Genomic DNA, 115343 nt, shown 5'->3' on the forward strand with positions numbered 1-115343 from the left:
TCCCACGGTGTTTACCTCGATATCTGGGGTTGTTTCCCCAGTAGACCATTCAAAGGTATTATTGGTGCTTCCATCAAAAATGCCGGCATTCAGTGTAATGGACTCCGGTGAATCATTTAGGCAATAGTAAACCTCACCGTCGCTTTGCAGGTTAGGAAGTTCGTGCACCCGTAAGGTCACTTCGGCAATCCCATAGCATGCATTATTGTTTTCTGCGCGTGCATAAATAATCTGAAAATAGGGAATTGAATTGGTGTATGAGGCTTCCAAGGCATTTTCTTCTAGAAGGGCATCATCATATGAGCTGTAGAAAGAAATAGGGAAACTGATGTTGTTGTTATTCTGTATTTGTAATGCCACCTCGTTTAAATCAAACGTATTGATACCGTCTTCAGAGTTGGGCTCATCACAAACACCGGGGACTTCATAGTCTGAAATTTGGGTGGTGCTAACTTCAAGGCTTACCTGTGAAATGCTGTAACATCCTGTCGAGGGGTCAAATACCCTGGCAAAAATAATTTGAGGGTTAGTTGTATTCAAATAGTTGTAATCTAAAGGTTGCAGATTGTCTTGAGCTTCCTCAAAAGATTCAAAATAGGCAATGGAAACTTGGTCAGGTGTGTTTGAAACTAGGCTGTTAGCTTCATTCAAATTGAACAGGGTAATTCCGTCAGGGCTAAAGTCTTGGTCACACTGCAATAGAGTAGCATCAAAGGCTTCGGGTGTTGGATTTATTTGCACTGTAAAAAAGTCAATATCAAAGCAATCCTCATTGTTAACATTTTTCATTTTTACATAAATATCCTGTAAAAAAGGTGTGCTATTATAATAGTTTAATGGAAGGCTATTTTCATTATTAATGGCATCGTTTTCAGATTCATAGAATGTTATGGAAAACAAATCGGGATCTTGTCCATTATATATTAAATCAATAAGAGAGGATAAATCTATTTCAGCCTGGCCATTAGTTTGGTTTCCATCGTTCAATCCTTCATCACAGAAAACGATATTTTGTAGCTCGGGGATGATGGGGGTGTCAAAAACAGTGATAGAAAATGAGGACAGATCATAGCAATTAGGGCTTCCGGTTAAATCAACCCTAACAAATATTTCTTGCGGATTGGTTGAATTGATAAAAGGGGAGTCTATTTCATTTTCTTTATTTTGTGCGTCTTCTGAAGATGGATAAAAGTGAACGCTGTATACCTCTGGATCTTGTCCGTTAAGAGCTTGATCTCCCAAAGTGGAAAAGTCAAATTGTATAATACCATCATTGTTATCGTCGCACTCTAAAATATCTTCTACTTCATGGGAAATAGGATTAGGGAAGTATTCAATTAAGGCCTCTCCTTCCAAATAATCACAATCTCCATCAATAAATTCAATTATAACATTATAGAATCCTGCCTGATTAATAACAAGATTATAACTAGTTTCTGGAATGATGTCGCCGTTAAACCTCCATGTATAGATAGCATTATCTAGTTGTGGAGCCGTAAGCGTAAAAGAGGAGCCTTCACATAATGGAAGGTAGGTGGATGTTACTTCTTGATTTCCTATAATGTCGACCTTTTCAGTGAAAAAGGATGTTATAAAAGGTGGTAGACCTTGGGTTGCCAAATTGCTGCCGAGATTTATAGCATTGTTTTCGTAATCGCAATTTATGCCCGCAATATTGGGGTCATTTATAACACTTAAAAACGGAAGACCTAATTCATAAGTGGCACTCATGGTTCTATATATTTTTCCATTAGGACCTAGCTGTAAGGCACTTCTATATAAATTTTGTTGGTCAAGAAGTACTTGAGAATCGTTAATGTTTGTAGCTGTTAAATCAAATTGGACAAGTTTAGAGTGATGGTTGTTGGGATTCTGATCACCTTCGCCAAATAGATCATTTGAAGAAGAAGCATAAAGAAGTTCGCTGCTAGGAGAAAATTCAATCCCATAAGGCGTATTGTTGTTCCCGTTAATTAGTAGTTTAAGAGAATTTGATACCACCCCAGTTGCCTTATCAAAATCAAAAATATAGAGTCCATCTTGTCCATTGGCAGCAGCCATTTTAGTGCCATCGGGTGAGAACTTTAAATATCCTCTCAAATCATTAACGTTCAAATTTCCAAAACTTGAAGTAATAGCCGTCGAAGAAACCCCATTTTCATCTACACCAAATACATGAAATGTATTCATTGAGCTTGCTGAATTACCCGTTGGATTGGATAAGGTAACAACCCAAACCTTACCTGTTTCACAGCTTTGTAAAACTGCAGAAATTTTTTCTGAACATTGGTTAAGCAGATTGATATTCTTTTGAACGACATCACCGTTCCCGCCATCCAATGTCAAATCTACAATTGAATATTTCAACCCAGTCAAGGATTGATTACTACCTACAGTAAATATATAATAAATGTTAGGGTCATCAGGTTTGGGGACAATAATGGCCGACTGACTACTAGAAGAATCCCCTAAAAGACCAAAACCATTTGGCATGAGGGTATGTAGATTATTGTAAACAAGTGTTCCATCGGTATACAATAAAAGATTCCCATCATTATCTGAAATCGAAGCACAACCCTCCAAAGTGGTCAGTTGCCCATCATTTACAGATGTAACAGTTCCATCATCATTAAATGTTATTCCAGCATTTTGACCAAAATACCAATTAGAAGCTTCTTGTTGGGCATGGATTTTACTGAAAAAAAGGAGTATGAATATACAGAGGGTAATCGATCTCATTTTTGATAGCAATAGCTACCAAATATATTATAAATCTCGCTTTTTTAATAATCTAAAAGATAAAAATACAAATATACCCGTCCAAGCCATTACGGTCAATATTTCATGCCAATGGACTGCATAATCATAGGTAAGGTCTATCTTGTCAGGATACTTGGTCATGATGATTCTTTGAAAAGGTTGGTCTATCAATTTATACATAGAGCCTAAAGGCAATCTATTCCATACTTGCCAAGCTGCATTGGTGCTTTCGGTGATTTCATAAACTCCCCAATAGATCAACCATTCTAGAATATAAAGGATAAATAGGAACCCTAGTGCAAACGCAGATTTTCTTAAAAGCATGCCTAAAAGAAGACATAGGCTGAAGAACCCAGTCAGTTTCATAAAATAGGCCAATAAAAAGTCCATTTCTCTAAAGATGATTGAGGCTTCAGTATAACTTGAATAATAGAGGCCAATAAAGAATGTTGCTAGTCCAATTAACAAGGTCGCGACTAGAGAAAAGAATACAATGGTATAAAATTTTGATAGTATGAATTCTTTCTTGCTCAAACCGTCAATAAGGTTTTGTTTCAAGGTTTTATTGCTATATTCATTACTTATCATGCTTACCACAACGATGGCAAAGAACAGTTTAAAATAAGAAGCAAAGAAAGTTGTTATGTGCCAAATTATTGGGAAATTGAAAATTCCCAACTCTCCCAATTCCAACGTGAAAAAGCCAAAGAAATTAATTTTGATGGAGGATAGTATCAAAACAGTAAATGGTAAAATGAATGATATAAATATCAAAATTTTACTCGTTCTGTTAAGAAGCAATTTTTGTAATTCTAAATTAATTAGACGTAACATATGATCTGATGGTTTTAGTTGGGTTGGAATTAATTGTCGGTTAGTTGAAGGAATTGTTCTTCTAGGCTTTCTTTTCGTTTAACCAAATGGGAAAGTGTAATGCCATTTTCAAACATCAATTTATTAATGTCTTGGGCCTCCATTGGTTGGTCTAGGAAGGCCACTATCAGCCCTTCTTCAATTTTGATCTTTCCAAACATTTTTTTCTCTTCTAAGAACTGAATCAATTTATCTGTATCGTTTGATCGAAGTTCCAAATAGCCATGACTACTGATCATTTCGTCTACAGGGCCTGAATAAAGTTTTTCGCCTTTTCTTAAAACAACCACATGAGAACATACTTTTTCAACTTCATCTAATAGGTGGGATGCAAGCAAAATAGTCGTGCCGTCTGACGCAATCTTTTTAATTAGGGATCTAATCTTATGAATTCCTTGTGGATCTAAACCATTGGTGGGTTCGTCCAAAATCAAAATTTCAGGATCATTTAAAAGAGCAGAGGCGATAGCTAGCCTTTGTTTCATCCCCAGAGAATAAGTTCTGAATTTATGGTCCTTTCTATCCCATAAATCTACAAGCTCCAATTTTTCTTGAATTTTGCTGTAATCCACTTCTTTTATTTTACAAACCAGCTTTAAATTTTCGTAAGCTGTCATATAAGGATAAAAGTTAGGTCTTTCAATAATGGCGCCTACTTTTTTCAAAGCTTCATGTGTTGACAAATTGCCATTAAACCATTGAAATTCGCCAGTGGTTTTGTTAACAACATTTAAAACAATGCCTAAAGTAGTTGATTTACCACTTCCGTTAGGACCTAAAATACCATAAACATTTCCTTTATTTATAGTAAATGATAAATCCTTAACAGCAGTGAGGTAGCCAAATTTCTTGGTAAGATGATTGATGGTGAGTATTGGTTCCAAATTGTTTTTGATTGTTTAGTTAAAAATATGACGAACTTGTCTTCAGAATGTTACAATTTATTTGAAAAACCTAAATTTAGTTTAAATTTAAGCTATGGATGATTTAAAGATATCAAAAAAGAAACCGACTTACCCAGTAAGTAGTAAATTACATGATTATCTGCAGGAATATAACAGAAATATACGCCTGCCCATATTCTATGATGACCTGTTAAGGTTTCAAGGATCCATAGTGGTTTATGATAAAAATGATGAGGACACTATGTGGATTCGAGTTTATTATAATGAATTTGACAGGGAAGAGATAGATTTAAGCTTGAAAAGGGTCTATTCTATCTTAATTTCAGATGGAAACGAAACGATCTTTAAATATCTGAATGTAGACTCTATAGACTACTGCACTTTTGGTAATTCTAAACCTTTTAGGGTTAAAGTTAGAAACATTCTCAATGACAACTATACTTATTTCTATGTGAAAAAGGCCGATGCGTCTAGGGTATATGGTTTGGAGTTGGAGCATATGTTATCACCCTATAATTTGAATTTTTTGGTTTACAAAGATACTTTGATAGAGGAGCACATAGCTGGAATACCAGGGGATGAATTTATCAAGCATATGTTGCCTGAATGTAGTCACGCTGAGAAATCTCAAATAGCGAAGGAATTTGTAAAGTTCAATGAACGCTGTATGATAAGGTTGCTAGGTGATATGCGTTCTTATAATTATGTCATAGTTCCCATTCATGATTTTGACCATGTGGTCTATAAAATTAGAGCCATTGATTTTGATCAACAATGTTATGAGGGCAAGTTAAAAATATACCGACCGCAATTTTTCAAGGAAAACTTTAAAATGGTGGAGTTGGTCAAGGAGAAAATTCAAAAGGAGTCCATTGAACAGTATAAAATAGAAGAGCGCTCCATCGTTGCCAAAAGAATGATCAGTTATCATGAAAGAATAGAAGAACTTTTGGATTGCATGCAAAATGATACTTTGTCAACCCCTGAGCACATAGCTATCTTAAAAGAGGAAATATATAATTATACGATGGATGTCGAATTTAGGAGAAGTAAGGGAATGGGGCAGATAATGAAAAATGCCTTGGATTTCGTCAAGCGAAATTACCAAGGCATGAATATGCAAAACTTTTTTTAATTCCAGTTTTCGTCAAAATCTAGACTTTCATAATCATCAATGTCGTAATCGTCATCAAACTCATCATTGAACTCGTCTAAATCATCGGCTTCAAAACTCCTTTCTGGTGCTTCGTCTGGAATTTGTCCATGGACAAACATTAAATTCGGATAATCGGTCCCTTCAGCCTCCTCAACAATTTCAGCCAATTCAACTAAAAATGTCCACATACTGAAAAAATCGTAAATATAGATAAGCCTAGTTTGAGCCTCATGAACCACATCGTTAAGGGTCGTTTCATTCATTAACCGGGCATTGGCTTCGTCGCTAATGTCGAACAATGAAATTTCTTCACCTTGTTCCCACTCATCATTACTCACATAAAACGAGGCCATTTCACTACCATCAAACCCAAAAGATTGGGTAATAGTATTATGGAAATCTTCTAACGTATCATTTTCACGAATCTCGATATCTCTAAAAATATCGTCTTCTGTATCGTTATCCAAAATGACTCTAAATCTGTAAATCATAGCTTTCTTTATTAATGCAAAGTTAGTAGTTTCCTTTTATTTGCTGAAACGATGCAGTGTAAAAGTCATACCCGTTAACAAGAAAAATGCACCAACTTGGTGTGCTACACCAAGCCAAACAGGAACTTGAAGCAAAATGGTGAAAACGCCAAGTAAAAATTGCAGTCCTACCAGGATAATTAAATAGTTGATAGATTTTTTTTGTAAATCTGTTAAGGTCAATTTTTTAGATTGGTTCCATATGATCAAAATCATAAGAACTACGATATAAGCTAGTGTTCTGTGTACAAATTGAACGCCACTTTTTCCTTCAAAGAAATTAAGCCATACTGGAGATTGTTCCATCAAAACCGTTTCATGCATAAATTGACCCTCGCTCATCATGGGCCAATGGTTATGAATAAATCCAGCATCTAAACCAGCTACGAAGGCACCATATATAATTTGAATTAACAAAATGACCATGCTCCATCTTACTAAATTTCTAAAAGAAAGATTTACAGTTTTTCTGTTGGGATAAATTAAATCCAAAGCCACCCAGAAGGTATATGCAAAGGTCACAAAAGCGGTTGTTAAATGAGCTGCCAACCTAAAATGACTAACGTCTGGCCGATCAACCAATCCGCTTTTTACCATGTACCAACCTAAGAACCCTTGGAACGCTCCCATTCCCAAAAGGATGATTGATTTTTTAATGGTTTTTGAGGTTAACTGCTTAGTCATTAAAAAATAGATGAAAGGAATTAGGAAGACAACACCTATTAACCTTCCTATTAATCTATGAAACCACTCCCAAAAATAGATGTCTTTAAAATCTTCTAAAGAAAAATGGGTATTGAGCTTTTGGTATTCTGGATATTGTTTGTACAGGTCAAAAGCTTCATGCCATTCCTGCTCTGTGATAGGTGGGATAGCTCCTGAAATCAATTTGTAATTTGAAATGGATAATCCCGAGTGTGTCAATCTGGTAATGCCACCTACAATAACCATTATAAATATGAGAAAACAGCCCGTAAAGAGCCAGTAAATCACTTTTTTGTTGTCTTTCTTCATGATTTATTTAATTGTTTTTCAAAACAAATACTATTTTCAATTCCTTGATAGGGACCATAGTTTTCGATAATCTGATACCCATTTTTCTTGTAAAGTTGAATGGCTTCAGGTTGTTTTTTTCCGGTCTCCAATACGGCTTTTTTGAAACCTATTTCATTGGCCCAATTTTCTAGACCTAATAAAATGGTTGAGGCAAATCCTTTTCCTCTGTAATCAGGAACTACATACATTCTTTTAATTTCGACGGAAGTAGAATCCATTTTTTTAAAGGCACCACAGCCTATAGCCATACCTCCCTGATAAAAAATTAAACAATGGTGTAGGGTGTCAATACCGTTAAATTGCGCATAAAATGAATGCTCTTCGCCATCTCTTAAAGCCAAATCCAAATCCAAAGCTTTCACTAATTCAATGAAGTCTGGATGAGAGGAATCGGTTCTAAGAAGGTCAATCATTGCTTATTTCTTGATTTATGGTAAGTCCTAGTCTTTTTCCTTCTTCTAGCATCAATTGGAAAGCAGCGTCATGTTCATTAGGGATGTCACCTTCCAGAATGGCTTCCTTAATCGCTTCCTTAATGATGCCAATTTCTTTGGATGGCTTAATATTGAAGGTGTTCATAATATCTTCGCCGCTAATAGGTGGTTGAAAGTTCCTTACGTGATCCCGTTCTTCGACTTCAATAATTTTGTCTCGTACTACTTTGAAGTTGTTATGGTATTTTCTGAATTTCTTTGGGTTTTTTGTGGTAATATCGGCTTCACAAAGTGTCATTAAATCATCCACAAAGTCACCAGCATCAAAGACGAGTCTTCTTACGGCCGAGTCCGTTACTTCTTCATTGGCTAGTACGATAGGACGCGAACTCATCATGACCATTTTTTGAACGAATTTCATTTTTTCGTTTAATGGCATTTTAAGTCTTTTGAATAATCTGTAGACCATTTTTGATCCTTCAAATTCATGACCGTGGAAGGTCCATCCAATTTTCTTATGGAATTTTTTGGTAGGGGCTTTACCTATATCATGTAAAAGAGCAGCCCAACGTAACCAAACGTCATCTGTATTTTCTGATATATTGTCAACGACCTCCAAAGTATGATAAAAATTATCCTTGTGACGTTGGCCTTCAACTTCGTCGATACCTTTTAAAGCTGTTAGTTCGGGTAATATTTTATCTAAAAGACCAGTTTTCTCCAGTAATAAAAACCCTTTGGATGGTTTGGGGCTTTCCAAAATTTTATGAAGTTCGGTAACTATGCGTTCTTTGGTGATTATTTTGATGCGCTCGTTGTTCTTCTCAATCGCCTTTAAAGATTCTTCTTCAATCCAAAAATCCAATTGGGTAGCAAATCTAATAGCTCTCATCATTCGCAAAGGATCGTCACTGTAGGTGATATCTGGATCTAAAGGAGTTTTTATTGTTTTGTCTTCTAAATCCTGGATTCCATTAAACGGATCCAGCAATTCTCCAAAAGCATTTTTATCTAGGTTTAAAGCCAAGGCATTGATGGTGAAGTCTCTTCGATTTTGATCATCTTCCAAAGTACCGTCTTCAACTACCGGATTTCGGCTATCTTCATTATAACTTTCCTTTCGAGCACCTACAAATTCAATTTCCAAATCTTCATAACGCAGCATGGCTGTTCCGTAGGTTTTAAAGACCTGGACCTTTGGTTTGTTTGGTAAATTTTTTGAAACCTGTTTCGCTAAGGCAATGCCGCTTCCAACGGCTACAATATCAATGTCTTTTTTGGAGTCTCTACCTAATAGAAAATCCCTAACAAACCCTCCAATAACATAGCTATCTACTCCTAGTGTTTGAGCAGATTCAGAAATGATTTGAAAAATGGGGTGTTGTATGGCTTCTTTGTAATTCATGAGAATGAAACACTTTTACCTCGTCTTTGGTTGTAAAAGGTTGTTATTTTCTAATCACTTGAACTTTACCATCATTGCTTAATTTGATTATTGCTGATGGCTTGGTTCCAGATTTTACATTCGGCAAATTTACCACATAATCTACACCTTTTAAAATCTCCTCATTAATTTCTTTGAAGGATTTTGGAGTACTTTCACCACTGATATTTGCGGAAGTAGAAACAAGAGGTTTTCTTAACTTTTTTATGAGTTGGTGAGCAAAACCTTCGCGCACAACTCTAATGGCAAGTGTGTCATCGGCTGCTACCAAATTTTCAGCTACTCTTATGGGCCTATCATAAATAATAGTTGTTGGTTTTACGGCATATTTTAAAATGTCATAGGCAACTTCAGGAACATCCTCAACATACTGATTTAACATCTTAAAGTCGCTTACAAGACAAATCATAGATTTACTTTCAGAACGGCGCTTAAGTTCATAAATTTTATTGATGGCGTCAAAATTGGTAGCGTCGCAGCCAATTCCCCAAACAGTATCTGTTGGATAGAGAAGGGTACCACCTTGTTTAAGGGTTTCCAGAGAATTTACTAGTTCTTTTTGAAATGCAGTATTCAACTTATTTATATCTTTGAAATTCATGCAAAATTAAATGAATCTAATTTATTATACGTCCAATAAAGGAAATTTTGGAGACGATTTAAATAAATGGCTTTGGCCAAAGGTGTTTGGGGATCAATTTCTTGATGTAAATAGTGATACTGCCTTTTTAGGCATCGGGTCTATTTTAATGAGGGATTCAAACTATCTTCATAAGGCATCAGAATTTTCGAAGAAGGTTGTTTTTGGAACTGGTTTGAGATCAATTGATGAAGATTTGGTTTTTGACGAATCTTGGGATTTGATGTTCTTAAGAGGGCCTTTTAGTTCTTTAAGATTGCAAAGGCAAGCCGATAATTATATTACAGACGGAGCTTATTTTATTGCGCTCCTTGAACAATATGAAAAATATATAAATATGCCTAAGCGGCATGAAGTGAGTGTTGTTCCTTATTATCAATCTGTGGATAAGGTTGATTGGAATGCAATCTGTAAGGCTAATTCCTGGAATCTTATTTTACCAACAGGTGATGATGTAGAAGGGTTCATTGAGGAGATTGCTGCAAGTAAGTATGTTATTTCTGAAGCAATGCATGGTGCGATTATTGCCGATGCACTAAGAGTTCCTTGGAAACGATTTAAATTCTACTCTCATAAAATGGAAGGTGATAAGGTAGCCGAATGGAAATGGAATGATTGGATGTTTTCTGTAGGAATTTATGAGAGCCAATATATCGATGCTGAAATAAAGAGAGAGAAATTAAAATATAAGTTGGTCCCTTCCTGGTACCAGGCACGAAATCAAAAGAAAATTTTGGAGAAATTCCAAAACCATGAATTGGTACCTTTTACGTTATCATCTGATGATCGATTTAAGGAAATCGTAAGCCAATTGGAAAGTAAAAAACAGGAATTCATTAAAAAATACCTGTCATAGATGAATAAGGATCCCAAGAAAATTCTTTTTTTTTATCCTGAGAACCCACTTCAGCTTCATCAAGGTAACAATGCTCGGGCGCTTGCTTTATTGAAATACTTTAGGGAGCGGGAATTTGAAGTTGATTTTGTAGGTGAACAAAAGGAAGGAATTTCTTTATCAGAACTGGAAAGTCTGAAAAATCTTGGATTTGTAAACAATTGTTGGCTGTTACCTGATACTAAAAGCGGAGGCCTCAAATACCTTTTTCAAGTATCACTACCTAAAAAAATGTCTAAAATTCCTAAAGCCTTTGATAGAAGAAAATTAGGACATCAACAAGCATTTAATGATATTCTGAAAGGAAACAATTATGATTTTGTTATTATTTCCTATTCATGCTGGATTCCTTTAGTATTAAATAATCCTCATTTAAAAGATTCCCAAATCATAGTGGATACTCATGATTTGCTAACCTCACAATTTAAATCTTACAAATCTTTTGAATTAGGTAGTTTTTTTAGCGCTGAGATGCAATTATTGGATGCAATGGATCGGGTTTGGGCGATTTCAATTGAGGAAAAGTACTTATTTGAACAATTTCTGAGTAGTAAGGTAGATTTAGTACCTCATATTCAGCAAAAACATGAGTTTCACGTAGAAAAGAGTATTGATATCCTTTATGTGGCAAGTGATAATGAACATAATCGTATTGGAGCCCGTTGGTTTTTTGATCATGTTTATCCAATGTTGTCAAACGATTTGAAAATTACGGTAGTAGGTAAAGTTGGAGATTTCATTCCAGATGGTGACCAAATTAAGAAGATTAGGTATGTAGAGGATTTGACAGAGGTTTATGCGCAAGCAAGGGTTGTTATTTGTCCTATGTTTAGTGGAACCGGATTAAAGATTAAGGTCGTTGAAGCCTTGTCACATGGACTGCCAGTAGTGTGTAACGAGAGGGGAGTGGATGGTTTAATAAATAAAACAAGGAACGGTTGTTTAGTGACAAACTCTCCAACAAAGTTCTCTGGTTTCATAGATAAACTTCTGAATGATATAGATTTTTATAAGGAGCATAGTAGTTTAGCTCATTCTTTTTTTGATGAGCAATTCTCCAAAGAGCAGGTTTACTCTAAATTAGATAGTATTTTTGAAATTGAATAAGATTGGGATCAATGAAAAAGATTAAAAAGACATGGTATAAGCTTGTTGATAGGGACAAGTATTTGGAAATTAAACAAGAGATCAGACAGGATAAAGTAAGGGATAAATTTTCTCCAAGCTTAATGAATGAGTTAAGCAGAATTAATAATCAGATCGCAACAAAAACATCCTTGAATTTTGTGCATTCCGGTCATATGGGAGATTTACTATATGCCCTACCTGTCATCAAGGAACTTTCCAAAACAAAAGAGTGCCATTTGTATGTCAAGTTAGATGAACAGTATAATGAGACCTATTACAAACACCCTTCTGGTAATACTTTAATTTCTAAAAGGTCATATAATATGTTGGAGCCCCTATTGCAGGCTCAAACTTATTTAAAGTCGGTAAAACCTTACCAAGGGGAATCCATTGATGTTGATTTAGATTTGTTTAGGGCGTTACCTATCTCAAATCAATTTCATTCTTTTAGATGGTATTTTCATGTAACGGGTATTCATGCGGATATGGCAGAACCCTATTTGGAAGTAACGCCACATGAACAAGTAAAGGATAAGGTTGTTATCGTAAGAACTTTTAGGGCAAGGAATAGTTTTGTGGATTATGGATTTTTAAAGAATTATAATGATTTACTTTTTTTGGGGACTAAGGAGGAGTATGAGGAGCTTCATAAGAGTATCCCAAATTTGGAGTTTTATGATGTTAAGGATTTCTTGGAAATGGCTCAAATAATTAAAGCTTCAAGGTTTTACATCAGTAATCAAACTATGGCTTATGCCATTGCAGAAGGCTTAAAGGTGCCAAGATTATTGGAGGCCTTTCCAGATTTTCCCGTTATGTTTCCGACGACAACCAATGGTAGGGATTTCTATTTTCAAGATCAATTTGAAAATTATGTGAAAGACATGTTTGACCGATATTAAAGACTAAAGATATTTGTCACCCATGATTTTAAGGTGTATTCTTGATATATTTCTTCTGGTAAACTTTCATAATTAGTCGATATAAATGCTTTTGAGGGTACTTTTGAATCTTCCAAAACAAAAATGTTTTCTGGTTTATAAAAGTTATAGGCCTTAACAGATTGGTTGTTAGTAATGATTTTCTTTCTTAAACCCATAGCTTCAAAAAACCGAAAGCTTAAGCCTGTTTGATTTTTTCTGATCAAATCAATAATGCAATGGCATTGTTCATAAAATGCTAGCATCTCACTTTGTGAAAGTGGTTGAAATTGGAAATCAATAAGATCACCGTAAGATTCAATGAGTTTTGAAAGTTTTCTTTCTTTTCCAACCACAATGCATCTATGCTTAATATTGTATGGTTTTAATTGTTTCAATAGAGAAATTAATTCATCAAAGCGGTCGTCATAGGAACCGACAAAACCTATATCGTAAACCTCTTTAGTTTCAATAGTGTTGTCAATGTAATTATAGTTTGAAGTTGGAAGGAAACCGTATTTCGCTATATCCTCTAGGTCAAAGGAATAAATTTTATCAAAAACCCCGTTCAATAAATGGTCAACGGAATATCTGGACATACTATCATAGAGGTAGGCCATATAGTTTTTTGTGAATTCTTTGATCTTGAGATGGTATTTCAACTCAATAATCTCGGGGTTGATAACCAAAATCTGGTCTTGTTGACCAAGTTCCTTTAATCTTTGGATAATATACTCCTGTCTTCTTATTTTTTTTAGGTTTTTTTTGGCGAAAGTTTTACTTAATACATTCGTTATTTTGTCTTTAAGGCTTTGGTGCTGGTAGTCTCCAATTTTGATATGATGTGCTTCATGCCCAAGGTTATTTAGGCAATTGACGATGTGATAATCATAATTCCAATGATCAAAACTTATGATGCAAATTTTTTGAGGCATTTATCAGGAATTTGAGTTAAAAATAAAGGAAATTAATTTATTGATGACCTAGCCTAATGTTTTTTATATTTTTGTTTGAAACATTCAAGTTCTATGAAAAAGATCCAAGTGGGATTTCTATTGTCCTATGATTATGAGAAACTCAAAAAATCTATTCCAGCGGTGTATGATGAAGCAGATTCTATTTTCTTGGCTTTGGATCAAGAAATGCGAACATGGTCTGGAAAATCATTTACTATAGAGGATTCTTTTTTTAAGTGGCTTGAAGCATTTGATCAAAAGGGGAAAATTCAAGTTTACAAGGATAATTTTTATGTACCTGAACTATCTCCACTTCAAAACGATACAAGAGAAAGGCATATGCTATCCATGAAAATGGGCATTGGAAATTGGTTGGTGCAAATCGATGCAGATGAGGTCTTTACAGATTTTAAAACATTTGTTGCCAAATTAAGAACATTAAATCATTATTTAGATCGACCAGAAACCCATCCCATTCAACTAGGGGGATGGCATTTAAATCTTTATAAGAATCTGGAAACGGGGGTTCTATATGTGGAAAATCCTACTAAGATGGTAATAGCTACCAATTACCCCAATTATAAAGTAGCGAGAAAGACTAAGGAACGTATTATTTACACAGATGCGTTGTTAATACATGAATGTTTAGCAAGAACAGAAAAGGACCTTGCTTTTAAATTGGAAAATTGGGGTCACAGTCATCAAATCAATGAGGAATTCTTTGATAAATGGAAAAAGGCTAACGATACAAACTATGAGCAGTTTTCTGATTTGTTTTATTTAAGTAACAAAGACCTTTGGAAATCCTTAGGGTATTTCAAATCAAAGGACTTAATTGATGTTAAAAGGGAAGTTGAAAATGCACCTCATTTAAAGCCTTCTAAATTCTTTTTAGCTAAAAAGAATTTTGGTCAATGGTTTAAACATTTAAAGATTTTCAAATTGGGTAAAAAGCCTGAATTTGAATCCTATTTCTAATGACAAGCACATTAATCATAAGTTCCTATAATTGGCCTCAAGCTTTGGAGTTGGTTTTGAAAAGTATTCAAAATCAATCGAAGATGCCAAGTGAAATTATTGTTGCTGAAGATGGGGAGGATGAGGAAACTAAATCATTATTGACCACTTATTCGGAAAAGTTTGAGATTCCTTTAATTCATGTTCGACATGAGGATAAAGGGTTTAGAAAGGCGGTCATTCTAAACAAGGCAATTGCTAAAGCTAGTGGTGACTATATTATTCAAGCGGATGGAGATTGTATTCTACATAGGCATTTTGTGAATGACCATTTGAGTTTTGCTTCAAACAATATGTATTTATATGGTAGCAGGGTAAATATTCAAAAAAATTATTTAGAAACCTTGTTTGAAAATAAACAGATAAAGTTTTCTCCATTTTCTCGGGGAATAAAGAAAAGAACGAGAGCTCTGTACTTACCACTATTAAGCTCATTATATAAAGAGCACTCTGAATTTTCAAGCAAATATAGAGGATGTAATACATCTTACTTTAGAGAAGATGCCATAAGGGTAAATGGTTATAATGAGTCCATTCAAGGATGGGGTAGAGAAGATTCAGAATTTGCAATTCGCTTACTTAATTCTGGTGTCAATGGAAGGCGATTGAGGTATAGGGGCATTGTATTTCATATATTTCACCCAGAAAAATCAAGAGATCAATTAGATCGAAATGATAAAATTGAAAAGGAGACCATTAAAAACAATATCACTTGGTGTAAATTGGGAATAGACCAATATTTATAATCTTTAATTCAGGTGCCTGTACATTAACCATAGTTTAATGTATCTTTTAAAAACGGCAAAAGCATTAACATAACAGAGAATAAACCCTTCTTTACCATCCAAAAAACCTAATCTGAAAACATAATTTTGAACAAATTTGTACCACGGTTTAAATAGAAAGTGGTACAAATTGGGCCTGACATTCTTTTGATATAAATCTTTAGCTTGTAGGTCGCTGTATTGCGTTAACTTGTTGTTGTAATGGTCAAACCCTTGATAGCCATAATGCTCTAAAGGTTGTTTTAAAACGCCTGTGGAACCCTCACAAATTAAAGTTTCATGAACCAAGTTGGAATTGTAATGACAATAATTTTTGTTAAACAGACGGGCAACCTTATCGGTTTGAAAACCAGAATGTTTAATGCGTTTTCCCATAAAGTGAAAGTTCCTTTTCACCTCATACGCTTGGAATTTAGGTTCGTTTTTAACCGTAGAAATTATTTCATCAGCTAAACTTGAGTTGATTAATTCATCCAAATCAAAAAAGGTAACCCAGTCATGTTTGGCCAATGAAAGCGCAAAGTTTTTTTGATCTGAAAAATTTTCAAACGTTCTTTGAATCACTTTGGCTCCCAAGGATTCTGCTAGTGAAACCGTATTGTCTGTACTATGGGAATCTACAATAATTATTTCGTCGGCAAATGATAAGCTTTTAATGTATCGCTCAATATTCTGGCTTTCGTTGTAAGTGATGGCAACCGCGCTTATCATGTTGGTTTCTGGAATGGGCTTATTATCTTTGTGTCAAAAGTAAGAAATAAGCTTAAATTTATTTGAATTAAAACCTAAACCATGGCAAAATTACCTGTTTTGATGTATCATAATGTCGTAGATAGCACTAATGAAAGTGAGGGATTGACGGTTAGTGTTTCAAAACTAGAGGAGCAATTTGCTTATTTGAAAAGTCATGGGTACACTTCCTTGCATTTTAAAGATTTGTCCGCTTTTAAATCTGAGGCTGATTTTCCTGAAAAAGCTGTCATTATTACATTTGATGATGTCTATGAAAATCAATTAATTCATGCTTATCCCTTATTGGAGAAATATGGCCTAAAGGCCTGTTTTTATATTCCCTTTGCTTATGTTGGGGACTTGGATGATTGGAATACGGGCAAAGAAAAAATCATGACGATTGACCAACTAAAATCCTTAAATGAAGAAATAGTTGAGTTGGGGCTTCATAGTTTTAATCATGGGAAATATGACCAAATGAGCGTTGAAGCCATTCAAGAGGATTTTGATCTCTGTAAGGAATTTATTCAGAATAATAGCTTAGTTGTTCATAATACATTGGCCTATCCATATGGAAAATATCCTAAAAAAGGAGAAGAGCAAACAACTTTTTTTAAGCTCCTTCATGAAAACAAAATAGGATATGGATTAAGAATCGGAAATCGCGTCAATCAATATCCGTTTAAAAATTTGTATGAGATACAGCGTATTGACGTGAAGGGAGAGTATGATTTGAAAACTTTTATTAAACGGCTTAAAAAAGGAAAAAGTTGGTTTTAGTTAACTCATGTTTTTCTTCAGTAACATCAATTTGGCATATCTGGAAAAAACACCATAAGCATTGATGCTCGCAATGGCTAATCCTGGAATGCCATCCAAGAATCCACCCCTTAAAATATAACTACTGAAAAAGCGGTAAAACGGTTTAAAAGCCAAATGAAAATAAGTAACCTTTTTATTTTTCTTCAATAATTGTTCAGCCTGAAACCACGCATAGCTATCTTTTTTACCGATATAATGTCCTAAGCCTTTATAGGTGAAATGTAGTACTGGAGTTTTAAGTTTTCCGATACTGCCATCTACAATCAATTTTTCATGCACCAATCCCTCAAAATGACATTTTTCTCTTAAAACCAGACGTGTTACATCATTGTCGTGATGATATAAAAACCGATTCATAAAAAAATGGGGGAAATTAAGTTTGTAGGCAGTATGTGTACCTTTTTCCATCGCATCATAAATTTCCTTTTTTAAAGGAAAGGTGATCCTTTCATCAGCATCAACAAACAAAATCCAATCCCCAGTAGCATAGGATAAAGCATGGTTTTTTTGATTGGAAAAGTTGTCAAATTTTCTAGGTAAAACTCGGGCTCCAAAGGATTTGGCTATTTGCACTGTTTTATCGGTACTCATGGAGTCTACGACTAATATCTCATCAGCAAATTGGACCGAATGCAACGCATCAGCAATATAGTGTTCCTCATTAAAGGTAGGAATGATGACCGATAAGGTAGGCATAGGCTGTTTTAAGGCAAAGTTATTAAAATAACTTTATCTTTGTGGTATCAAATAAAAGGCCTTTTAACAGCAGTATTTTCATGAAAATTGACACATCAATAGTAATAAGCACATATAATTCTCCTGAATGGTTAGAAAAGGTTCTTATTGGATATAATAACCAGACTTATAGACAATTTGAAATAGTAATTGCCGATGATGGGTCGGGTAAAGAAACCTTTGATTTGATAGAGGAATTGTCAAATAAGGTATTTTATAAAATTCAGCATATTTGGCATGAAGACAACGGTTTTCAGAAATCACAAATTTTGAATAAAGCCATTGTTGCATGTACCACAGATTATATTTTGATGTCTGATGGCGATTGCATTCCAAGGCAAGATTTTGTTGAACAACACGTTAAATATAGAGAGGAAGGGTTCTTTATTTCTGGAGGTTATTTTATGTTGCCCATGAATATTTCAAAACTTATTACTGAAGAAGATATTAATGAAGGGAAGTGTTTTGATGTCGCTTGGTTAAAGCATCATGGATTAAAATCGTCTTTCAAGAATAATAAGTTAACTGCTTCAGGATTTAAAGCTGCTTTTTTAAATTATGTAACACCTACTAATGCCAGTTGGAATGGTCATAACGCCTCGGGCTGGAAAAAGGATATTATTGCTATTAATGGGTTTGATGAACGAATGCAATATGGAGGCCAAGATAGAGAGTTGGGAGAGCGATTATTTAATTACGGTGTTAAAAGCAAACAAATAAGATATAGTGCAGTTTGTGTGCATTTGGATCATAAACGAGGCTATAAAAATCAAGATTCCATAGATAAAAACCTGCAGATAAGAAAGGAAACTAAAGAAGAGAAAAAAGTCTGGACCGACTTTGGAATCATCAAAAAGTAGTTTGATGTATGAAATATGATGCATCAATAATAATCAGTACTTATAACCAACCAGATTGGTTGTACAAGGTTTTATTGGGGTATGCGCAACAGACACATCAAAACTTCGAGATTATTGTAGCCGATGATGGTTCAAAAATGGATACTTATCAAATCATTCAAAACTTCAAAAAGCAAACCTCCTATGCCATAAAGCATATTTGGCAAGAAGACGAAGGGTTTCAAAAGAACCGAATTTTAAATAAGGCTATAAGGGCGTCCAAGTCGCCTTATCTAATCTTTACTGATGGTGATTGCATCCCAAGGAAGGATTTTGTAGAAAAACATTTGACTTTAAGAAAGCCCAAAGCGTTCTTGTCTGGGGGCTATTTTAAATTACCTAAAATGATTTCCGAAAAGATTTCAAAAGAGGATATATGTAATCAATATTGTTTTGATAAGTTTTGGTTGATCAAGCAAGGATTAAAGAAAAATTTTAAATTGAACAAATTGACATCTAGGGGATTAAAGGAAAATCTACTTAATCAATGGACTCCTACCAAAGCCACATGGGATGGGATGAATGCATCAGGCTGGAAAAAGGACATTCTAGCGGTAAATGGATTTGATGAGCGCATGAAATATGGTGGGGAAGATAGAGAACTGGGTGAACGCTTAATGAATCTAGGTATTAAACCTATTCAGGCCAGATACAGTTTGATTTGTGTTCATTTGCATCATGAAAGAGGGTATAAAAATACTGTAGATTTCGATCGGAACAAACAAATAAGAAAGGAAACCAAATCAAAGAAAAAGACCTGGACAGATTATGGTATCAATCAGTCCTGAAGCCTTTTAGAAAACACGCCGATTTTCCAATATTTATCTGAAACTTCACTTTCTACAGTTTTAAAATCAACCGTGTGAAGGTCTTTTCGTTGAAAAAAGTCCCAACATTCAGGGCGCTCTCTAAACATGGAAACTATTATAATACCGTTGGGATTCAGATAAGATTTCATCAATTCTAGAACTGGTTTTTTCTTGGAATCCATGATGTAATAAAAAATTTCATTGAAAATGATGATGTCAAACTTTTGTTTTGGTTCAAACAATTGAACATCGTTGGTTTCAAATTGAGCTTTAAAATGTTGCTTTTTAATAGCTTTTTCAATCGAAATCGCTGAAAAATCTACGCCATAAAAAAGATTGTAATCTTCAGGAAGTAAATAATCCAATAAAATAGCCTCTCCACAACCTAGAGCCAAAATATCAGGGTTTGAAATACCATAGGTTCTAATGTGCTCTGAAATGGTGAGGTATCTCACACTTTCAGACTCATCCTTGAGTAAATCCCAACGGCCTGATTTATACTGCTTATCCCAGCGGAGTTTTCTTCTCCAAGAATGAAATCTATCTATTGTGTTCATAAATTCATCTCTAAAAATGATTTCAATTTGGGGATAATCATATCGGGGGTTAATTTTTTATAAAGCTCGTGGGGATCTTTTTCTATTTTTCGTCTTTCTTCAACAGTAAAAGAATCATACAGGTTGGGTTTCTCTTCTAAAAGATGAATCGATTGATGTATTTTGCCATCCTCAAAAGTGGCCCAATGATCTTTATTGACATAAGGAGAAAAAATGGTGAAAGTTGGTCTATTCAATGCCTTGGCAATATGAACCACACCTCCTTCGTTTCCTACTAGTAATTGGCATTGGTTTAACAGCTTAATTAATCCCCTTACGCTGTCTTCATAAATGTCTATAATAATCTTGTCTTTATTTTCACACTGGTTATAAATTATTAAGGCTTCATCCTTTTGGTGTGGGGCATAATTAAATATGATATTCAGGTTGTAGGTGTTAGTTATAAAGTTAATAATTTCTACAATAAAATCATAAGGCATGGTTTTTTGGGGGGTACTACCCAAAACTCCAAGCATAATGCAAGGTTTGTATAAATCTACTTTATTGTAATTTTTTTCCTTTTCTGTTAAAACAATTTTGGGTTCGTAGTCAATTTGGTCTTCCATAAGGTCAAAGACCGATTTAACCATATTCACACGATCTTCAATCGCTTTTCCACAACTTTTAGATTTCTTTTTTAGTAAGGGAATGTTATGAGTGTAAAAGTTTAAAGGTGGTTTTTTTTCTCGTTTTTTAAAACCAATTCTGGTAGGGGTTTTAGATAATAGGCAAATAACTCGGCTTTGCAATTTGGCATAAGGATCAAAAATAATATCATACTTATCCTTCCTTATTTTTAAGGCTAACTGTATAAGATTGTCGGCTTTTTTAAGTTCTTTTTCATTGATTTCAATGATGTTGTCAATGGCCGGATTATGTCTTATGACATCTGCTGTATAATCATATACCAGATAATCAACCTGAGATTTTGGAAAAACCTTTTTGATGTTTTGAGCGATAACAGATGCGATTAAAACATCTCCAATTCGCTTGTTTTGTATGACCAGTATTTTCTTCATTGATGTGTAAACATACATGCAAATTATTGCTTTTTCTCCTTTTATTAAAAAATCAATTCATATATCTTTGATCGCGTATGAGTGATTCTAAAAGACATGTGGTTGTTCATCCTGATTATAAGGAATTTGAATCTGAAATTTTGGATTGTATTGAATCATTCAAAAAGGAAGGGGATCTGGTTTTAGATGGAGGAAGAAATATTATTAAATCCTTTTCATTAGGTAGTGAGATTATTAACATCAAATCGTTTAAAAAACCACAATTTTTTCAAGCATTTGTTTATAAGTATCTTAGAGAATCGAAGGCCAAAAGGTCATTTGAATATGCGAGAAAACTTATAAATCTGGGAATTTCTACGCCGTTTCCAATTGCTTATGTAGAAGATTTTTCATCAATAGGTTTGGATTCCAGTTTCTATGTAAGCAAACATATAGACTATGATTTTGACTTTAGGGATTTGATTCATCAACCTCGGTTTCCTGATCGCCAAAATATCTTAGAGCAATTTACCGAGTTTACTTTTCAATTACATGAGAATGGTATTAATTTTTTAGATCATTCACCTGGAAATACGTTGATTTTGAATCAAGGCCAAGGAACATATCAATTCTTCTTAATCGATTTGAATCGTATGGTATTTGAACCGATGGGTTTTGAAAAACGGATGCACAATTTTAGGCGGTTGTGGCTTTCCAAGACCATGGTAGATATCATGTCAAAAAAATATGCCAAGCTATGTAATAGACCTGAGAGTGAAGTTTATGAAGCTATGTTAAAGCATAGTAGGACCTTCCAAAAGAAAATAGATAGTAAAAAGCTTAGAAGAAGCGGAAGGAAAATGAATTTTAAAAAATAAAACCCAAAAGCGTTACACCTTTGGGTTTTCAAATTCAGTTAAATTTATTTTAAACCGCAACGTCATATTCACGAAGCGCGTTGTTTAAAGAAGTCTTTTTATCAGTGCTTTCTTTTCTTTTCCCAATGATTAAAGCACATGGAACATTAAAGGTTCCCGCTGCAAACTCTTTAGAATAACTTCCTGGAATAACCACCGATCTAGCAGGAACAATACCTTTCATTTCCACAGGTTCATCACCTGTAACATCTATTATTTTTGTAGAAGCAGTCAAAACTACATTGGCACCCAATACAGCCTCTTTTTCTACCTTCACGCCTTCCACAACGATACATCTACTACCTATAAAAGCATTGTCCTCAATAATAACAGGAGCTGCTTGCAATGGCTCTAAAACGCCACCAATACCAACGCCTCCTGAAAGGTGTACATTTTTGCCGATTTGTGCACAACTACCAACGGTAGCCCAAGTATCAACCATAGTTCCTTCATCTACAAAGGCGCCAATGTTAACGTAACTTGGCATCATAATAACTCCTTTAGAAATGTAAGCACCATGACGTGCTACTGCATGAGGAACAACCCTAATTCCTTTTTCTGCATATCCGGTTTTTAATGGAATTTTATCATGGTATTCGAAAATTCCAACTTCAAAGGTTTCCATTTTTTGAATAGGGAAATATAAAACTACTGCTTTTTTAATCCATTCATTTACTTGCCAGCCATCCTCGGTAGGATTAGCAACTCTTAAAACACCTGCATCTAAAAGTGATATTACTTCTCTTATAGCATTAATAGTGGTTTCTTCTGTTAGCAAGGAACGATCATCCCAAGCTTTTTCTATAATGTTTTTTAAATCGGTCATCTCAAAAAATTTATTTGTGCAAAGATACAGTTTAGATCAAATATCAATAGTGCAAACAGTATAATTTGGAAAAATAGCTTCATAATGGATACTTATTATAAATTTGCAGAATGGGAAGATTATTGGCCATAGATTATGGAAAGGTACGCACGGGAATTGCAATAACTGATGAACTTCAAATCATTGCCTCTGGTTTGACTACCGTTGAAACCAAAGAGTTGTTGCCTTTTCTTAAAGATTATTGTGAGAAGGAGCAAGTGGAAAAGTTCATTGTTGGGGAACCTAAACAGATGAACAATCAAGAGTCTGAAAGTGAAGTCTTGATTAAACCTTTTTTGGAGAAACTTCAAAACCAATTTCCTAAAATACCCATAGAGAGAGTAGACGAGAGGTTTACTTCAAAAATGGCTTTTCAAACCATGATTGATAGTGGATTGTCCAAAAAAAAGCGGAGAGACAAATCGTTAATTGATGAAATTAGCGCGACCCTAATTCTTCAAAGTTACCTGTATAATCAATAGAGATGTTTAAAGCTTTCTTAAATCCCATAATTATTATGTGATTAAGCTTTAAGAATTGTATTTTTGTGCCCAATTATAAATGAATTAAAATGGTATTACCAATTGTTGCATACGGAGATCCGGTTTTAAAAAAGGTAGGGGAGGAAATAAGTAAAGATTATCCCAAGCTTAATGAACTGATTGATAATATGTATGAGACCATGGATCAAGCGTTCGGAGTTGGTTTGGCAGCACCTCAAATTGGTTTGGCCATCAGATTGTTTGTTGTGGATGCTTCTCCATTTGCAGAAGACGAATCTCTTTCAGATGATGAGCAAGCTTATTTAAAAACATTTAAAAAAACCTTCATCAATGCGAAAATTTTAATGGAAGAAGGTGATGAATGGGCGTTTAATGAGGGCTGTTTGAGCATTCCAGATGTGAGAGAAGATGTGTTTAGAAAACCGCGAATTACGATGGAATATCAAGATGAAAATTTTGAATCCCACACCGAAGTTTTTGATGGATTGGCGGCTAGAATTATCCAACATGAATACGACCATATTGACGGCATTCTTTTTACTGATAAACTTTCCAGTTTGAAGAAACGTTTAATAAAAGGGAAACTATCCAATATTTCCAAAGGAAATATCAAAGTGGACTACAGAATGAAGTTTCCTAATATGAAAAAAAGAAGATAACACCCTTATTGAAGATTAATTAATTAGACTTTACAAATTTATGAGTTTAGAAAAAGTATTATCTATTGCTGGTAAACCAGGATTATACAAATTATTAACACAAACCCGCACGGGTTTTATTGCTGAATCTTTAATTGACAAGAAAAAAATATCAGTGAGTATTCATCAAAATGTTAGCCTATTAAGTGAAATTGCAGTTTATACGCTAACAGAAGAGGTGCCACTTAGGGAGGTTTTCAAAAAGATTAAGGAAAAGGAAGATGGAGGGGCAACGTCTGTTTCTCATAAGGATTCTAAAGACCAATTGGAGGAATACTTTTTTGAAGTATTACCGGATTATGATGAAGATAGAGTGTATGTGAGTGATATCAAAAAAGTAATCCAATGGTATAACTTATTACAAAAACACGATATGATGGACTTTGAAGCTAGTGAAAAAGTTAAGGCTTCAGACGAGGAAGAATAGTCCTATCATATGTTTAAAAAATTTTTATAAAATCTGGTTCTTTCAACCAGATTTTTTTCATTTATAACCTATCTTGAAAATAAAAATATGAATACAAGAACAGACCAATTAAAGGCATTTAATAGATTGTTGGATATCATGGATGATTTGAGGGAAAAATGCCCTTGGGATAAAAAACAAACCATGGAATCTCTAAGGCACTTGACTATTGAGGAAACCTATGAGTTGGGAGATGCTATTTTAGACAATGATTTGCAAGAGGTTAAGAAGGAGCTAGGTGATGTGTTGTTACATATTGTTTTTTATGCCAAAATAGGAAGTGAAACCAATGATTTTGATATCGCCGATGTCTGTCACAGTATTTGTGATAAATTGGTAGACAGGCATCCCCATATTTATGGAGATGTACAGGTTAAAGATGAAGAGGATGTGAAGCGCAATTGGGAAAATCTTAAATTAAAGGAAGGTAAGAAGAGTGTTTTGGAGGGAGTTCCTAAAAGCCTTCCTGCTTTGGTTAAGGCAAATCGCATACAAGACAAGGTTTCTGGGGTTGGATTTGATTGGGAAGAACCACATCAAGTCTGGGAAAAATTAAAGGAAGAGATTGAAGAATTGCAGCATGAGATAGTTGAGGATAATAAAGATGCCATAGAAAGTGAGTTTGGTGACGTGTTGTTTTCTATGGTGAATTATGCAAGATTTTTAAAAGTCAACCCTGAAAATGCTCTTGAACGAACGAATAAAAAATTCTCTAAAAGATTTCAATATTTAGAAGGTAAGGCTAAGGAATTGAACAAAGAATTAAAGGACATGACCCTCGCAGAAATGGACGTTTTTTGGGAGGAAGCAAAAAAAATATAATTTTTTTTAATCTTCGAAATCCAAAACAGTTTTATCCCCGTATATAATACCAAATGACACGTTCATATTCATAAGTAGATTAATAGCAGAATCATTTCTTACCTTAATTGTGTCATTTAACGTAAGTAGGTTATTTTTTAGTTGGGAAAAAAATAACTGTTTAGTTAGTTTAGTTAGAAGCTAAAACCCTATTTGGAAACTCCAGATAGGGTTTAGTTGTTTTTAGAGGTGTGGTAAAATTAAGAGTTGATTAATACAACTCTTTAATTTTAACCAATTTTGTTTTCCAAATCTCAAGAGAATCTTTGTGTTTCTGAATATTATCAAGGACTTCTTTTACCATTGGATTTGTTTCGTCAACATTAGAGAAAAACTGAAGGTTGTTTTCCAATTGATTGATTTCACTCTTGACTTCCTGAATTTTCTTTCTAATAAAGGCTCGTTCGTTATCCAGTCTTCGGCTATCATCTTCATTGTTTAGGACTTCCAATTTATTATCGAACTTAATTAATTCGGCCTCACTTCGGTCCATTTTTAATTCCTTAAAGATATGGTCGAGGGCATTGTTAAGTTTTCCTTCAATGTATCTTTTGTTAGAAGGGACATTTCCAGCTTCCTGCCACTTACTGATATATTCTTTGATAACCTCAATGATTTCTTCTTTATTTCCTGTTAGTTCAAGCCCTTTAATTTCTTTTAATAGATCATTCTTTTTGTTGTAAGCCTCCATACCTTCTTTATTGGCTTCATCTTTGGCTTCATGGAGTCTGTCAAAATAGTGATTACAGGCTTTTTTAAATTGCTTCCAGATTTTGTCACTGCTTTTTCTTGGTACATGACCAATTTTTTTCCAATCATTTTGGATTTTCTTCATGATTGGAGTAGTGGCCTCAAAATCTTCATTTTCTTGGTTGTCTTCAGCAATTTGAATTAACTCAAGCTTTTTCTGTAGGTTATCATATTGTTCCTTTTTAAGATTCTTATAAAAGGCATTTTTATTTCTATTAAAGGTCCTTACGGCTTGTTTGAATTTGGCCCAAGTAGCTTCATTCACTTTAATAGGGACTTTTCCGGCACTAAAAAATTCTTCTCTTAGAGCTTCAATTTCCTTAATTTTCTTTTGCCACTCATTATGAGATTTGGCTCCTCCAGAAGTTACAGCCTCTATTTTTTCTATGATTTCCTGCTTTTTTTCTAGATTCTTCTCGTAATCTTTTTCCAATTCTGAGAAAAAGGCTTGCCTTTTTTGATGGATGGCTTTAGTTGCCGCTTTGAATCGATTCCAAACTTCTTCACGATGTTCTTTACCAACCGGCCCTAACTCTTCCTTCCACATTTTATGTAAAACCTGTAATTCTCTGAACGAATGATTGACATCATTTTCTTTAGCCAATTCCTCGGCGCGTTCAATGATTTTTAATTTCTGTTCGTAATTGTGTTTGAAATCAAGATCCCTTAGATCTCTATTTAAATGTAAAAAGTCATAAAAGCGTTCAACGTGATGGTGGTAATTGTTCCAGGTATTGTTGTATCTATCTCGAGGTATGGGACCAGCGTGCTTCCATCTTTCTTGTAATTCCTTGAAGTGTTTATAGGTTGAATTGATGTTTTCTTCAACATTTAATAAGCCTTTAATCTCTTCAATGATTTCTTCCCTTTCAACCAAATTATCCTTTAAGCTTCGTTCAATACTTTTATAATGGGTATTTAGTTTATTACGGTATTCCCTATAAGTATCCTTAAATCTTTTTTGAAGTGGACTTGAGTAATAAAAATCAATCTCATTGCCTCCATCATTTACAAACTCTTCTTTTTTCTCATCCAGAAAAGTATCAAACTTAGATTTGAACTCATTTTTTATGTCTTCTACATGAGATTTTATGGCTTGAACCTTTTCATTTTGTACCAGCTTGCTCAATTCATCGACGAGATCATCCATAGACATTTTGTCATAATCTTTTTTGACTATAACGTGTCTATCTTGGTTGCCCTCGTCCTCTGCGTCCTCTGCATTGGAATCATCTATTTCTGAAATACCATCATCTTCCTCTTCTGTGGCATGCTCATTATTTTCTGAAGCACTGACTTCATCCTTTTTGGTTTCTTCAACGATGGGTTGTTTGCTTTCTTCTATTCCATCTGCTTCTGGCAGGTTATCTTTCTCTGACATTTCTGAAAATGTTTAGGTTCATAAAAAATGTGTAGCGTTAAAGATAATAACAAGTTCAATATTTACAAAGACTTCAAGTCTATTTAGAGGTATTAAGATTTCCTATTCCAGATTTTCCAAGCCTTTTCGGCTTGTAACTTCAACATTTGAAGTCCGTTGATGGTTATTGCTTTTTTTTCTCTTCCGAATCTTAAAAATGTTGTTTCCTCTGGATTGTAGATAAGATCGTACAAAATATGATTAGAAGTTATACCTACGTATGGAATGTTGGGGTAGTCTTCGATTTTTGGGACGGTTCCTAGTGGGGTGCAATTGATAATTATTTGATGAGAGGAGATGATATCCGAAGTCAACCCTTTATATGTGAAGTCCACTTTTTTGCTCGCGGTTCTGGAAACAAATCGGTATTCTAAGTCCAACTTTTTTAATGCATAGGCAATGGCTTTACTAGCACCTCCAGTGCCTAAAATAAGGGCTCTTTTGTGTTTTGGTTTTAAAAGGGGGGTTAGAGAGTTTTTGAAACCATAATAATCCGTATTGTGCCCAATAAGCTTACCGTCTTCATTAATTTTGATCGTATTGACAGCTCCAATTTTTTTAGCTTTTTTATCCAAACCATCCAAAAAGGGAATGATGGATTCTTTATAAGGAATGGTGACGTTTAGCCCCTTTAGATCCCGATTATTTTTTATTATTTCTGGGAATTTTTCAATTTCGGATATATCGAAATTTTCATAAACGGCATCTATGTTTTGTCGTTCAAACTTGGTATTAAAGTAATTTCTAGAAAAGGAATAAGAAATGTTTTTTCCTAAAAGACCGTATTTATTCATATGACTTTCTGGTTTTGTCTCCGTAGACACCCAATCCCCAAACTATGGCAATGCCTATTACGATGAATGCAAAAGCGATGTATGTTTCTCCGGTCAATTCCGGAAGAAAACGTCTGTAATTTTGAATAACTTTGGCTCCTCCAGAATCATGAATGAATTCACCAGAAGCATTTATTTTATAAACCGTTTCTTTCCAAGGCCAAACGACTCCTAGCGAACCGATGATAAACCCTATAATGGATGCTGTTGTTATGCTTTTGTAATGCTTTAAAATATAATTCAAGATGTGTGAAAAAGTAACCAATCCAGCCAAGGATCCAATGGTGAAGACGGCCAGTATTTTTAACATTCGCATTCTTTCTTCATTATCAAGGAAACTGAAATCCCATTGGATGACATTCTTTATGGTATCATAAAGCGCGTTAACAGAATCGACCAAAAGCAGGACGTAATTTCCTAACAAAATTAGAATAAAGGACCCAGAGAATCCCGGTAAAGTCATCCCTGTAACACTAATCATACCGCAGAAAAAAACAAATAGAAGATGATCATTTTCGGTCGCTGGGGGAAGAAAACTAATACTCAATCCTACAATTACACCAATGAGAACTGCGGCTCGTGTCTTCTTATTCCAGTCATTAAAGTCTTTATTAATATAATGTATAGAACCCACGATCATACCAAAAAAGGCACTCCAAACATATAACTCATAATTTCTGATAAGAAAATCCAATAGTTTGGAAACACTAAAATAGCTGACAACCATTCCAAAAATCAGAAGGCTAAGAAATCGGCCATTGGTATATAAATAGAAACTCTTAAAGCGTCTATTGATTAATAACTTAAGGGCTTTTCCGTTTATCCTTTGTAAGGAAAAAATAAACTCCTCGTAAAAACCAGCAACAAAAGCGACCACTCCTCCCGAAACTCCAGGAACCTTATTGGCAGCTCCCATTGCTAGTCCTTTAAGAACCAGAAAGAATTTGTCTTGGAATGTCCTTATTTTGTGTTGCATTTATTCTTGTTTGTTACCTATTCTTTCCAATAGGAAAATAGTTAAAAACCCTAAAATGGTTAAAACAATAGCCCATCCCAATTGACTTTCGACCAATTGATTATTTATAGTACTATAATGAAATGGCGAAACGCTCTGTTCAGTTACCGTTTTCAGGGTTTCAAAATTTTGCATGTCTTTTTGATAAACGGCTAATGTTCCAAAATCGGATATGGATTGAAAAGGAACTACTTCTCCAGTCTCATTTTTTAATACGGTTAAAGTCTCTTTCCATGGCCAAATTTTATTCAGAGACCCAATAATGAATCCTGTTAATAAAGCCAAAGTCGTATTATAGTAATTTTTGAAGAGCCATTTTAATATCCTGCTGAATGTAAGCAATCCTACAACTGCCCCGGCTATAAACAACAAAATCCTTTTGAAATCAAAATTATGAAGAGCATCGCTTAAAGTTTTATACGCACCTAAAATGACTAATATAAAGGAGCCTGAAATACCAGGTAAAATCATGGCACAAATAGCTAAAGCACCAGCTAAACTCAAAAACAAAGGATGGTCATTTCCTCCCAAAGAAGGCAATGTTGTTACGTAAAAGGCGATTAAAGAGCCAATAATGATTGAAATAAAGGTGAGCGGGTTCCACTTTTTTATTTGCTTTCCAACAAAATAGATGCTGGCCAATATCAAACCAAAGAAAAAAGACCAGATAAGAACTGGGTGATATTCAATAAGGTATTTAGCCAGTTGCATGAAGGTTACAAAACTGGTGACAATTCCTAATAGAAGTGCTATAAGAAATCCGCCGTTTAGTTGATTCCAAAAGGCTTTAAACCCATGTTTTCTAAAGGTTGTGAATAAACTAAAATTAACATTGCCAATAGTATTGATGAGTTCCTCATAAATACCAGCAATAAAAGCAATGGTTCCCCCAGAAACACCTGGTACGGCGTCAGCGGCTCCCATTGCAACGCCCTTTAGGGATATGATAAAATAGTCCTTGAGATGTCTTTGCATTCTTTGGAATTAAAAAAACGAATTCCAAAGGTATACAATTTTGGATACACCAATTTGTTTAACTTGCCTTTTTCAGTAAGTTTTTAACTTGGGTTGTTTCATAAATATTAGGGAACAATTCTTCCAAAATAAACGCGTATTCCGAATTTGATTTCATGGCGTTTTTCAGATGGTATCTTCCTTTATCATTTTCATGGATAAAGTAGTAAAGTCCGCCTAATCTAAATTCTATTTCCGGATTTTCAGGGTAGAATTCAATGGCTTGTAAAAAGTTGTAAATGGCAGCTTCAGGTTCTCCTAGTTTCAATAAAATATCGCCTCGAGTCAACCAAGTGTTGAGCTCATAGTTTCCCAATTCCAAGGCTTTCTTATAACCATTTTCAGCTTCTTCAAGAAAATTTAAACGATGGTTCAGTTGGGCATATTGCTTCCAGTACAAAACATTTTCTGAATCAATATTGATAGCCTTATTGATATAATACAGGGCTTTCTTGTAATTATGTTTTTTAGTATAAAACTTTGTAATGGCAAGCCAACCTTTATCTAAAAGGGGATCTTCATGGACTGTACGTGTAAAATATTGAATGGCTAAATCATCTTGATTAAGCTTTTCATAGCAATGTCCAATTCTTAATAGGGCAAAAGAGGTGGGTTCTTCTAATTTTAATGTTAAAGAGTAATATTCCAAAGCTTCTTCAAAGCGGCCTAGTTTTTCTAAAACTTTACCTTTTTCTAGGTAGGCTCCTACAAAAGTATCATCCGAAAAAATGGCAAATTCGTAGGCGGCCAATGCTTTTTTATACTCCTTTAATGAAAAGTATTGTTTTCCTAATTGATGCCAAGCTACCTCACAATAGGGATTTTGATCCAAAAAGGTATTTAGATATTCAATAGCTTCTTCATGTTGCTCTAGGAAATCAAAACAATAAATCATGTTGTAAAGTGCTGAAAAATCATTTTGATCACACTCCATGCACTTCATGAAATAAAATTTGGCTTCTTCAAAATTGTCCAAGAAAAGATATTCCATACCGATAAGAGAATAAATATCTTCCACGTCATCGGTCAATTCTAAAGAATACTTTAGAACTTCAATAGCTTTTTCGTGCTCATCCTTTTTGGATAAAATATTGGCTTTTTGAATGTAAACCTCCTCATTGGTAGGTTCAAGGTCGTGTAACTCATCCAGTAGAACTTCTGCTTCTTCAAACTTGTTTTCAAACACATAAAGTTCAACTTTATAAAGTTTCAAGTTTGATGAGGTTGGATGCTGTTGCAACCCAAGTTTAAGCGCTTTTTTGGCTAAAGCAATTTTTCCTAAAGAAAGATAGTGATGGATGATGTCTTCAAATTCCTCTGAATCAAAAAATAAAACATTGTTAGTCTTAAGCATTGACTCGAACTTTGTCAAGGGTACATTGTTCTCGTTGGGACTAAACTCCATAGGCACATTTATAAGATTTATGCTATTAAATGTAGCATTCAAATTAGGTCATTCGTTAAAATTTTGTAAATGTTTTTAACAAAATAATCAACACGATGACATTTTAAAATTGTTATAGCTTGATAGTCAGTTGGTTGTTGGTTTTATCCGTTTTGGATTTCATCAAGTACTTCTTTGATGATTTGACACCCTTTTATAATTTCTTCATTTGAAATGGTAAGGGGAGGGGTTATTCTTATTGCTTTAGGTTCAAATAATAACCAAAATAAAATCAATCCCTTTTCTTGACAACGCAAAACAACTTCATTTGTTATATCGGCTGACGGAGTCATGGCTGCAAGCATCAAACCTTTTCCTCTGATACCGGTTATTAATGGGTGAGACAGTTCTTTTCTAAAAAGGGCTTCCTTTTCAAGAGCTTGGGTCATCAAATTATGTTGGGTAACCTCCTTTAGTGTTGCAAGAGCAGCGGCGGCAATAACAGGATGCCCACCAAAAGTGGTAATATGTCCAAATTTAGGCTCACTCATTAAAAGGTCCATTAATTTTGTAGAGGCGGTGAAGGCACCTACAGGCATGCCTCCTGCGAGTCCTTTTCCCATAACCAAAATATCAGGAACACAGTTGTAGTGTTCAAACCCAAAAAGCTTTCCTGTTCTTCCAATACCTGGTTGAATTTCATCAAGTATCAGCAAAGCACCAACTTTTTCGCAACGCTCTTTTACTTTTTTTAAGTAATCATTATTGGGAGTAATGAAGCCGGCACCTCCTTGAATGGTTTCTAAAATAACACCTGCAGTTTGCTTGGTAATTAGTTTTAAGTGTTCCTCATTATTAAATTCAATAAATCGAATATCAGGGAGCAATGGGCGGAATGCTCTTTTGCGTTCTTCATAGCCCATAACACTCATGGAGCCCATGGTATTTCCATGGTAGGCATTTTTGGCAGAAATAATCTCGCTTCTGCAGGTTGCGCGTTTAGCAAGTTTTAAAGCGCCTTCAATTGCTTCCGTGCCAGAGTTTGTTAAATAGGTTTTTTCTAAGGGACTTGGAAGGTTTTTTCCTAAAAATTTGGCTAGCTCAACAGCTGGTTTTTGAATGTATTCTCCATATACCATAACATGAAGATACTCTTCAACCTGATGTTTAATAGCCTCAACTACACGAGGATGGCAATGACCTAAAGTACAGGCAGATACTCCTGCAACAAAATCTAAATAAGCCTTTCCTTGACTATCATATATATAGGATCCCTTCGCATGGGAAATTTCCATGGCCAAAGGATTAGGCGAGGTTTGGGCTTGATATTTAAAGAAATCGTTAGATGTCACGTTAATTGTCATCATTATTTTTCAAGGGTTGGGACAATTGATCTTTAGGGTCTTTTTTTAATTCTATCAATTCCTTTTTTGGAATTTGTCTTGATGCTTTTGTAGGATCTTCTTCCTTGATGTTAGAATTAGATTTCCTTTCCTCTTCCTCTGCTTTTTTTACTCGTTCCATCATCTCTTCATCAAAAAACTCTTTCTGAGGCACATAGTCATCAATACCTTTGATTTTTGGTAATTCCAAAGGAGGGTCGTCAGAGAATAAATCTTCAACACTCTTAGGTCTTTCGTCGCCTCTCCAATCAAAATCTTTCAGTTTACGGGCATTTTTTGGAAATTGCGATTCTGGGTATGTGATAGCATCTGGTTGTTGCGCCCTGTAATAGCTTTCTAATTCACCATTGTTAAACTCAATAGTAATACTACCAGATTTAGCTTTGTCAATGCCAATTAATTCCTGCTTGTCATCACGAGCGTAAAAAATAGACTCAGCATTTTTGTTGATATAAACTGTTTTAAGTTTATTCGTCTCATCAAAAAAACCAGTAAGGGTTTTTCCTTTTACTTGATTAAAGCCATCTTCACTTATGGTGTCTTGACTCACCAAAAAGGCATCATAAAAAACATATAAGGAATCAATTGTTTCTGTTTTAGGATTGGAATATATGTGAATGGTATCCCCGGTCATTTGATTTTCCTCATTCCATAGAACAGGACGTCGCTTTACGGCAAACGCATCTTTGGACGATAATCTCGCCAAATTAATCATTTGGGTCAATCCTTTTTCGTGGTCAACATGTATCGAATCTGCTTTTCCACTCATGTCCGATTTATACATCTTCACATTTCTAAATGCCCTAGTAATCCGTTTTTCTGGCTTTCCCGTTACCATTAAGGTATCCGCATGCATGTAAATGGAATCCTTTTCCTGAACGGAAATAGCAAGGGCTCTTTTGGTGATGAACACGGAATCTTTGTCTTTGTAAACTTCGGCATAATGGCCTTTAATAACGCTATTGTTGATGGTGTCAGTTACTTTAATGTTGTTAGTGGCAGAAGCAAAGCTCCGGTTGTTATCAAAGTACATACTATCACCTTCAAAAATTCGGTTGTCATAATCAATTCGGGTATTCTTGACTCCATGACCTATTTTCCGTTCCGTATCATAAAACCCTTTTTCACAATAAGTTTTACTATCGGCAGTCGTAATGGTTGAAGGGCCATACAAATAGGCATAACCCGATTCTGAATAGAAATCAAGTTGGTTGGTGTTGATGGTGTATTCTGGATGAACAAGAATGACATCCTTGACAAATTGATATTTTTTACTGTCCATGTAGTAACGACCGATTCTACTAGTAATTGTTCCTGAAGAATCTCTTACTACACGTCCTCCCGTTCTATAAAAGGATTGTTGTTTTAACCGGTCAAAGTAAAGGGTGTCCGTGGTCAATGTAGAATTAGGTTCGGTTAGAACTACATCACCACTGGCAAATGCTAATTTGGTTTGGCCACTATATTCTGCATATTTAGCAGTCATATTAATGGTGTCTCCCTGCTTCATGCTTACATTCCCGTAAGCTTCCAAAAAATTCTCATTGCTGTAAAGAAGCGCTTGATCACAGTACATGTCAACTCCTTCGTGAACCACATGAACTTGACCAGAATCGTCCCTTGTCATCACTTTTAAGCCAGGTGTTTCCTCTTCTTTGATTTCCAAAAAACCACCGTACTTTATTTCAATTTTCTTAGGCTCTTGAGAATAAATTTGGGTAGCAAATAGAAAAAAGGAAAAAATTAATAACGACTTCAATATCTTCAAACTAGCTAAAATTTGGTGTCAAAAATAGTGATAAATATGATGTTTTATCGTGTGTTGTGATTTTTTTAATAATAAAAAAACCTGCCAAAAAACATTTAGCAGGTTTGAATTTCTTTATAAAAGATAATTATCTGAAAATCGTTTGTTTTCTATCTGGACCTACCGAAACAATGGTGATTGGGATTTCCAATTCTTTTTCTAGGAAGGCAATATAGTCATTAAGTTCTGCTGGTAATTGAGATGCTTCAGACATTTCTGTTAAATCTGCTTTCCAACCTTTAAAGTCGGTGTAAACGGGAGTGACATTTTCCTCTTCTATATTATAAGGTAAATGAGTAATTGTATCTCCTTGATAGTTATAAGCGGTACAAACTTTTAAGGTCTCAAAGCCCGAAAGTACATCAGCTTTCATCATCATTAACTGGGTGACACCATTTACCTGACAAGCATATTTAAGAGCTACTAAATCTAACCAACCACACCTTCTAGGTCTTCCTGTAGTTGCACCAAATTCATGACCTACACGTGCCATGGTTTCGCCATTCTCATCAAATAATTCAGTAGGAAATGGTCCGGATCCAACTCTTGTGGTGTATGCCTTGAAAATTCCAAAAACATCTTTAATTTGGTTTGGGGCAACACCTAAACCTGTACAAGCACCAGCTGCTGTTGTGTTACTTGAGGTTACAAATGGATAAGTTCCAAAATCGATATCCAATAAAGATCCTTGGGCACCTTCAGCTAAAATAGTTTTATTCTCCTTTTGAGCTTGGAAGATGTATTCTTCGGAATCAATAAGCTTTAAAGATTTTAAAACGCTCACAGCTTCAAAGAATTCGGTTTCCAACTCTTTAAGGTTATACTCGAGTTCAACGTTGTAGAACTCAATCATGGCTTCATGCTTATCTGCTAGAGCTCTATATTTATCTTTCCAATCTGCTAGTTCTAAATCACCAACACGAATTCCATTTCGTCCCGTTTTATCCATGTAAGTAGGGCCTATTCCTTTTAAGGTAGAGCCGATTTTGGCCTTCCCTTTTGAGGCTTCACTCGCAGCATCCAGCAAACGATGGGTTGGTAGGATGATATGAGCTTTTCTGGAAATAAATAATGTTTTCTTGTAATCGACGTTTTGTTCGTCTAATTTATCAAGTTCTTTTTTAAAAATGACAGGGTCAATTACAACTCCATTTCCAACTAGGTTAATGGCATCTTCATGGAAAATTCCCGATGGGATGGTGTGTAACACATGCTTTTTTCCATTGAAAACTAGAGTGTGTCCCGCATTTGGGCCTCCTTGAAATCTTGCAATAATATTGTATTTAGAGGTTAGAACGTCAACAATTTTTCCTTTGCCTTCGTCACCCCATTGTAAACCTAGTAGTAAATCTACTGCCATTTTAATAATAAGTTATTAGTTGTTTTTTCTATTCCCGTAAAAGTAAAGTGAGTGGTTTTTTATTTCAATATCAAACACTTCTTCAATGGTTTTTTTTATGCTTTGAATCCTTGGATCACAAAACTCAATAACCTCTCCAGTATCGGTAAGGATGACGTGGTCGTGTTGTTTATCAAAATAAGATTTTTCATAGTGGGCTTGGTTTTGGCCAAATTGATGCTTTCTTACCAATCCACATTCTAGAAGTAACTCAATGGTGTTATAAAGTGTTGCCCTACTAACACGATACTTTTTGTTTTTCATGTTAAGGTAGAGCGATTCTATATCAAAATGTTCTTCACTATCATAAATCTCTTGAAGGATGGCATATCTTTCAGGTGTTTTACGGTGCCCTTTTTCTTCTAAATAGGCCGTGAAGACATTTTTTACAATTTCTTGATTTTTACTATCTGTTTTTACACTCATAATTCCAACTGCAAATTTACACTAATTTTTAAACTCTAGACACTTTCTCGATACCATTAATTTTTTTCAAATGATCCATAAGTTTATTGAGCATGTTATTGTTCTTGACTACCACATTTATTTTTCCGTGAAATACACCGTCGTCACTTTCAAAACTGATGCTCTTCATATTAACATGCATGTTTGAGGATATTACCTGAGTGATATTGTTGACGAGCCCCAAATTGTCAATTCCTGAAAGTTTGATTTGAGTGGTAAACTCCTGTTGGGATGAATCTACCCACTTAGCAGACATGATTCGGTATGCATAATTTGATTGCAAACTCAATGCATTTGGACAATTTTTCTTATGCACCTTTAAACCATCATTAATGGTTAAGAAGCCAAAAACAGGGTCTCCTGGTATCGGATTGCAGCAACTGGCCAATTTGTACTCCAGTCTTTGTTCATCTTTACCAAACACAAGCAAATCGTAATTGGTTGTAATTTCATCCCTTTCTAATTCTTCCTTGGGAATAGAGTGGGTTTTACGTCCAATTTTTCCTTTGATATAACTCATCAAGGCATTACTTCTTGAAGAAGCATATTCCTTGATCATTTTGCTGTCTATCGTTCCTATTCCTACCCGATAAAATAAATCTAAACTTGTGCTCAATTTAAAGTAATTGACCATTTCATTAATAGACCTCTCATTGAGTTCTATTTTGAGCTGTTTTAATTTCCTTCGTAGTATTTCCTTGCCATCCTCGGCAATTCGCTTTTTATCGGCTTTAAGAACAGATTTTATTTTACTTCTGGCTCTGGCTGTTGTGGCGTAATCTAACCAATTGGTACTAGGCTTGACTGACTCTGAAGTTAATATTTCTACACGGTCACCACTTTTTAATTCGTAACTCAAAGGAACCAACTTGCTATTCACTTTGGCACCACGAGTTTTCATTCCTACTTCCGTATGTATGCTGAAAGCAAAATCAAGTGGAGTAGCACCCTTTGGCAGAGATTTTAATTCACCCTTAGGTGTGAACACGAATATTTCTTTGGAGTATAAGTTTAGCTTAAACTGTTCAACAAAATCCACGGCACTGCCTTCCGGATTTTCTAAGGCATCCTGTAGTTTTGAAATCCAGCCGTCCAAAGAATCATCATTATCATCTCCTTCTTTATACTTGTAATGAGCAGCATAACCTTTTTCAGCTATTTCATTCATTCGCTCACTTCTTATTTGAACTTCTACCCAACGGCTTTTTGGACCAATAACTGTGATATGAAGTGCCTCATAACCTGTTGATTTTGGTGAAGAAATCCAATCTCGCAGTCGAATTGGGTTGGGTCTGAAGTGGTCTGTTACAATCGAATAAATCTTCCAGGCCAGAAATTTTTCATTCTGCCTATCACTTCTATAAATGATTCTAACGGCGAACTTGTCATAAACTTCGTCAAAGGAAACCCCTTGATTCAACATTTTTCTCCTTATCGAGAAGATGGATTTAGGACGTCCCTTAATCACATAGTTCAAACCTTCCTTATCCAGTGATCTTTTCAAGACATCACTGAATTCAGCAATGTACTCATCCTGCTCTTCCTTACTTTCTTTCATTTTGGTAAGGATATCATTATAAGTTTCAGGTTCGGTATATTTCAAACCTAGGTCTTCTAGCTCAGTCTTGATGTTATAAAGACCAATTCTATGAGCCAAAGGTGCATAGATGTAAAGCGTTTCAGAAGCTATTTTTTCCTGTTTGTCAGACCTCATGGAATCCATGGTTTGCATGTTGTGAAGTCTGTCAGCTATTTTAATTATTATTACTCTCACATCATCATTAAGAGTGAGAAGCATTTTTCTGAAATTCTCAGCTTGAAGCGAAATATCCCCAGATTGCTTTAAGGAAGAAATTTTAGTTAGCCCATCAACAATTCTGGCCACTATGGGTCCGAACATGTTATGGATATCTTCAACAGAATAATTTTCATTGTCTTCAACTACATCGTGAAGAAGAGCAGCTGCAATAGAGGTAGCATCAAGACCAATTTCTTGAGCCACGATTTTAGCAACCGCAATTGGATGAAATATATATGCCTCACCAGACTTTCTGCGTTGATCTTTATGGGCTTCTAAAGCTACTTCAAAAGCCTTTCTTATCAATTTTTTATCCGTGGAAGAAAGGGTTCTGTAACTTACCTTAAGTAATTCCCTGTAGGCCTTGGCAATGGCAGCATTTTCCTTCTCTATGTCTACATCAGTCATCATATATCTAAAATAGCAATAAGAAAATTAATGAACAATATTTTGGTCAGAATTTAAGATGAAGTCTGGGATTGAATAGATAAATGGTTAACTACTTTTTTAAATTCTTAATACGTTGCAACAAGGTAGGGTGTGAATAATGTACAAACACATAGCTTGAATGTGGTGTGAGATTGCTCAAGCTGTTTTTGGATAACTTTTTTAGTGACGTAATAAGAGGTGCTGCTCGAAAAGTATTTTTGGCATAATCATCGGCTTGATATTCAAATTTTCTAGAGAACCAATTCATAATAAGTCCCGTGATTTCCGAAATAGGAGAGTAAAGCAATCCGAAGGCTACAAGGGCAATATGAAAGCTGTGTTTTTCAACGCCTAATGCTTCAGAAAGTAAAGGGTTGGAAATAAAAAGGGATAAAATATAAAAGGTGAATCCCGTTAATAAAATGGACGTTATTAAGTTGAAAATAATGTGCTTCTTTTTGTAGTGACCCACCTCATGAGCCAAAACGGAAACAATTTCATCTTCATCCAAATCGTTGATTAAAGTGTCATAAAGCGTGACACGCTTTTCGCTGCCAAAACCCGAAAAATAGGCATTGGCTTTAGTGCTCCTTTTCGAGCCATCAATAACAAAAATTTTGTTTAGGTGAAACCCAACGGATTCAGCGTATTCTGAGATTTTATTTCTTAAAGATCCTTCTTCTAAAGGTGTCTGTTTGTTGAAAAGTGGTACTATTAATCTGGAGTAAAACATATTCATAAAAACAGTGAATACGGTTACTATTCCCCAAGCGTAAAACCAAAAATAATTTCCTGTCGATTTATAAAACCAAATGATAAGAGCTAAGATGCCTCCACCCAAAACAGCCGACATAAGCCATCCTTTTATTATATCTAAAAAGAAGGTTTTTTTGGTGGTTTTGTTAAATCCAAAGGCTTCTTCAATTACAAAAGTTTTATAATATGAAAAGGGTATAGTGATAATACTACTTGCCAGCATGATGATTCCGAAGAAAATCAAGGCTACGAAAATATCATTATCAGTTAAGGTTCTGGCTAAATTATCTACAATTTCAAATCCATCCAAAAGGATAAAGCCAACTGTTAAAATCAATGAAAAAGTTGAGGACAATAATCCGAATTTGTAATTGGTAGCTTTGTAATGTTGTGATTTCTTATACTCTTCTGGATCATAAACATCCTTTAACTCATCAGGAAGATGGTCATTAAAATGTTTGGCATTAAGGCCATCTAGAATTTTATCGATGATAAAATCAATGATAATAATAGCTAAAATGATGTATAAAAGGGAGGAGGCAGTCATTGGGTTATAAAAAATTGCGTTGTCTTTTGGCTTCAAAAATAAGAATTCCTGCTGCAACCGATACGTTCATGGAATCAATTTCTCCTTGCATCGGGATCACTATATTTTGGGAGCTGTTATTTAACCATAAATTACTAAGTCCGGTCGCTTCGGTACCAACTACAATAGCCGATGGCTTGGTGAAATTTTGTGTCTGATAGGGGATGGAGGCCTGTAAAGCGGCACAAAAAATAGCGACTTGATTTGACTTAAGAAAGTCAATGATTTCTTGTGTGGATCCCGTAGCTATGGGCTTAGTAAAAACACATCCCACACTTGAACGAATGATGTTGGGGTTGTATAAATCTGTTTTTGGGTTGGCAATAATTACGGCATCTAAGTTGGCTGCATCTGCGGTTCTTAATAAAGCACCAATATTTCCAGGTTTTTCAGGAGCTTCAGCAACCAAAATTAAGGGGGCTTCATTTTTAAATATCAAATCACTTAAATGATGTGATTTTGATTTGGCAACAGCAATCACACCTTCAGTGGTGCTGCGGTGAGCCAATTTTTGAAAGACTTCCAGTGAAATTTCTATGATGGAAGTCCCTTTTTTTTCATATTCTAAAGCATCAGATTCTGAAAAAAGCTCTCCATAGAAAAGCAACATGTCCAATTGATAACCTCCTTTAATGGCTAGCGCCAATTCTCGTTGTCCCTCAATTAAAAATAGCCCCGATTTTTTACGATCGCGGGATTTGTCCTTAAGTTGAACCAGTTGTTTAATTAAAGGGTTTTGCGGACTAGAAATGTGTTTCATCAGAGTGCTTTATTTTCAAAATAATTTACAACCAAAGCTACAACATAACTATAGCTTTTCATACCATCTTGTTGATTGTTGACCTTCAAAAAATGGTTGTAACTGCTTTGGAACAATGGTTCCAACGGATTTTGGTATTCCATCCAAAAATTTTGAACCTCTTGATAATTTTTCAAAATACCAATATGGATTTTTTCCTTGAAAGTTTCATAAGCTTCAGGGTCTCTTCTGTAAACCTCTAGCAAGCAGTGTTTTAAAGCAAAAGTGTAGCCACAATAATTAAAATAAACATTTGGATGGTTGATAGCCGCTAAACTACCAATAAAGTTAGCCTCATTTTCTGCAGCATACCCCAGTTGATGAGCTACCTCATGAGAAGATACAACAGGAAATCTATAAATAGGAATGTACCCATCCACATGGGCTTCATTGGTTAGCGGATTTAAATAGCCGCTAAATCCCATGTAGGTCAGCGGCAAGCTAAATAATGATTTTTTGATGCTTTTAGGTTTATAGTCTAAATCTGGGAATTCTTCCCTTAGACGATGGTAGCCCTCTGGAACCATTTTAAAAACTTCCATTTCTTTGAATGGTACTTGCACTTTTACAGAATCTTTTTTGGCAAGTTGAAGTTGTAAAGCATTGGATTTTTCAATCAGTTTTTCCGTAACAGCCATAAGTTGTTCTGTGGAATAATCAGCTTCCAAATTCAATTTTTGATGAAGTGGAAGTCGGTAATAGTTCATTCCCCATAGCAGGTGAAATGCAAAATAGATCACAGAAAAAGCCGAAAAAACATCCAGAAACCAACCTTTGGTGTCTTGCGTAATTCTTTTGGCATTGAGTATGAGCCATCTTAAGATATAAATGATGGCAATGGCGTAGAAAAGATCTCCAAAAGAAAAAGGTAACCATCCTAAGGTGAATCTGAAAATTTTTGAAACTATGGGATAAAATCCCAAACTATAATAGGTTTCCACGGTTTCAGGGTAAACGGAAATCCACTTAATAAAAAGGATTTGTGGAATAATGGCAAGTGCTAGGAATAATTTTGGGCTTTTCCTCATAAACCCAAAAATAGGGAATTGTTTGTTATACTTTTATGCTTATCCATACCTTTGTGAAACATTTAATACACAACTATGAATTCAGATATAAAATCTTTAGAACCGCAAGAATTGTGGCAAAACTTTGCAAAGCTTAATGCTGTACCTCGAGCCTCTAAAAAAGAAGAAAAGGTCATTGCTTTTATGAAAGCATTTGGTGAAAAGCTGGGACTTGAGACCTTTGAGGATGAGGTTGGTAATGTCATTATAAAAAAGCCTGCAACTTCTGGCATGGAAGACAGAAAAACCATCGTTATGCAATCGCATTTAGATATGGTCCACCAAAAAAATAATGATACCCAATTTAATTTTGATACCCAAGGTATTGAAATGTTTGTTGATGGCGATTGGGTAAGGGCAAAAGGAACTACATTAGGAGCTGATAATGGATTAGGAGTGGCAACAATTATGGCTATTTTAGAAAGCAAAGATATACCGCACCCAGCGATAGAAGCACTTTTTACCATAGATGAAGAAACGGGTATGACTGGTGCTATGGGTCTAAAAGGGGGTTTGCTTAATGGTGAGATTTTATTGAATTTGGATACGGAAGAGGATGATGAAATTGGTGTGGGATGTGCAGGAGGAGTTGATGTTACGGCTACTAGAACTTATCAAGTTGAAGAAACTACTCAAGATCAGATTGGGTTTGAAATTAATGTGAAAGGTCTTCAAGGGGGGCACTCGGGAATGGACATCCATAAAGGGCTAGGAAATGCGAATAAGATTATGAATCGCTTGTTGTTTGATGGATTTGAGAATTTCGGATTGCGAATTTCTGAAATTGAAGGAGGGAGTCTGAGAAATGCGATTCCTAGAGAAAGCAAAGCTTTAGTTGCTATTGATAGCATTCATGAGGACGCTTTTATAATGGAAATGGCCCAATTGTCACAAACTATAAAAACGGAATTAAGAACCATGGAGCCCCAGTTGGATATTTTGGTATCTAAAACCGAAGTACCCAAATTGGTTATGGACTTGGGTGTTCAGGAAGGTTTCACAAAAGCTGTGTATGCTGCTTGTAATGGCGTATATAGAATGAGTGCAGATATTCCAGGATTGGTTGAAACCTCAAATAATATGGCTAAAGTTTTAGTTAAAGACGGTGAATTAAAAATTGAATGTTTAACTCGTTCGTCAGTGGAGAGTTCCAAATGGGATTTGGCCAATTCCCTTAGGTCATCATTTGAAATGACCGGGTGTGATGTTGCTTTTTCAGGAGATTATCCAGGTTGGACTCCTAATATGGATTCTCCTATTCTAAAGGTTTTAGAATCTCTATATATTGAAATGAACGGAGAAAAGCCACATGTGGCAGCTTGTCATGCTGGTTTGGAATGTGGTATACTTGGACAAAATTATCCAGAGATGGATATGATTAGTTTCGGCCCCAATATTAGAGGAGCTCACTCTCCCGATGAAAGAGCTCAAATATCCTCAACTCAGAAATTTTGGGAGTTTGTAAAAGAAATTTTAAAGAATATTCCAAAGAAGTAGGTTGGAGCAAATAAAAAAAGGAGCTTGATTTCAAGCTCCTTTTTTTATTTAACGGTATTTCGTTTATTCATCAATCGCCGTTAATTTGATATCAAAAATTAAATTGGAGTTAGGCGGTATTGGACCATATTGTCTATCTCCATAACCTAAATAAGAGGGGATAAATGCTTTTACTTCCTCTCCAATTTTCATTTGCAACATACTTTCCCTAAAACCAGCTACAAGAGAAGCTGTTTCATTATAAGGCATCGAGAAGGGTTTGTAGGCCCCCTTATTGTCCGCTACCTCTTGATACATATTGTTTTCTTGAGCCACCTCTTTCCAAGTTGTCCAAAACAGTTTTCCATTTTCAAAATATCCCGCACAATCAATTAAAACGCGTTGACTAGGATCAGGCTTAATACCATCGGTTTCTTTGGTAAAGATCATGACTAAACCGGTAGGTGATTTTATCACTCGGGAATCTTCGGTTGCATATTTTTCAAGAAATTTCTCAGCAGAAACAGCAGCATCTTCCTTTAATTTCTGTTTCTTTTCTTCCTTAATTTGTTGTTGTCTTTCCTCAACTTTTGGAAGTTCTTCAGTATATACTTTAGCCGCATTAAAAGCTTCGGCTTCACTACCTTTTCTGATGATGTTTAGTTGAGGGATTATTACATCCTCAACTGGTTTGTTTGATCCTGGTGTTACTTTAACATTCGAAATGGAATCCAATACTTCTAGACCTATCACCAATTCTCCAAAGACAGCATGTTTGTTGTCTAGGTGACCCGTTGGAACCTCGGTAATAAAAAATTGACTTCCGTTTGTATTTGGACCTGAGTTGGCCATAGATAAAATACCCGGTTTATCATGCTTAAGATCAGGATAGAATTCATCAATGAATTTATATCCAGGGTCTCCCATTCCTGTTGCTGTTGGATCACCTCCTTGAATCATAAATTTGTCTATGACTCTATGAAAAGTAGTACCATTGTAATATTTCTTGTTTTTCAATGAATCTGTAACATTTGGGTGCGTTCCTTCTGCAAGAGCAACAAAGTTGGCAACGGTTACAGGCACTTCTTTGTAAAATAATTTAGCAACCATAGTCCCTTTATTCGTTACGAACTCAGCATATAGTCCGTCTCCTAAATCGGGATATTTCTGACTGCAAGATGTGAAACTTGCCAATAGGGCTAGCATTAAAATTCTAAATGAATGATTTAAAAATTTCATAAATATAAATTGTAAATAAGTATAATTTTAAGGTGTGTTATTATCAATAATGGAGTGTATGGTTACTTCACAAACCAAGGGAACATTCATCCCGATACGGTTCTCGTCACCATAGTACCCATATGCTTTTTGTGAAGGAAACAAGAATGTCACTGTTTCTCCAGATTTCATTAATTTGAGACCTTCTCTCAAACCTGAAAACAGTTCTTGCTTATCCATAATGTAGTTTTGGGTTTTCAAATCCTTCTTTGAGTAAATAAGGTCGCCATTGATGGTTTTGATGTTATAATCAAATTTAACCAGGTCCCCAAAATTTGGTTTTATCAAAGAGTCTTCAATTTTGGTGTTGTAAAAATACCAAAAACCATTCTGGGAAGAGAAATAGTTGATTTCAGGATTGTCTTGCATCATTTTTTCAAATACGGCTGTTTCCCTAGCATTCAATTCGATATTTCTAGCAACTGATTTATCGATAAATGAACCGCTTTTGGCAGATACTGGTCTTCTGGCTTCTGGAGATTTGCATCCCAACAGCAACAGGCCAAATATGAAACAAGTGATGAGACTACGCATTGTTTAGGGCTTTTAAATAGTTTGGTAATATACTAATAAATTTTTCAACTGTAGCCTCTAAGCTCAATTCGCTTCTTCCACCGGCAGCATTGATGTGTCCTCCACCCTTGAAATGTTCCCTTGCAAAGGCGTTTACAGAAAACGTACCTTTTGATCTCAAGGATATTTTAATGATGTCATTTCCTTTATCTTCTATAAATATGGCAGCAAAGGCAATGTTTTCTATAGATAAAGCATAGTTGACAAAACCTTCGGTGTCTCCTTTTTTGTAATTATATTGATTTAATTCTTCTTGAGAAAGTGTAATAAAAGCGGTTCTGTACTCTGGTTTGACCTTTAGGTTGTTTAAAGCTCTTCCTAAAAGTTGCATGCGGTCAAAGCTGTTGGTATCAAAAACGTTGTTGTAGATTTCAGAATGATTGGCTCCTTGTTCTATCAAATAAGCCACCACGCGATGGGTTTCACTGGTGGTGGAAGGAAATCTAAACGAACCGGTATCAGTCATCATCCCTGTATAGAGACAAGTAGCAATATTTTCGTCTATTAATGATTGGTCTCCCATACAAGTTATAAAATTGTAGACCATCTCACAGGTGGAACTCATTTGCACATCAGAATACATGTAAGTAGCGTAATCTGCAGGTTCTTGGTGGTGGTCAATCATGATTTTAATTGCTGAGCTTTCAGTAAGAATTTGCTCCATATCACCAACACGGTTTAACGCATTGAAATCTAAGGTGAATATGATATCAGCTTCCTTTATAAGTTGGTCAGAATGATCTTTTTCCAGCTCATACTTTAAAGAAAGATCATCAGCTGGCATCCACTTTAAGAATTCTGGATAATCGTTAGGGGCAATAACTGTTACTTCTTGTCCATGTTTTTTTAAATAGTGATATAGTCCTAAACAAGATCCCATGGCATCTCCATCAGGATTCTTGTGGGGTACAACAACTATTTTTTTTGGAGAGCTTATCAGGCTTCTTATTGCAATTATATCGTCTTCAGTCATAGGGGACGAATATACAATTTTTTAAAATGGTGCATTCTTGTTTTTTTAGATAAATCCATTACTTTTGCAGCGAATTTAAAACAAGAAAATGGCAACAAATAGAACATTTACAATGCTTAAGCCAGATGCTGTTGAAAAAGGGCATGTTGGTGCAATTTTGGAAAAAATCAACGCTTCTGGGTTTAGAATTGTAGCAATGAAGTTAACCCAAATGACAAAAAATGATGCTGAAACTTTTTATGCGATCCATAAGGAGCGTCCATTTTTTGGAGAGTTGGTTGAGTATATGACAAGAGGTCCAATAGTTGCAGCAATCTTAGAAAAAGATAATGCTGTTGAAGACTTTAGAACATTGATTGGTGCTACAAATCCTGCTGAAGCAGCAGAAGGAACTATCAGAAAATTATATGCAGCTTCAATTGGTGAAAATGCTGTTCACGGAAGTGATAGTGATGATAATGCTTTAATTGAAAGTACCTTCCATTTTTCTGGTAGAGAAATGTTTTAACTAGAGGTAATACCAAGAATAAAATGAAAGCTCGAAATAAAATTATTTCGAGCTTTTTTTTTTTAAATAATAACCTATCTTGCCGACCCAAAAAGAAGATACATGAAAAAGACAATTAGTTTTTTTATGCTCCTTGGAGTGTTCATTCAATTAGCTATAGCTCAAGATAAGAGTTTCTCTTTAGCAGATTTTAAAGCACAAACAGGAGGCGAAGTTTCTGTAAACAGGCAAACCGGGACTCCAGAGTTCATACGTTTTTCCAACAATCATTTTCTACAACTTTCTGGTAGTACGTTGATTCAAAAGGTTAATGCTTTTTTTCAGTTTTATCCCATTTTTAAACATGCCGATTTCACCCAGGACTTTGATGTTCAACAAGTGAAAGAGGATAGGAATGGATTCAAAACAGTTATCTTGTTACAAAAGCATAATGAGGTGCCTATTTTTGACGGTGTCCTAAAATTTCACTTTAATAATGAAAATGAACTAACAGCTATTAACGGGAACTATCTAGAGCAAATAAAAATAAGTTCGGAACAAGAATTAAGTGTTAATCAAGCTAATGCCATTGCAATTAATGAGGTACAGAATCAAGGTTTGAATGGTTCGGGAATTGACCTAGAAGCATTTCAAAGTGATTTGATGTATTTTCAAAAGGGATTGGTTCAAAATAATATAGAAGGTGTTTTCCTTGTGTATAAAGTGGAAGTAACCAATAAACAGGATGTACGTGAATTTGTTTTCGTTGATGCACATACTGGACAAATTGTTGAGCAATTTACGGGAATGGCACATACTCTTAATAGAGAATTATATGAGGCCAATACATTTAATTTGATTTGGGAAGAAGGAGATCCATTTCCTGGTACTTTAGATATCTGGCAACAAAATGAAGTGGAAGCGACAGGACATATTTACCATTTAATGAACAATGCATTTGGTTATGATTCATTTGATGATGCAGGAGCCACAATGATTACTATTAATAACAATCCGAATATCAATTGCCCAAATGCTAATTGGAATGGATTCACTACCAATTATTGTGATGGTACAGCTTCTGATGATGCTATTGCACATGAATGGGGACATGCCTATACCCAATATACGAGTGGGTTGATTTATGCCTATCAATCAGGAGCTATTAATGAGTCGTTTTCTGATGTCTGGGGAGAAACGGTTGATCTTATTAATGAATATGAAGATGAAGATGAAGATTTGTCTCTCCGTACTATTTGTGGAAGTTCAGATCGTTGGATTATAGGTGAGGATGCATCTTCTTTAGGTGGTGGTAACGGTATAAGAGATATGTGGTTACCTACGTGCTATGGAAATGCGGGAAAGGTGACTGATATTCAATATTATTGTGGGTCAGGTGATTCTGGTGGTGTCCATTTAAATTCAGGCGTTCCTAATCATGCCTATGCCCTTTTGGTTGATGGTGGTAGTTATAATGGGTATGCTTTTTCTGGTTTGGGATTAACCAAGTCGGCTCATATTTTTTGGAGAGCTCAAAGTGAATATTTAACGGCAACAAGTGATTTCTATAACCTTGCTGATGCCTTGGAAGCTGCTTGTACTGATTTGATAGGTGTGAATTTAGAAGGTTTATCAACTACAAGCACACCTGCTGGTCTTTCGGGCGAAATACTTTCTGAAGAAGATTTAACGACACTTCAAGAGGTTTTATTAGCCGTTGAGTTACGTTTGGATACCAACTGTGGTTATGAAACCCTTTTGGCTGAAACGGAGGATCCATGTGAGGCTGCGGGGTCTAATCCAATATTCTTTGAAGATTGGGAAAATGGATTGGGAGATTGGACTGCGACTGAATTGCCAGAAAATCCTTCTACTTGGGAATCAAGAAATTGGATTATAGAAAGCAATCTTCCTGATGGAAGAGATGGGCAAGGAATATTTGCTTCAGATCCTGTTAATGGCGATTGTAACACAGATTTGCAGAACGGAATCTTAAGATTGGAAAGCCCGGTGATTACCATTCCAGATTATCCTACTGGGACCTTTGAAATGATGTTTGCCCATAATATGGCTACGGAGTTTGAGTGGGATGGTGGTAATATAAAATATAGCTTGAATGGAGGAGAGTGGACTTTATTACCCCTAGAAGCCTTTACGGCTAATGGTTACAATGATGAAATAAATGGCATTTTTGCCGGTAATGATAACCCGATGTCTGGACAGGTCGCTTTTACTGGAACAGATGAAGGTTCGGCTTCTGGAAGTTGGGGTAGGAGTTATGTGGATTTATCAAGTATCGGAGTTTTACCTAATGATACGCTTCAATTAAGATGGGAATTAGGAACTGATGGATGTAATGGTAGAGTCGGTTGGTATTTAGACGAAATAGCTATTTACAATTGTGAGTATCTTTTATCTATAAATGACAATCAATTATCAAGTCTTTCGGTTTACCCTAATCCATCAAACGGCAGTTTTTACTTAACGAATCCACAAGGTCAATTGTTAGAAAAGGCAGATATTTTTGATATAAATGGACGATTAATTCAAACGGTTAAACTTGGAGCGGAACCAAAACACGAGATTCGTCTAGAGGGTATTGCTTCGGGAATATATTTTATGAATATTCAATCCAATTCTGCCAATGAAGTCATCAAACTAATTGTAGAGTAGAATAGGATTAGAGAATTACCATTAAAAAAAAGCTTGTATTTAATACAAGCTTTTTTTTTTACCTCAAAATCAATTCATCGATAAGTTCCTTTTCAAGGTGCTCATTGAGCATGCTAATAATTTTGGATTTTCCGTAGCTGAGTTCTTCCCTAAGCGTACTCGAACTCAGTTGAACATACAGGGTTTTTCCCTTAACGGTAATGTTTGTTGTGTAGTTATTTACCCCATTACCCATCATTTCTTTCCAAGCATCCCTAATATTAACCTGGTCTAGGCCTTTATCTAGATGGTTTACCTCTACAAATTCCTTAAGAACGTCCGATAGTTTGAGATGTTCGGTGTGCCTTTTGCTCATTAATCTAAAATTAAAGGTTGGTAATGTTTGTATGTATAGATTATTTGGTTTTGGTTGATGACTTTTAAGTGCTCCTCATTTAGCATCAATATGGTTTCTTTCCATTGACTATAAGGTGTTTTGTAATAGAGGTTTAAACTATCATTTTCTTTTCTTACTTCAAAGGATTCTTTTAGGTTGGATCCTTCAAAATCTCCATCAATTTTTGGCTTGAGTTTTTCTCTTATACCGTTGACGGAATCTGTTAATTCTATATAATCAATGGTATTGTTGTACGTGTAGTCCCTTAGAGATCCATCAGGTAATTGAACTTCTTCAATTTCCCAATATCCGTTTAATTGCATTAAATCAACATTGTTTTCCTTACAGTTAAAGAAAACAATGAGAAGTAAAAGAGAAGCTATTTTTTTCATGAGCCTAATTTGAATATTTCATAAGATTGGTGAACTTGTTTAACAACTTGTTCAGTTCGATCTGCATGGGTATCACTAATAAAAAGTTGTCCAAAATTTTCATCATCTACCAGTTTAATTATTTGAGATACACGTTGCTCATCCAATTTATCAAAAATGTCATCGAGTAAGAGAATTGGTATTTCTCCACTTTGCTTTTTGATGAAATCAAATTGAGCTAATTTTAAAGCTATCAAAAGGGATTTTTGTTGGCCTTGACTTCCAAATTTCTTAATGGGATGTCCTTCAATTTCAAAAATGAGGTCATCTTTGTGAATCCCAACACTCGTATATTGTAGTGCTTTATCTTTATTTAAATTTTCTTGTAATAAATGGTCTAAGGTTTTTTCCTGTAAGTCACTAGAATAAACAATCTCCACCTCTTCATTTCCATTGCTGATAGCTTGGTATCTAGATTTAAAAATAGGAATGAAAACTTTGATGAATTCCTTTCGCTTTTCAAAAACAGCATGTCCCAATTCGTTGAGTTGAAAATTATATACTTCAAGCGTGTCTTTGTTGAACGTATTGTTTAGTGCAAAATACTTCAGCAAGGAATTTCTTTGAGATAAAACCTTGTTGTATTTAATAAGGTTTGTAAGATAGGCTTTGTCGCTTTGTGAAATAACACTGTCTAAAAAGCTTCTTCGTGTGGCACTTCCCTCAATAATTAAATCCCTGTCCGCTGGAGAGATAATGACCAATGGCAAAAAACCGATGTGGTCACTAAACTTGTCATAAGGTTTGCCGTTTCTTTTGATTACTTTTTTCTGTCCCTTTTTTAAGCTTACAATGATTTTTTCTGCTTCATCATTTTTATTGTAATCTCCCGAAATTGCAAAAAACGATTCGTCATGTTTAATGTTTTGTGAGGATACTGGGTTGAAATAACTTTTTCCGAAGGATAAATGATATATGGCATCTAGGACATTTGTTTTGCCAACACCATTATTTCCCACAAAGCAGTTAATCTTATCATTAAAATCAAATGTTTGACTGTCGAAATTCTTGTAATTGGTTAATGTCAATGACTTTAAAACCATAGAGTTGAAAAAATAAAAGGTATATGCTGAATATTATATCAAAAAGATGTGCAAATTATTGAAAATAATCAAATAATAAGGCTTTTATTTTTTAAGAAAAATTATATTTTTGCGGCGCATTAATAATGAACATATGGCGACGTACAAAAAAAGAGGCTATAAACCTAAAACAAAGAAAGAGAAGGAAGAAGTAGAGGAAGTAATTGATGGTCACTCAACTACTGAGGAGGTATTTAATACCTTAGATGAGTCTGCATCAAAAACGGAAGATTGGGTTATAGCTAACCAAAAGTATATTTTTGGAATCATTGGCGTTGTAGCTGTGGTTGTTTTAGGGTATTTAGGTTACAATGAATTTTTAGCCAAACCCCAACAAACAGAAGCTATGAATGAAATGTTTCAAGCAAAAAAATATTTCAATGAGGCGGTAACTGGCACCGAAAAAGATTCACTTTACACTTTAGCACTTAACGGTGGTAATGGTAAAATGGGAATGGTGGACATCGCTTCTGAATATAGCGGTACCTCTGCAGGAAACTTAGCAAACTATTATGCTGGTATGGCTTACTTAAATTTGAAGGACTACAAAAATGCCGTTTCTTATTTGAGTGATTTTAGTAGTGATGATCAAGTTTTATCCGCTATGGCTAAAGGTGGAATTGGAGATGCTTTTATTCAATTAAACCAAGCTAAAGATGCCTTAGGTTATTATGAGCAGGCTGCAAAAATTAAAACCAATGAGTTTACAACTCCTATGTTTTTGTTAAAAGCAGGAACTACTGCCATGGAACTTGGAGAAATGGATAAGGCTTTGACTTATTTCAATCAAATAAAAGAAAACTACCCATCTTCATCACAAGCTGCTAATGTAGATGTGTTGATAGGGAAAGCCACAGTATTGGCTAAAAAATAATATGGCAACAGCTAATAAAAATTTATCAGTTTACGATAAAGAAACAATCCCAGACGCGAAGCAATTTCGGTTTGGGATTGTTGTTTCAGAATGGAACGATTCTATAACGATTCCGCTTTGTGAAGGTGCTATCGAGGCCTTAAAAGAAAACGGAGTCTTGGAAGAAAACATTATTAAATGGGATGTTCCAGGAAGTTTTGAATTGATTTATGGCTGTAAAAAAATGCAACCTTATGTAGATGCTGTCATCGCTATAGGTAGTGTGATTCAAGGTGAAACTAAACATTTTGATTTTGTATGTGAAGCAGTTTCGCAAGGAATCAAGGATTTAAATGTACTGCATGAAACTCCGGTCATTTTCTGTGTTTTAACCGACAATACCATGCAACAAGCCATTGATCGTTCTGGAGGAAAACATGGTAATAAAGGAACTGAAGCTGCCATTGCAGCCATAAAAATGGCACAACTAAGGAAGGAAGCATAAAATCCTTTCCCCGTACTGTTAACAATTTTTGGCACAACCCACTCTTTATTTCTTCGTATTTTAAGTAACTTTGAGGTTAAACAAAGGAAGCTTTGGTATGCTTTTTGGACAACGAAAGAACAAACAGTTCAATTATAAATCAAGATTTAATACTGACAAAGAATCTGCTTCGGAAGATAAACCCAAATTTGAATTTCATTGGGCCGAAGAGAGCAAACTGAGACAGCAAAAGGCGAGTAAAATTTTTTCACTCCCTATACTAGTCTTGTTTTTGGCTATGATTTTGATTCTTTGGTTTGTTCTAAGTCGTTATGAATAATCAGCGTTATGGGTATTTTCAAGCAAAGAAAGAATAAGAAATTTAGTTACACACCTCGACATTATCAAGGGGAAGGTAATCCCTTTGAGATTAAGCATAAGTTTGATGAATATAGAAAGACTGTTGGTAATGCAGGTGGTATTAAAGGTAAATTCAACGATGCCTTGGATGATTACAAAAACAACGTTGATGAAAAAGCGAACAAACGCGTTTTAATTATAATCGGTATCCTTATTTTACTCTTCCTTATTTTCATAGAGTTTGATTTGTCAATTTTCTTTAAAAGCTAATGGCAGATATCATTCAGTTATTACCAGATCATGTTGCCAATCAAATAGCAGCAGGTGAAGTTGTTCAAAGACCTTCATCCGTTGTTAAGGAATTGATGGAAAATGCTATAGATGCTGGTGCTTCTACAATAAAACTGGTCATAAAAGACGCAGGTAAAACTTTGATTCAGGTCATTGATGATGGCTCCGGTATGAGTGCTACCGATGCTAGGTTGAGTTTTGAGCGTCATGCTACTTCTAAAATTCGCTCTGCTGAAGATTTATTTCAATTACACACCAAAGGATTTCGAGGAGAGGCCCTGGCCAGTATTGCGGCTATCGCTCATGTAGAAATGAAAACAAAGCAGGATTCCAATGATTTGGGAATCCATTTAATTATAGAAGGAAGTGAAGTAGTTTCCCAAGAGGTTATTGTTACTCCTGATGGAACGTCCATTGCTGTTAAAAACCTTTTTTATAACATTCCTGCCAGACGAAATTTTTTAAAATCCAATCAGGTGGAGTTACGTCATGTAATTGATGAATTCCATCGGGTGGCATTGCCTCATCCGCAAATAAAATTTGTTCTTATTCATAATGGTAGTGAGGTCTTCAATTTGCCTTCCAGTAATTTTAGGCAGCGGGTAGTCAATATCTTTGGAAGTAAGACCAATGAGAAATTGGTGCCTGTAAATGAAGAAACCGAAGTCTTAAAAATTGATGGTTTTGTTGGGAAACCGGAGTTTTCAAAAAAAACCAGAGGTGAGCAATTCTTTTTTGTGAATGATCGCTTTATTAAAAGCAATTACTTAAATCATGCTATTTCCTCGGCTTTTGAAGGATTGTTAAAAGACGGGCATCATGCCAGTTACTTTTTATTTCTTCAAGTTGACCCCAAATCGATAGATATTAATATTCATCCCACCAAAACGGAGATCAAGTTTGATGATGAGCACACATTATATGCCATTTTAAGAGCCTCGGTAAAACATAGCTTGGGACAATTTAATGTAGCTCCTATTTTAGATTTTGAAAGGGATTCCAATTTGGATACCCCTTATAACTATCAGAACAAGGAAGTGAATACACCTCGTATTGAAGTGGATAGTAATTTTAACCCCTTTGCTTCCAGCTCCAGTAAAATTAGCAGCAAGCAAACCCAAACTGCTTTTTCACGAAAGCAGACTCCAAATGATTGGGAAAGTTTGTACGTAGGTTTAAAAGATGAAGATGCAGATGAAGAGCCTTCCAAAGAGTTTACTGAAATACGATTTGAAAGTGAAGAGCAAACCCTTTCAGTTTTTGATGAGGTGTCTCATGTAGATAAGGTGTATGCTACCTATCAATTGCATAATAAGTACATAGTCAGTCCTATCAAATCGGGAATGTTATTGATAGATCAAAATAAGGCACACCAAAGGGTTTTATATGAAGATTTTCTTCAGAATATTACCGTTAAAGAGAGTGTTAGCCAGCAATTATTGTTTCCAGTAGAATTGCATTTTACACCTCAGGAAATTGAGATTATTAAGCAAGTTCGTGAAGATTTGGAATATGCTGGTTTTATCTTTTCTAATTTTGAAGTAGATAGAATAGAAATTTCAGGGGTTCCTGTGAATGTGCCATCTAGTGAGGTGACTCTTATTTTGGAGCAGATAATAAGTGATATTGAAAATGATATTCCAGACAGTTGCTTTAGTGCAGCCGATTTGTTGGCCAAATCCATGGCTAAAAGTTTATCGGTCAAAACAGGACAATCTTTATCAATAGAAGAACAGGAACATTTGGTAAATAGGTTGTTTGGGTGTAAAGAACCTAATATGACCCCTAATAATAGGCCAACTTTCGTGACCATGAGTATGGAAGAGTTGGACAAAAAGTTTATTTAGAATACAAACAAATGAATTTAAGAATTTCAGAAACCGTCAAGCATTTACTGATCATTAATGTGGTCATGTTTATAGGAACCATGACGGTAGCCAATGGTGCTTTTTACGATTGGTTTGCTTTATATTTTCCCATTAACGATGCTTTTAGACCATGGCAAATCATTACTCACATGTTTATGCATGGAGGTTTGACCCATATTTTGTTTAATATGTTTGCTTTATGGATGTTTGGTACACCTGTAGAACAACGTTTAGGGTCCAAAAAGTTTTTATTTATTTACTTTTCAGCCGGATTGGGAGCAGCATTGTTTCAATTAGGATATTATTATTGGGATTATTTTCAAATGTTACAGCCGTTATTGGATGCTGGTCTTTCCAAAGAAGCTATCACCGATATTGTAAATTTTAATATCGTTAGTGGTAATCAATATAGTGGTGCATTATTAAAGGATCAATTGATACCTTATTTGAATGAGCATAGCTATTCGACAAGCATGGTTACACAAGAGACGTTTACCAATTTGTTTGAAGCCAATGTCATGATTAATAATGGGTCCATGGTGGGAGCTTCGGGATGTATCATGGGGATTTTAGCAGCCTTTGGAGTTTTATATCCAGAAGCTAAGTTGATGATGATCTTTTTGCCAATCCCAATTAAAGCCAAATATTTTATTCCAGGGATCATCTTATTGGACCTAATTTCAGCACTAACTGGACATTCGTTCTTTAGCCCAAGTAATACGGCTTATATGGCTCACGTGGGTGGAGCGTTGGTTGGCTTTTTCATTATGTGGTATTGGAGAAAGAATCAGTTTAATAATAATAGATGGGATCTATGACATCCTTAAATCAAGACATATCCAGTAAGTTAAAAAACCTTAACGGCCTAGAAAAATTGATTGCTGTTAATGTGGTCGTTTTTTTAATTGTAACCATTATAAGGGCACTAGTTGGTCGTTTTATGATTTTGGATTGGTTGGAATTGCCAAGTGATTTCTACAGTTTCCTTATCAAACCATGGACTTTAGTTACCTACTCTTTTTTACATTATGATTTCTTTCATATCCTATTCAACATGCTCTGGCTGTATTTTGTGGGTAAAATGTTCTTGACTCTTTTCAATGTCAAACTGGGAATGAACGTCTATTTTTTGGGGGCCATATCTGGAGGGTTGCTTTATCTGTTAGGATATAATGTGATACCTTCTTTTTTCTCTGGACCAAGCCGATTAGTTGGTGCTTCTGCAGCAGTAAGAGCCTTGCTGATTTTTATCTGTGCCTATTCGCCATTTATGGATGTTCGTATGTTTACCTTTAAAATCAAACTATGGCATATTGGAGTGGCCGTGGTTGCTATAGATATTCTTGGGCTTTTCGGAGTCAATTCAGGAGGGAATTTAGCTCATTTGGGAGGTGCGATTTTAGGGTATGGTTATGCCGTACAACTTCGTAAAGGCAATGATATAGGGAAGGGGTTTGAAAAAATGATGGACTCTCTGTCTAGTTTATTTTCAAAAAAGGAAAAGTCTCCCTTGCGAACCGTTCATAAAACCAGAGGAAGAAAGGAAAAAATGGCAGGATATTCAAAGGAGGAATTCAGTGAATTCAATACCCAAAAGAAAATCGATGTCATTTTGGATAAGATTAGTAAAAGTGGTTATGATAGTTTAACGAAGGAGGAAAAAGATTTTTTGTTTAGAGCAGGTAAATAATTAACTTTCCCCTTATGAAAGGACTCAAGTGGTTTGATAAACTTATCTATTTCTTAAATGCGCTTTTGGCCTTTGCTCTCTTACTATCTTACATACTTCCGTACCTGCCACCCAAAACATTCGCCATATTATCTGTATTGAGCCTAGGAGTTCCCTTATTGATAATGGTTAATGTGATTTTTTTATTTTATTGGTTGGTCAAGCTTAAAAAGCAGTTGCTTTTATCCCTCTTGGTCTTATTGGTTGGCTATTTCTTTTTGGGAGGTCTGTATAAAATATCTTCTGAAGAGGAAGTGACATCATCCGACTTGTCGGTCATGAATTATAATGTACGACTTTTCAATGTATATGAATGGATTCCCAGAAAAGGAGTGGAAAATGATATTGTCTCATTTATCAAGGATAAAAGCCCTGATATTTTGAGTATTCAGGAATACCATCCACACAAAAGTATCGATTTGTCTTTTTATAAATATAAGTTTGAAAATGTATCTGGACAACGTGTCAAATACGGCCAGGTTATTTTTTCGAAACATCCCATTATTAATTCGGGGTCTATTGAATTTCCAAACACCTTTAACAATGCAATTTATGCTGATGTGGTAAAGGGTAAAGATACCGTCAGGATATATAATTTACACTTACAATCCTTGGGGATAGATCCAAATATCGATCACCTTAAAAAGGAGGATTCTGAAAAATTATTTGGGCATGTAGGGAATACGTTCAAGATGCAACAGTCTCAAGCTGAATTATTTTTAAAGCACAAGGCTAGTTGTCCGTATAAAATGATTGTATGTGGCGATTTCAATAATACAGCTTTCTCCTATGTTTATAGAAATATTAAGGGAGATTTAAAGGATGCTTTTACAGAAGAAGGAAATGGTTTTGGACGAACCTATAATTTTAAATTTTTTCCCATTCGGATTGATTTTATCCTAAATGATCAATCCATTGAAGTAGAATCCTTTAAAACCTTTGATGAAAACTACTCAGACCATTACCCTATCATGGCTAGATTAAAATTGGGAGAGTAAACAATCCACGCCATCTGATAGCATATGGATGATTAAACCCAGCGCCACCAGTCTTGCTTTTTTGGGGATAAGCATAAGGAAATAAACAGCTATGGCCCAATACGTATGTAGGGGATGAAAATTAATACTACATCTATTGGGATCAAATATGGGAGTCGCCAATAGGTGATCCAAGTCAACCAAAAATGCAGCAATCATTATGAAATAGGCTTTGATCCAATGAGCTCTAAAACCAAAAAAAGCGACGAATAAAGGAATCAGAAAATGGCAACCGTAGTGAATGAAACCCTGCATTTAGAATGATATTCTTTGGGATTCCAAATAATTTAAACTGTTCGGACCTTCATTAAAAAGTAAATCTAAAATACTCAGGTTTTCAATAAATCCGTGTTTGCTTTCAAAGACTTGGGTGTAATGCTCCAAGGCATTTGAAAACTTGTGTTTGACATTTACCAGCAATCGAAAATCCAAAACGTCTATAGGAGATTTATCATAGGATTCTGTTTTCTGGAAGTCCAAATCCAATTGCAAACAATCACAAACAGTATCAATGCATTTAAAATTAAAATCCATTAGATTGTCTACTTTCTCAAAAAAAAGAGGTTTCAACTCATCCTCATAAAACTCAAAAAATGGAGATGTTTGATAGGCTGATTGCAAGGATTTCCAGTGGTTGAGCTGCCAGTTTTCTTGATCCATGACCATTTGAACTGACTTGTATTTTTTCCGTTCTTTTTGAGAATGCCAGACTGGAATGTTTAATAGCAAAGGCCCATTAGCAGCATAAATATATGTTCGGCTTCTTAAAGTTTGTTTTTCAAAATTATCCTCCATTTCCCAAAGAACCTTATCGGCTTGAACCATAGCTGCAAAATGCGCTATGGTTGGAAAATAGGTTGGATGTAAGAGAACCTTCATGTCTTAATAAAGGAATTAGTAGTACCTATGCCTGTTCCTTTTTTCTTTTTCTGAATTTGTTATATCCGTAACCTATAGCCATCAAAATTAGGAATGGAATGAAGTAGGAGGTTGGTTTGCCACTTCCATTTACGGTTGTAAACAAACGATCCCATCTTATTTTTTCTCCAATACCTTTACCATGTTGGTTATAACTCATCCAAATAAAGACGGGTTTACCAACTATATGATCCATGGGAACGTAACCCCAAGAACGAGCGTCTTGTGAATTATGACGGTTATCACCCATCATCCAGTAATAGTCTTGTTTAAATGTATAGGTCGAAGTTTGTTGTCCGTTTATAAAGATTTGATTGCCTTTAACCTGCAATTCATTGTTTTCATACTCAGTAATCAATCTTTTGTAAAGAGGCAAAACATCCGTGTTTAACTCAATAGTGGCACCAGCCTTAGGGATGTATAAAGGACCAAAGAAGTCATTATTCCAATTATAGGCTGGATCATGTGGGAACACACTGCCTTCACGCTCCCCTTTTTCACGCATCAAAGGTTCTATTTTGGCAACATTAGGGTGGTTCTTAAATTTCTCGACGGTTTCATTAGTGATACCAGGGAAATAACACACCGTGTAATTTTGATTGTAATGAGGGAAATCAGTGATGCCATATCGTTTAGACAGTTCGTAATTATCAAACGGGCCATTTTTAGTTTCTACTTTATAGGAGAATTGTAATTTGGCTCGGTCTGGTAATTCGTTCTTTTGTCCATTAATATATACATAACCGTTACGTACTTCTAAAGAATCTCCAGGAATACCTACACAGCGTTTTACGTAATTGGTTTCTTTGTCTATTGGTTTTTTATAGGCTCTGTTGGCAGGTTTGTACATGTTGTACAAAGTATCTACAGGCCAATTGAAAACAACTATATCATTGCGTTCTACGTTTTGAAATCCAGGTAATCGCAGATAAGGCAATTGAAACTTATTGATAAAGGATGTCTTTTCTTCTTTTGAATTATCGTTGTATAGATATGATTTTGTTCCTAAAACAGGTATGGTATCATGAACCATTGGAGCTGCAAGAGTAGTCATGGGAATACGAGCGCCATAGTGAAATTTGCTCACAAATAAGAAATCACCAACCAATAATGACTTCTCCAGAGAAGAAGTTGGAATGGTATAAGGTTGAATGAAATAGGTGTGAACAATGGTTGCGGCCACAATGGCAAATAAAATGGAGCTTACCCAATCTCCAGTTGCTGTTTTAGGATGTAAATCCCTATTTTCAATATAAGTTAGGTTGTCACCGGAATAATTGAGATAGTAATTATAAAAACCGAGACTTAAAATGGCTAGCCATGTATCTGTAGTAGAGCTTTTTCCAAAACTTCTGGCAGTTTCTACCCAAATTACAGGGAACATGATCAAGTTTACTATGGGAAGAAATAGAAGAATGGTCCACCACCAAGGTCTGTTGATGATTTTCATTAAAATGACAGCGTTGTACACAGGGATAAATGCTTCCCAAGCTTCCCTACCTGCTTTTTGATATAATTTCCAGGTTCCTAATCCATGAATTACTTGAATGATTAGGATAAAAATAAACCACTGTACAAGAGTCATAATTATTTTCTTTTATTTTTTGGTTAGTGCAAGAACTGTTAAAATTGTTACTTTTCCAAGAGAAGTTAACCAATATTTAACACATCTTTCATGGTGAAAACACCTTTTTTGCCAACCAACCATTCAGCCGCAATAACTGCTCCTAGAGCAAAGCCATCTCTGCTATGTGCTGTGTGGGTCATTTCGATGGTGTCTGTTTTACTGCTATATGTAACCGTATGTGTACCGGGCACATTTTCGATTCTTTTGGCTGTAATTGGAACAGCATTTGGTGCTTCTTGATCCAATACCCACTCTGAGTAATTTTGGTGTTCCTTGATGATGCCTTCGGCAAGAGAAATTGCTGTTCCACTAGGGGCATCCAATTTTTGAGTGTGATGAATTTCTTCCATGGATACTTTATACTCATCAAGAGGTCCCATCAATCTGGCTAATGTTCTATTAAGTTCAAAGAAGATGTTCACGCCCAAGCTAAAATTGGAAGCATAAATAAATCCGCCATTTTCTTCTTCGCAAAGTGCCACGGCTTTATCATAGTTATGAAGCCACCCTGTAGTTCCCGAAACCACGGGTACACCGTGCTTTAAACAATTGGCGATATTAAAAAAGGCTGCATTAGGAACGCTAAAATCTATGGCGACATCTGCTTGAGTGATATCATACCCACCTTCTTCCGAAGTGGCTATAACTATCGAGTGTCCTCTTTGTTTGGCAATGGCTTCAATTGCTTTTCCCATTCTGCCATATCCTAGAAGCGCTATTTTCATAATCTAAAATTTAAAATTTAAAGTGAGGCCCACGTCTCCTTTGTTGTTCAAATCATTAATCTTATAGTGGGGCCTTACAGTCAATGCATCATCCACATTAAACTGCATAAGGTGAGCATTTACATTGGCTTCTATGATATTTAAAACATAGAAACCTAAAGTAACCAGCAAGGAAATTTCCTTATTTCGTCTTAGTGTTTTTTGGGCTCTTACCAGGCCATCATCGGTTACTACTCCATAAAATTCATCGGTAGTATAACCTGCTAGTCTGCTTTTATAGGCATCCCTATAACGGTCATATTCTCTATCGTTATCAAAATAGAAATAAAGACCACCGCCAATGAAAGCATACACAATAGGGATTTTCCAATATTTTTTATTGTAAGCTTGTCCTAAACCAGGTAAGATGGCTGAATAGAATGCTGCTTTGGAAGGCGCTAAAGGGTCAATAGGCTTTTTGTCCATTGCCGCTTGCTCCACCACTAAATCATCCGTGTCAATATAAGATTTGGATTTTCGTACGTTTTGCTGTTCTTCTGTTTTTTCCTCATCGTTTTCTTGAGAAAAACAAACTGGAATAACAGAGAAACAAAACAGAATTGTTATTATAAATAGCCTACTTGTCACGTTTTACAAGTTTCATGATACGGTTAAAGTCTTCTTCGGAATGAAAGGGGATGGTAATATTTCCTTTTCCTTTATTAGATACCTTAACGCTAATTTTATGACCAAAGTATTCTGAGAATTCCTTAATTCCTTTCTTAATATATTTCGGAATTTCTTTTTCAATAGGTTCCTTCTCGGGAGTATCTGAATGAAAGTTTCTTACCAAAGCTTCAGTTTCTCTAACCGATAGTTTTTTGGTAATAATTTTCTCATATAAATCCAATTGATCTGTCTGATCTTCAATGTTGATTAAAGCTCTCCCGTGTCCCATACTGATGAAACCATCGCGCATCCCAGTTTGGATGATTGGGTCCAATTTCAACAATCTGAGGTAATTGGCTATGGTAGAACGTTTTTTTCCCACACGATCACTCATTTGTTCTTGGGTCAAATTGATTTCGTCAATCAATCTTTGGTAAGAAAGAGCTATCTCTATAGGATCTAAATCTTGACGTTGAATGTTTTCAACAAGCGCCATTTCCAATGATTCTTGGTCATTGGCAATTCGGATGTAAGCTGGAATAGATTCCAGACCTAATAATTTAGAAGCGCGAAAACGGCGCTCTCCAGATACCAACTGGTATTTGTTGAAGTCTAGTTTTCTTACTGTTATGGGTTGAATAACACCTAATTCTCTAATGGAAGATGCAAGTTCTTTTAGAGATTCTTCGTTAAAATTTGTTCTAGGTTGAAAAGGATTGAGGTCTATGGCATTCATATCCAATTCCACAATATTTCCTATAACCTGATCAGCATTTTTATCTTTTGCAGAAGAAATGTCGTTATCAGGATCTTTTAATAAGGCTGATAACCCTCTACCTAAAGCTTGTTTCTTCGTTGCCTTCGCCATAAATTAGGAGTTTTTGGTAATGATTTCTTTCGCCAAACTTAAGTAATTTGAAGCACCTTTACTGGCTGCATCATAATTTATAATGCTTTCACCATAACTTGGGGCCTCACTCAAGCGTACATTTCGTTGAATAATGGTTTGAAAAACCATGTCGTTAAAATGCTTTTGTACTTCCTCAACTACTTGGTTTGAAAGTCTTAACCTGGCATCGTACATGGTCAATAGTAAACCTTCAATATCCAACTTTTGGTTGTGGATTTTTTGAACGCTTTTAATTGTGTTTAATAGCTTACCTAAACCTTCCAATGCAAAATATTCACATTGAATTGGAATAATTACAGAGTCGGCCGCAGTTAAAGCGTTCAACGTTAAAAGCCCTAAAGAAGGTGCGCAATCAATTAATATAAAATCATAATCATTTTTGATGTCTGCCAAAGCCTTTTTTAGCATGTATTCTCTTTCATCCTTATCAATTAACTCGATCTCTATAGCCACAAGATCGATATGTGCTGGAACGACATCTAAATTGGGAGTGTCTGTATTAATAATAGCTTCCTTTACATGGTTGGTATGCTCTAAAAGTTGATAGGTTCCAATTTCTACGGATTCAACATCAATACCTAAACCTGAAGTGGCATTGGCTTGAGGGTCTGCATCGATAAGAAGCACTTTCTTTTCTAAAACTCCTAGTGAAGCAGCTAAATTAACTGAGGTAGTGGTCTTTCCAACACCTCCCTTTTGGTTAGCAATAGCTATAATTTTGCCCATTAAACGATTTGGTTTTAATAGCGTAAAAATACAATTATTTATCAGTTTAGAAAACGTAAGTTGTTAACAGTATCTTAATTGATAAGGGCCTTATTTTAAGGCAATATTAACAGTGCTTTGTGGGAACTTTTGTATTAAGTTGTATCTTTAGTCCACTATTTAAATCACAATTTATGAATCAATTTTATCATCAATCTAAAATGATGCTGGCCAGTTTATTGTTTTTGGCCGTCTCATTTACTACACAGGCCCAATTAAAGCAAACGGCGAGCGTAGAAGGTATCACAGAGTATCAACTTGACAACGGACTTAAAGTCTTATTATTTCCCGATAACTCTTCACAAACCATTACGGTTAACATTACCTACAAAGTAGGTTCAAGACATGAGGGTTATGGAGAAAAAGGAATGGCTCACCTTTTGGAGCATATGTTATTTAAAGGATCTACAAATCATACTGATATACCTCAGGAATTAACAACTAGAGGATCTCGTCCTAATGGTACCACATGGTATGATAGAACCAATTATTATGAAACTTTTAATGCTACTGAAGATAATTTAGAATGGGCTTTAGATTTAGAATCTGACAGAATGGTCAATTCTTTTATTGCACAAAAAGATTTGGAATCAGAATTTAGTGTGGTAAGAAATGAGTTTGAAAGTGGGGAGAATTCGCCTTCAGGTGTATTGATGGACAAGGTAATCGATGCTGCTTATTTATGGCATAACTACGGTAGTTCAACAATTGGAAACAAATCTGATATTGAGCGTGTACCTATTGAAAACTTACAAGCATTTTATAAAAAGTATTACAGACCAGATAACGCCATCTTAATGGTTACTGGTAAATTTGACAAGGATAAAACTTTAAAACTGATTGAAGATAAGTTTGCTGGAATAAAAAATCCGGCAGAACCAGTAAGAAAATCTTATACAGTAGAACCAGCTCAAGATGGTGAGAAATATGTGACCCTAAGTAGAGTAGGGGATTTACAGATTGTTTCTGCGCTTTATCACACCCCAGCAGGTTCTCATGAAGATTATGCTGCTATTGCCATAGCAGAACAGATTTTATCTGATAATCCATCTGGGCGTTTGTATAAGGCTTTAGTAGATGGAAAAAAAGCATCAGGAATTTGGTCTTTTAGTCCGTTTACCCATGACCCAGGTTTTATTTATTTTAATGTTAATGTACCATCAGATAAGTCTTTGGATGAAGCTGAAAGTACATTATTGACTGTTTTGGATGATTTCTCCCAAAAACCTGTGAGTCAGGAAGAATTAAATAGAGCTAAGGCCAATCTTTTAAAGCAAATTGACCAAATAAGCAGAAACTCTTCTTATTTAGGAACTTATATGAGTGAATTTATTGGTGCAGGAGATTGGAGGTTAGCGTTTATTCACAGAGATCGTATTGAAACGATGACTGTTGAAAAAGTAAATGCAGCAATTCAAAGATATTTTATTAAAACCAATAGAACGGTAGGGAAGTTTATCCCAACAAAAACACCGGTAAGAGTAGAGATAGAACATACCGAAGGTTTGGAAGACCTAGTTGCTACTTACAAAGGAAGGGAAGGATTTGATGCTGGAGAGGCTTTTGACCCTTCTTATGACAATATCAACCAACGTTTGGTACAAGGTACTTTGAGTAACGGTATTGAGTATGGATTCATTAAAAAGAACAACCGCGGGAATACCGTTAATCTTTCTTTTGTTTTGAGAACAGGAAACCTTGATCAACTTATGAATACAGGTGTTGTTGATGGCTATACTGCCAGAATGTTAGACAAAGGAACCACGTCTAAATCAAGACAACAAATTGAAGATAAGTTAAGTGAGTTGAAATCCTCAATTAGATTTCAAGGATCTAATGGCAGACTTTATGCCCGAATAAGTTCTACTGAAGAAAACCTAAAACCAACTTTGGATTTAATGGTGGATATGTTGAAGAACCCTGCTTTTAACCAAGAAGAATTGGATAAGCTTAAAACTCAGGATTTGGCTAGTATAGAATCTAGTAAGACTGAGCCAACATTCTTGGCAGGGATGAAATTAAGACAGATTAATCAGCAGTATCCAAAAGGACATCCAATGTATGCTATGTCTCTTGAGGAGAATATCGAGGCTATTAATGATGTCACCATTGAAAAGATTAAGAAGTATTACAACACCTTCTACGGATTATCAGATTGGTCTAGTGTAGTAGCAATAGGTAATTTGGATGAAGCATTCTTGAAGACTTATTTTGTAGAGCAATTCAAAGATTTTAAATCGGGATTGAAATACAAAAGAGTTGCCGACAAATATTTCGAAAACAAAGCGGTAACTGACGAAATCTTAACGCCAGATAAGAAAAATGCCTTTACTGTTGGAGCCTTAACTTTTGAGGCGAGTCAATATGACGAGGACTTTGCGGCATTGGAAATGGCTGGAGCTATTTTTGGTGGTGGTTTCTTAAACTCTAGAATCGCTACGAGATTGCGTCAACAAGACGGTGTAAGTTATGGAGCAGGAGGTAGTGTTAATGTAGATGGCAATAAGGATGATAAATCGTCTTCTATATTTGTTTATGCTATTTATGCACCTGAGAATGAAGCTAAGGTAAAACTTGGATTTGAAGAGGAAGTTGCCAGATTTATCAATGAAGGTATTACCGAAGAGGAATTGAAGAATGCCAAAGAAGGTTGGATTCAAAATGAGAGTGTCTCTAGAGCGAAAGATAATGAGTTACTAAACACCATCAGTAACAATATGTATTATGACAGAGACATGAATTTCCAAAAAGACATTGAAGAGAAGGTTAAAAAATTAACCGTGAAGGATGTTAATAAGGCGATCAAGAAATACTTCAAGACATTTGATCAGTGGACTGTAGTTTATGCTGGAGATTTCGAAAAAGCCGATATCAAAAAGGAAGAAGAAAAAGTGGATTAATATATTTTGATACCATTTGAAATAAAAAAGCCCATCTCTTGAGATGGGCTTTTTTATTTAAGTCGTTCAAGACTTATTTTTCTGATTGGGAAGATTGAATCCTTTCCGCATTTTTAAGTTGTGTAGGGTTTACTTTGGGTTCGTTTTCATTAACCGGTTTTTCAGTTACCTGAGTAGGATCTACATCAAATAATTTGGAGTAATACCAATCTAAAGCAACAAAGGTGGCTAAATATCTATCTTTTGGAGCTCTTCTGATTTTTGTTCTTAATGGAGCGGCAATTAGTGGCGCTCTCATACTGTTCGTTGCAACCAGGGCTTTAAAAGTAGTTTGGAAATCTTTATCTGAAAAATTGTTGCTTACGCATTCAAAGATAGGTGCTTGGTAATTCACCGAGTGGTCTTCGTTAAATAATCCAGCTTCGGCTTTAAGGGCTTCAAACACTTCCATAGAATGTGGTGAAACAGCAGCTTGATAATCCATTCTTCTATTGTTTACATTAGCAAGAAAGGAGCTGTATGCTTTGGGTAAATTATTGGTTGACTGATTGAAATATTTTTTAATGTCTTCCTCAAAACTCAATACAGCCTCTTCAAATAACTTGGTGTTTGTATTAGGACAGTTTATGCTGGAACCATCTTGGGCAAATTTATAATCAAGCGTTGGTTTGGTTTCCGTTTTACAACCAAACAGGCTTATTCCTAAGGCGATAACAAATACTTTAATCATCGTTTGTTTCATAATGTAATTTTTATTCGGTTTTTAATCTATTTTGTTCTTGGGGGTCAGAAATTCTTTTTTCAATAATGGGTTCTAAAAGGGTTTTTCGAGGAGCCATTTTTAAGAAGGGATATAGCTCCAGTTGGTCGGTCATTTGGTCCTGAGGGTTGATGTATTTATTGGTTCCCACCAACACCAATTCCTTATTGTCAAACTGTTCCAGTTCCTTTTGGGAACTTTCCTTAATTTTTTTCTGGATAACGCCATCTTTAAGCTGCGTTAAAAAGCCGCCTCCGGCCTCAATATCCTTAAAAATGTCCAAGGCTTTTTGAGCCAATTGGTTGGTGAGGGTCTCTATGTAGTAGGCTCCTTCTGTAGGATTGACGACTTTATCGAGATAGCTTTCATGTTTAAGCACTAACAATTGGTTTAAGGATATGCGTTCTCCAAAATCATTTACCCTTTTAAATACAGTATCATAAGCCAAGTTGTTGATGGTATTGGCACCGCCTAAAATAGCACTCATGCATTCTGTTGTGGTGCGCAGCATGTTGGCATTATAATCAAATAGCGTTTTGTTTCTTTTTGTGGGTTGTGCAAAAATATGGCAAGAGCTGTTTGCTTGATATTCTTTTGATAGACATTCCCAGAGCAGCCTCATGGCCTTCAGTTTGGCAATCTCAAAAAAGTAATTGGAACTAATGGTCATTTTAAAGGAGAATTCCAGTTCCTTCATTTCTTTTTCCGTGCTGTTTGAAGTCAAATGGTCTAAATAGGCATTGGCATGTGATAAGGCGTAAGCCAATTGCTGGGTTATATTGGCTCCAGCATTTTGATACAAAGCAGCATCAATACTTATTTGTTTGGTGTTTTTGATAATTGCTTCAAACTTTTGGTGGTCATCCTTTAAGTTTGTGAACCAATTACCGCTCCTGGCCAAATTCCCAATGATGTCGGTTTCTAAGTTTGAATTGGGATGGGTTTTTTTGACCTCTGCTACCAATTCAGGATTAAGAAATTGAAATTCAAAATAAAGAAGCGTTTCCTTAGGAATACCTTCAAGCAGTCCCTTAATGTCGATATCCTTTTGAGGAAGGATAAATTTGATCGTATCTGCTCCCTGTCTAAGAAGCGCTATGGCATGCTGGTTAGATTTTTCAACGTCTGCTACAAAGATGGTTTCACATATTTGCCATCGTGTGCAATCCACTGATTTTTCGATGGGCAGATTTTCAATATCCTCTGAAACATAAAAAGGTTTGACGTCAATACCTTCATTGGAATGCCATATTAAAAGGTCATTATAGTCGGCACCTTTTAAGTCAAACTGTAACTTTTGCTTCCATTGTTTTGAAGAAATATTGGGGAATTCGTCAAAAAGTGATTTACTCATCATGTTTTGTTTTTACAAGGCTGTCCTGGTATTCAATGATGTAAATTTCTTCGTTTTCCCGTTTCATATAGTAGGTTTCCCTAGCCAGTTTTTCAACACCTTCTTCAGTGCTTAGCTCCTTAATAGCCTTTTTGTCTTTATTGATTTCATTTTGATAGTATTCCTTTTCGTTTTCAAGTTCATTAATATCTGAATTCAGCTCGTAGTGAATCAAAAACGAATTGGCATCGAAGAAAATCATCCAAACCGCAAAGACAACAAGTATCAAAACAAAAATGTTTCTAAAGGGTTTCAGGTATTTGTTATTTTTAATGCCCATATCAAATAAGACGTTCGTTAATGATAGTTTTCACAATATCAACGGCTACTGTATTGTATTTGTTATTAGGAATAATAATGTCTGCATATTCTTTTGAGGGCTCTATAAATTGCTGATGCATGGGCTTCAGGGTACGTTGATACCTAGTGAGCACTTCGTCAATGTCTCTGCCTCTTTCTGAAATATCCCTTTTTAACCTCCTTATCAAGCGTTCATCACTATCGGCATGAACAAATATTTTGATGTCAAACATGCTCCTTAATTCAGGATTGGTTAGTATCAAAATGCCCTCTACAATCATCACCTTTCTTGGGTGGGTCACTATGGTATCTCCTGTTCTGTTATGTTTGACAAAAGAATAGACGGGTTGCTCTATGGTCTCTCCTTTTTTTAATTCTTTTAAATGCTCTTCCAGCAATTCAAAGTCTATAGACCTTGGGTGGTCAAAATTGATGGCGGTTCGTTCTTCAAAAGTCAAGTGGGAGGTCTCCTTGTAATAAGAATCTTGAGTGATGATTCCAACCTCACCTTCTGGCAGTTCTTCTAGAATTTGGTTGACTACAGTGGTTTTACCACAGCCTGTTCCTCCAGCAATACCTATAATTAACATGAATGGTGCATTTAAATAAGTAACACAAATTTAAATATTTGGAACAAATGTCACCGTTCAATTTTGGAAACTTGTTTAGGAGTTATTAACGTCTCATTGGTATTGCCCCAAGAATTGGTTACATAATTAAGGATATCTGCCACTTCTTCATCCGAAAGGCCAAGAGGTGTCATGACGCTGTTATAGGTTTGTCCGTTGACGGTGATTTCTCCTTGCTGGCCATATTTAACCACATGTATGGCTCGGTGAATGTCTTCCATCAGGAAATCAGATTTTGCTAGGGGAGGAAACACGTTTTTTACACCCTGTCCTTCCTGCATGTGGCAACTGATGCAATAGACGCCATAAAGTTGCTTTCCCTTTTCCATGCTGGCCTTTAAGTTTTTCTCTGATTTACTTCCTTGATTTGAATTGTTGCAACCAACCATGAAGATGGAGGTCAATAGAATTGCTTTAAAAAAATGTCGCATAGGTTAACGCTGGAGCTTAATAATTCCTAATCCTTCTATGCCAGCATAGATGTAGCCATCTGGGTCTTGTTCTAGAGAACGAACTCGTCCTATGCCTTCTAGAAGTTTCTTTTCTTTTACCACGGAATTTCCGTCTAAAAAGCAAAGTGCAAGATACTGAAATTTCAGGGAACCGACTAACAGATTTCCTTTCCAATTGCCATATTTATCACTGGTTATAAAAACCATACCGCTAGGGGCAATGGAGGGGTCCCAATAATGAATGGGCGGTTCTATGTCGGGCAGGGTGGTGTACGGCGTTAATTGAGAGCCGTTGTAGTTTTTTCCGAAACTTGCTTTAGGCCAGCCGTAGTTCTTTCCGGGTTTGATGATGTTTATTTCATCACCTCCCATGGGGCCATGTTCATGGATCCAGATGTCTTGGGTGACCGGATTGCGTTTCATTCCCTGCGGATTTCTATGGCCGTAGGTGTAGATGGCTTTTTTGGCATTTGATTGGTTGCTAAAGGGGTTGTCATCAGGGATGATGCCATCGTCTTTGAGACGGTATGTTTTACCACCATCCCTAGTGATATCTTGCGGGTTTACGTCTCTATTGCCACGTTCGCCTATACTGAAATAGACATAGCCTTGGTCGTCAAATTCTATCCTGGAACCAAAATGCCTGCCGTCTGTGGAATTGGGTTGTGCCTTATATAGTAATTGTTTGTCTACCAATTGGTCGTTTTTTATACGGGCCCTCATGAGGGCTGTATGACCTCCTTTTTTATCTCCTGCTGGGGAGGCGTAAGTAAAATAGAGCCAACCGTTTTGGGCATAATTGGGATGAAGTTGCAGGTCTAGTAAGCCCCCTTGACCTTTTACGTAGATTTCTGGAAGGCCTGTGATTTCGGTTTTTTTACCGTTGATGAAATGAACGAGTTTGCCTTCTTTTTCGGTGTAAAGGATGGAATTGTCTGGGAGAAATTGAAAGCCCCAGGGGATGTGGAGATCTGGAACGATGAGCTCATAGGACAACTCTTGGCTGCTTTGATTAGCTGCTAAGGTTTTCTCTTTTTTCTGTTGGCAAGAACCTGTAAGTAAGGCGCCTAACAACAGTGGGATAACCATTTTTTTTATCATAGTTCTGGGATTTCTATAAAATTAAAAATAATATTGTTTGAAATTCGAGAAATAACAATATCTTTGCAGTCCAAAATTCGGGGTGTAGCGTAGCCCGGTTATCGCGCCACGTTTGGGACGTGGAGGCCGCAGGTTCGAATCCTGCCACCCCGACAGAAAGCTGAACAGAAATGTTCGGCTTTTTTTGTGCTTTTTATTTGGTTTATGGAAGTTCCTAGTTTGTGTAGGAAATTTATTTATTTTTGAAGGCGTATACATAAACTAATTAAACACCTTAGAGCGTTTAACGCCTGTTGTAACACATTATGAGAAGAGCCCTAATACTATTAATTATTGTACTGACATCAAATTTAACTGAAGCACAATTTATTAAAGAAAAATCGATAAATGCGCAAATTGGATATGGCTTAAGTGCCCCAAATAATAGTGTTGATAATATCGTGAACGATGGATTTTTTGCCCAAGGGGAACTAGTGTTGAAAGTAACTTCTTGGTTCCAATTAAGACCTTATGCAGGTTTTATTTTTACAAACTCTGATGGAAAAGATCTAGATGATAATCCAACCGACGAAAAAGCGGAAACAAAGGCATTTTTGCTTGGTGGAAAAGCAAGAGTACGGGCGCCAATTCCATGGGTAGCACCTTACTTTGAAATTGGGATAGGTTCCTCGATTGGAAAATTTGAAACATTTACGGCTTTCGACAATATTGACAAGGGCGGCATTATTTATCACATACCGATTGCAATCGGTTTGGCATTAGGAAAAAATAATAATGTTGATGTAGCAATTTCCTACAATATTCAGCCGTCTGTAGAGCAGTACGTTGGTGCATTCGCGGTTGGACTAACATTTCCGCTGAATAAAAAATAATCTGGTACAATACAGTATTTGAAAAATTACTTTTGATTTTTATAGTGAAAGTTTGCACTTCGTGCTTGAGTTATAAAAGAAAATACTTGGAGACAAAAGCGCCTACTTTTTCATTTATTAACTGTTGTGGCTCAATTAATAAAAACATTTTGAATTTAAACAAAGCCCTTTTTTTGCCGATTTTATTTTTGCTGTTAAACTGCAATCAGAAACAGCAACGAACTGAAAAAAACTCAATTCTGAATCTGAATTGAAAACTTGGTCGGAATCGGAAACTCCAAATTATAAGAAGGATGTTTCTGAATTTGCTATGAATTTTTTACCGAAAGGAGCAACTTCTTTGGACTCAATTCCCGGAAACATCATTAAAGGATTTAGAGAATTAAGAACTATTGACAAAAGTGCTTACAAAAAATATGTGACTTTGGTTTTTACCAAACTTTATGCTGAGCATTTACTATGTTGTCATCAATCCTATGTCATTGAACATTTCCCCAAGGACAAATCGGAATATGATTTTCACAAGCTAACTATGGTAAATGAGTTTGCTTTTATGGCAAATTATCTGGACAATGAAAAATTACCTGAAATTTGGACTTCAGGAATTATTGAAAAATGGTTGGCTGAAAATCCAGAGTTGTTGGAATTTGAACCAATTAAAAAATATAATCAATCTATCAAAACAATTTCTTAAAAGATTAAGAATGGTGATTATTGGGACAATTAAAAAGAACATACTATGCGACCACAAAGACCATAGTTCATTGAATCTAATTTTTCTCACAAGAACTTCTTACAATTTTGCTACCTTAGTTTTTTACTATTAGCGATACAATATGAGATTAACATTGATTTTTATTCTGTTTGCTTATTGGGGTTTCGCCCAAGAAAAACCAATTGTTTTTTACAATGAAAGTGGGGAGAAAGTAAATAGACAGAAATTCATAGAGGCTAAAGATTATAGTAAAAATTTAGACTTATATTTTGAAAATGATACAACTCAAATAGGTTTGTTGGTAACAAGAGAAAAATTCGGTCAGCTCGATGAAAGTACATTTGAGAATCTCAAATCATACTTGACAGAATTGACGGACAAACCAATTGACTCAACTCAAAATATTGTTATAAATTATTTAACTGCATTTCCGAAAAAAGCTGATAACACCAAATCAAGTTCCACCTGGAATGTTTTAGATAAGGACTATTTAAAAAAACTTCATAAAATTGGTGATATAAATCAATTTTGGATAAATTCACCTGAATCTGACAATCTTGAATATTACCATCAAAATAAAATTAATTGGATAGCAGATAAAGAGAGTTTATTTGAAAAATTATTTTTTCCTTACGAAATAAGATATGGAAATTTTATTCTGATTAAACCAGACGGAAAGTTTTATTATTATCTAGGAGAGCATAGTAAATATGAAATTTGGGAAAAATCGAAAAAGTATTTTAATTAAAAAACGATTTGCCAAAACCGTATAAAATTAATTGCTTCTTATTTTGGTTTGCCCGTTCAATGCACTCGTGCCACACATCGAAAACGATAATATAACTATTGGCAATATTGTGAAAGCACCTCACTAAAATTTACAAGATGAACATTATACTGAATATATTTTGTAACATTAAATAAAAATACCACACTAATTTATTTAATGATTAAGGACATTATATTTCAGATAAAATCCTCTTTTTATCAAATAAAATTCAACCGAAAAAAAGAGTTAAATAAAAGGCTTAAGGATTCATTCGGAAAACTGAAAGATGATTCCTTTGACTTTGACAGTATTCAAAAATACTTTAGAAGGAATGACAACTCAAAAGCTTATCAGGTATTATCAGACAAAACCTGTAGCGATTTGGATTTTGATGATTTGTTTATTTTTCTTGATCGAACCAATTCTAAAGTTGGGCAACAATACTTTTACAATAATCTACGGACAATAAAAGTAAATAAAAGGCAGACTAAGCTAAACGAAGAAATAATTACTGAATTTTCAGAAAATCGTGAATTAAGAATTTCAGTTCAAAAAAAGCTTGAAACACTAAAACATAAAGATGCGTATTATATATCCTCCTTATTTCAAGAAGAGCAACTTAATCCACCAAAATGGTTTATTGTTATAAAACTATTGTCCTTTGCTAGTTTAGTCTCACTTGTTTTAGCTTTTTTTAATCCAATATTTTTCATAGTTCTATTATGTGTTTTTTGCGTGAATTTTGTAGTTCATTATTGGAATAAAAATAATTTAGCCCAATACGTAGGTTCAATTCCACAGCTTTTAAGACTTAACAGCGTTGCATCTCATTTATTTGCCCACTCATTATTTAAGAAATTAAATCCTGACTTACCAAAGTCAATTAAACTGATCAATGGAGTTAAAAATAGAATGTCTTTTTTCTCACTCGAAGCTAAACTACAGGGAGAATTTGAAATCATAGCTTGGTTTATATTTGAGATTTTTAAAACAATGTTTTTGATTGAGCCTTTATTGTTATTTGGTTTCTTAAAAAGGTTGGATTCAAAAAGAGGTGAAATAGAAAGCATTTTTAAATTTGTTGGACATATTGATATGTTAATTTCCTTAGCTTCTTTAAGAAACGGAATTGAAACATTTTGCTTGCCAATTATTAATGATGAGGATAAAATTCTTGCTAAGGATATAAGTCATCCATTAATTTTTAATTGCACTACAAACAGTATTGACATAACTGAAAAATCCATATTACTTACAGGTTCAAATATGTCTGGAAAAACTTCTTTTATACGTGGCATTGGGCTGAATGTAATAACCGGACTTACCATTAATACCTGTTTTGCAAAATCAATGACTTTTCCTTTGCTAAAAGTGTTTTCGGCTATTCGAATAAGTGATGATTTGATGAACGACAAAAGTTATTATTTTGAAGAAGTATTAACCATCAAGGAGATGCTTAAAGAGAGTGAAAATGGAAATAAAAACCTCTTTCTTTTGGATGAAATATTTAAGGGGACAAATACCGTAGAGCGAATTTCTGCAGGGAAATCTGTTTTGTCTGCTTTAATAAAGAATAGCAATAAGGTTTTGGTTTCAACCCATGATATAGAATTAACCGATATGCTATCCGATGAATACGAATTATTTCATTTTAGTGAAACAGTAAATGATAACAACATAGGTTTTGATTACAAATTAAAGGAAGGGAAACTGAAGAAAAGAAATGCCATTAGAATACTTGAAATTAATGGATATCCCAAAGAGGTAGTGAAAGGAGCAATGGAGATAGCCAAAGAATTAGACAAAACATATTTAGCAAAATACACTACTGAGCATAAGGTAGATAAAGAATAACAATTTTGTGCTTAACCTATATGAGTTGCTTGTTTTGCTCACTTTGATTATTTTGCTCACGGAAAATTCTTGGACACAAAACCACGCCTTCTTTTTACAAACCATTGTAGCCAATTCATGATCGACAGTTACGAGATAGAAAAACCTGCTTCTGATTTAAACTTTTTAACAATCGGAATTAAATATATTGTATTGTTCCTGGTTTTCTTTTTAGCAGGTTGGATCGCCATTCCATTATTTGTTTCTAAAGGAAGACCAACTAGAGTGAATTCTACTTTTGAACTTTTATTTGAAAATCCATTGTTGTCGAGTCTCTTAATTTCTGTTGGAGTTATAACTTCGTTTATCTATCGGACTAGAAAAAAATACAAATTCGGAGAAGTTTTTAAAATGGAATTTAATGACTTTGATCGTAAACTGGAAATTAAAACTGTTAACCTAGCAAATGGTCAGGAAAAAGATAATTCATATGATTATAAAAATTTAAGTTACGATTTACAAAAGACGGAAGATTCTCTTTTTGGAAAACAAAGGATTTTAAAAATAAAAAATCATGGCAAAACTGTTCACGAAATAAATTTAGACCGAACAGCTTGGTGCAGAAATGAAAGGATCGACAAACTGATTGAAAGAATAAAAACTGGGCATAACACGGAATCATAAACAGCACTTTGGCAACCTCTGGGTTATTTCTATTTACAAATTGTCTTTTTTATTTCTAAAAAAATCCAATATCATATTCATGACACAACTTCAAGATCATTTAGGGGTTGTTAAGGTTTTAGGATTTCGTTTGAAATATTCCTAATTCTCTGGGATAGTTGTGTATTCTTATTGGGGTTCCACTTATATGTGGTAATTTTGTATAAATCATTGAAAAATAATTTATTATGAGTCGAGTAAAGGAAGACGATACGGTAAAAGTACATTACACTGGAAAGCTAAAGAACGGTCAAGTTTTTGATACGTCTCTTCAAAGAGAGCCTCTAGAGTTTACTTTGGGCCAAGGAATGTTGATTCCTGGGTTTGAAAATGCCGTGGTAGGAATGGAAGTGAATGAAAAGAAAACTACAGAAATCCCGATGGAACAAGCCTACGGAGATATTAATAAAGAATTGTTCCACAGAGTAGAAAGGAATCAATTGCCTCAAGACATAACACCAGAATTAGGGATGGGATTAACTTCTCGTTCTGAGGATGGGAGAGAGCACCAATTTAAAATCGTTGATGTAAAAGATGATCACATCATAGTTGATGGGAACCACCCATTGGCTGGACAAGATCTTACTTTTGAGTTAGAGCTTGTAGAAATTTTATAAGTTACAAAGAGCCCGTAATTCACGGCAAAAAATATAGAAAACCACAGTCTAAACTGTGGTTTTTTGTTTTAATTCCATCGTGTACTTTCAATAATCCCTTTAGGACCTAGCTAACTTAAAAAATCACTAATTTTATAAATACTAAGTGACAACCCTTTAAATCATATTTAAGGTTAAGGCTATAACATACGGAATAAAAGTAATGACACTAGAAGAATTAGGATATACTTTAGAATTTGAAAATTATAGAAAGGAACAAAATCTTGATTCTTTTGGAGTGGGACGTGTTATCTCAGAGCACAAGGAAAGATACGTTGTAAAAACCAGTGACAAAGAATATGATGGTGAAATAATTGGGAACTTGCGTTTTACAGCCCAAAGCAGGTCTGATTTTCCTGCTGTGGGTGATTGGGTTGCGATTTCTGAATATGATGAAAATAAGGTCCTTATTCATTCTGTTTTCCCAAGGAAAACGATTATTGAACGGCAAGCCGTAGGAAAACAAGGGGAGAAACAAATTATAGCGACTAATATCGATTATGCCTTTATTGTTCAGGCTGTTGATAGGGATTTTAATATCAACCGAATTGAAAGGTATTTGACCATTTGCAATACATCTAACGTAAAGCCAATTATTATTCTCAATAAAATTGATTTGATAAATGAAGGCGCTTTATTAAAGCTGATAACAACTGTTCAAGAAAGGATAAAACAAGTATCCGTATTCCCCATAAGCAATACGTCACGGCAAGGATTTGAAAAACTGATAAAGCGTATAGAAAGGGGAAGTACCTATTGTTTGTTAGGCTCATCGGGAGTAGGGAAATCAACCCTTTTGAATAGCCTTTTGGGGAAGCAATTGATGAAAACCAATACCATTAGTGCAAGCACAAGCAAAGGACGACACATTACAACGCACCGTGAATTATTGGTGCTCGAAAATGGCGGCATTCTTATTGACAATCCGGGAATGAGAGAAGTAGGAATTGCAGATGCTACCGATGGATTAGAATTGACATTTGAAGCTATAATTGAATTGTCCAAAGATTGTAAATTTAAAGATTGTACCCATACGTCTGAAGTGGGTTGTGCCGTTTTGAAAGCAGTTGAAAGTCATGGTATAGATAAATCGTCCTACGAAAACTTCTTGAAAATGGAACGTGAAAAGGAGCACTTTGAGTCAACAGTTGCTGAAAAACGCAAGAAGGACAAGGATTTTGGGAAAATGATAAAGAATTATAAAAAGCGAAATAAGCACAACAATATTTAAAAGTAATTGTTTATCCTCGTCTAATTCTGAAAACCCGTGGTATTTTTGATGTTCATCAATTTTTGAAATTGAAGCTTGAAAATGACATAGAAACCGTTACCGCACCTAAAAAAACTTAATGGATCATTATATTTTCAAATCGGATAGACTGGGATTTAGAAATTGGACTGAGGAGGACAAATCTAAAATGGGAATGATTAACTCAGACCCAAAAGTGATGGAGCATTTTCCGTCAATACCAACTCAAAAACAGACGTATGAATTTATTGACAGAATGAGAGATCAATTTTCTAAAAATGGATTCTGCTATTTTGCTGTTGACAAACTTGAAAATAATGAATTCATAGGCTTTATTGGAATTGCAGAACAAACTTTTGAGTCAGATTTTACCCCCTGTGTAGATATAGGGTGGAGATTGGCTCAAGCTGAATGGGGAAAAGGATTTGCAACAGAAGGCGCAAAAAAATGCTTAGAATTTGGATTTAATGAGATGGGACTGGAGAAAATAAAATCAATCTGTCCTGAGATTAATACCCGATCAGAAAAAGTAATGAAAAAAATAGGAATGAAAAAATCTAAAAGTTTTAATCACCCTTTACTTTTTGAATATAAAGAATTAGAAAAGTGTGTGCTTTATGAAATTGAAAGATAACGTTTGGAAATATAAAACTGAGCTAAAAATTGTGATTTCTAGCAACAAATCTGTAGTAACAAAGCAAAAATGAAAAACTATTTAGCAACCTTTGGTATACTGACGGAAGAGGAAATAGATCTATTTGAGAGAAAGGTTGTCCGTAAAAAATTAAAAAAGGGAGATTTTTTTATCAAAGAGGGGCAAACCTGTCAAGAGGTAGCCTTTGTAACCTCTGGATTGTTCAGGTCATTTTATTATTCATCGTTAGAAGAGGAGGTAACTTATTGTTTTACCTTTTCCAACTCGTTTGTTAATGCCTATTCTTCATTTCTTTCCCAATCTAAAACTGTTGAGAATATTCAAGCTTTAACTGATATTGAACTTTTATCCATACCACGTCATGAAATTTTACAATTGGAGCAATCTAGTGTGAATTGGTTGAAATTTTTTAAACATATAGCAGAACAAGAATACATCCAGATGGAAAAAAGAATTTTCTTGTTGCAAAAGGAATCCGCAGAAAAACGGTATCTCGACTTACTCCATAACCATCCTAAATTTTTACAATTAATTCCTCTTAATTTTCTGGCATCTTATTTAGGGATATCACAAAGACATTTAAGCCGGATAAGAAAGTCGATATCGAATTAGACAAATGTCCTTTCAAAGGTTTTTGATTGTGTAGTTCTTTGTGTAAAACATAGAACAATCATGAAACAAGTATTAATAATCAATGGACACCCTGATAAAGAAAGTTTTAATTATGCTTTATCAGAGGCCTATAAAAAGGGAGTAAATACATCTAACGCTATGGTCACTCAGATTAACATTTCAGAATTGGAATTTAATCCGAATTTAAAGTTTGGTTACCGTAAAAGAATGGACTTGGAACCTGATTTAGTGGCGGCCATTGACAAAATCAAAAAGGCAGACCATATGGTATGGCTATTCCCTATGTGGTGGTATGGTTATCCAGCAATTATGAAAGGTTTTATTGATAGAACCTTTCTTCCTGGAATCGCTTATCAACCTATTGAAGGAAAACCGCTCCCAGAAAAACTTTTGAAAGGAAAGTCCGCCCGTTTAATCATCACGGCTGATACACCAAAATGGTATGATTTCTTAATTATGAAGCGACCTGCCATAAATCAATTCAAGAAAGGCACTTTGCAATTTTGCGGTATCAAACCTGTTAAAGTGACTTACATAGCGACCATGAAGAACTCGAGTTCCGATTTTAGAGAAAAATGGTTAAGAAAAATATCGGTATTAGGAGAACAACTCAAATGACTTTACTCATAATAGGGTGTTTTTATAAAGTGCTCATTATTAGTTTCTTTTTCTATCTTTAAGCGTGAATAAATAACAAAGATGGGATTGTTGAAATGTAGATTTTATTTCAACGAACTAAAAATAAACTATAAATGAACAAAACCTATTTCTCGCTTTTTTTGACCCTTTTTTTTAGTCAGATGCTTCTAGCACAGGATTATCAAGTGTATAAGTCAAAAAAGGACACCACTTTTGTGTCATCCCATTTGGGCTACGAGAAGAAAATCTCAATCATATTGCCAGATGACTGGCAAAATAACAATCAAAAAAAATACCCGTTGGTTATAATTTTTGATAGGCAAAATAAAAGAAGTTACGGTCAGATTGTAAACACCATAGACTATTTAACGGCTGCAGAACAAATGCCACGTTCTATTATTGTAGGCATTGAGTCTGATAATTCTAAACGGATAAGTGAGGCGAAAAGCCCCAAGTCTTCTAAAGACGGTAAAGCGCATCTCAATGAAAAATTTCTCTTTGATGAAATTATAAAATTGGCCGAAACAAAATACAAAGCAAGTTCGTTTAGAGTCTTAATTGGTCATTCCTGGTATGGTCATTTTAGCACCTCCATGTTTGTTAAGAATATTGAGGGTTTATCTGCGGTGATAGCCTTAGATCCATTTTTTAAGCAAGAAAGCATTTCTCTAACTGATTCCCTTTCGGATTTAAACAAACGCAAATTAGAGCACAACAAATACTTCCTTTATGCCATAGGCAAAGATTATCCTCAAGATTATAAAACTATTGAAAAGGTTAAAGTTGAAAATACCAATTCAAAACTTGATATTCGAGGAACTTATTTTCCCAAAGCATTTCATCATGCTGTACCGGGGTTGGGAATTGGGGAGGCCTTATATGATTTATTTGAATATTGGTCCGTTCAGCAATATACTTTTTTTGAACCCTCAAATAAGAATGTTGACGTATTTGATGAATTAAAAGGCAATTTGATCAATCATTATGGCTCTAACTTGGATTTTTCGTTGGGTGTCTTGAATGGGAAAGGTTGGGGTTTTTACAATGACGAAGATTACCTGAAGGCTATCAAGGTTTGGGAAGAACTCATTAATCAATATCCAAGCTTTTCTGAAGCTTACCTTTATATCCTAGATGCCCAACAACAATTGAATCAGGATACTTCAGAAACCATAAGCAAATTCAAAGAGAGCTTGAAACAATCTCAATTTTATTCAAAAGAAGAAAAGGAAGAACTACTTTCTGAATTAAAATAATGACATATCTACCTCATTTATAGCGACATGAGAATCTAATTTTTATAACTTTAACAAAATTCAATTCCTGTTCCTAGAAAATAGCAAATCCTATTATTGAATCACCTAGTCCTTTTAGATGTTACTAAATTGGTTGGTTTTTATTGTTGGAGAGCGTGGAATTTAAAGTTAAATGAACTGGAATCAATAACATTTTGAAAATGGAAATACAGACAAAACCTGAATTAAGAATGGGAGGCCTCCTTTTAAGTTTAGGAGCCTTAATAACCATAATCTGTATATTTCTTGAGGTCAATGCGGGATGGGCATCACTGGTTGTTGAAATGAAAAGGACAGATTTGGAAGCTGGGAAATTTCTCTACGAAAATTGGGATGAAATGAATTCTATTTGGAATTGGGCCCTATATGGGAACGTATTTTTGGCTTTGTCATCTATGATTCTTTTTAAGGTCAACCAGAAAATAGGTTGGTTTCCATTAAGCCTTTTTTGGGCAGTGTATTTTTTAGGAAGTTTAATACTCATTATTTCATTTGCACTTAGTTTAGGTAGCTATCCTCATGCTTTCAAGGTCTTAGATGATGAATTGTATCTATTTGAGGCTTTACGTGGGGCCCCTCTTTTTCTTTTTAATTTGGGAGCTTTATTTCAAACAAGTGTCTTTATCATATATTTTTTTGAAGGATTCAGCAAAAAGGGTAGGGTACCTCAATGGATAGCAGGTATAACACTTTTACTTATGGTCGGTTCTTTTGTTGCAGTCATTCTTGGAGCAGTGTCCTTTGCTGTTTTTGCTATAACATGTTTTGTTCCGCCATTAGTTTTAGGTCTCTTCTACATGAAGGAAACTCGGAAGACCAAATAGTTAAGCCATATAAATTTATTAACTTATAAGACATTATTCAAAATCATTGGATATGTTACTGATGGTTTTGAATTTGAAATCAATAAAAATGAAAAGAATATCCATTTTACTTCTCATAGGGTTAGCTTTTAGTTGCTCCCAACCTGTCCGTTACGATATGGTCATTGAAAATATTCATTTTTTTGATGGTCACAAAGATCATGGTGTTGTGAACATTGCTATTAATGGAGATACCATTGCTGCCATTTCATCCACAAAGCTCGAAAGTGATTCATTGGTTAATGGGAATGGAAAATTTCTAATCCCTGGTTTGGTGAATGCCCATGTACATGCTTCCAAATTAGAAGATTTAAAAGCTGGATTTCCTTTGGGAGTCATGTATTTGTTGAACATGCATACAGGATTGGAGGACAGAGAAAGTAAATGGAAGCATATGTCAAGCGATTCTATAGGCTATTCAATCCTCTATGGATCTGGTCATGCAGCAACCGTTCCTGGAGGACATCCCACTCAATTTAGTCCTGATATGGAAACCATCAATGATTCCCTTTCAATTCAAGAATGGGTAGATCATCGCATTGTGAATGGTGTCGATTATATTAAAATAATTCATGTGAATCACGGATTTATGGGAGATCCTGCTCCACCTAGTTTAAGTTATGGGCAAATCAAAGACATTATTGCATATGCTCATGACAATGGGTTTAAAGTGGTAGTTCATGCAACCACAGCAAAAGAAATGATAGAAATAGCCAAATTCAAACCCGATGGATTTGTTCATATGATTGATTTTAAAGATGAATTGCCTTTAGACGATCACTATTATAAGATTATTAAAGAAAGCGGTGTATTTATTGTGCCAACAGGGGGCATCTCCTTAAAATCTTTGGATGGTCTGCCACCTTTTATGGTCGAATGGGTACAGGATAATCTGTTAAATGCAGAAGAACGAGCAGCAATAATAAAAATGTATCATGAAAATAATATTTTACTTGTCGCGGGAACTGATGCTCAGGAAGGACAAATGGATTTTGCTGAAGATTATTTTCTGGAATTAGAGTTATACCAAATGGCTGGATTGTCAAATCTAGAAATTTTAAAGGCTGCTACAGGAAATGCAGCCAAAGCTTTTGAATTGCCGATTGGAGAATTACGTACAGGAAGTAAGGCGACCTTTTTAGTCCTAAATAAAAATCCATTGGAAAACATAATGAATATCACAACAATTAATCAAATTTGGAAGAACGGTAAAACCAAATGATTCATTGATGGAGTCAATAATTGACTGTTTATAAAAATCATTAACTAAACCAAGCTAAAATTTAATGAATTATGAAACGATTGAAAAAACGACTATTTCTATTTTTCGTTTGTATAAATTTTGTGGGTTTTGCTCAGCAAAAAAAAGATACGCTTAGAGTACACTTTGTAGGTAATAGTTATACTTATAAATCGAATATTCCGCACCTAGTGTCTTTAATTTCTGATCATACCAATACAAAATTAATTACTTCAAAGAGTGTGGCAGGAGGTGCGTGGTTGTTTCAGCATTATAAAGGAGAAAGAAACCTTCAAACCCTAGATAAAATAAAAAGTGGGGGTTACGATATCGTAGTGCTTCAGGATCACAGTATGGGAGCGATAGCAAGACCTGATAGCCTATTGCTTTATGCAGGGAAGTTTTCAAAGTATATCAAAGAATATGGTGCTGAACCTTATTTTTATGCCACTTGGACCAAGGAAAAAGTACCGCAGTACCATGACACTATAAGAAAGGTCTATACTCAGGCTGCTAAAGAAAATGATGCAGGGATTGTATACGTTGGAGATGTTTGGGAGAAGGCTAAAACGCTTCGTCCTAATATTGAATTATATGAGGATGATGGAAGTCACCAATCTGATTTGGGAGCTTTTTTAACAGCTTGTAAATTTGTAAAGGAATTAACAGGAGAATTACCAAACGATTTACCTGAGTATTACGATTGGAAAGATAAGAATGGAGAGTGGATTTCACTCATTGAACTCGACCGGTTTGATGTGGTCTTTTGTGTTAAGGTTGTCAATGAGTAAATTTAAAAGATTAAATTTAGCCATTAAAATAGAAACATCAACATGAAAGTTACGGCTGAAAAAAATGATAAGGTTGCCCAGATGACCTTCGCATCCATTTATCCCCATTATGTGAGAAAAGTTGAAAAAAAGGGGAGGACCAAAGAAGAACTTCACCAAGTAATCTCTTGGCTGACTGGATTTGATGAGGGTCAATTGCAAGACCTGATACAGGAGAAGGCCACTTTTGAAACCTTTTTTCAAAAAGCGACTTTACATCCTAATGCGCATCTTATTAAGGGAGTCATTTGTGGGTATCGCATTGAAGATATTGAATTTGATTTGTATCGAAATGTAAGATACTTGGATAAGTTGGTTGATGAATTGGCAAAAGGTCGAGCCATGGAAAAAATTTTAAGAGAAGAAAAGAAATAGTTTCTCTAAAATAAGTCCATTCAAGATTGCTTCAACTTTCACAAGTTTTATAGCCCTAGATCTCAAAATTTAACTTAAAAAAGTTGATAATTTTTTGATTGCCGTTGAGGTAAGTTTTATTTTTGCACCGTGAAAATTTTGACACATCAACTCACCGCTTTAATCTTGGTGGGTATCTTACTTTTTAATAACCTCAATACGGTAGTGATTGTGGTCAATTTTTTGGCCAACCAAGAACTTATTTCCAAAACTTTATGTGTTCAAAAGGATAACCAGCAAGGGTGTAATGGGAAATGTCATCTAAAAAAACAGCTGGCCCAAAATGAAACTGGAGCAGAGAAACAAACACCGCTTCCAGAACTAAAAAGGTTAAGTTTGGATGCTTTTTTTATCTCAGAAATTCATGTGGTTGAGCCCCAACAATGTTTATGTTTAAGCACAAAACATGCTTCTGTATATAAAATCCCTTTTTTATATGAGAGTTTTATTTCTATAGAGACACCACCTCCCAATTTCGGTTAATTCATATTTACAAATAGAAAGGAATCACACTTGCTTAAAAAAGTTGTGGTGATTTCGTGTATTATCAATTTAAGTTAAGGGCTGTTTGGGCTAAGGACCTGAGCAAGCACTTAACCTACCATAAATTTGAATTAAAATGAAATTACAATTTATATACCCAATTATTTTATTGGTGTTATTTTCTGTGGCCTGCTCAGAAGATGATACTGAATTTTTTCCAACCAACGAACTTGAGGGACTAACCAAGATTCAAGAACTTTCCAATGACTCACATGTCGTTGAACTTTATAGTAAATCGGGAACGCTTTCGACAGGATATAATGTGGTAAGTGTTAGAATCAAGAATCTATCCAATAACACGTATGTAGAAAACGCGGAGATCACTTGGTTACCAGTCATGCAAATGCCAACTATGAATCACTCCTGTCCTAAATCTGATCCAGTGCAAGTGGCAAATATGAATGCCCTATATCAAGGTTTTATGATTTATCAAATGACCAATAGCGATGGATCTGGATGGTCGCTTACCATAGATTATACTATCGATGATGTCTCTTATTCCGTTAGTTCTGAACTTATGGTTTTTCAAAGCAATTTACAAAACGTCAGTAGTTTTATGGGTAGTGATGATTCTCGCTATGTTGTAGCTCTAATAGAACCAGAAGCGCCAATCATTGGAATTAATGAGATGGTTGTTGGTGTCTACAAAATGGAGACCATGATGTCATTTCCGGTAGTTGAAAATTATTTGTTGACTTTAGATCCTAGAATGCCAGGAATGGGAAATCACAGTTCGCCCAATAATACCGATTTGACATATCAAGTTGAGGATGAGTTGTACCGAGGGAACTTGTCACTAACCATGACCGGTTATTGGGTGCTTAATCTGAAATTGTTGAATGAATTAGGAGATGTTTTAAAAGGAGAAGATGTTACCGAAGACAACACACAAAGCAGTTTGTATTTTGAGTTGGAATTCTAGGTTTACCACCGTTCTTTTCATGTTTTTTGGTTTTTATTCTTGGTCACAAGAAGTTGAGCCAAGGGTATCACCTGATACGCTTAATTTACAGGAAGTTATTGTTCTAGCTCCGCATAAATTAAATCATTACAAGCAAGATAAACCCTTGTCAAGTATTGATGATTATTTGGAAAAGGCCCAACGAGTGGGCATGATCAAACGAGGTCGATATGCTTGGGAGCCAAGTTTGAATAACATGACAAGCGAGCGTCTCAATGTTACCATTGATGGCATGTATGTTTTTGGAGCCTGTACCGATAAAATGGATCCCATCACCTCCTATGTGGATGTGTCCAATATTGAACAGGTGACCATTTCCTCTGGACAGGAGGGTACAGAACATGGACATAATATTGGAGGCGCTATCGATTTGAAATTTCCAGAAGCGAAATACGGCCCTAAAAAGTTTAAATCGAGTCTGGATTTGGGTTATGAAACCAACGGAAACTATAAAACTACGGGGATGGACTTAGCTTATACCAATACCTCGTTTTATTTGAATTTAGATGGTATTTACAGGCACGCAGATAATTATGAGGCCGGTGGCCAAGAAGAAGTGCTTTATTCTCAATTTGAGAAATACAATGTATCGGGTCAAATGGGGTATCTGTTTAATGCACATCATGCATTAGAAGCTCATTTTATCTATGATAAAGCCACAGATGTTGGATATCCTGCGCTACCCATGGATGTTTCTTTGGCAGAAGCTCTGATTGGTTCAATTGGCCATAACTACCAAAGTGATTCCACTTTAGTCAAGCAATGGGAAACCAAACTCTATGCAAACACCGTTACCCATATAATGGATGATTCCCAACGTGTAGATGTACCTATTAGGATGGATATGCCAGGTTGGAGCGATACATATGGTTTTTATAGTAAACTTCAAGCTGAGCGATTTCATCACGATTTAAGCTTGAATCTAAATGGGTATTATAACCGGTCCTTGGCAGAAATGACCATGTACCCCAATGATTCTTCTCAACCTAGTATGTTTATGTATACCTGGCCCGATGTAAGAACATGGTACACGGGATTGTATGTGGAAGATCGTTACCGTTTTACTCCTTCAAAAATTTTGTCGGCATCTATGAGGCTGGGATATCAAAACAACCGAGTTGCTAATGACGAAGGATTAGAAAGTTTGAAAATCTTTTATCCCAATATGGGAGTTGATAAAAATAGGATGCTATTTGCTTTTTCTTCTAATTACCATTTTGTTAAGAAGGACTTTGAAGCCATTTTTGGTTTGGGTTACGGCGAAAGAGCGCCATCGGTTAGTGAGGGATATGGGTTTTACTTGTTCAATAGTTTTGATCGATTTGATTATATAGGGAATCCAAACTTGGCGAATGAAAAATCCCTCGAGGCTCAGTTCAAAACCAATTACCGTTTGGATCACTTTCAGATTGGGTTGGAGGCTTCCTATTTCCATATTATGGATTATGTGATAGGTGAGATAGACCCTAGCTTGAGCGTTATGACCATAGGAGCTAATGGTGTCAAGCTGTATACGGCTTTGGATTATGCAACTATTTTTGATGTATATCTTCATGCCAATTTCCATTTCTTTAAACGATTTTTAGTACATAGTGCTCTGGGGTATAATTATGGAAAAGGCAGTCATGGAGGGAATCTGCCTTTAATTAAGCCCTTTTCTTATTTAGCTGAAGTATCTTATACAGCTCCTTATTTCAACGTGGCTTTGCAGTTGCAAGGAAATGGTAACCAAAGCAGGTATGGTTACAATTATGGGGAAGATGAAACTCCAGCCTATGGCATCCTGAATATGAATTTGGGACATGTTGTCCCTTTCCATTCTAATAAACTGGTATTCAAATATGGTATTGAAAACGTTTTAGATACCTATTATTCAACCTATGCCGATTGGAATAACATTCCTCGGGAAGGAAGAAACTTCTATATTAATTTGTCTGTGGTTATGAATTGATATTTAGAAATTAGAGCGAGTGTTCTTCTTTTGATAGAATTTTGGTTCCAGGTTTAAACCTTTCATGTGACCTATTGTTTCATGAAAAGCTAATGATAAAGACTGTATTTTAAGATTATTTTAAAATACAGTCTTCTTTTATAAGCGTGAATAATCCTAAATTTGTTAGAATCACACCCTTAAGGTGATTTTATATGAAGATAGCAAAGATTCTTATATTAGTTGGAGGCCTTATTATTTCAGGGCTATTTATTTCCTTGATAGCCGAACCAAATTTTTACAGTCAGATTGAGCCCAAAGAAAAATATCATTACACCACTATTAAAACATGGGATGTACCAGGAGTTCTGGAGGAGATATCTGGTATTTTTTGGTTAGGGGATCAAAAAATGGCAACCATCCAAGATGAGGATGGTGTTATTTTTATCTATGATTTGAAAGCTAAAAAGATAAGTGAAGAAATACCATTTGATAAAGGAGGTGATTATGAGGCTTTGGCCATTGTGGATGATGTGGCTTATGTGATGAGAAGTGACGGAAAGTTGATCGAGATATCAAATTATATGGATGAGGATAGGGAGTTAAAAGTCTATGATTCATTCTTTGATGAAGAAAATGATATGGAATCCCTTACTTATGATAAAAAGCATCATAGATTACTGATGATTGCTAAAGATGAAGACCCCAATTTTAAAAAGACAAAAGGGATTTATGCCTTTGATTTGAAAAGTAAAAAGTTCTTGTCAAAACCCGTTGTTTCTATTGATTTTAAGGATGATGGTTTTAAAGATTATAGACATAAGGACGCCTATAAAACGTTTCGACCATCTGATATGGCCATCGACCCTAAGTCAGGAGATTATTATCTTTTAGAAGGTGTTGATCCGAAAGTCTTGATTTTAAATTCGCAGGGTGATTTTAAATCTATCTACAAATTGGATAATGATGATTTTGAGCAACCTGAAGGTATCACCTTTGATAATTATGGTGAATTATATATTTCCAATGAAGCTGTAAATCATTCCGCGAATATTATACAGCTTCGATTGGATAAGTAAGATTGTTTTGATTTATTTTTTTTGAGCATTATTTATTAATGTAAACAGCTTTTTTATTTACAAATTCCATAATGCCTTCTATCGAGAGTTCCCGGCCATAACCAGAAGCTTTTGTACCGCCAAATGGCAATCTTGGGTCTGATTTAACCATTTCGTTAATGAAGAAAGAGCCATCTTCTATGCTGCCAATTCTTTCATAGGCATCATCAATATCTTCAGTAAATACCATAGTTCCTAATCCAAATCTTGTGTTGGAGGCCAGTTTATAGGCTTCGTCCTTGTCTTTAACCTTCATAATGGCTGCTACCGGGCCAAAAGTTTCTTCAGTAAAAACGGGCATGTCCTCAGTGACATCAGTAATCACTGTAGGTTGATAATAGGCTTTATCTCGATGGTTACCATAGGCAACCACGGCCCCTTTATCTACAGACTTTTCTACTTGTTTAAAGAGTTCTTCAGCCAAGTCCTCCCTGGCAAGCACCCCAACTTCTGTTTTCTCTTTTTCTGGGTCGCCAGATTTCAGGTTTGAAACTTTTTCTAAGAAACGGGCTAGGAATTCATCATATATTTTTTCCTCAACTATAAATCGTTTGGCGGCTATGCAACTTTGTCCTGAGTTTTGCATTCTGGCATTTACCATAGTGTCTAAATAGGCGTCCAAATTGGCATCATTTAAAACGATACAAGCGTTATTCCCACCAAGTTCTAGAACCAATTTTTTTAAGTTTTTACCAGCAATTTCGGCAATTTTCCTGCCTGCTCCTTCACTTCCCGTTAAGGATATGGCTTTAATGCGGTCATCAGAAATTAACTGTTCGATGGCATCATGTTTTGCCAATACGGTTTGGAAACATCCTTCGGGGTATCCAGCATCTTCAAAAAGGTTTTGAATTAATAAAGCGCAACCCGAAACATTGGAGGCATGTTTTAGGATAGCTGTGTTACCCGCTGTAAGAGTTGGTACGGCAAATCTCATAACTTGCCAAAAGGGGAAGTTCCAAGGCATAATGGCTAGGATGGTTCCCATGGGGTCATAACTGATAAAACTCTCCTTGGCTTCTGTTTCAATCAAGGCATCGGCTAAAAACTGATCGGCATTTTTGGCATAGAAGTCACATAACCACGCGCATTTTTCTACTTCGGCTTTGCTTTGGGAAATGGGTTTGCCTACTTCTTGGGTCATAAGCAACCCGTAGGAATCCTTATTTTTTCTTAAAAGCTTAGCAAACTTCTTTAGCAGTTTGGTTCGCTTGGATATATCAGTTTCTTTCCAAACCTTAAAGGTACTATCGGCCTGTGCTAATATATGTTCTATGTCTTGTTTGGTATGTAGGTTATAGGATTGTAAAGTTTTACCTGAGTAAGGATTTATAGTGGTGATTGTGGATGTTTCCATGGGATTGAATTTTAATAGTAAGTTAGGATTAATCTTCTAAAATGAAGAATGCTTTGACTTAATATTAACGTTTGAAAAGGAGAAAAGTTAAATAGTATTAAAATGTACTTTGAATGGGGTTTAAATACTTATTTTATAAAGGGTTAAGTGTGAAATTTTATAAATTATTTAACGACATTGAGTAGGTAATTTCTTAACTTAGAATCGTAAAACTTATTGTCTAATTTAAAACGAACGAAAATTATGGGAAAAGATAGCAGCACGATATTAGGTCTTTTGGCTGGAACAGCAATTGGAGCCACTCTTGGTATTTTATTTGCACCGGATAAAGGTGAAAAAACAAGAAAGAAAATTGCAGATGAAGCCAATATAGCCAAAGAGCGTCTTACGGAAAATGCAATGCATTTAAAAGATGCTGTTGTAAGTGGTGTTTCTACAAAAAAGCAAACTTTGGATGAGCAAGTTGAACATATTGTTTCTGATGCCAGTCATAAGGCAGAAGATGTAATTACAACTTTGGAAAGAAAACTTGCAGATTTAAAAGCTAAGAATAAAAAATATCAAAAACCAGTCGTTTAATGAGTAACGTTTTTGAGTCGATTAGTGAAAATTCTTCCAAAGCAACTGACCTTGGGGAGAAATATATAAAGAATACTCAGGACTACATTAAACTTAAAGTTTTTCAACAACTTACTATATCAATTAGTATGGTTGTGAAAATGTTTATAGTGGGGAGCCTATGTTTTGTAGGCTCTCTATTTCTAGCTGCGGCAGCAGCTTGGTCCATTGGAAAACTTTTAGGCAGTTTAGCCTTAGGTTGTCTTGTAGTGGCTTTTTTATTCTTCATTTTGGGCTTGATAGCCTATCAATTCAGGCAAAAAATCAATTCAGTGGTTATCACCAAAATGTCTGAAAAATTCTTCAATTAACATTATGAATAAAAATTACCAATCTTTTGAAGACATAGAATATGATTTAAAACGTCTTAAGTTAGAGCGCCAAATCATACAGGAAGAACTGAAGGGTGTCCGTAACGATTTACAGGACGATTTGACACCGGCCAATTGGGTTCAAACCGTATTTAGTGCGTTTAGCAAGTTTGGACTTTTTATGCTGATGAAAAAATTCTTGACAAAAAGCAAGTAAATCCTTTTTGCTTGCTAATATTATTAAAATTCAAAATCTATATTACCTATGAACATATTTGAAGCCATCCGAAAAGATCACGACATTCAAAGAGATTTACTCGATAAATTGGTTGATACTTCCGGAGATAGCAAAAAAAAGGATGAACTCTTCAAAAAAATAAAAAAAGAACTCCAGGTGCATGCTAATGCTGAAGAAAGGCATTATTACAAGCCTTTAATAGATGTGGATGTCATGCAGGAAAAAGCCAGACATGGTATAGCCGAACATCATGAAATAGATGAACTTATTGAGGAACTTGAAGAAACTGAATATGATTCTTCGGCATGGTTAAAAATAGCAAAGGATTTAAAGCATAAAGTAGAGCATCATTTGGAAGACGAAGAGCATAAATTCTTTCAACTTTCCGGTAAGGTTCTTTCAGAAAACCAGAAAACCGCTTTAGCCAAGGAGTATATGGATTATATGGAGGAAAATAGGTAGTTATAACAACCTTATACTTTATCCATTTCAGTGAAAACAGTTTCTATGTGAATTGTGTTAGTCATTGCCTTTAAGATTGGAACCATTTAAATTCCAATTTAAAGGTATTTTTTTTCGTCTATGGCTTTGCTGTCGAAACTTAATTGTTCCAAGATATCAGAAGGATTTTTAATCTGTAAATATTTCTCTCCAAAAATTAAGATTGGGTAAGCTAATACTTCAGGGTGTTTATTCAAGATCTTGATCCAATCATTTTCATCCAAATCTAAATCTTCATCATAGTTTTCAGTAAATGTGGGATGTTGCTTGTCAACTAATTCACCTATGGATTTATGTAAACCATCGGCCAATTCCTTCCATTGGGTTCCTGTAACCTTTGTTTGAAGTATATCAATCGGCAATAATTCATGGTCTGAAGCTTGTAGGTAGCCAAGTACTTGCTTCCCTAAACTGGATTGCGAATTGAAGAATAGTTTATTGGTGCTTTTGTTGGTAGAAATCACAGACATCATTTTTGTTGTTAGACATTACCCTTAAAATTAAGCTATTATCTTGGAAGTTTCTGTTAAAGTAATTTTAATTCCTCTTTAATAAGAAAATCAAATAGTTCTATTAGAACTGTTAATAACTTATAAGTAAGGTTTTCATCAAAAAACCTACTTTTGTTTAGTGTAATTAACGATAAGAGATTATGTCAGATTCAATAGAAAGAGTGAAATGTTTAATTATTGGTTCAGGTCCTGCGGGTTATACGGCGGCAATATATGCATCAAGAGCCAATATGAATCCTATTTTGTATCAAGGAGCCCAACCTGGTGGTCAATTGACAACCACAAATGAAGTAGAAAATTTTCCTGGTTATCCTGATGGAATTACTGGTCCTGAAATGATGATGGAATTACAAAAACAAGCAGAGCGTTTTGGAACCGATGTAAGAAATGGATGGATTACCAAGGTGGATTTTTCTGGCGAGGTTCATAAAGTTTGGGTTAACGATGAGAAGGAAATCTACTGTGATACCGTTATTATTTCTACAGGTGCTTCTGCCAAATATTTGGGATTGGAATCTGAACAAAAATATTTAAAGTTAGGTGGTGGTGTTTCTGCATGTGCCGTTTGTGATGGTTTCTTTTATAGAAATCAAGAAGTGGTTATTGTTGGAGCTGGAGATTCTGCTTGTGAAGAAGCACATTATTTATCAAACCTTTGTAAGAAGGTAACCATGTTGGTTAGACGAGATGAATTTAGAGCCTCTAAAATCATGGAAGCCAGAGTTAGAAATACACCTAATATTGAAATATTGATGAATACCGAAACTGAGGAAGTGATTGGTGATGGTCAATTAGTAACGGCAGTAAAAGCAAGAAACAAAGAAACGGGAGAAGTTATTGAAATTCCTGCAACTGGATTTTTCGTAGCCATTGGTCATAAGCCTAATACTGATATCTTTAAAGGCTTTTTGGAATTGGATGAAACCGGTTACATTATTAATAAGCCAGGTTCTTCGCGTACCAATATTGAGGGTGTGTTTGTAAGTGGTGATGCAGCAGACCATGTATACAGACAGGCCATTACGGCTGCTGGAACAGGCTGTATGGCAGCTTTGGATGCAGAAAGATATTTAGCTTCAAAAGATGCTACATTTGAAGTAAGTACTTCAACCTACAACTAGAAATACAAACCAGATACTTTGTAAGTTATTGAAACCGAAGCATATGCTTCGGTTTTTTTTGTATATTAGAAGGAGATTCCCTGTAGTGGTCTATTAATAGCATATTAGAAACACTCTAAAACCTCTCACATGAAACGAGTATTATATGCTTGGTGTCTTTTTGCAAGCACCATGGTTTGGTCTCAAAAATTGGCTCAACCAGAAGTCCTTCCCCAAAACATTGTAAAGAATACCTACCATGGTGTTACCATTGAAGATCCATACCAGTATCTGGAAAACTTAGATGACCCTGCGGTTATCAATTGGATGAAGGGTAATGCCCAATATGCCAATTCTGTTTTAGATAATATTTCTGGCAAACAAGAAATGCTGGACAAGATGATGGAATTGATGAACAGAACATCTGCGGCCATAGGCAGTTTAAGGATTACAGATAATAATACTTACTTTTATTTAAAGCGCGTTCCTGGAGAAGAGATTTTTAAAATGTATAAACGTGATGGTTATGAGGGCAAGGAAACGCTCTTTTTTGACCCTAACAAATACAAAAAAGATTCAGGAAAGACATACACCATTAATGGGATTACCCTCAATGATCAAGGAGATAAAGTTGCGGTAACATTGGCAGCAAATGGATCTGAAAATCCAGAAGTCCTTATTTTTACTAGTGAAGGAGAGAAATTTAAAGAAACCATAGAATTGGGACGTGGGATTTCTTGGCTGCCTACAGGAGATGCTTTCTACTACAACAAATTCCATTCTGCCGATGTGACTGACATGAACCGAAAAATGTTTACGAATGTCTATGTGCATCAATTGGGAACCGAACAAGAAGCGGATACCATATACTTTTCTAAAAAAGAATATGAGACTTTAGGTGTCAATGGGATGGAGATTCCTATGGTAGTTTATGACAAAAACGCAGGACTGAATGTTTTGATTATAGGATCCGTAGATAAAAATACAAGAGCTTATTTTCAACCGCCATCTGGTAATTCAAAAGTGTGGAAGTCCTTATCTCAAAGGTCAGACCTGATTGTTGATTATGAAGTCAATGATAAGCATCTTTATTTCATGACGTATTTGGACAGCCCCAATTATCAGATTAAAAAAGTATCTCTTCAAGATTTGGATGTATCTAAAGCAACAACTGTAGTTCCCGAGTCTAAGAACGAAATTATTACAGGGATGAAATTAACAAAAGATGGCTTGTACTATACTACCATGAAAAATGGGGTAGAGGCTCAGGTTTATTTTTTAGCATACAATTCATCTACTCCTAAACAATTAAAACTACCTTTTACGGCGGGTGATGCTTCTTTATCGAATAAGGGCTCAGAATTTAGTGATATTTGGATTTCCATCTCAGGATGGACTTCTCCGGACAAGAGATATCTTTATGATCCTAAGGACGATGTATTTGAATATCAACCGCTTTCTACTCCAGCGGAATACCCAGAACTTAAAGACTTAATAGCTAAAGAAGTGATGGTTGCTTCTCATGACGGGGTTATGGTTCCTGTATCTATTATTTATAATAAGAATATCAAATTGGATGGCTCCAATCCTGGGGTTATCTATAGTTATGGCTCTTATGGAAATTCAACGAGTCCGTTTTTTAGCCCTATTACATTGGCTTATACTCTTTATGATGGGGTTTTGATAGTTCCTCATGTAAGAGGCGGCGGAGAGTTAGGAGATTCCTGGCATAAAGCGGGTCAAAAGTTGAATAAGCCTAATACGTGGAAGGATGCCATAGCGGCAGCAGAATATGTTATTAAAGAAGGATACACATCTTCTGACAAATTAGCCATTTTTGGAGGTAGTGCAGGAGGGATCTTGGTGGGACGCTCTATAACGGAACGTCCAGATCTTTTTGTGGCTGCCGCACCCATGGTCGGAGCTATGAATACGGTAAGAATGGAAGAAACACCTAACGGACCTGTAAATACTCCAGAGTTTGGAACGGTTCAAGATCCAGAAGAGTTCAAGGGTTTATTGGAAATGGATTCTTATTTAAATCTCAAGCCGGGAACAGACTATCCAGCAACCCTTATTACTGCTGGGATTAATGACCCTCGAGTTATAGCCTGGCAGCCAGCAAAATTTGCGGCCAAGTTACAACATGATAATGTAGGTGACTCACCGGTTCTTTTCTTGACAGATTTTGAAGGCGGACATGGAGGCGGTGTCGCCTTAACGAAGGCATTAAATAATTTTTCGAATGTATTTTCATTTTTTTATTGGCAATCGGGACACCCGAAATTTAAGATGAAAGAGCCTATTAAAGACTAAAAATATAACCCAAAACCTAGATTGTTTAGTCTAGGTTTTTTATTTTTTAAAAGAAGTTTTAGAACTATAACGGTTTAGTAAAGGTTGTGTGATAAAAGTTACACATAGTATGATTTATGTCATGTTTTTGAATTGCATTCCGTATTACATTTGTATCAAACAATTAATCAGATATGAGACATTTTATCCAATTAGCCATTGTGGCTTTGTTGCTGTGTCCAATTTCTTCAATCGGGCAAAGCTTTAAGATCCAAAAAACAGGATCATCGATCATTATTTCCGGAACATCCAGTCTACATGATTGGGATATTGAAGCCGAAGATTATTCAGGAACTATTGAGTTTAGTGATTTGGCTGCTGGTCAAATTTCTAACCTTAACATGTCAGTTGTTTCAGAAAGTTTAAAAAGTGGAAAAAGCGGTATGGATAGCAATACCTATAAAGCTTTGAACACTAAAAAGTACAAAAACGTAACTTTTAAATTTTCTAAAGTCAACAAACTGGAAAAGGTAGATGACTCCACCTTTAAATTGAATGTGGCAGGAACATTAACGATTGCGGGGGCATCTAAGAAGGTCAACTTTGAAATGCTTTTAACTAAGCTTCCAAGTGGCGTTAACTTAACAGGTAGTGAATCCATAAAAATGACGGATTTTGGTATCGACCCGCCTAAAGCTTTAATGGGAACCATTAAAACTGGAGACAAGGTTACCATCAAATTTAATACAACTTTTAAATAAATACTTAACAAAAACGAAACTAGAAATGAAAAATTTTAAAAAACTATCGGTTTTATTTCTATTGGTGCTTTCTTTTAGCGCCGTACAAGCACAGAAAAGACATTTGGATAATTATAGAGATCCAGATCAAAGAGGTATCAATGTATTTGAAGCGCCTAAAGATACTGTCTCCACATTTGATGGAGTAAGGGTTAGAATAGGTGGATCATCTACTCTTCAATTCCAAGCTATTGATCACGAAAATGGTGTGCCTCAAAACTTAATTGATGACGGAACAGTTCTTCCATTAAAAGAAATAGGGTATAACTTTAACCTAGCTACTGCCAACCTAGATTTAGATGTAGCTTTGGCAAAAGGTGTAAGAATGCACTTAAGAACTTATTTGTCTTCTCGTCACCACCCAGAACCTTACGTAAAAGGTGGATATTTTCAAATTGATAACCTAGACTTTATTAGTGAAGGTACTTTAGGTGAACTAATGAAATACACCACTATTAAAGTAGGTCACATGGAGAATAACTATGGTGATGCCCACTTTAGAAGAACTGACAATGCACAAGCCATGTTCAACCCATTTGTTGGAAACTTAATTATGGATTCGTTTACTACAGAAGTAGGTGCTGAGGTTTACTATCAAAGAAATGGTTTTATCGGTATGGTAGGTTTCTCTAATGGTAAGTTAAACCAATCTGTAACAACAGGATCTAATGGAAAAACTGGTGGAGCTTCATTTTTGGCAAAATTAGGTTACGACAGTCAACTTAGTGATGACCTAAGAGTGCGTTTAACAGGATCTTTGTATAACACAGGTTACGTGCCTTCTAACTACTTATATACTGCAGACCGTGCTGGTTCTAGATACTATTTTGTTATGGAAAATGAGGAAGCATCTGCTTCTAGCCCATTCAGATCAGGACGTTATGATCCAGGTTTCAGAAACAGTATAACAGCTATTATGTTCAATCCATTTGTGAAATTCGGAGGTTTGGAATTCTTCGGAACTGCAGAATTTGTTAGTGGTAGAGCTTCATCTGAAGTTGATGACCGTAAAACAACTCAATTTGCTGGAGAACTTATCTACAGATTTGGAAGCACTGAAAACTTCTATGTAGGTGGACGTTACAACACTGTTAAAGGGGAATTAGCTGATGGAACTGAACCAGATATCAACAGAACACAGCTTAGTGCCGGTTGGTTTATGACCAAAAACATTTTAGCAAAAGTTGAGTATGTGAATCAAAAATATGATGGATACGACAATACTAGTATTTTATATGATGGTCAATTTAATGGAGTAGTAGTAGAAGCTGTAATTAGTTTCTAATTTCCAGAAAATTTGGTTAAATTTATCAAGTGAAGCCTATAATTTTAATTCTGGTCAGTGTGTTATGTTTTAAATCTCTAGTAGATGATAAGGGATTTAATGAAGCAACATACCTGATATCCGAAAGGAGTGAATTAAAAATTATAGGCTCCACTAATGTTAACAAGTTCACTTGTGCTTATGATATGAGCCGAGTGGAAACCAAACAAAAAGTAAATTTTAGACAGGAAAACGATAAGCTTGTTTTTACAAACACCGATTTAATTCTAAAGAGTACAGCTTTTGACTGCGGTAGTAAAATGATCAACAAGGACTTCAATAAGTTGATGCAAACTGATGTCTTTCCTGATATTTCCCTAAAGCTTATAGAAATTACCAAAGAAAATATTGAACATCATGTGGTTTACACCACAATGGATGTCACTATTTGTAATCGAACCAAGCGCTATAAAGTACCTGTTAATATTTCTGATAGCGTTAAGTTAGGAGTTAAAGGTAATTTAAGAATCAATATCACAGACTACGAGCTCGAAGCCCCTAAAAAGGCGATGGGTATGATTAAAGTTTGTAATGATATTGATATCGATTTCAATCTCTTCTTTCAAAAATTATAGTTCCTTTTTCTTTAATTGTGAGGTACCATCAAATTTGTGAATGGTAATTTGAGGCGCTCCATAAAGATCCACATCTCCATTACCTATAGATTCTAATTCAAAGGAATTATTGACATGAATGGAAATTTCGCCATTATCCTGAATAAAAACTTTAGCTGTATTTGTAGTTAAATTATTTCCTCTTAAATCTGAATTTCCAGAACATTTCAAGTCCAGTTTTTGCAAATTTCCTTCTAAAGTTGCATAGGCGTTATCAAAAAGATCCAGTTTTAGGGATTGGCTATTTATTAATGCTTCTATTTTACTGTTTTCATTAAGGTCCAAGTTTGTAGAGTCGCTTTTTATATTAAATTTCATGTCACCTTTACCATGCCCATTCAACTGAAAATAGCTTGTTTCTACATTCAAGGAAATTTCAGCATTATCTCTGGCTTCTATTTTAAGGTTATCAGTAACCATCGTGCTTATCGCTGCTATTTCAGAATCTCCTTTCCCAATAATATAATTTAGGTCACTGTTATAGTTAACCGTGATGTTTAATCGTTTGCTTGAAACAATTCGTTTTGTAGTTTCTATTACCAAGGCACCTTCTGAAACTGTAATATGAATGATATCGTGAAGGTTTTCATCAGCTTCTATTTCAACCGACGTGTCAAAAGATTTTTTTAGGATAACTTCAAAATCATCGCCAACCACCAATTTGTGGAAGGGGTCAACTTTTGTTTCTACGGTAGTAACTTGTTTGTTACCTTTTATTTTTTCTTGACATAGAGCAGACTGAATGATAGAGAAACCAATCAAACAGGTAAGTAAAATGTTCTTCATATAAATGGTTTGGTGCAAATATAGAAAACCATCCTGATATGTTTTAAACACAACAGGATGGCATTTTTTGGTGGTCAGATGATATTTATTCTTGTCTTACAGAACCAGAAACTCCATCGGTTTTATCTAAAATTTCTGGATTCCCAATATATTTCACATCAGCACCACTACTGGCCTTTGCAGTTAATTTTTTCTGCGTATTCACAGTAATGCCTGAGCCGCTACTAGCTTTAACCTGCGAATTTATTGCAATTAGTTTTTCAGCATCAATGCTACTTCCACTACTGGCCGTAGCCGAAAAGTTATTGACGCTTCCTTCAAGATCCAGTTCACTACCACTTGAAGATCTGGCGGAGATGGAATTGGCCTGAACCTTAAGATTTAGATCGCTTCCGCTAGAGGTTCCTAATTCCAAATGGTCTGTCTGTATCTGGTTGGTGGCAGTCACATCGCTTCCACTAGACGCTGAAATAGACTGGATGGTTTTAGCTGTTACAAAGATCTTTCTGGATGCTGCATGAGAAATATTTTGACTGGCAGTTACTTTTAAAACACCATTATTTATTGAAGTTTCTATGATGTTTAAAAGGTTTTCATCTGCTTCTACAGTAACACTTTCTGAGGAGCCCTGGGTGATGAACACATCTAGACCTCGACTTACTTCAATAGCATTAAAGGACTCAGAAACCGGTCGGTTTTCCGTAGCAACGTTTCCATTTCCACGAACCCCCATATCAAACATACAAGAGTTTAACAGTAGTGATAAAATGGCTGTTACGATTAATTTGGCAATTGTTCCCATGATAATAGATTTTTGATTGATTTTAGATTGTAAATATGTGATGATTAATTGATTCTTAAAATTATAGTTCCTTCAGTTGTTAAATTTGATGGCTTAATTGTTATTCGTTGGTAATGTGGATGCCATCTTCTGTAATATCCATTTTCACATCATCAGAAGATCCCTTGATACCATCGCTATTTATTTCGAGACTATCACCATTGTCTTTGATCTTGATGCCTTGACTGTTGATGATTAATCCGTTTTCCTCTTTTTGGATATTGATATTTACATCAAATTCGTCTTCAACATCACAATCAATGCAGATGACTTCGTCTTCCATGACCATTAATAAATGTGAGGCGTCGCTAAAGGAAACCAATCCACCCTCATAGCTTCTGTGGTCTAAAAATGAAGCTGTGTTTTGGTCTAACTTAAATACAGTTCCCACAGGTAATTGTAATACCAAGTTGACATTCTGGTCTAGAAACTTGTTCTCGAAATCAGTATGTAAATAGTTATTCAATGACAAGGTCTTTCCATTGAAGCTGTAATTATAGTCAATATTCTCTGCTGTGTTTCTGGCTTCAATAAAATCACTTCCTTTAGCTTCTTTCATAATAATAAGGTTAGCTACAGAATCTTGTGTCGATTTAATGGTAAGCCTTACATTTCTTGAAAAGATTACTTTTTCATCCTCGGTATTGTACTTTACCTCAAAACCGTTGCTTCTGTGCATACCATATTTATACTTGTCATAATCACTAGCCACCATCTTAATTTGTAAGGTGTCTAGTGGGTTGATGGTCAGTTTTTCTGTTTGCGATACAGAATTTTCAAGTGCAAAGTGTGATGCTTCTTTGATGCTAATTACAACCAATCCTACTATGGATAATAACCAAAGACCTAACAGTGTGAATTTGGCAACCCTACCTATAGACTTCAGGTTGGTAATCAAAATTCTTAAGCCTAAATAAAGGATGAAGAATAATGGAATTCCGAATAGGAAGAACAATAAAACCGATCCCAACCATAATGGTAATCCTGTGGTGTTTAGTGCATCTGGGTAATCAAGCCACCATGGATGAAAATAGGTGGAACTACCAAATGACAATAAGCTTACTATGAGTCCGAAGAGCAGCGAAACGCCAATGATAATTAAGATGACCCCTATGAATTTAGCAAAGAGCTTTAAGAGAAATAAAAGGACATCGCCTATGGTGTCAAAAAAATTTTTAGAACCACTTTTTACACGTTGCCCGTATTTCTCATAATCAACGTTTTTTACCGTTTCGGAGACATTATCAATCCCGTCTCGAATTTTTTTTTCAATGTTGCTGATATTCACAGGCTCTCCGGTCATGGTCAATTTCTCAGCGGTAGTTACGGCCTCAGGGACCAAAATCCAGAAAAGAATGTAAATAAATATAAACGTACCGCCAGAACCTATGGTAAGCAAGATCCAAAGTAAACGTACCCAAATGGCATCGATACCCAAGTAGTGACCCAAACCAGAAGATACCCCAGCAATATAGGAGTTGTCGCGATCTCGGAATAGCTTTTTGGTTGATGATGATCTGGTTGACTTGCTGTAAGAGGAAGACATAGGTTCGTCCTCAAAAATCTCGTCGTCTACCAAATAATCTTCAGGCTGTCCCATAATGCCAATGACTTCTTCAACTTCCTTGGTGCCTATCACTTGTTTGTCGTGTTTTACACGCTCGCTAAACAATTCGGCAATACGGGCCTCGATATCAGAAATTATTTCTGCTCGACCTTGAGAGTCTGTAAATGAACGTTTAATAGCCTCAAGATAGCGTTGTAATTTTAAGTATGCATCTTCATCTATGTGAAAAAATATACCTGCTAAATTTATGTTGACTGTCTTATTCATCTCGTTTTATTTTTTGGCTTGTTACTAGGTTTACAGCGTTTTGTAATTCGCTCCATGTGGTGTTTAATTCTTTAAGAAAGAGCTTACCAGTTTCGGTAAGTCCGTAATATTTTCTCGGTGGACCTGAAGTAGATTCTTCCCAACGGTAGTTAAGAAGTCCAGCGTTTTTAAGACGGGTCAATAAAGGGTAGATGGTACCTTCCACTACCAGCATTTTGGCGTCTTTTAAGGTATCTAGAATTTCTGCTACATAAGCATCTTCATCCCTGAGGATGGATAAGATGCAGTATTCCAAAACACCTTTACGCATTTGAGCTTTTGTGTTTTCTATCTTCATGTTTTAATTCGATTTAAATGTGAAACTGTTCATTTTTTGATTGATATGATGATTATTTGATGAAATTGATGGTGAAAGGATAGTGATATGGCTTCCCTTCTCTAGCCGTTAAGCTTGCTCTAATAATTAATATAAGTTCTATGATGAAACCAATAAAAGCGATAACTCCTAACCCTCCTGTGATGAAAAGAAGAGGGGACGGTTTGCTAATACTGATATGAAAATGATCAAAATTGTTGAAATTGATAAAATCAAATCCGCTAAATAGATTGAAGGCAAACAACGGTATGGCAATGCTACCTAATATTAAGGCATACAATAAAATGCTTATCTGAAAATTGATAGCTTGTTTCCCGTGGCTATCCACAAATTCTGACTTATCCTTATTCAATGCCCATAAAACAATAGGCGCGATGAAATTTCCCAAAGGGAAAAAGAACCTGGTGAAAGTAGATAGATGTATTAAAGTGGCGATATTTTTTTGGTGGTTGTCTAACATGATTTCAATTCATATAGTAATTTCTTATACAAATATATATCTAAAAGAAGGTATTATGCAAAACATAGTACTTAAAATTAACAAATTATTAACAATTAAAGTCTTGAGTATTTTCAGTAATTTGGTGTTCTATTTTAAATATATATGAAAATTTCACCCAGTAAACTCAATACATTTTTAATGTTTAAACTTCCTTCTGCTTATCTAACGGGGGTACGTGTTAAGGAAATTAGTGATTCAAGTTGTGTTGTTACAGTAAAGCATAAATGGCTTAATCAAAATCCCTTTAATTCTATGTTTTGGGCAGTTCAAGGAATGGCCGCTGAATTGACAACAGGGGCCTTGATGATGATGAAGATTAAAGAAAGTGGAAAGAAAATTTCCATGCTTGTAGCCAATAACAAAGGTAACTTCACCAAAAAGGCAACTGGACGTATTACTTTTAGTTGTCATGATGGGAATCAATTGGATGAGACCATAGCCAAGGCTATTGAAACGGGGGAGGGACAAACCATTTGGATGCAGTCAACGGGATTTAATGAAGAAGGGGTAGAGGTTTCTAATTTTCAGTTTGAATGGACTATAAAGGTTAAAAGTTGAGGATGATGTAACGAATAGAACATTTTCTTCACTAATAGTGTATAATCAATAAAAAACGAAATAAAATGACATCACACGAAATAGATTACAGGATTTATGGTGAAGAAATGCAATATGTAGAAATTGAATTAGATCCTCAAGAGGCCGTTGTCGCTGAGGCTGGAGGCATGATGATGATGGATGAAGGCATTCAAATGGAGACCATTTTTGGGGATGGTTCTGAAAAGAATAAAGGTTTTTTAGGTTCTATTTTAGGAGCAGGAAAACGTGTACTAACAGGGGAAAGCTTATTTATGACCGCTTTTTATAATACACAAGTGGGTAAAAAATGTGTCAGTTTTGCGTCCCCTTACCCAGGGAAAATAATTCCTATTGATTTAACGGAATACAGAGGTAAGTTTATTTGCCAGAAGGATGCCTTTTTATGTGCAGCAAAAGGTGTGAGCGTGGGCATTGAGTTTAGTAAACGTTTAGGCCGGGGGTTCTTTGGAGGAGAAGGATTTATTATGCAAAAATTAGAAGGAGACGGACTGGCTTTTGTGCATGCTGGAGGTACCTTGGCCAAAAAGACCTTGCAAGCAGGTGAGGTTCTAAAGGTGGATACGGGTTGTATTGTTGGGTTTACGCAGGACGTTGATTATGATATAGAGTTTGTAGGAGGTATCAAAAACTCCATATTTGGTGGAGAAGGTTTGTTTTTTGCCAAACTACAGGGACCAGGAACCGTTTATATCCAATCGTTACCTTTTAGCAGATTGGCCGGAAGAGTTTTGGCAAGTGCACCTCAAGGAGGAGGAAAGGATAAAGGAGAAGGTAGTATTTTAGGAGGTTTAGGTGATTTACTAGATGGCGATAATCGGTTTTAGTTAATAACTTAGTTGATATTTTTTGTTAAAAATTTAAATTATTTCTCACACTCAAACGTTTTTTTATTACATTTAATGAAACTAAATAACTGAGTGCTTATAAACACTACTACCAAAAACTAAACCCTAAAATTATGGCTAGAGCAATGTTTGAGTACACCAAAACGGTACTTAGAAAAGTGAGTTTTGATGTTTCATTATTTTGCAAGGAAGTTCAAAAGGCCCTTCAAAGATTACTACCGTATGAAATTGAAGAATTAAAAGTCTTTATTGATTCCTTGATTACACAAAACCCAGAATTGAATCAATGTTTAATTTATTTAAAACCATAATTAAATAAAAAGAGCGACTGAAAAGTCGCTCTTTTTATTTTGAAGTTGTTTGTTGTCATTTCACAGGAAGTGGACTAACAATTTTTACATTTTGGAAGGCAATAGCTCCTCTTACAATGCCTGTAATAACTTTATGAAGCGCCTCAATAATTTGAAGCTTAAGTTCACTTTTATGATAAATCAAGCTCACTTCCCTTGCTGGACTCGGTTCGTAAAAGTAATGTAGGTTTTTCTTGTAATTTTCGTTAAGATCAAAGGTGTGTAGGTAAGGAAGTAAAGTCATTCCCAAACCTTCGTTTGATAATTTGATCAAGGTTTCAATACTACCACTCTCTAATTGGAATTGATCTGATTCTTGATTTTTAAACGTTTTACACAAATTGATGATGCCCTCCCTAAAACAATGGCCATCTTCTAGAAGTAGCATATCATCTAACGATAACTCTTCTATTTTGATTTTATCTTGAGAATGGAGTTTGTGATTCTCTGGAATATAACCAACAAATGGTTCGTAATATAAAACGCGTTCTTTAATATGTTCATTCTCTAGAGGAGTTGCAGCGATAGCCGCATCTAAATGACCTTCGGTAATTCTAGAGATGATCTCCTCCGTTGTTAATTCCTCAATCTTAAGATTGATTTTTGGGTATTTTTTGATAAAAGTTTTCAAAAACATGGGTAATAAGGTCGGCATGACTGTTGGGATGATACCCAATCTAAATTCTCCCCCAATAAAGCCTTTCTGTTGGTCGACTATATCTTGAATTCGGTAGGATTCATTTACAATGTTTTTGGCTTGAATAACTATTTTTCTTCCAACCTCAGTTAATTCAATGGGTTTTTTACCTCTGTCAAAAATTAAAACGTCTAATTCATCTTCTAATTTTTGAATTTGCATACTCAAAGTTGGCTGGGTTACAAAGCACTTTTCTGCAGCTTTAGTAAAGTTTTTATGTTCGGCTACAGCCAAGACATAATATAATTGAGTTATTGTCATAAGTTATATTGATTGCGGCTATAAAATTATAAAAACTATCAATAAAACTTATCGAATAGATTGTTAATTATAGATTAAATTTGTAGTAGAAATAAGATAATAAAACACGTAGATATGACATTGAATAGTATAGGATTAGATGAAAAAAATACCAAAGCATTAGCAAAAGACCTGAATGTGCTTTTGGCAAATTTTCAAGTGTATTACCAAAATTTAAGAGGTATTCACTGGAATATTAAAGGAAAACGATTTTTTGATCTTCACGCAAAATTTGAGGAATTATATACCGATGCCAATTTAAAAGTAGATGAAATTGCAGAGCGTATTTTAACCTTAGGATCAACGCCGCTACATACTTTTGAGGATTATACGAATTCGGCTAAAGTGCCAGTAGGTAAAAACATTTCGGAAGATGAAAAAGCAGTGAGATTGATTGTTGATTCGTTAACAGAATTACTTAAAATTGAAAGAGATATTTTAGGAAAGTCAGATGAGTTTGATGATGAAGGTACCAATTCCATGATGAGTGATTTTATCACCGAGCAAGAAAAGACCGTTTGGATGATGAAAGCTTTCCTTGGTGAAACTGTATAATGAATAATAGAAAGATTGAAAAAAGCGCCCTAGGGTAAGGGCGCTTTTTTTTTTAAAACCTGACAGTCATTTCGATATCCTGATCGGTAACTTCAAATTTGGCGTCATTAAAGGATGGAGGTCCAAATAACATCGGATTGTTGCTCATTCCATAAGACTCAGCGGGCATTCCTGAACCGTCAAAATCCATGCGGTTATTGTCATTTTCATCATGTAACACCATGATGGCATAGGTTCCCGGCTTCACATTATCAAAGGTGACCTGCACCTTTCCATCGGTTATTTCTTTCTTGTATCCTTCAATGCCCTTTCCTTTCATAAAAGTCTCCTGATTGTGAAGCCCTATTAAAGCATGTCCCTTTTCATTTAAAAAATTGTTGACATGAATGGTTACTGTGTAAGTTGATTTTTCTTCTTGAGCTTGTGTTACAAATTGCGTCAAAAGACAAACGATAAAAATAGCTAGAGTTCTCATAATTGTAATGTGTTTCTTGATTAATACACTTCAAAGATTGGTCAATTATGTTGGTTTAGAAATAATTGTTTGCTGAGTTGTTGAGAAATGGGAGTGAATTGTAAAAAGGGTTAAAGAAGCCCTTTGGCTTTTACTTCTAGGTATTTATTAATAGCATTGACAGTCAGGTTTTCTGGTTTGGTAAGTATGGTTTGTATCCCGTGTTTTTGCAATTCCCTTACCATCGTATACTTTTCAAGGCTGAATTTTTCGGCGATGGTCTTATGGTAAATACTGTTTAAGTCTTGGGTTGGTGAAGAAATTAATTCTTCTAGTTCCGTATTTTCAAAAATGATAACGACGAGTAAATGCTTTTTTGCTATTGCTTGAAGGGACGGCAATTGTCTTTTAAGAGCACTAATATGTTCAGAATTAGTATAAAGCATGAGCATACTCCTATGACTTATTTGTCTTTTTACTTGGGCATAAAGTCTTCCAAAATCAGAATCCTGAAACTGAGTATCGATATGGTATAACTGATCCATGATTTTATTTAAATGGGTCAGTTTATCTTGAGCAGGTAAAAAAGCTTCTATGTTTTTGGAAAAAGTAAGCAAGCCTACTTTATCGTGTTTCTTTAAAGCAACATTACTAAAAGCGAGGGAAGCATTAATGGCATAATCCAATAGTTTTAATCCTTCAAAAGGCATTTTCATGACGCGTCCTGTATCAATGATGGAATAAATAGGTTGGGACCTTTCATCTTGATATTGATTGACCATCAGTTGGCCTGTTTTTGCTGTAGCCTTCCAGTTAATGGTTCTGAAATCATTTCCTGGCACATATTCCTTAATCTGTTCAAATTCTTGGGTATGCCCAATACGTCTTATTTTTTTAAAGCCAAATTCGGTTAAATGATTGCTGATAGCTAGAAAATCATATTTCTGCATTTGTACAAACGAAGGATAAACTGCTACGGTATCATGTTCTTGAAATGTAAATTTTCGCTTGATTATTTTGAGTCCGGTGGAAACAAAAACATTGAGGTTTCCAAAGATGTATTCTCCACGATCTACAGGTCTTACAGTATAAGAGAAATCCTTTGTTTCATTTGGTTTTAGAGCTGTCCGATACTCAAAATCACGCTTTTGAAATTGAGCAGGAAGTTCATCAATTACTTGAAGCCAAGTTTTGATGGGATATCGGTTATGTAAACTGATATGGACTAGATTGTCATCACTGTTGGAAAATTTTTTTGGGAGCCACCTTTTTGCTTCAAATGCATTTTTAAATCGGTAAAGCAAGATCAAATCAATACAGGCAACTAGAGAAATGATTAAAACCATTACCCAAGCCAGAGGATATAACCAATGAATCCAAAATGATAGGAGGAAACAGGCTGACCCAAGGGCTAGAACCTTGAAAAAATTTGGATGAATGTAAAGTGATTTTAAAAATTTCAAGAACTCAAATTTTATCGTGGTACTTCAATAGATTGGATTATCATATCTAAAACGCGTTCGGTACTTAGGCCTTCCATTTCTCTCTCCGGAGTTAGAATAATACGATGATTCAAGACTGGTTTGACTGCTCTTTTTACATCTTCTGGAGTTACAAAATCTCTTCCAGACATGGCGGCAAAGGCCTTAGCGGCATTTAAAATGGCAATAGAGGCTCTAGGGGATCCACCCAAATATAAATGGGAATGGTTTCTAGTTTTAGTCACCAATTCTGCTATATATCTAATGATTTTTTCTTCAACAAGGATTTGTTGGGTTTTTTCTTTAAAATCTGCTAATTGTTTGGTGTCAATGATAGATTCTATTAAAGTATGTGGTTTTTCACCTTTTCTTTGGTGATGGGTTTCAATGATTTTTATTTCATCTTCCAGTTGAGGATAATCCACCTTCACCTTAAAAATAAATCGGTCTAATTGCGCTTCTGGTAATGCATATGTACCTTCTTGTTCTATAGGGTTTTGGGTAGCCAGAACCATAAACGGATCTTCAAATTTATAAGTGTGCCCATCAATGGTTGCTTGTCTTTCCTCCATGGTTTCAAACAATGCAGCCTGTGTTTTTGCAGGTGCTCGATTGATTTCATCAATAAGAATGACATTAGAGAAAATAGGACCGGATTTAAATTCAAAATCTGATGTTTTCATGTTGAGAATCGAAGTTCCCAATACGTCACTTGGCATTAAATCTGGAGTGAATTGAATACGGCTAAAATCGGTTTTCAATACCTTGGCAAATAATTTGGCAGTTACCGTTTTGGCAATACCAGGAACACCTTCTATTAAAACATGGCCATCAGCCAACAAAGCGGCTATCAAAAGGTCAATAAATTCTTCTTGGCCTACAATCACTTTTCCCAACTCATTTTTAATGGACTCAACGGCCATTTTTAATTCTTCTAGCGGGACGCGGTTATTAAATTCTAAGTTGTCGCTTTCCATGTATTTTTTGATTTAAAGGTGTCTATTTTGGTTTCCAATAACTCCAATTCTTTTACACTCACATTTAAGGCTTTATTTAACGATGCAATCCATTCAAATAGAGCTTTGGTATCGTCTAGGGAATTGTTACTTCTAGCCGATAGTTGAGATAAAAATTGATTGTCTATTGCTTGTGTATCTAAGTAGTAATGGGTTCTAATAAAATTTAAAAAATATTGAATTTTATGATGTGCCATTTCCTTGTGTTTTCCTTGTTCCAAATACATATTTGAAATGGTTCTGGTAAAATCCAAGGTTTGGTTTTTTAATGGAGGAATAACCGGTATCGGTCTTTGCTTGCGTTTTCCTTCAAATATAACATACAGCAAAACGCCTAAAAGCATGAGGTAATAAGCCCATTTCAATTCTTTGTTATTTAAAAATACATACAAGGGAGAGATGTAAAATGTTTTTCCCGTTTTGTAGTGATTATCAAATAAAATGGGTTCTTCAGGAGGAAAGTAAGACATCAGTCCTGCTGTAAAGTCTTTATTGGTGTCCTTTAAGATGAAATAATTGGTAAAGACTTGAGGTGTTGTACATAATATAATATGTCCTTCACCAAAGGATTGATATGCGGTTGTAATATGCTCTTCCTTTAATTGCTGTGTATTTTCGTTTATAGCACCAATAACTGCCACCCCGGTTACATCAGATGAATCTACTTTTTTGAGGTAGTTTATATAATCCATACGATCTAATGGAAATAGATCGGAGGAAAGTTGTGGATTTTTTAGCCCTAATGAAAACGCATTTTCTATATTGTCAAAATTGCTCAATAAAGACGTTTTTAATTGCAATGTATCCTGAAGCCTTTTTGGTATTTCCTCTGAGGCAAATAATAGGGTGTTACCTTTGTCTACCCAATTAAGCAACGTTTCCAATTCGTCTTCACCCAATTCAATATTGTTGTTCAGCAAAACATAAGTTCCCGAAATAGAATCGTTATAGGTCAAATACTCATAAGGAGATTGGTTGATATCAATCAGTTGTTCATTTCCAAAATGAGACTCCAACAAATCGTGGAAAACATAAGTTCCAAATGGAATTTTGTGTTGTTTGGCATAGGATGGAAACCAATTCACCTTTTCTGGCTTGGTGTATTCGGCTAAAACCATCAGAACAATAATCAAGATGGCCAAACCTAAATATATTTTCCCCTTTTTATTCATGCCGCTTGGATGGTTTGGTTGAAATCTTGAAATACGGTTTGGTACTTGAAGTATTTTTCCTCATTAATAAGAAACGACCCATACCACACATAATCGTAAATTCGGGTAAGGTTGGTAAACGAGGTTTTTAGGTCAGAATTGTGAAGTTCCCAAATATAATCTGTATTTGTTTTATCTGGTTGCCAGTTAATCAAATCCTTTTCTGTTAAACGTTTTAAGGTCAACAAATATTGATACCTCAGTGCGAGTCTAAATTGTTTTTCTTTTAATGCGTCTAGTATCAGGTTTTCAAGGTCTGCCTTTTTTATCAATTCTTCCTCGAGAGTCAAAGAAATACTGCCCTCAGGTTTCTTCCCGGTAACAAGTGTTTTGGTATTGAATTTCAAGAAGAGTTTAATAAGCAAATAGACCAAAACTACTAACAGAAGATATGGTAGTGCCTTTAAAATCATGCTAAAAATACCGCTCGCTTTTTCTACCCCAAAAATGGCTTCCAAGATTTTTAAAAGGAGATTTCTTAACCAAATCATAAGGTCATCCCAAAAGGGAATTTCGGTTGGTGTTTCCGTATAATCAAAATCGGAGTCCTCAAGGTAGGGCTCCAATTCTGATTCTGAAATTTCTTGAACCTGAAGAGGCGTGTGATCGGCAGCAACCACCAACGAATCTACTTGAGCAAATTCATGCCAAGTAGTAAATAGGAATATGATGCCGATTAATAATTTCATTTAAGAATCAGATCCGATAGATTCGATTTGCTCAAAGGTACCTGTTAGATGTTTTTTCTCATTAAGGTTGAAGTACACCAAAACAGCGCTAATTACCAATACAAGGTTTAACACGTACTGAAAAAAGTACGCTATTATATTTAGGAGAATCATAATAGGGTCAAAAAAACTGCTCATATCTGATGGGTCCAATTCAATTGAGAAAGTGCCCATTTTTATCATGCCATATAGGGAAGCTGGAAGACTGAATGCATAACCTGCAATCGTAATAATAATGTACATGATGATTAGGGTAAAGAAAGTCATCCAGAACTCATCTTTGATTAAGGTAAAACTGTAACTATAGGAATCAGACACATCTTTATCTTCAAAGACATAAATGGAAAATACTATAAACATGGGGACCATTAAATACAGAACGGGTAGAAAGCAAAGCATAGCACCTATTATTAGTGTAATCCATTTCAAAATTCCTAAGCCCAAAAAGCCCGTGATTTGTTGGTAAACCGCTTGTTTAATTTCACTTTCATTGATAACACCATTATTATGAATGTAATTTTTGATGTAATGCAGTGCAGAGGCACTTGCAAAAACATAGGCTAGAATGGCAGATACTACAAATAATCCGACAGATAGGAGCATGATGCCACCACTAAACAAACCATTTCTTGAAGAGCTGTTGAAGTCAAACATGTCTACAGCCGCATATAGATAGAAAACCATGCAACCCAAATAGATTAAAATAAATGGGGCGCAAATTTTTAGTATGGTACTGAAAAAGGGCTTGTATTCATGTCTTATAAAACCAAAGCTATCACTTATGATTTCACCGAGTTCACGTTGCTTTTTAAATTGAAAGAATGTTTTCATGTTGGTTACTAGTAGATTTTTTATTGAGATAAATTGGATAATAGACGTAATAAAATAGAATAAGACCTAATGAAAGGGTGATTATAAAAATGGCCAACCAATCGGGCATTTCTGTATGTCTTGTGACAAACCCTTCCAAAAATCCAGCGACGATAAAAAAAGGAATGGTGCTCATTAAAATTTTTAAACCACTTTTTATACCTCTTTTAAAAGCTTCTAGTCTGGTGTATGTTTCTGGAAAAAGCATGCCTGCTCCTAAAGTCAGTCCAGCACATCCAGCCACAATGATAACAGATATTTCGATGGTTCCATGAATCCAAATGGTTCTAGCTGATTCCCAAAGCAGTCCTTTTTCATAAAAAAAGTATTGAAAACTACCTAACATCAATCCGTTTTGTAGCATAATATATAAAGAGCCAATACCAACCAAAAGTCCATAAACAAAGGCCATAAGAGCAACCTTTATATTGTTCAACGTAATGCCCAGAAACATATTGAACTCCCCTTGTTGTTTATACACAGCCATGGGGTCTCCTTTTTCAATGTTTTCAAGGGTCATGTTGACATAACCATCACCCAAAAAAGAACGAACAAAGTCCCCTTCACTAGCTGCAGAAAAGGCTCCTATGATAACGAATAGTGCAAAAACTAAAAAAGCAATGAGTAACTTTCTTTGATGGTGGTAGAATTCCATGGGGAATTCTTTGGTGAAAAAGGTGATGATCCTGTTTTTAGATTCTTTTTTGGTCTTGTAAATTTTTTGATGAGCGCTGGAAGCCAGTTGATTGAGATAAAATTCGGTATTGCTTTTGGGGTAGAAGGTTTTGGCATAGCTCAAATGATCTGTTATTTCTATGTATAGGTCTGAAAGATCATCGGGATTCATGGAGATTTTATTTGAAAGAAGGTTTTCAAAAGTGGACCATTTATCCTTATTTTGCTTCACAAAAGCAGCTTCACGCATTTATAGGGCTTTTGCTTTCAAAGAAAAGAAAATATGGAAGAATTTCAAATTGAAACCGCGCAAAATATAGGGATAAACCAAAACGTTGCCCACTTAGGAGATAGAATGTTGGGTTACTTGATTGATTCTTTGGTGATTTTTCTATACATATTTTCGGTATACATGTTATTGATTACTTTGGAATTGGACATGATGGACTCATGGTCAATTTATCTTTTAGTTAGTTTACCTGCTTTTATGTATTATGTATTGTTGGAAACTTTTTGGGATGGTAGAACCATTGGTAAATATGCTGCCAAAACCAGAGTGGTAAAGTTAGATGGTTCGAAGCCTGCTTTTTCCAATTTCTTAATAAGGTGGTTGTTGCGTATTGTAGATGTTACCTTAACAAGTGGTGGTCTGGCTGTTTTAACCATTTTACTTAAAGGGAATGGGCAACGTGTAGGAGATATAGCTGCCGGAACGACTGTGATTAGTGAAAAGCAAAGAGTTCGCTTAAGGGATACAATTATGGTTCAATTGCCCGATGATTATCAACCTAAATACAGTCAGGTGACTGTATTTTCTGATCAAGAGATGCAGACTATTAAAAGTTTATATGAAACGGCCGTATCTAAGGGGCAACACAATGTGATATTGTCGCTATTTAATAAAACCAAAGACGTTATGCAAGTGCAGCCCGAGGAGTTGCCCATGGATTTTATCAAGCGAATTATCAAGGATTATAATTACTTTACACAGCAAATGTAATTGATGGTTGAAGGTGTTTTCACAGAGGAGAATTTCATTTATCTGATTGAGATTTTTGGTACCATAGCTTTTGCTATTTCAGGTGTATTGGTAGCCCTAAACAAGCGAATGGATTTTTTTGGCATCATCATCATTGCTTTTGTGACTTCGGTTGGGGGTGGGACATTACGTGATGTTTTAATGGGGTATACACCTGTTACCTGGATGACCCACTTGATCTATGTTCACCTTATTTTAGGTGCTTCTGTTTTTGCTATTATTTTTAGACACAAATTGGATCGGTTGAGACGATCGCTTTTTTTATTTGATACCATAGGTATTGGTCTGTATACGGTAATTGGAGTAGAGAAGGGCCTTTCGGCAAATTTAGATCCCTTGATTTGTGTTGCCATAGGAACCATGTCTGCCTGTTTTGGAGGTGTGATAAGAGACATTTTGTGCAATGACATCCCAGTAATATTCAGGAAGGAAATTTATGCAACGGCTTGTATCGTTGGAGGAACCACCTATTTTTTATTAAGTCAATTGCCGATAGAGCGTAATTGGGTTTTTGTGATTTCAGGCCTAGTGGTTATAACGATTCGTTTGGTGGCGGTAATTTTTAAAATCAGTTTACCAGATATTTATAAAAGATCTAATCGATAACCCTGACACTTTTGATATAAATGTTGTGAACGGGCCAATCAGAATCATCTGTTTTCTGTTTGGCAATTTCATCAACGACATCCATACCATTTAGGACCTTTCCAAAAATGGTATAGGAGCCATCCAAATGATGTGCGCCTCCTTCCTGTTGAACAATAAAGAACTCATAGGGAGATGCTAACTTATAAGCATTTTCAATTTCACTACTAGGCATACTAATGACGCCACGATCGTGTTTAAAACCACGTTTGGTGTCTGGTGGCAAAAGATATTTTCCTATTCCAGCTCGTTTGTTCATGATATCTGGGTCATCGGTACTACCTCCTTGAACAATAAAGTTGTTGATGACTCGATAAAATTGGGTGTTGTCAAAATACTTCCTTTTGGTTAGGTAAATGAAATTAGCTCTATGGAATTTGGTTTCATTAAAAAGCTCGATATCGATATCTCCAAAATCTGTCTTTATTCTTACCTTATTTTCTTTGTTGTGTTTTTCATATTCCAAAAAAAACTCCATCGCTGTTTTATCTGTGAGAAATGGAAAT

122 protein-coding genes and 1 tRNA gene (1 of these 123 running past the window's edge) are annotated in these 115343 nt (G+C 35.3%); 61 read left to right on the plus strand and 62 right to left on the minus strand.

All coding sequences use genetic code 11. The features are described from left to right. The 3 genes from LOK78_RS10765 to LOK78_RS10775 form a co-directional block, all read right to left on the minus strand. The coding region (locus tag LOK78_RS10765) for an FIDD domain-containing protein (protein WP_232634906.1) at positions 1 to 2739 on the minus strand (2739 nt) is incomplete at its 3' end. Positions 2740 to 2766: 27 nt separating this feature from the next. Further along, a complete protein-coding gene (locus tag LOK78_RS10770) occupies positions 2767 to 3594 on the minus strand; it encodes an ABC transporter permease (protein ID WP_232634907.1) in 828 nt (275 codons plus the stop codon). A gap of 29 nt (positions 3595 to 3623) precedes the next feature. Continuing rightward, positions 3624 to 4517 carry an ABC transporter ATP-binding protein gene (locus tag LOK78_RS10775; protein WP_053971594.1) on the minus strand — a complete coding sequence of 298 codons (894 nt, stop codon included), beginning with the start codon at positions 4515 to 4517 and terminating at the stop codon, positions 3624 to 3626. A 94-nt stretch (positions 4518 to 4611) separates the two neighbouring features. Here LOK78_RS10775 and LOK78_RS10780 point away from each other — a divergent pair, with 94 nt between their 5' ends. After that, positions 4612 to 5673: a hypothetical protein gene (locus tag LOK78_RS10780; RefSeq protein ID WP_166960110.1), complete on the plus strand. Its 1062-nt coding sequence runs from the start codon at positions 4612 to 4614 to the stop codon at positions 5671 to 5673. Here the strand turns inward: LOK78_RS10780 and LOK78_RS10785 are convergent. From LOK78_RS10785 to LOK78_RS10805, 5 genes are read right to left on the minus strand one after another with little or no spacing between them, the layout of a single operon-like run. Next, entirely contained in the window at positions 5670 to 6185 is a 516-nt protein-coding gene (locus tag LOK78_RS10785; protein ID WP_053971596.1) for an IS1096 element passenger TnpR family protein, read from the minus strand. The two genes, LOK78_RS10780 and LOK78_RS10785, sit on opposite strands and share 4 nt — an antisense overlap. Before the next feature lie 36 nt (positions 6186 to 6221). Then, positions 6222 to 7238 carry a COX15/CtaA family protein gene (locus tag LOK78_RS10790; protein ID WP_232634908.1) on the minus strand — a complete coding sequence of 339 codons (1017 nt, stop codon included), beginning with the start codon at positions 7236 to 7238 and terminating at the stop codon, positions 6222 to 6224. Beyond that, positions 7235 to 7693 carry a GNAT family N-acetyltransferase gene (locus LOK78_RS10795; RefSeq protein ID WP_232634909.1) on the minus strand — a complete coding sequence of 153 codons (459 nt, stop codon included), beginning with the start codon at positions 7691 to 7693 and terminating at the stop codon, positions 7235 to 7237. The genes LOK78_RS10790 and LOK78_RS10795 overlap by 4 nt, the downstream gene beginning before the upstream one ends. After that, positions 7686 to 9119, minus strand: coding sequence for a CCA tRNA nucleotidyltransferase (locus LOK78_RS10800; RefSeq protein WP_232634910.1), 1434 nt, complete (start codon positions 9117 to 9119; stop codon positions 7686 to 7688). Before LOK78_RS10800 ends, LOK78_RS10795 begins: the two co-directional genes overlap by 8 nt. Before the next feature lie 43 nt (positions 9120 to 9162). After that, positions 9163 to 9759: an L-threonylcarbamoyladenylate synthase gene (locus LOK78_RS10805; RefSeq protein WP_232405873.1), complete on the minus strand. Its 597-nt coding sequence runs from the start codon at positions 9757 to 9759 to the stop codon at positions 9163 to 9165. A gap of 10 nt (positions 9760 to 9769) precedes the next feature. On the opposite strand from LOK78_RS10805, the gene LOK78_RS10810 reads away from it, so the two are divergent. From LOK78_RS10810 to LOK78_RS10820, 3 genes are read left to right on the plus strand one after another with little or no spacing between them, the layout of a single operon-like run. Further along, the gene (locus LOK78_RS10810) at positions 9770 to 10654 is read left to right on the plus strand and encodes a polysaccharide pyruvyl transferase family protein (RefSeq protein ID WP_232394998.1); all 885 of its coding nucleotides are present in this window, start codon (positions 9770 to 9772) and stop codon (positions 10652 to 10654) included. Then, positions 10655 to 11800 (plus strand): glycosyltransferase, encoded by a 1146-nt coding sequence (locus tag LOK78_RS10815; RefSeq protein ID WP_232634911.1) that lies wholly within the window; start codon positions 10655 to 10657, stop codon positions 11798 to 11800. Between the two features lie 11 nt (positions 11801 to 11811). Then, positions 11812 to 12723 (plus strand): hypothetical protein, encoded by a 912-nt coding sequence (locus LOK78_RS10820; protein ID WP_232634912.1) that lies wholly within the window; start codon positions 11812 to 11814, stop codon positions 12721 to 12723. Here LOK78_RS10820 and LOK78_RS10825 read toward each other — a convergent pair. Beyond that, positions 12720 to 13676 carry a WaaS/CpsH family glycosyltransferase gene (locus LOK78_RS10825; protein WP_232634913.1) on the minus strand — a complete coding sequence of 319 codons (957 nt, stop codon included), beginning with the start codon at positions 13674 to 13676 and terminating at the stop codon, positions 12720 to 12722. The two genes, LOK78_RS10820 and LOK78_RS10825, sit on opposite strands and share 4 nt — an antisense overlap. Before the next feature lie 93 nt (positions 13677 to 13769). Between LOK78_RS10825 and LOK78_RS10830 the strand changes: the two genes are divergently transcribed. Together LOK78_RS10830 and LOK78_RS10835 are read left to right on the plus strand one after the other, a co-directional pair. After that, positions 13770 to 14675 (plus strand): hypothetical protein, encoded by a 906-nt coding sequence (locus LOK78_RS10830; RefSeq protein ID WP_166960136.1) that lies wholly within the window; start codon positions 13770 to 13772, stop codon positions 14673 to 14675. After that, positions 14675 to 15460, plus strand: a complete 786-nt coding sequence (locus LOK78_RS10835; RefSeq protein WP_232634914.1) for a glycosyltransferase family 2 protein — start codon at positions 14675 to 14677, stop codon at positions 15458 to 15460. The genes LOK78_RS10830 and LOK78_RS10835 overlap by 1 nt, the downstream gene beginning before the upstream one ends. A 3-nt stretch (positions 15461 to 15463) precedes the next feature. On the opposite strand, the gene LOK78_RS10840 is transcribed toward LOK78_RS10835, so the two are convergent. Then, complete coding sequence (locus tag LOK78_RS10840) at positions 15464 to 16210, minus strand: glycosyltransferase family 2 protein (RefSeq protein WP_232634915.1); 747 nt, start codon at positions 16208 to 16210, stop codon at positions 15464 to 15466. Positions 16211 to 16291: 81 nt separating this feature from the next. Between LOK78_RS10840 and LOK78_RS10845 the strand changes: the two genes are divergently transcribed. Beyond that, a complete protein-coding gene (locus tag LOK78_RS10845; protein WP_232634916.1) occupies positions 16292 to 17011 on the plus strand; it encodes a polysaccharide deacetylase family protein in 720 nt (239 codons plus the stop codon). Here the strand turns inward: LOK78_RS10845 and LOK78_RS10850 are convergent, their stop codons facing one another. Next, on the minus strand, positions 17012 to 17749 hold the full coding sequence (locus tag LOK78_RS10850) for a glycosyltransferase family 2 protein (RefSeq protein WP_232634917.1): 738 nt from the start codon (positions 17747 to 17749) through the stop codon (positions 17012 to 17014). It abuts the gene before it with no gap. Positions 17750 to 17829: 80 nt separating this feature from the next. On the opposite strand from LOK78_RS10850, the gene LOK78_RS10855 reads away from it, so the two are divergent. Both LOK78_RS10855 and LOK78_RS10860 read left to right on the plus strand, forming a co-directional pair. After that, entirely contained in the window at positions 17830 to 18648 is an 819-nt protein-coding gene (locus tag LOK78_RS10855; RefSeq protein WP_232634918.1) for a glycosyltransferase family 2 protein, read from the plus strand. A gap of 8 nt (positions 18649 to 18656) precedes the next feature. Then, a complete protein-coding gene (locus LOK78_RS10860; protein WP_166960150.1) occupies positions 18657 to 19475 on the plus strand; it encodes a glycosyltransferase family 2 protein in 819 nt (272 codons plus the stop codon). Here LOK78_RS10860 and LOK78_RS10865 read toward each other — a convergent pair. Then, positions 19466 to 20053 carry a class I SAM-dependent methyltransferase gene (locus LOK78_RS10865; protein ID WP_232394989.1) on the minus strand — a complete coding sequence of 196 codons (588 nt, stop codon included), beginning with the start codon at positions 20051 to 20053 and terminating at the stop codon, positions 19466 to 19468. The two genes, LOK78_RS10860 and LOK78_RS10865, sit on opposite strands and share 10 nt — an antisense overlap. Next, positions 20050 to 21111 (minus strand): glycosyltransferase family 9 protein, encoded by a 1062-nt coding sequence (locus LOK78_RS10870; protein WP_053971613.1) that lies wholly within the window; start codon positions 21109 to 21111, stop codon positions 20050 to 20052. Before LOK78_RS10870 ends, LOK78_RS10865 begins: the two co-directional genes overlap by 4 nt. 77 nt (positions 21112 to 21188) lie before the next feature. On the opposite strand from LOK78_RS10870, the gene LOK78_RS10875 reads away from it, so the two are divergent. Continuing rightward, complete coding sequence (locus LOK78_RS10875; RefSeq protein WP_232634919.1) at positions 21189 to 21968, plus strand: lipopolysaccharide kinase InaA family protein; 780 nt, start codon at positions 21189 to 21191, stop codon at positions 21966 to 21968. Between the two features lie 49 nt (positions 21969 to 22017). Here the strand turns inward: LOK78_RS10875 and LOK78_RS10880 are convergent, their stop codons facing one another. Further along, positions 22018 to 22833 carry a 2,3,4,5-tetrahydropyridine-2,6-dicarboxylate N-succinyltransferase gene (locus tag LOK78_RS10880; protein ID WP_053971615.1) on the minus strand — a complete coding sequence of 272 codons (816 nt, stop codon included), beginning with the start codon at positions 22831 to 22833 and terminating at the stop codon, positions 22018 to 22020. A 110-nt stretch (positions 22834 to 22943) separates the two neighbouring features. On the opposite strand from LOK78_RS10880, the gene ruvX reads away from it, so the two are divergent. From ruvX to mazG, 4 genes are all read left to right on the plus strand, one after another. Next, positions 22944 to 23354: a Holliday junction resolvase RuvX gene (gene ruvX / locus LOK78_RS10885; protein WP_053971616.1), complete on the plus strand. Its 411-nt coding sequence runs from the start codon at positions 22944 to 22946 to the stop codon at positions 23352 to 23354. Between the two features lie 89 nt (positions 23355 to 23443). Further along, on the plus strand, positions 23444 to 24034 hold the full coding sequence (def, locus tag LOK78_RS10890) for a peptide deformylase (RefSeq protein WP_166960160.1): 591 nt from the start codon (positions 23444 to 23446) through the stop codon (positions 24032 to 24034). 40 nt (positions 24035 to 24074) lie between these two features. Continuing rightward, entirely contained in the window at positions 24075 to 24500 is a 426-nt protein-coding gene (locus LOK78_RS10895; protein WP_053971618.1) for a DUF5606 family protein, read from the plus strand. Positions 24501 to 24587: 87 nt separating this feature from the next. After that, complete coding sequence (gene mazG, locus LOK78_RS10900; RefSeq protein ID WP_232634920.1) at positions 24588 to 25361, plus strand: nucleoside triphosphate pyrophosphohydrolase; 774 nt, start codon at positions 24588 to 24590, stop codon at positions 25359 to 25361. 250 nt (positions 25362 to 25611) lie between these two features. Here the strand turns inward: mazG and LOK78_RS10905 are convergent, their stop codons facing one another. From LOK78_RS10905 to LOK78_RS10965, 13 genes are all read right to left on the minus strand, one after another. Further along, positions 25612 to 27531 carry a DUF349 domain-containing protein gene (locus LOK78_RS10905; RefSeq protein WP_232634921.1) on the minus strand — a complete coding sequence of 640 codons (1920 nt, stop codon included), beginning with the start codon at positions 27529 to 27531 and terminating at the stop codon, positions 25612 to 25614. A 92-nt stretch (positions 27532 to 27623) separates the two neighbouring features. Beyond that, positions 27624 to 28364, minus strand: coding sequence for a shikimate dehydrogenase family protein (locus LOK78_RS10910; RefSeq protein WP_232634922.1), 741 nt, complete (start codon positions 28362 to 28364; stop codon positions 27624 to 27626). Further along, the gene (locus LOK78_RS10915; RefSeq protein WP_053971622.1) at positions 28357 to 29379 is read right to left on the minus strand and encodes a DUF368 domain-containing protein; all 1023 of its coding nucleotides are present in this window, start codon (positions 29377 to 29379) and stop codon (positions 28357 to 28359) included. Before LOK78_RS10915 ends, LOK78_RS10910 begins: the two co-directional genes overlap by 8 nt. Beyond that, complete coding sequence (locus LOK78_RS10920; RefSeq protein ID WP_232634923.1) at positions 29380 to 30393, minus strand: DUF368 domain-containing protein; 1014 nt, start codon at positions 30391 to 30393, stop codon at positions 29380 to 29382. A 58-nt stretch (positions 30394 to 30451) separates the two neighbouring features. Then, entirely contained in the window at positions 30452 to 31837 is a 1386-nt protein-coding gene (locus LOK78_RS10925; RefSeq protein WP_232635097.1) for a tetratricopeptide repeat protein, read from the minus strand. A 143-nt stretch (positions 31838 to 31980) separates the two neighbouring features. Then, positions 31981 to 33183: an aspartate aminotransferase family protein gene (locus tag LOK78_RS10930; RefSeq protein WP_232634924.1), complete on the minus strand. Its 1203-nt coding sequence runs from the start codon at positions 33181 to 33183 to the stop codon at positions 31981 to 31983. Then, on the minus strand, positions 33170 to 34987 hold the full coding sequence (locus LOK78_RS10935; protein ID WP_232634925.1) for an OstA-like protein: 1818 nt from the start codon (positions 34985 to 34987) through the stop codon (positions 33170 to 33172). Before LOK78_RS10935 ends, LOK78_RS10930 begins: the two co-directional genes overlap by 14 nt. Before the next feature lie 127 nt (positions 34988 to 35114). Then, positions 35115 to 36386: an adenylosuccinate synthase gene (locus LOK78_RS10940; protein WP_166960178.1), complete on the minus strand. Its 1272-nt coding sequence runs from the start codon at positions 36384 to 36386 to the stop codon at positions 35115 to 35117. A gap of 15 nt (positions 36387 to 36401) precedes the next feature. Next, a complete protein-coding gene (locus tag LOK78_RS10945; protein WP_053971627.1) occupies positions 36402 to 36851 on the minus strand; it encodes a Fur family transcriptional regulator in 450 nt (149 codons plus the stop codon). A 28-nt stretch (positions 36852 to 36879) separates the two neighbouring features. Continuing rightward, entirely contained in the window at positions 36880 to 39096 is a 2217-nt protein-coding gene (locus LOK78_RS10950; protein ID WP_053972120.1) for a RelA/SpoT family protein, read from the minus strand. A gap of 91 nt (positions 39097 to 39187) precedes the next feature. Next, positions 39188 to 40420, minus strand: a complete 1233-nt coding sequence (locus LOK78_RS10955) for a M48 family metallopeptidase (RefSeq protein WP_232634926.1) — start codon at positions 40418 to 40420, stop codon at positions 39188 to 39190. Between the two features lie 4 nt (positions 40421 to 40424). Next, entirely contained in the window at positions 40425 to 41219 is a 795-nt protein-coding gene (locus LOK78_RS10960; RefSeq protein WP_232634927.1) for a TrmH family RNA methyltransferase, read from the minus strand. Beyond that, entirely contained in the window at positions 41219 to 42286 is a 1068-nt protein-coding gene (locus LOK78_RS10965) for a DUF3810 domain-containing protein (RefSeq protein ID WP_232634928.1), read from the minus strand. Before LOK78_RS10965 ends, LOK78_RS10960 begins: the two co-directional genes overlap by 1 nt. A 75-nt stretch (positions 42287 to 42361) precedes the next feature. On the opposite strand from LOK78_RS10965, the gene LOK78_RS10970 reads away from it, so the two are divergent. Next, the gene (locus tag LOK78_RS10970; protein ID WP_232634929.1) at positions 42362 to 43822 is read left to right on the plus strand and encodes an aminoacyl-histidine dipeptidase; all 1461 of its coding nucleotides are present in this window, start codon (positions 42362 to 42364) and stop codon (positions 43820 to 43822) included. Positions 43823 to 43885: 63 nt separating this feature from the next. On the opposite strand, the gene LOK78_RS10975 is transcribed toward LOK78_RS10970, so the two are convergent. From LOK78_RS10975 to LOK78_RS10985, 3 genes are read right to left on the minus strand one after another with little or no spacing between them, the layout of a single operon-like run. Further along, on the minus strand, positions 43886 to 45040 hold the full coding sequence (locus LOK78_RS10975) for a peptidylprolyl isomerase (protein ID WP_232634930.1): 1155 nt from the start codon (positions 45038 to 45040) through the stop codon (positions 43886 to 43888). Between the two features lie 27 nt (positions 45041 to 45067). After that, a complete protein-coding gene (gene gldI / locus LOK78_RS10980; protein ID WP_166960196.1) occupies positions 45068 to 45613 on the minus strand; it encodes a gliding motility-associated peptidyl-prolyl isomerase GldI in 546 nt (181 codons plus the stop codon). Then, positions 45606 to 46625: a DHH family phosphoesterase gene (locus LOK78_RS10985; RefSeq protein ID WP_232634931.1), complete on the minus strand. Its 1020-nt coding sequence runs from the start codon at positions 46623 to 46625 to the stop codon at positions 45606 to 45608. Before LOK78_RS10985 ends, gldI begins: the two co-directional genes overlap by 8 nt. Before the next feature lie 88 nt (positions 46626 to 46713). Between LOK78_RS10985 and LOK78_RS10990 the strand changes: the two genes are divergently transcribed. Together LOK78_RS10990 and LOK78_RS10995 are read left to right on the plus strand one after the other, a co-directional pair. Further along, positions 46714 to 47133 carry a nucleoside-diphosphate kinase gene (locus LOK78_RS10990; RefSeq protein WP_053971635.1) on the plus strand — a complete coding sequence of 140 codons (420 nt, stop codon included), beginning with the start codon at positions 46714 to 46716 and terminating at the stop codon, positions 47131 to 47133. 102 nt (positions 47134 to 47235) lie between these two features. Then, positions 47236 to 49785: a M4 family metallopeptidase gene (locus tag LOK78_RS10995; protein WP_232634932.1), complete on the plus strand. Its 2550-nt coding sequence runs from the start codon at positions 47236 to 47238 to the stop codon at positions 49783 to 49785. Positions 49786 to 49843: 58 nt separating this feature from the next. Here LOK78_RS10995 and LOK78_RS11000 read toward each other — a convergent pair whose 3' ends face one another. Genes LOK78_RS11000 through recF form a run of 3 tightly spaced genes read right to left on the minus strand, consistent with a single transcriptional unit; the run spans position 49844 to position 51635 of the window. Then, entirely contained in the window at positions 49844 to 50140 is a 297-nt protein-coding gene (locus tag LOK78_RS11000) for a DciA family protein (protein WP_053971637.1), read from the minus strand. Continuing rightward, on the minus strand, positions 50140 to 50553 hold the full coding sequence (locus LOK78_RS11005) for a hypothetical protein (RefSeq protein WP_232634933.1): 414 nt from the start codon (positions 50551 to 50553) through the stop codon (positions 50140 to 50142). Before LOK78_RS11005 ends, LOK78_RS11000 begins: the two co-directional genes overlap by 1 nt. Next, entirely contained in the window at positions 50550 to 51635 is a 1086-nt protein-coding gene (recF, locus tag LOK78_RS11010; protein ID WP_232634934.1) for a DNA replication/repair protein RecF, read from the minus strand. The genes LOK78_RS11005 and recF overlap by 4 nt, the downstream gene beginning before the upstream one ends. A gap of 133 nt (positions 51636 to 51768) precedes the next feature. Between recF and LOK78_RS11015 the strand changes: the two genes are divergently transcribed. The 8 genes from LOK78_RS11015 (at position 51769) to LOK78_RS11050 (ending at position 58257) form a co-directional block, all read left to right on the plus strand. Further along, complete coding sequence (locus LOK78_RS11015; protein ID WP_053971640.1) at positions 51769 to 52548, plus strand: tetratricopeptide repeat protein; 780 nt, start codon at positions 51769 to 51771, stop codon at positions 52546 to 52548. Position 52549: 1 nt separating this feature from the next. After that, entirely contained in the window at positions 52550 to 53032 is a 483-nt protein-coding gene (ribH, locus tag LOK78_RS11020; protein WP_166960207.1) for a 6,7-dimethyl-8-ribityllumazine synthase, read from the plus strand. 70 nt (positions 53033 to 53102) lie between these two features. Then, entirely contained in the window at positions 53103 to 53351 is a 249-nt protein-coding gene (locus tag LOK78_RS11025; protein ID WP_232634935.1) for a hypothetical protein, read from the plus strand. 8 nt (positions 53352 to 53359) lie between these two features. After that, the gene (locus tag LOK78_RS11030) at positions 53360 to 53641 is read left to right on the plus strand and encodes a riboflavin synthase subunit beta (RefSeq protein ID WP_166960210.1); all 282 of its coding nucleotides are present in this window, start codon (positions 53360 to 53362) and stop codon (positions 53639 to 53641) included. Next, positions 53641 to 55509 (plus strand): DNA mismatch repair endonuclease MutL, encoded by a 1869-nt coding sequence (gene mutL / locus LOK78_RS11035; protein WP_232634936.1) that lies wholly within the window; start codon positions 53641 to 53643, stop codon positions 55507 to 55509. Before LOK78_RS11030 ends, mutL begins: the two co-directional genes overlap by 1 nt. An 11-nt stretch (positions 55510 to 55520) precedes the next feature. After that, positions 55521 to 56348 (plus strand): rhomboid family intramembrane serine protease, encoded by an 828-nt coding sequence (locus tag LOK78_RS11040; RefSeq protein WP_232634937.1) that lies wholly within the window; start codon positions 55521 to 55523, stop codon positions 56346 to 56348. Next, a complete protein-coding gene (locus LOK78_RS11045) occupies positions 56336 to 57220 on the plus strand; it encodes a rhomboid family intramembrane serine protease (RefSeq protein WP_336246333.1) in 885 nt (294 codons plus the stop codon). Before LOK78_RS11040 ends, LOK78_RS11045 begins: the two co-directional genes overlap by 13 nt. Positions 57221 to 57234: 14 nt before the next feature. Beyond that, positions 57235 to 58257 (plus strand): endonuclease/exonuclease/phosphatase family protein, encoded by a 1023-nt coding sequence (locus LOK78_RS11050; protein ID WP_232634938.1) that lies wholly within the window; start codon positions 57235 to 57237, stop codon positions 58255 to 58257. Here LOK78_RS11050 and LOK78_RS11055 read toward each other — a convergent pair. The 7 genes from LOK78_RS11055 to LOK78_RS11085 all read right to left on the minus strand — a co-directional run bounded on the left by LOK78_RS11055 (position 58240) and on the right by LOK78_RS11085 (position 63850). Then, positions 58240 to 58551, minus strand: a complete 312-nt coding sequence (locus tag LOK78_RS11055) for a DUF6122 family protein (protein WP_232634939.1) — start codon at positions 58549 to 58551, stop codon at positions 58240 to 58242. The genes LOK78_RS11050 and LOK78_RS11055 overlap by 18 nt on opposite strands. Next, a complete protein-coding gene (locus LOK78_RS11060; RefSeq protein ID WP_232634940.1) occupies positions 58552 to 59175 on the minus strand; it encodes a WbqC family protein in 624 nt (207 codons plus the stop codon). It abuts the gene before it with no gap. A gap of 25 nt (positions 59176 to 59200) precedes the next feature. Beyond that, positions 59201 to 60799, minus strand: coding sequence for a signal peptidase I (gene lepB / locus LOK78_RS11065; RefSeq protein ID WP_232634941.1), 1599 nt, complete (start codon positions 60797 to 60799; stop codon positions 59201 to 59203). 65 nt (positions 60800 to 60864) lie between these two features. Beyond that, the gene (dapB, locus tag LOK78_RS11070; RefSeq protein ID WP_232634942.1) at positions 60865 to 61566 is read right to left on the minus strand and encodes a 4-hydroxy-tetrahydrodipicolinate reductase; all 702 of its coding nucleotides are present in this window, start codon (positions 61564 to 61566) and stop codon (positions 60865 to 60867) included. Between the two features lie 3 nt (positions 61567 to 61569). Further along, positions 61570 to 62193, minus strand: a complete 624-nt coding sequence (locus tag LOK78_RS11075) for a DUF5683 domain-containing protein (RefSeq protein ID WP_232634943.1) — start codon at positions 62191 to 62193, stop codon at positions 61570 to 61572. Beyond that, positions 62183 to 63082, minus strand: coding sequence for a ParB/RepB/Spo0J family partition protein (locus LOK78_RS11080; RefSeq protein WP_053971653.1), 900 nt, complete (start codon positions 63080 to 63082; stop codon positions 62183 to 62185). Before LOK78_RS11080 ends, LOK78_RS11075 begins: the two co-directional genes overlap by 11 nt. A 3-nt stretch (positions 63083 to 63085) precedes the next feature. Continuing rightward, the gene (locus tag LOK78_RS11085; RefSeq protein ID WP_053971654.1) at positions 63086 to 63850 is read right to left on the minus strand and encodes a ParA family protein; all 765 of its coding nucleotides are present in this window, start codon (positions 63848 to 63850) and stop codon (positions 63086 to 63088) included. Positions 63851 to 64023: 173 nt separating this feature from the next. Here LOK78_RS11085 and LOK78_RS11090 point away from each other — a divergent pair, with 173 nt between their 5' ends. After that, entirely contained in the window at positions 64024 to 66789 is a 2766-nt protein-coding gene (locus LOK78_RS11090) for a M16 family metallopeptidase (protein ID WP_232394958.1), read from the plus strand. Between the two features lie 73 nt (positions 66790 to 66862). Here the strand turns inward: LOK78_RS11090 and LOK78_RS11095 are convergent, their stop codons facing one another. The 6 genes from LOK78_RS11095 to LOK78_RS11120 are packed head-to-tail and all read right to left on the minus strand — an operon-like array spanning position 66863 to position 71421. After that, positions 66863 to 67531 carry a hypothetical protein gene (locus tag LOK78_RS11095; RefSeq protein WP_232634944.1) on the minus strand — a complete coding sequence of 223 codons (669 nt, stop codon included), beginning with the start codon at positions 67529 to 67531 and terminating at the stop codon, positions 66863 to 66865. Positions 67532 to 67541: 10 nt separating this feature from the next. Continuing rightward, positions 67542 to 68906: a methylmalonyl-CoA mutase subunit beta gene (locus LOK78_RS11100; protein WP_336246334.1), complete on the minus strand. Its 1365-nt coding sequence runs from the start codon at positions 68904 to 68906 to the stop codon at positions 67542 to 67544. Continuing rightward, positions 68896 to 69222, minus strand: a complete 327-nt coding sequence (locus LOK78_RS11105) for an FtsB family cell division protein (protein WP_053971658.1) — start codon at positions 69220 to 69222, stop codon at positions 68896 to 68898. Before LOK78_RS11105 ends, LOK78_RS11100 begins: the two co-directional genes overlap by 11 nt. A 1-nt stretch (position 69223) precedes the next feature. Then, positions 69224 to 69832 (minus strand): uridine kinase, encoded by a 609-nt coding sequence (udk, locus tag LOK78_RS11110; protein WP_053971659.1) that lies wholly within the window; start codon positions 69830 to 69832, stop codon positions 69224 to 69226. 50 nt (positions 69833 to 69882) lie between these two features. After that, positions 69883 to 70302, minus strand: a complete 420-nt coding sequence (locus LOK78_RS11115; protein ID WP_232634945.1) for a c-type cytochrome — start codon at positions 70300 to 70302, stop codon at positions 69883 to 69885. 3 nt (positions 70303 to 70305) lie between these two features. After that, positions 70306 to 71421: a PQQ-dependent sugar dehydrogenase gene (locus LOK78_RS11120; protein ID WP_370465571.1), complete on the minus strand. Its 1116-nt coding sequence runs from the start codon at positions 71419 to 71421 to the stop codon at positions 70306 to 70308. Between the two features lie 81 nt (positions 71422 to 71502). Between LOK78_RS11120 and LOK78_RS11125 the strand changes: the two genes are divergently transcribed. From LOK78_RS11125 to LOK78_RS11220, 20 genes are all read left to right on the plus strand, one after another. Next, positions 71503 to 71577 (plus strand) — tRNA-Pro (locus LOK78_RS11125). A 152-nt stretch (positions 71578 to 71729) separates the two neighbouring features. Continuing rightward, positions 71730 to 72296, plus strand: coding sequence for a hypothetical protein (locus LOK78_RS11130; RefSeq protein WP_232394954.1), 567 nt, complete (start codon positions 71730 to 71732; stop codon positions 72294 to 72296). 250 nt (positions 72297 to 72546) lie between these two features. Further along, a complete protein-coding gene (locus LOK78_RS11135; RefSeq protein ID WP_232634947.1) occupies positions 72547 to 72990 on the plus strand; it encodes a hypothetical protein in 444 nt (147 codons plus the stop codon). Positions 72991 to 73132: 142 nt separating this feature from the next. After that, the gene (locus LOK78_RS11140; protein ID WP_232634948.1) at positions 73133 to 73759 is read left to right on the plus strand and encodes a hypothetical protein; all 627 of its coding nucleotides are present in this window, start codon (positions 73133 to 73135) and stop codon (positions 73757 to 73759) included. 198 nt (positions 73760 to 73957) lie between these two features. Next, positions 73958 to 75634, plus strand: coding sequence for a MutS-related protein (locus LOK78_RS11145; RefSeq protein WP_232634949.1), 1677 nt, complete (start codon positions 73958 to 73960; stop codon positions 75632 to 75634). A 117-nt stretch (positions 75635 to 75751) separates the two neighbouring features. Beyond that, complete coding sequence (locus LOK78_RS11150) at positions 75752 to 76297, plus strand: hypothetical protein (protein ID WP_232634950.1); 546 nt, start codon at positions 75752 to 75754, stop codon at positions 76295 to 76297. A gap of 227 nt (positions 76298 to 76524) precedes the next feature. Next, entirely contained in the window at positions 76525 to 76953 is a 429-nt protein-coding gene (locus LOK78_RS11155; protein ID WP_232634951.1) for an FKBP-type peptidyl-prolyl cis-trans isomerase, read from the plus strand. A gap of 202 nt (positions 76954 to 77155) precedes the next feature. Further along, on the plus strand, positions 77156 to 78223 hold the full coding sequence (gene rsgA / locus LOK78_RS11160) for a ribosome small subunit-dependent GTPase A (protein WP_232634952.1): 1068 nt from the start codon (positions 77156 to 77158) through the stop codon (positions 78221 to 78223). A 118-nt stretch (positions 78224 to 78341) separates the two neighbouring features. Continuing rightward, positions 78342 to 78875 carry a GNAT family N-acetyltransferase gene (locus LOK78_RS11165; RefSeq protein ID WP_255673744.1) on the plus strand — a complete coding sequence of 178 codons (534 nt, stop codon included), beginning with the start codon at positions 78342 to 78344 and terminating at the stop codon, positions 78873 to 78875. 69 nt (positions 78876 to 78944) lie between these two features. Further along, positions 78945 to 79508: a Crp/Fnr family transcriptional regulator gene (locus LOK78_RS11170; RefSeq protein ID WP_232634954.1), complete on the plus strand. Its 564-nt coding sequence runs from the start codon at positions 78945 to 78947 to the stop codon at positions 79506 to 79508. 60 nt (positions 79509 to 79568) lie between these two features. After that, positions 79569 to 80147, plus strand: coding sequence for an NAD(P)H-dependent oxidoreductase (locus LOK78_RS11175; protein ID WP_232634955.1), 579 nt, complete (start codon positions 79569 to 79571; stop codon positions 80145 to 80147). Positions 80148 to 80281: 134 nt separating this feature from the next. Then, complete coding sequence (locus tag LOK78_RS11180; RefSeq protein WP_232634956.1) at positions 80282 to 81424, plus strand: alpha/beta hydrolase-fold protein; 1143 nt, start codon at positions 80282 to 80284, stop codon at positions 81422 to 81424. A gap of 200 nt (positions 81425 to 81624) precedes the next feature. Continuing rightward, entirely contained in the window at positions 81625 to 82287 is a 663-nt protein-coding gene (locus LOK78_RS11185) for a hypothetical protein (RefSeq protein WP_232634957.1), read from the plus strand. A gap of 88 nt (positions 82288 to 82375) precedes the next feature. Continuing rightward, positions 82376 to 83548: an amidohydrolase family protein gene (locus LOK78_RS11190; RefSeq protein ID WP_232634958.1), complete on the plus strand. Its 1173-nt coding sequence runs from the start codon at positions 82376 to 82378 to the stop codon at positions 83546 to 83548. 71 nt (positions 83549 to 83619) lie between these two features. Next, positions 83620 to 84357, plus strand: a complete 738-nt coding sequence (locus LOK78_RS11195; RefSeq protein WP_232634959.1) for a hypothetical protein — start codon at positions 83620 to 83622, stop codon at positions 84355 to 84357. Positions 84358 to 84399: 42 nt separating this feature from the next. Beyond that, positions 84400 to 84771 carry a DUF2200 domain-containing protein gene (locus LOK78_RS11200; RefSeq protein ID WP_232634960.1) on the plus strand — a complete coding sequence of 124 codons (372 nt, stop codon included), beginning with the start codon at positions 84400 to 84402 and terminating at the stop codon, positions 84769 to 84771. A 138-nt stretch (positions 84772 to 84909) separates the two neighbouring features. After that, positions 84910 to 85293, plus strand: a complete 384-nt coding sequence (locus LOK78_RS11205) for a hypothetical protein (protein WP_157492116.1) — start codon at positions 84910 to 84912, stop codon at positions 85291 to 85293. Positions 85294 to 85429: 136 nt separating this feature from the next. Then, positions 85430 to 86275: a hypothetical protein gene (locus LOK78_RS11210; RefSeq protein ID WP_232634961.1), complete on the plus strand. Its 846-nt coding sequence runs from the start codon at positions 85430 to 85432 to the stop codon at positions 86273 to 86275. Then, on the plus strand, positions 86223 to 88265 hold the full coding sequence (locus LOK78_RS11215) for a TonB-dependent receptor plug domain-containing protein (protein ID WP_232634962.1): 2043 nt from the start codon (positions 86223 to 86225) through the stop codon (positions 88263 to 88265). The genes LOK78_RS11210 and LOK78_RS11215 overlap by 53 nt, the downstream gene beginning before the upstream one ends. Positions 88266 to 88459: 194 nt before the next feature. Beyond that, a complete protein-coding gene (locus LOK78_RS11220) occupies positions 88460 to 89323 on the plus strand; it encodes an SdiA-regulated domain-containing protein (RefSeq protein WP_232634963.1) in 864 nt (287 codons plus the stop codon). A 28-nt stretch (positions 89324 to 89351) separates the two neighbouring features. On the opposite strand, the gene LOK78_RS11225 is transcribed toward LOK78_RS11220, so the two are convergent. Beyond that, complete coding sequence (locus LOK78_RS11225; protein WP_232634964.1) at positions 89352 to 90719, minus strand: NAD-dependent succinate-semialdehyde dehydrogenase; 1368 nt, start codon at positions 90717 to 90719, stop codon at positions 89352 to 89354. A gap of 243 nt (positions 90720 to 90962) precedes the next feature. Here LOK78_RS11225 and LOK78_RS11230 point away from each other — a divergent pair, with 243 nt between their 5' ends. Genes LOK78_RS11230 through LOK78_RS11245 form a run of 4 tightly spaced genes read left to right on the plus strand, consistent with a single transcriptional unit; the run spans position 90963 to position 92348 of the window. Beyond that, positions 90963 to 91298 carry a YtxH domain-containing protein gene (locus tag LOK78_RS11230; RefSeq protein ID WP_166960303.1) on the plus strand — a complete coding sequence of 112 codons (336 nt, stop codon included), beginning with the start codon at positions 90963 to 90965 and terminating at the stop codon, positions 91296 to 91298. Beyond that, positions 91298 to 91648: a hypothetical protein gene (locus tag LOK78_RS11235; RefSeq protein WP_166960306.1), complete on the plus strand. Its 351-nt coding sequence runs from the start codon at positions 91298 to 91300 to the stop codon at positions 91646 to 91648. The genes LOK78_RS11230 and LOK78_RS11235 overlap by 1 nt, the downstream gene beginning before the upstream one ends. A 4-nt stretch (positions 91649 to 91652) precedes the next feature. After that, complete coding sequence (locus LOK78_RS11240; protein ID WP_053971678.1) at positions 91653 to 91865, plus strand: DUF6327 family protein; 213 nt, start codon at positions 91653 to 91655, stop codon at positions 91863 to 91865. A 48-nt stretch (positions 91866 to 91913) separates the two neighbouring features. Further along, positions 91914 to 92348, plus strand: a complete 435-nt coding sequence (locus LOK78_RS11245) for a hemerythrin domain-containing protein (protein WP_232634965.1) — start codon at positions 91914 to 91916, stop codon at positions 92346 to 92348. A 98-nt stretch (positions 92349 to 92446) separates the two neighbouring features. Here the strand turns inward: LOK78_RS11245 and LOK78_RS11250 are convergent, their stop codons facing one another. Then, the gene (locus LOK78_RS11250; RefSeq protein ID WP_232634966.1) at positions 92447 to 92851 is read right to left on the minus strand and encodes an arsenate reductase family protein; all 405 of its coding nucleotides are present in this window, start codon (positions 92849 to 92851) and stop codon (positions 92447 to 92449) included. Between the two features lie 188 nt (positions 92852 to 93039). Between LOK78_RS11250 and trxB the strand changes: the two genes are divergently transcribed. The 5 genes from trxB to LOK78_RS11275 all read left to right on the plus strand — a co-directional run bounded on the left by trxB (position 93040) and on the right by LOK78_RS11275 (position 98993). Then, entirely contained in the window at positions 93040 to 94020 is a 981-nt protein-coding gene (gene trxB / locus LOK78_RS11255) for a thioredoxin-disulfide reductase (protein ID WP_232394933.1), read from the plus strand. 129 nt (positions 94021 to 94149) lie between these two features. Beyond that, the gene (locus LOK78_RS11260) at positions 94150 to 96315 is read left to right on the plus strand and encodes a prolyl oligopeptidase family serine peptidase (RefSeq protein ID WP_232634967.1); all 2166 of its coding nucleotides are present in this window, start codon (positions 94150 to 94152) and stop codon (positions 96313 to 96315) included. A 173-nt stretch (positions 96316 to 96488) separates the two neighbouring features. Next, complete coding sequence (locus LOK78_RS11265; RefSeq protein ID WP_166960314.1) at positions 96489 to 97055, plus strand: YceI family protein; 567 nt, start codon at positions 96489 to 96491, stop codon at positions 97053 to 97055. Positions 97056 to 97080: 25 nt separating this feature from the next. Further along, entirely contained in the window at positions 97081 to 98379 is a 1299-nt protein-coding gene (locus LOK78_RS11270; RefSeq protein ID WP_232634968.1) for a hypothetical protein, read from the plus strand. 29 nt (positions 98380 to 98408) lie between these two features. Continuing rightward, complete coding sequence (locus LOK78_RS11275; protein WP_232634969.1) at positions 98409 to 98993, plus strand: YceI family protein; 585 nt, start codon at positions 98409 to 98411, stop codon at positions 98991 to 98993. Here the strand turns inward: LOK78_RS11275 and LOK78_RS11280 are convergent. The 5 genes from LOK78_RS11280 to LOK78_RS11300 all read right to left on the minus strand — a co-directional run bounded on the left by LOK78_RS11280 (position 98988) and on the right by LOK78_RS11300 (position 103329). Continuing rightward, a complete protein-coding gene (locus LOK78_RS11280) occupies positions 98988 to 99818 on the minus strand; it encodes a GIN domain-containing protein (protein ID WP_232634970.1) in 831 nt (276 codons plus the stop codon). The genes LOK78_RS11275 and LOK78_RS11280 overlap by 6 nt on opposite strands. Positions 99819 to 99903: 85 nt before the next feature. Beyond that, a complete protein-coding gene (locus tag LOK78_RS11285) occupies positions 99904 to 100620 on the minus strand; it encodes a head GIN domain-containing protein (protein WP_232634971.1) in 717 nt (238 codons plus the stop codon). Between the two features lie 100 nt (positions 100621 to 100720). Then, a complete protein-coding gene (locus LOK78_RS11290) occupies positions 100721 to 102493 on the minus strand; it encodes a PspC domain-containing protein (RefSeq protein ID WP_232634972.1) in 1773 nt (590 codons plus the stop codon). Continuing rightward, complete coding sequence (locus LOK78_RS11295) at positions 102486 to 102830, minus strand: PadR family transcriptional regulator (RefSeq protein ID WP_053971690.1); 345 nt, start codon at positions 102828 to 102830, stop codon at positions 102486 to 102488. Before LOK78_RS11295 ends, LOK78_RS11290 begins: the two co-directional genes overlap by 8 nt. Before the next feature lie 52 nt (positions 102831 to 102882). Further along, complete coding sequence (locus LOK78_RS11300; protein WP_232634973.1) at positions 102883 to 103329, minus strand: DUF4870 domain-containing protein; 447 nt, start codon at positions 103327 to 103329, stop codon at positions 102883 to 102885. Between the two features lie 144 nt (positions 103330 to 103473). Here LOK78_RS11300 and LOK78_RS11305 point away from each other — a divergent pair, with 144 nt between their 5' ends. From LOK78_RS11305 to LOK78_RS11315, 3 genes are all read left to right on the plus strand, one after another. Further along, positions 103474 to 103929 (plus strand): DUF4442 domain-containing protein, encoded by a 456-nt coding sequence (locus LOK78_RS11305; protein ID WP_232634974.1) that lies wholly within the window; start codon positions 103474 to 103476, stop codon positions 103927 to 103929. Between the two features lie 65 nt (positions 103930 to 103994). After that, positions 103995 to 104795, plus strand: a complete 801-nt coding sequence (locus LOK78_RS11310) for a TIGR00266 family protein (protein WP_053971693.1) — start codon at positions 103995 to 103997, stop codon at positions 104793 to 104795. Between the two features lie 134 nt (positions 104796 to 104929). After that, positions 104930 to 105127, plus strand: coding sequence for a hypothetical protein (locus LOK78_RS11315; RefSeq protein WP_053971694.1), 198 nt, complete (start codon positions 104930 to 104932; stop codon positions 105125 to 105127). 55 nt (positions 105128 to 105182) lie between these two features. On the opposite strand, the gene LOK78_RS11320 is transcribed toward LOK78_RS11315, so the two are convergent. Further along, a complete protein-coding gene (locus LOK78_RS11320) occupies positions 105183 to 106124 on the minus strand; it encodes a LysR substrate-binding domain-containing protein (protein WP_166960330.1) in 942 nt (313 codons plus the stop codon). Positions 106125 to 106238: 114 nt separating this feature from the next. Between LOK78_RS11320 and LOK78_RS11325 the strand changes: the two genes are divergently transcribed. After that, positions 106239 to 106718 (plus strand): Dps family protein, encoded by a 480-nt coding sequence (locus LOK78_RS11325; RefSeq protein ID WP_232634975.1) that lies wholly within the window; start codon positions 106239 to 106241, stop codon positions 106716 to 106718. A 52-nt stretch (positions 106719 to 106770) separates the two neighbouring features. On the opposite strand, the gene LOK78_RS11330 is transcribed toward LOK78_RS11325, so the two are convergent. The 7 genes from LOK78_RS11330 to LOK78_RS11360 form a co-directional block, all read right to left on the minus strand. Continuing rightward, positions 106771 to 107193 (minus strand): DUF2141 domain-containing protein, encoded by a 423-nt coding sequence (locus LOK78_RS11330; RefSeq protein ID WP_053971697.1) that lies wholly within the window; start codon positions 107191 to 107193, stop codon positions 106771 to 106773. Positions 107194 to 107303: 110 nt separating this feature from the next. Then, positions 107304 to 108635, minus strand: coding sequence for a DUF58 domain-containing protein (locus LOK78_RS11335; protein WP_232634976.1), 1332 nt, complete (start codon positions 108633 to 108635; stop codon positions 107304 to 107306). A gap of 11 nt (positions 108636 to 108646) precedes the next feature. Beyond that, positions 108647 to 109630, minus strand: coding sequence for an AAA family ATPase (locus tag LOK78_RS11340; protein ID WP_232634977.1), 984 nt, complete (start codon positions 109628 to 109630; stop codon positions 108647 to 108649). Then, positions 109612 to 110841: a DUF4350 domain-containing protein gene (locus tag LOK78_RS11345; protein ID WP_232634978.1), complete on the minus strand. Its 1230-nt coding sequence runs from the start codon at positions 110839 to 110841 to the stop codon at positions 109612 to 109614. Before LOK78_RS11345 ends, LOK78_RS11340 begins: the two co-directional genes overlap by 19 nt. After that, entirely contained in the window at positions 110838 to 111569 is a 732-nt protein-coding gene (locus LOK78_RS11350) for a DUF4129 domain-containing protein (RefSeq protein WP_232634979.1), read from the minus strand. Before LOK78_RS11350 ends, LOK78_RS11345 begins: the two co-directional genes overlap by 4 nt. Beyond that, positions 111570 to 112439 (minus strand): hypothetical protein, encoded by an 870-nt coding sequence (locus LOK78_RS11355; RefSeq protein WP_232634980.1) that lies wholly within the window; start codon positions 112437 to 112439, stop codon positions 111570 to 111572. Beyond that, positions 112417 to 113403 (minus strand): stage II sporulation protein M, encoded by a 987-nt coding sequence (locus LOK78_RS11360; protein WP_232394918.1) that lies wholly within the window; start codon positions 113401 to 113403, stop codon positions 112417 to 112419. The genes LOK78_RS11355 and LOK78_RS11360 overlap by 23 nt, the downstream gene beginning before the upstream one ends. Before the next feature lie 33 nt (positions 113404 to 113436). Here LOK78_RS11360 and LOK78_RS11365 point away from each other — a divergent pair, with 33 nt between their 5' ends. Next, positions 113437 to 114153: an RDD family protein gene (locus LOK78_RS11365; RefSeq protein WP_053971706.1), complete on the plus strand. Its 717-nt coding sequence runs from the start codon at positions 113437 to 113439 to the stop codon at positions 114151 to 114153. A 3-nt stretch (positions 114154 to 114156) separates the two neighbouring features. Further along, entirely contained in the window at positions 114157 to 114798 is a 642-nt protein-coding gene (locus tag LOK78_RS11370; RefSeq protein ID WP_053971707.1) for a trimeric intracellular cation channel family protein, read from the plus strand. Here the strand turns inward: LOK78_RS11370 and LOK78_RS11375 are convergent. Continuing rightward, a protein-coding gene (locus LOK78_RS11375) for a peptidylprolyl isomerase (protein WP_232634981.1) crosses the window boundary here: on the minus strand, positions 114788 to 115343 show its 3' portion. 149 nt of this gene lie beyond the right edge of the window; the window shows 556 of its 705 coding nt (coding positions 150–705); its start codon lies off the right edge, out of view; it ends in the stop codon at positions 114788 to 114790. The two genes, LOK78_RS11370 and LOK78_RS11375, sit on opposite strands and share 11 nt — an antisense overlap.

Origin of the sequence: Mangrovimonas futianensis (assembly GCF_021245805.1) — a bacterium.
Lineage (GTDB): Bacteria > Bacteroidota > Bacteroidia > Flavobacteriales > Flavobacteriaceae > Mangrovimonas > Mangrovimonas futianensis.

Excerpts from the sequence above, each read along its gene's own strand:
- LOK78_RS10800 (WP_232634910.1), bottom strand. The coding sequence starts at position 9,119 with ATGAATTACAAAGAAGCCATACAACACCCCATTTTTCAAATCATTTCT.
- LOK78_RS11030 (WP_166960210.1), top strand. The coding sequence starts at position 53,360 with ATGGGTATTTTCAAGCAAAGAAAGAATAAGAAATTTAGTTACACACCT.
- LOK78_RS10895 (WP_053971618.1), top strand. The coding sequence starts at position 24,075 with ATGAGTTTAGAAAAAGTATTATCTATTGCTGGTAAACCAGGATTATAC.
- LOK78_RS11105 (WP_053971658.1), bottom strand. The coding sequence starts at position 69,222 with ATGGGCATTAAAAATAACAAATACCTGAAACCCTTTAGAAACATTTTT.
- LOK78_RS11285 (WP_232634971.1), bottom strand. The coding sequence starts at position 100,620 with ATGGGAACAATTGCCAAATTAATCGTAACAGCCATTTTATCACTACTG.
- mazG (WP_232634920.1), top strand. The coding sequence starts at position 24,588 with ATGAATACAAGAACAGACCAATTAAAGGCATTTAATAGATTGTTGGAT.
- LOK78_RS10940 (WP_166960178.1), bottom strand. The coding sequence starts at position 36,386 with ATGGCAGTAGATTTACTACTAGGTTTACAATGGGGTGACGAAGGCAAA.
- LOK78_RS11155 (WP_232634951.1), top strand. The coding sequence starts at position 76,525 with ATGAGTCGAGTAAAGGAAGACGATACGGTAAAAGTACATTACACTGGA.
- LOK78_RS11000 (WP_053971637.1), bottom strand. The coding sequence starts at position 50,140 with ATGAGCAAAAGGCACACCGAACATCTCAAACTATCGGACGTTCTTAAG.
- LOK78_RS10990 (WP_053971635.1), top strand. The coding sequence starts at position 46,714 with ATGGCAACAAATAGAACATTTACAATGCTTAAGCCAGATGCTGTTGAA.
- LOK78_RS11180 (WP_232634956.1), top strand. The coding sequence starts at position 80,282 with ATGAACAAAACCTATTTCTCGCTTTTTTTGACCCTTTTTTTTAGTCAG.
- rsgA (WP_232634952.1), top strand. The coding sequence starts at position 77,156 with ATGACACTAGAAGAATTAGGATATACTTTAGAATTTGAAAATTATAGA.
- ruvX (WP_053971616.1), top strand. The coding sequence starts at position 22,944 with ATGGGAAGATTATTGGCCATAGATTATGGAAAGGTACGCACGGGAATT.
- LOK78_RS11040 (WP_232634937.1), top strand. The coding sequence starts at position 55,521 with ATGAATTTAAGAATTTCAGAAACCGTCAAGCATTTACTGATCATTAAT.
- LOK78_RS11315 (WP_053971694.1), top strand. The coding sequence starts at position 104,930 with ATGGCTAGAGCAATGTTTGAGTACACCAAAACGGTACTTAGAAAAGTG.
- LOK78_RS11265 (WP_166960314.1), top strand. The coding sequence starts at position 96,489 with ATGAGACATTTTATCCAATTAGCCATTGTGGCTTTGTTGCTGTGTCCA.
- LOK78_RS10920 (WP_232634923.1), bottom strand. The coding sequence starts at position 30,393 with ATGCAAAGACATCTCAAGGACTATTTTATCATATCCCTAAAGGGCGTT.
- def (WP_166960160.1), top strand. The coding sequence starts at position 23,444 with ATGGTATTACCAATTGTTGCATACGGAGATCCGGTTTTAAAAAAGGTA.
- LOK78_RS11185 (WP_232634957.1), top strand. The coding sequence starts at position 81,625 with ATGGAAATACAGACAAAACCTGAATTAAGAATGGGAGGCCTCCTTTTA.
- LOK78_RS10845 (WP_232634916.1), top strand. The coding sequence starts at position 16,292 with ATGGCAAAATTACCTGTTTTGATGTATCATAATGTCGTAGATAGCACT.
- LOK78_RS11340 (WP_232634977.1), bottom strand. The coding sequence starts at position 109,630 with ATGGAAAGCGACAACTTAGAATTTAATAACCGCGTCCCGCTAGAAGAA.
- LOK78_RS10880 (WP_053971615.1), bottom strand. The coding sequence starts at position 22,833 with ATGACCGATTTAAAAAACATTATAGAAAAAGCTTGGGATGATCGTTCC.
- LOK78_RS10805 (WP_232405873.1), bottom strand. The coding sequence starts at position 9,759 with ATGAATTTCAAAGATATAAATAAGTTGAATACTGCATTTCAAAAAGAA.
- LOK78_RS11310 (WP_053971693.1), top strand. The coding sequence starts at position 103,995 with ATGACATCACACGAAATAGATTACAGGATTTATGGTGAAGAAATGCAA.
- LOK78_RS10925 (WP_232635097.1), bottom strand. The coding sequence starts at position 31,837 with ATGGAGTTTAGTCCCAACGAGAACAATGTACCCTTGACAAAGTTCGAG.
- LOK78_RS10850 (WP_232634917.1), bottom strand. The coding sequence starts at position 17,749 with ATGCCTACCTTATCGGTCATCATTCCTACCTTTAATGAGGAACACTAT.
- dapB (WP_232634942.1), bottom strand. The coding sequence starts at position 61,566 with ATGAAAATAGCGCTTCTAGGATATGGCAGAATGGGAAAAGCAATTGAA.
- LOK78_RS11150 (WP_232634950.1), top strand. The coding sequence starts at position 75,752 with ATGATCGACAGTTACGAGATAGAAAAACCTGCTTCTGATTTAAACTTT.
- ribH (WP_166960207.1), top strand. The coding sequence starts at position 52,550 with ATGGCAACAGCTAATAAAAATTTATCAGTTTACGATAAAGAAACAATC.
- LOK78_RS10830 (WP_166960136.1), top strand. The coding sequence starts at position 13,770 with ATGAAAAAGATCCAAGTGGGATTTCTATTGTCCTATGATTATGAGAAA.
- LOK78_RS11145 (WP_232634949.1), top strand. The coding sequence starts at position 73,958 with ATGATTAAGGACATTATATTTCAGATAAAATCCTCTTTTTATCAAATA.
- LOK78_RS11270 (WP_232634968.1), top strand. The coding sequence starts at position 97,081 with ATGAAAAATTTTAAAAAACTATCGGTTTTATTTCTATTGGTGCTTTCT.
- LOK78_RS10820 (WP_232634912.1), top strand. The coding sequence starts at position 11,812 with ATGAAAAAGATTAAAAAGACATGGTATAAGCTTGTTGATAGGGACAAG.
- LOK78_RS11055 (WP_232634939.1), bottom strand. The coding sequence starts at position 58,551 with ATGCAGGGTTTCATTCACTACGGTTGCCATTTTCTGATTCCTTTATTC.
- LOK78_RS10835 (WP_232634914.1), top strand. The coding sequence starts at position 14,675 with ATGACAAGCACATTAATCATAAGTTCCTATAATTGGCCTCAAGCTTTG.
- LOK78_RS10795 (WP_232634909.1), bottom strand. The coding sequence starts at position 7,693 with ATGATTGACCTTCTTAGAACCGATTCCTCTCATCCAGACTTCATTGAA.
- LOK78_RS11325 (WP_232634975.1), top strand. The coding sequence starts at position 106,239 with ATGACATTGAATAGTATAGGATTAGATGAAAAAAATACCAAAGCATTA.
- LOK78_RS11060 (WP_232634940.1), bottom strand. The coding sequence starts at position 59,175 with ATGAAGGTTCTCTTACATCCAACCTATTTTCCAACCATAGCGCATTTT.
- LOK78_RS11200 (WP_232634960.1), top strand. The coding sequence starts at position 84,400 with ATGAAAGTTACGGCTGAAAAAAATGATAAGGTTGCCCAGATGACCTTC.
- LOK78_RS10875 (WP_232634919.1), top strand. The coding sequence starts at position 21,189 with ATGAGTGATTCTAAAAGACATGTGGTTGTTCATCCTGATTATAAGGAA.
- LOK78_RS11195 (WP_232634959.1), top strand. The coding sequence starts at position 83,620 with ATGAAACGATTGAAAAAACGACTATTTCTATTTTTCGTTTGTATAAAT.
- recF (WP_232634934.1), bottom strand. The coding sequence starts at position 51,635 with ATGGTTTTAAAGTCATTGACATTAACCAATTACAAGAATTTCGACAGT.
- LOK78_RS11215 (WP_232634962.1), top strand. The coding sequence starts at position 86,223 with ATGTTACCGAAGACAACACACAAAGCAGTTTGTATTTTGAGTTGGAAT.
- LOK78_RS10825 (WP_232634913.1), bottom strand. The coding sequence starts at position 13,676 with ATGCCTCAAAAAATTTGCATCATAAGTTTTGATCATTGGAATTATGAT.
- LOK78_RS11115 (WP_232634945.1), bottom strand. The coding sequence starts at position 70,302 with ATGCGACATTTTTTTAAAGCAATTCTATTGACCTCCATCTTCATGGTT.
- LOK78_RS10790 (WP_232634908.1), bottom strand. The coding sequence starts at position 7,238 with ATGAAGAAAGACAACAAAAAAGTGATTTACTGGCTCTTTACGGGCTGT.
- LOK78_RS11095 (WP_232634944.1), bottom strand. The coding sequence starts at position 67,531 with ATGAAACAAACGATGATTAAAGTATTTGTTATCGCCTTAGGAATAAGC.
- LOK78_RS11365 (WP_053971706.1), top strand. The coding sequence starts at position 113,437 with ATGGAAGAATTTCAAATTGAAACCGCGCAAAATATAGGGATAAACCAA.
- LOK78_RS11080 (WP_053971653.1), bottom strand. The coding sequence starts at position 63,082 with ATGGCGAAGGCAACGAAGAAACAAGCTTTAGGTAGAGGGTTATCAGCC.
- LOK78_RS10840 (WP_232634915.1), bottom strand. The coding sequence starts at position 16,210 with ATGATAAGCGCGGTTGCCATCACTTACAACGAAAGCCAGAATATTGAG.
- LOK78_RS10860 (WP_166960150.1), top strand. The coding sequence starts at position 18,657 with ATGAAATATGATGCATCAATAATAATCAGTACTTATAACCAACCAGAT.
- LOK78_RS10975 (WP_232634930.1), bottom strand. The coding sequence starts at position 45,040 with ATGAAATTTTTAAATCATTCATTTAGAATTTTAATGCTAGCCCTATTG.
- LOK78_RS11355 (WP_232634980.1), bottom strand. The coding sequence starts at position 112,439 with ATGAAAACATTCTTTCAATTTAAAAAGCAACGTGAACTCGGTGAAATC.
- trxB (WP_232394933.1), top strand. The coding sequence starts at position 93,040 with ATGTCAGATTCAATAGAAAGAGTGAAATGTTTAATTATTGGTTCAGGT.
- LOK78_RS11245 (WP_232634965.1), top strand. The coding sequence starts at position 91,914 with ATGAACATATTTGAAGCCATCCGAAAAGATCACGACATTCAAAGAGAT.
- LOK78_RS11330 (WP_053971697.1), bottom strand. The coding sequence starts at position 107,193 with ATGAGAACTCTAGCTATTTTTATCGTTTGTCTTTTGACGCAATTTGTA.
- LOK78_RS11260 (WP_232634967.1), top strand. The coding sequence starts at position 94,150 with ATGAAACGAGTATTATATGCTTGGTGTCTTTTTGCAAGCACCATGGTT.
- LOK78_RS10965 (WP_232634928.1), bottom strand. The coding sequence starts at position 42,286 with ATGAGGAAAAGCCCAAAATTATTCCTAGCACTTGCCATTATTCCACAA.
- LOK78_RS10855 (WP_232634918.1), top strand. The coding sequence starts at position 17,830 with ATGAAAATTGACACATCAATAGTAATAAGCACATATAATTCTCCTGAA.
- LOK78_RS11345 (WP_232634978.1), bottom strand. The coding sequence starts at position 110,841 with ATGAATAAAAAGGGGAAAATATATTTAGGTTTGGCCATCTTGATTATT.
- LOK78_RS11300 (WP_232634973.1), bottom strand. The coding sequence starts at position 103,329 with ATGTTAGACAACCACCAAAAAAATATCGCCACTTTAATACATCTATCT.
- LOK78_RS11100 (WP_336246334.1), bottom strand. The coding sequence starts at position 68,906 with ATGATGAGTAAATCACTTTTTGACGAATTCCCCAATATTTCTTCAAAA.
- gldI (WP_166960196.1), bottom strand. The coding sequence starts at position 45,613 with ATGCGTAGTCTCATCACTTGTTTCATATTTGGCCTGTTGCTGTTGGGA.
- LOK78_RS11240 (WP_053971678.1), top strand. The coding sequence starts at position 91,653 with ATGAATAAAAATTACCAATCTTTTGAAGACATAGAATATGATTTAAAA.
- LOK78_RS11220 (WP_232634963.1), top strand. The coding sequence starts at position 88,460 with ATGAAGATAGCAAAGATTCTTATATTAGTTGGAGGCCTTATTATTTCA.
- mutL (WP_232634936.1), top strand. The coding sequence starts at position 53,641 with ATGGCAGATATCATTCAGTTATTACCAGATCATGTTGCCAATCAAATA.
- LOK78_RS10955 (WP_232634926.1), bottom strand. The coding sequence starts at position 40,420 with ATGACTGCCTCCTCCCTTTTATACATCATTTTAGCTATTATTATCATT.
- LOK78_RS10905 (WP_232634921.1), bottom strand. The coding sequence starts at position 27,531 with ATGTCAGAGAAAGATAACCTGCCAGAAGCAGATGGAATAGAAGAAAGC.
- LOK78_RS11235 (WP_166960306.1), top strand. The coding sequence starts at position 91,298 with ATGAGTAACGTTTTTGAGTCGATTAGTGAAAATTCTTCCAAAGCAACT.
- LOK78_RS11140 (WP_232634948.1), top strand. The coding sequence starts at position 73,133 with ATGAGATTAACATTGATTTTTATTCTGTTTGCTTATTGGGGTTTCGCC.
- LOK78_RS11370 (WP_053971707.1), top strand. The coding sequence starts at position 114,157 with ATGGTTGAAGGTGTTTTCACAGAGGAGAATTTCATTTATCTGATTGAG.
- LOK78_RS10985 (WP_232634931.1), bottom strand. The coding sequence starts at position 46,625 with ATGACTGAAGACGATATAATTGCAATAAGAAGCCTGATAAGCTCTCCA.
- LOK78_RS11320 (WP_166960330.1), bottom strand. The coding sequence starts at position 106,124 with ATGACAATAACTCAATTATATTATGTCTTGGCTGTAGCCGAACATAAA.
- LOK78_RS11290 (WP_232634972.1), bottom strand. The coding sequence starts at position 102,493 with ATGAATAAGACAGTCAACATAAATTTAGCAGGTATATTTTTTCACATA.
- LOK78_RS11015 (WP_053971640.1), top strand. The coding sequence starts at position 51,769 with ATGGCGACGTACAAAAAAAGAGGCTATAAACCTAAAACAAAGAAAGAG.
- lepB (WP_232634941.1), bottom strand. The coding sequence starts at position 60,799 with ATGACTCTTGTACAGTGGTTTATTTTTATCCTAATCATTCAAGTAATT.
- LOK78_RS11230 (WP_166960303.1), top strand. The coding sequence starts at position 90,963 with ATGGGAAAAGATAGCAGCACGATATTAGGTCTTTTGGCTGGAACAGCA.
- LOK78_RS10995 (WP_232634932.1), top strand. The coding sequence starts at position 47,236 with ATGAAAAAGACAATTAGTTTTTTTATGCTCCTTGGAGTGTTCATTCAA.
- LOK78_RS10960 (WP_232634927.1), bottom strand. The coding sequence starts at position 41,219 with ATGAAACACATTTCTAGTCCGCAAAACCCTTTAATTAAACAACTGGTT.
- LOK78_RS11130 (WP_232394954.1), top strand. The coding sequence starts at position 71,730 with ATGAGAAGAGCCCTAATACTATTAATTATTGTACTGACATCAAATTTA.
- LOK78_RS10865 (WP_232394989.1), bottom strand. The coding sequence starts at position 20,053 with ATGAACACAATAGATAGATTTCATTCTTGGAGAAGAAAACTCCGCTGG.
- LOK78_RS11280 (WP_232634970.1), bottom strand. The coding sequence starts at position 99,818 with ATGAAGAACATTTTACTTACCTGTTTGATTGGTTTCTCTATCATTCAG.
- udk (WP_053971659.1), bottom strand. The coding sequence starts at position 69,832 with ATGTTAATTATAGGTATTGCTGGAGGAACAGGCTGTGGTAAAACCACT.
- LOK78_RS11050 (WP_232634938.1), top strand. The coding sequence starts at position 57,235 with ATGAAAGGACTCAAGTGGTTTGATAAACTTATCTATTTCTTAAATGCG.
- LOK78_RS10810 (WP_232394998.1), top strand. The coding sequence starts at position 9,770 with ATGAATCTAATTTATTATACGTCCAATAAAGGAAATTTTGGAGACGAT.
- LOK78_RS11175 (WP_232634955.1), top strand. The coding sequence starts at position 79,569 with ATGAAACAAGTATTAATAATCAATGGACACCCTGATAAAGAAAGTTTT.
- LOK78_RS10930 (WP_232634924.1), bottom strand. The coding sequence starts at position 33,183 with ATGATGACAATTAACGTGACATCTAACGATTTCTTTAAATATCAAGCC.
- LOK78_RS11170 (WP_232634954.1), top strand. The coding sequence starts at position 78,945 with ATGAAAAACTATTTAGCAACCTTTGGTATACTGACGGAAGAGGAAATA.
- LOK78_RS11085 (WP_053971654.1), bottom strand. The coding sequence starts at position 63,850 with ATGGGCAAAATTATAGCTATTGCTAACCAAAAGGGAGGTGTTGGAAAG.
- LOK78_RS10770 (WP_232634907.1), bottom strand. The coding sequence starts at position 3,594 with ATGTTACGTCTAATTAATTTAGAATTACAAAAATTGCTTCTTAACAGA.
- LOK78_RS10785 (WP_053971596.1), bottom strand. The coding sequence starts at position 6,185 with ATGATTTACAGATTTAGAGTCATTTTGGATAACGATACAGAAGACGAT.
- LOK78_RS11190 (WP_232634958.1), top strand. The coding sequence starts at position 82,376 with ATGAAAAGAATATCCATTTTACTTCTCATAGGGTTAGCTTTTAGTTGC.
- LOK78_RS10970 (WP_232634929.1), top strand. The coding sequence starts at position 42,362 with ATGAATTCAGATATAAAATCTTTAGAACCGCAAGAATTGTGGCAAAAC.
- LOK78_RS11005 (WP_232634933.1), bottom strand. The coding sequence starts at position 50,553 with ATGAAAAAAATAGCTTCTCTTTTACTTCTCATTGTTTTCTTTAACTGT.
- LOK78_RS10945 (WP_053971627.1), bottom strand. The coding sequence starts at position 36,851 with ATGAGTGTAAAAACAGATAGTAAAAATCAAGAAATTGTAAAAAATGTC.
- LOK78_RS11090 (WP_232394958.1), top strand. The coding sequence starts at position 64,024 with ATGAATCAATTTTATCATCAATCTAAAATGATGCTGGCCAGTTTATTG.
- LOK78_RS11210 (WP_232634961.1), top strand. The coding sequence starts at position 85,430 with ATGAAATTACAATTTATATACCCAATTATTTTATTGGTGTTATTTTCT.
- LOK78_RS11350 (WP_232634979.1), bottom strand. The coding sequence starts at position 111,569 with ATGAAATTATTAATCGGCATCATATTCCTATTTACTACTTGGCATGAA.
- LOK78_RS10915 (WP_053971622.1), bottom strand. The coding sequence starts at position 29,379 with ATGCAACACAAAATAAGGACATTCCAAGACAAATTCTTTCTGGTTCTT.
- LOK78_RS10780 (WP_166960110.1), top strand. The coding sequence starts at position 4,612 with ATGGATGATTTAAAGATATCAAAAAAGAAACCGACTTACCCAGTAAGT.
- LOK78_RS10950 (WP_053972120.1), bottom strand. The coding sequence starts at position 39,096 with ATGACTGATGTAGACATAGAGAAGGAAAATGCTGCCATTGCCAAGGCC.
- LOK78_RS11165 (WP_255673744.1), top strand. The coding sequence starts at position 78,342 with ATGGATCATTATATTTTCAAATCGGATAGACTGGGATTTAGAAATTGG.
- LOK78_RS10910 (WP_232634922.1), bottom strand. The coding sequence starts at position 28,364 with ATGAATAAATACGGTCTTTTAGGAAAAAACATTTCTTATTCCTTTTCT.
- LOK78_RS10870 (WP_053971613.1), bottom strand. The coding sequence starts at position 21,111 with ATGAAGAAAATACTGGTCATACAAAACAAGCGAATTGGAGATGTTTTA.
- LOK78_RS11360 (WP_232394918.1), bottom strand. The coding sequence starts at position 113,403 with ATGCGTGAAGCTGCTTTTGTGAAGCAAAATAAGGATAAATGGTCCACT.
- LOK78_RS11225 (WP_232634964.1), bottom strand. The coding sequence starts at position 90,719 with ATGGAAACATCCACAATCACCACTATAAATCCTTACTCAGGTAAAACT.
- LOK78_RS11295 (WP_053971690.1), bottom strand. The coding sequence starts at position 102,830 with ATGAAGATAGAAAACACAAAAGCTCAAATGCGTAAAGGTGTTTTGGAA.
- LOK78_RS11045 (WP_336246333.1), top strand. The coding sequence starts at position 56,336 with ATGGGATCTATGACATCCTTAAATCAAGACATATCCAGTAAGTTAAAA.
- LOK78_RS11305 (WP_232634974.1), top strand. The coding sequence starts at position 103,474 with ATGAAAATTTCACCCAGTAAACTCAATACATTTTTAATGTTTAAACTT.
- LOK78_RS10815 (WP_232634911.1), top strand. The coding sequence starts at position 10,655 with ATGAATAAGGATCCCAAGAAAATTCTTTTTTTTTATCCTGAGAACCCA.